The 115,343-nt window shown below is 70.5% G+C and carries 86 protein-coding genes (2 of these 86 only partly in view); 41 read left to right on the top strand and 45 right to left on the bottom strand.

The features are described 5' to 3' along the window. Both phoA and K7957_RS11430 read left to right on the top strand, forming a co-directional pair. Positions 1-1,186, top strand: partial view of an alkaline phosphatase gene (gene phoA, locus K7957_RS11435; RefSeq protein WP_223012108.1) — the 3' portion only. 221 nt of this gene lie to the left of the window's left edge; the window shows 1,186 of its 1,407 coding nt (coding positions 222-1,407); its start codon lies off the left edge, out of view; its stop codon occupies positions 1,184-1,186. A gap of 59 nt (positions 1,187-1,245) precedes the next feature. After that, positions 1,246-1,989, top strand: coding sequence for a glycosyltransferase family 2 protein (locus tag K7957_RS11430; protein ID WP_223012107.1), 744 nt, complete (start codon positions 1,246-1,248; stop codon positions 1,987-1,989). Between the two features lie 292 nt (positions 1,990-2,281). On the opposite strand, the gene K7957_RS11425 is transcribed toward K7957_RS11430, so the two are convergent. After that, a complete protein-coding gene (locus K7957_RS11425; RefSeq protein ID WP_223012106.1) occupies positions 2,282-3,040 on the bottom strand; it encodes a hypothetical protein in 759 nt (252 codons plus the stop codon). 144 nt (positions 3,041-3,184) lie between these two features. Here K7957_RS11425 and K7957_RS11420 point away from each other — a divergent pair, with 144 nt between their 5' ends. The 8 genes from K7957_RS11420 to K7957_RS11385 all read left to right on the top strand — a co-directional run bounded on the left by K7957_RS11420 (position 3,185) and on the right by K7957_RS11385 (position 10,827). Then, the gene (locus K7957_RS11420; protein WP_343228384.1) at positions 3,185-3,910 is read left to right on the top strand and encodes a DUF4129 domain-containing protein; all 726 of its coding nucleotides are present in this window, start codon (positions 3,185-3,187) and stop codon (positions 3,908-3,910) included. Further along, complete coding sequence (locus tag K7957_RS11415; protein ID WP_223012105.1) at positions 3,898-5,124, top strand: hypothetical protein; 1,227 nt, start codon at positions 3,898-3,900, stop codon at positions 5,122-5,124. Before K7957_RS11420 ends, K7957_RS11415 begins: the two co-directional genes overlap by 13 nt. Beyond that, on the top strand, positions 5,121-6,077 hold the full coding sequence (locus K7957_RS11410) for an AAA family ATPase (RefSeq protein WP_223012104.1): 957 nt from the start codon (positions 5,121-5,123) through the stop codon (positions 6,075-6,077). Before K7957_RS11415 ends, K7957_RS11410 begins: the two co-directional genes overlap by 4 nt. Further along, entirely contained in the window at positions 6,074-7,378 is a 1,305-nt protein-coding gene (locus K7957_RS11405) for a DUF58 domain-containing protein (protein ID WP_223012103.1), read from the top strand. Before K7957_RS11410 ends, K7957_RS11405 begins: the two co-directional genes overlap by 4 nt. Further along, positions 7,375-8,385, top strand: a complete 1,011-nt coding sequence (locus K7957_RS11400; protein WP_223012102.1) for a stage II sporulation protein M — start codon at positions 7,375-7,377, stop codon at positions 8,383-8,385. Before K7957_RS11405 ends, K7957_RS11400 begins: the two co-directional genes overlap by 4 nt. Beyond that, positions 8,372-9,220, top strand: coding sequence for an RDD family protein (locus K7957_RS11395; RefSeq protein ID WP_223012101.1), 849 nt, complete (start codon positions 8,372-8,374; stop codon positions 9,218-9,220). Before K7957_RS11400 ends, K7957_RS11395 begins: the two co-directional genes overlap by 14 nt. Positions 9,221-9,339: 119 nt before the next feature. Beyond that, on the top strand, positions 9,340-9,786 hold the full coding sequence (locus K7957_RS11390; protein ID WP_223012100.1) for a DMT family transporter: 447 nt from the start codon (positions 9,340-9,342) through the stop codon (positions 9,784-9,786). Positions 9,787-9,864: 78 nt separating this feature from the next. Continuing rightward, the gene (locus tag K7957_RS11385; protein ID WP_223012099.1) at positions 9,865-10,827 is read left to right on the top strand and encodes a hypothetical protein; all 963 of its coding nucleotides are present in this window, start codon (positions 9,865-9,867) and stop codon (positions 10,825-10,827) included. Between the two features lie 64 nt (positions 10,828-10,891). Here the strand turns inward: K7957_RS11385 and K7957_RS11380 are convergent, their stop codons facing one another. The 4 genes from K7957_RS11380 to K7957_RS11365 are packed head-to-tail and all read right to left on the bottom strand — an operon-like array spanning position 10,892 to position 15,129. Continuing rightward, entirely contained in the window at positions 10,892-11,584 is a 693-nt protein-coding gene (locus K7957_RS11380; protein ID WP_223012098.1) for a fimbrial biogenesis chaperone, read from the bottom strand. Next, the gene (locus K7957_RS11375) at positions 11,572-14,058 is read right to left on the bottom strand and encodes a TcfC E-set like domain-containing protein (RefSeq protein WP_223012097.1); all 2,487 of its coding nucleotides are present in this window, start codon (positions 14,056-14,058) and stop codon (positions 11,572-11,574) included. Before K7957_RS11375 ends, K7957_RS11380 begins: the two co-directional genes overlap by 13 nt. A 1-nt stretch (position 14,059) precedes the next feature. After that, on the bottom strand, positions 14,060-14,524 hold the full coding sequence (locus tag K7957_RS11370) for a hypothetical protein (protein ID WP_223012096.1): 465 nt from the start codon (positions 14,522-14,524) through the stop codon (positions 14,060-14,062). A 29-nt stretch (positions 14,525-14,553) separates the two neighbouring features. Beyond that, positions 14,554-15,129 (bottom strand): hypothetical protein, encoded by a 576-nt coding sequence (locus tag K7957_RS11365; RefSeq protein ID WP_223012095.1) that lies wholly within the window; start codon positions 15,127-15,129, stop codon positions 14,554-14,556. A gap of 232 nt (positions 15,130-15,361) precedes the next feature. On the opposite strand from K7957_RS11365, the gene K7957_RS11360 reads away from it, so the two are divergent. After that, a complete protein-coding gene (locus K7957_RS11360) occupies positions 15,362-15,622 on the top strand; it encodes a hypothetical protein (protein ID WP_223012094.1) in 261 nt (86 codons plus the stop codon). Between the two features lie 60 nt (positions 15,623-15,682). Here the strand turns inward: K7957_RS11360 and K7957_RS11355 are convergent, their stop codons facing one another. Then, on the bottom strand, positions 15,683-20,095 hold the full coding sequence (locus tag K7957_RS11355) for a YadA-like family protein (RefSeq protein WP_223012093.1): 4,413 nt from the start codon (positions 20,093-20,095) through the stop codon (positions 15,683-15,685). Between the two features lie 452 nt (positions 20,096-20,547). Here K7957_RS11355 and K7957_RS11350 point away from each other — a divergent pair, with 452 nt between their 5' ends. From K7957_RS11350 to K7957_RS11335, 4 genes are all read left to right on the top strand, one after another. Continuing rightward, complete coding sequence (locus K7957_RS11350) at positions 20,548-21,129, top strand: pseudouridine synthase (RefSeq protein ID WP_223012092.1); 582 nt, start codon at positions 20,548-20,550, stop codon at positions 21,127-21,129. 199 nt (positions 21,130-21,328) lie between these two features. Further along, positions 21,329-22,159 (top strand): 23S rRNA (adenine(2030)-N(6))-methyltransferase RlmJ, encoded by an 831-nt coding sequence (locus tag K7957_RS11345; RefSeq protein WP_223012264.1) that lies wholly within the window; start codon positions 21,329-21,331, stop codon positions 22,157-22,159. 217 nt (positions 22,160-22,376) lie between these two features. Next, a complete protein-coding gene (locus tag K7957_RS11340; RefSeq protein ID WP_223012091.1) occupies positions 22,377-24,245 on the top strand; it encodes an AI-2E family transporter in 1,869 nt (622 codons plus the stop codon). 157 nt (positions 24,246-24,402) lie between these two features. After that, positions 24,403-25,428, top strand: a complete 1,026-nt coding sequence (locus K7957_RS11335) for a c-type cytochrome (RefSeq protein ID WP_223012090.1) — start codon at positions 24,403-24,405, stop codon at positions 25,426-25,428. 63 nt (positions 25,429-25,491) lie between these two features. Here the strand turns inward: K7957_RS11335 and K7957_RS11330 are convergent, their stop codons facing one another. Next, positions 25,492-26,715, bottom strand: coding sequence for an alanine racemase (locus K7957_RS11330; RefSeq protein ID WP_223012089.1), 1,224 nt, complete (start codon positions 26,713-26,715; stop codon positions 25,492-25,494). Between the two features lie 84 nt (positions 26,716-26,799). Between K7957_RS11330 and K7957_RS11325 the strand changes: the two genes are divergently transcribed. The 3 genes from K7957_RS11325 (at position 26,800) to K7957_RS11315 (ending at position 30,046) form a co-directional block, all read left to right on the top strand. Continuing rightward, complete coding sequence (locus K7957_RS11325; RefSeq protein WP_223012088.1) at positions 26,800-28,242, top strand: N-acyl-D-amino-acid deacylase family protein; 1,443 nt, start codon at positions 26,800-26,802, stop codon at positions 28,240-28,242. A 76-nt stretch (positions 28,243-28,318) separates the two neighbouring features. Beyond that, complete coding sequence (locus tag K7957_RS11320; RefSeq protein WP_183925607.1) at positions 28,319-28,711, top strand: RidA family protein; 393 nt, start codon at positions 28,319-28,321, stop codon at positions 28,709-28,711. Then, a complete protein-coding gene (locus K7957_RS11315) occupies positions 28,712-30,046 on the top strand; it encodes a GntT/GntP/DsdX family permease (protein WP_223012087.1) in 1,335 nt (444 codons plus the stop codon). 150 nt (positions 30,047-30,196) lie between these two features. Here the strand turns inward: K7957_RS11315 and K7957_RS11310 are convergent, their stop codons facing one another. The 7 genes from K7957_RS11310 to K7957_RS11280 all read right to left on the bottom strand — a co-directional run bounded on the left by K7957_RS11310 (position 30,197) and on the right by K7957_RS11280 (position 44,247). Beyond that, the gene (locus K7957_RS11310) at positions 30,197-32,770 is read right to left on the bottom strand and encodes a glycoside hydrolase family 3 protein (protein ID WP_223012086.1); all 2,574 of its coding nucleotides are present in this window, start codon (positions 32,768-32,770) and stop codon (positions 30,197-30,199) included. Positions 32,771-32,950: 180 nt separating this feature from the next. Continuing rightward, on the bottom strand, positions 32,951-36,202 hold the full coding sequence (locus K7957_RS11305) for a TonB-dependent receptor (RefSeq protein ID WP_246616976.1): 3,252 nt from the start codon (positions 36,200-36,202) through the stop codon (positions 32,951-32,953). A 20-nt stretch (positions 36,203-36,222) separates the two neighbouring features. Next, positions 36,223-37,233: a FecR family protein gene (locus tag K7957_RS11300; protein ID WP_343228383.1), complete on the bottom strand. Its 1,011-nt coding sequence runs from the start codon at positions 37,231-37,233 to the stop codon at positions 36,223-36,225. A gap of 8 nt (positions 37,234-37,241) precedes the next feature. Then, positions 37,242-37,841, bottom strand: coding sequence for an RNA polymerase sigma factor (locus tag K7957_RS11295; protein ID WP_223012084.1), 600 nt, complete (start codon positions 37,839-37,841; stop codon positions 37,242-37,244). Between the two features lie 127 nt (positions 37,842-37,968). Next, positions 37,969-39,099 carry an acyltransferase family protein gene (locus K7957_RS11290; RefSeq protein ID WP_223012083.1) on the bottom strand — a complete coding sequence of 377 codons (1,131 nt, stop codon included), beginning with the start codon at positions 39,097-39,099 and terminating at the stop codon, positions 37,969-37,971. Then, positions 39,096-41,363 (bottom strand): alpha-N-acetylglucosaminidase TIM-barrel domain-containing protein, encoded by a 2,268-nt coding sequence (locus tag K7957_RS11285; RefSeq protein WP_343228382.1) that lies wholly within the window; start codon positions 41,361-41,363, stop codon positions 39,096-39,098. Before K7957_RS11285 ends, K7957_RS11290 begins: the two co-directional genes overlap by 4 nt. A 112-nt stretch (positions 41,364-41,475) precedes the next feature. Then, positions 41,476-44,247, bottom strand: a complete 2,772-nt coding sequence (locus K7957_RS11280) for a TonB-dependent receptor (protein ID WP_223012081.1) — start codon at positions 44,245-44,247, stop codon at positions 41,476-41,478. Between the two features lie 727 nt (positions 44,248-44,974). Here K7957_RS11280 and K7957_RS11275 point away from each other — a divergent pair. Further along, positions 44,975-46,309: a family 43 glycosylhydrolase gene (locus K7957_RS11275; protein WP_246616975.1), complete on the top strand. Its 1,335-nt coding sequence runs from the start codon at positions 44,975-44,977 to the stop codon at positions 46,307-46,309. A 27-nt stretch (positions 46,310-46,336) separates the two neighbouring features. Here the strand turns inward: K7957_RS11275 and K7957_RS11270 are convergent, their stop codons facing one another. Genes K7957_RS11270 through K7957_RS11260 form a run of 3 tightly spaced genes read right to left on the bottom strand, consistent with a single transcriptional unit; the run spans position 46,337 to position 52,252 of the window. Next, positions 46,337-47,503 carry an acyltransferase family protein gene (locus K7957_RS11270; protein WP_223012080.1) on the bottom strand — a complete coding sequence of 389 codons (1,167 nt, stop codon included), beginning with the start codon at positions 47,501-47,503 and terminating at the stop codon, positions 46,337-46,339. Next, positions 47,500-49,362, bottom strand: a complete 1,863-nt coding sequence (locus K7957_RS11265; RefSeq protein ID WP_223012079.1) for a glycoside hydrolase family 36 protein — start codon at positions 49,360-49,362, stop codon at positions 47,500-47,502. The genes K7957_RS11270 and K7957_RS11265 overlap by 4 nt, the downstream gene beginning before the upstream one ends. Positions 49,363-49,381: 19 nt before the next feature. After that, positions 49,382-52,252, bottom strand: coding sequence for a TonB-dependent receptor (locus K7957_RS11260; protein ID WP_223012078.1), 2,871 nt, complete (start codon positions 52,250-52,252; stop codon positions 49,382-49,384). A 505-nt stretch (positions 52,253-52,757) separates the two neighbouring features. On the opposite strand from K7957_RS11260, the gene K7957_RS11255 reads away from it, so the two are divergent. From K7957_RS11255 to K7957_RS11245, 3 genes are all read left to right on the top strand, one after another. Next, entirely contained in the window at positions 52,758-53,738 is a 981-nt protein-coding gene (locus tag K7957_RS11255) for a ferritin-like domain-containing protein (protein ID WP_223012077.1), read from the top strand. A 55-nt stretch (positions 53,739-53,793) separates the two neighbouring features. After that, positions 53,794-54,804, top strand: coding sequence for a ferritin-like domain-containing protein (locus K7957_RS11250; RefSeq protein WP_223012076.1), 1,011 nt, complete (start codon positions 53,794-53,796; stop codon positions 54,802-54,804). 100 nt (positions 54,805-54,904) lie between these two features. Beyond that, positions 54,905-55,750, top strand: a complete 846-nt coding sequence (locus K7957_RS11245) for an outer membrane protein (protein WP_223012075.1) — start codon at positions 54,905-54,907, stop codon at positions 55,748-55,750. A 64-nt stretch (positions 55,751-55,814) separates the two neighbouring features. Here K7957_RS11245 and K7957_RS11240 read toward each other — a convergent pair whose 3' ends face one another. After that, on the bottom strand, positions 55,815-56,546 hold the full coding sequence (locus tag K7957_RS11240; protein ID WP_223012074.1) for an SDR family NAD(P)-dependent oxidoreductase: 732 nt from the start codon (positions 56,544-56,546) through the stop codon (positions 55,815-55,817). Between the two features lie 82 nt (positions 56,547-56,628). Here K7957_RS11240 and K7957_RS11235 point away from each other — a divergent pair, with 82 nt between their 5' ends. The 3 genes from K7957_RS11235 (at position 56,629) to K7957_RS11225 (ending at position 58,770) form a co-directional block, all read left to right on the top strand. Continuing rightward, on the top strand, positions 56,629-57,018 hold the full coding sequence (locus tag K7957_RS11235) for a winged helix-turn-helix transcriptional regulator (RefSeq protein WP_223012073.1): 390 nt from the start codon (positions 56,629-56,631) through the stop codon (positions 57,016-57,018). Between the two features lie 76 nt (positions 57,019-57,094). Beyond that, positions 57,095-58,003: a fatty acid desaturase gene (locus K7957_RS11230; protein ID WP_223012072.1), complete on the top strand. Its 909-nt coding sequence runs from the start codon at positions 57,095-57,097 to the stop codon at positions 58,001-58,003. Then, positions 58,000-58,770, top strand: a complete 771-nt coding sequence (locus K7957_RS11225) for a phosphate/phosphite/phosphonate ABC transporter substrate-binding protein (protein WP_343228381.1) — start codon at positions 58,000-58,002, stop codon at positions 58,768-58,770. The genes K7957_RS11230 and K7957_RS11225 overlap by 4 nt, the downstream gene beginning before the upstream one ends. A gap of 267 nt (positions 58,771-59,037) precedes the next feature. Here the strand turns inward: K7957_RS11225 and K7957_RS11220 are convergent, their stop codons facing one another. Beyond that, on the bottom strand, positions 59,038-60,630 hold the full coding sequence (locus K7957_RS11220) for an FG-GAP repeat domain-containing protein (protein WP_223012071.1): 1,593 nt from the start codon (positions 60,628-60,630) through the stop codon (positions 59,038-59,040). Positions 60,631-60,841: 211 nt separating this feature from the next. On the opposite strand from K7957_RS11220, the gene K7957_RS11215 reads away from it, so the two are divergent. Together K7957_RS11215 and K7957_RS11210 are read left to right on the top strand one after the other, a co-directional pair. Next, a complete protein-coding gene (locus K7957_RS11215) occupies positions 60,842-62,659 on the top strand; it encodes a cation:proton antiporter (protein WP_223012070.1) in 1,818 nt (605 codons plus the stop codon). Continuing rightward, positions 62,656-63,315, top strand: a complete 660-nt coding sequence (locus tag K7957_RS11210; protein ID WP_223012069.1) for an OmpA family protein — start codon at positions 62,656-62,658, stop codon at positions 63,313-63,315. Before K7957_RS11215 ends, K7957_RS11210 begins: the two co-directional genes overlap by 4 nt. A gap of 81 nt (positions 63,316-63,396) precedes the next feature. Here the strand turns inward: K7957_RS11210 and K7957_RS11205 are convergent, their stop codons facing one another. The 3 genes from K7957_RS11205 to K7957_RS11195 form a co-directional block, all read right to left on the bottom strand. Further along, a complete protein-coding gene (locus K7957_RS11205) occupies positions 63,397-64,992 on the bottom strand; it encodes an amidohydrolase (protein ID WP_223012068.1) in 1,596 nt (531 codons plus the stop codon). A gap of 26 nt (positions 64,993-65,018) precedes the next feature. Continuing rightward, entirely contained in the window at positions 65,019-67,955 is a 2,937-nt protein-coding gene (locus K7957_RS11200; RefSeq protein WP_223012067.1) for a TonB-dependent receptor plug domain-containing protein, read from the bottom strand. A 494-nt stretch (positions 67,956-68,449) separates the two neighbouring features. Further along, positions 68,450-68,935, bottom strand: coding sequence for an Lrp/AsnC family transcriptional regulator (locus K7957_RS11195; RefSeq protein WP_223012066.1), 486 nt, complete (start codon positions 68,933-68,935; stop codon positions 68,450-68,452). Positions 68,936-69,055: 120 nt separating this feature from the next. Between K7957_RS11195 and K7957_RS11190 the strand changes: the two genes are divergently transcribed. Beyond that, a complete protein-coding gene (locus K7957_RS11190; protein ID WP_223012065.1) occupies positions 69,056-71,476 on the top strand; it encodes a zinc-dependent metalloprotease in 2,421 nt (806 codons plus the stop codon). Positions 71,477-71,486: 10 nt separating this feature from the next. Here K7957_RS11190 and K7957_RS11185 read toward each other — a convergent pair whose 3' ends face one another. The 5 genes from K7957_RS11185 to K7957_RS20665 all read right to left on the bottom strand — a co-directional run bounded on the left by K7957_RS11185 (position 71,487) and on the right by K7957_RS20665 (position 77,987). Continuing rightward, a complete protein-coding gene (locus K7957_RS11185; RefSeq protein WP_223012064.1) occupies positions 71,487-72,140 on the bottom strand; it encodes an HAD-IA family hydrolase in 654 nt (217 codons plus the stop codon). A 7-nt stretch (positions 72,141-72,147) separates the two neighbouring features. Beyond that, positions 72,148-74,001: a thiamine pyrophosphate-binding protein gene (locus K7957_RS11180; RefSeq protein WP_223012063.1), complete on the bottom strand. Its 1,854-nt coding sequence runs from the start codon at positions 73,999-74,001 to the stop codon at positions 72,148-72,150. A gap of 98 nt (positions 74,002-74,099) precedes the next feature. Then, positions 74,100-75,221 carry an N-acetylneuraminate synthase family protein gene (locus K7957_RS11175; protein ID WP_223012062.1) on the bottom strand — a complete coding sequence of 374 codons (1,122 nt, stop codon included), beginning with the start codon at positions 75,219-75,221 and terminating at the stop codon, positions 74,100-74,102. Positions 75,222-75,378: 157 nt separating this feature from the next. Further along, positions 75,379-76,290, bottom strand: coding sequence for an NAD-dependent epimerase/dehydratase family protein (locus K7957_RS11170; RefSeq protein WP_223012061.1), 912 nt, complete (start codon positions 76,288-76,290; stop codon positions 75,379-75,381). Further along, entirely contained in the window at positions 76,287-77,987 is a 1,701-nt protein-coding gene (locus K7957_RS20665; protein WP_223012060.1) for a hypothetical protein, read from the bottom strand. Before K7957_RS20665 ends, K7957_RS11170 begins: the two co-directional genes overlap by 4 nt. Positions 77,988-78,074: 87 nt before the next feature. On the opposite strand from K7957_RS20665, the gene K7957_RS11160 reads away from it, so the two are divergent. Next, positions 78,075-79,220: an FkbM family methyltransferase gene (locus K7957_RS11160; protein WP_223012059.1), complete on the top strand. Its 1,146-nt coding sequence runs from the start codon at positions 78,075-78,077 to the stop codon at positions 79,218-79,220. Here the strand turns inward: K7957_RS11160 and K7957_RS11155 are convergent. The 5 genes from K7957_RS11155 to K7957_RS11135 are packed head-to-tail and all read right to left on the bottom strand — an operon-like array spanning position 79,205 to position 85,003. Then, entirely contained in the window at positions 79,205-79,624 is a 420-nt protein-coding gene (locus K7957_RS11155) for a GtrA family protein (protein WP_223012058.1), read from the bottom strand. The two genes, K7957_RS11160 and K7957_RS11155, sit on opposite strands and share 16 nt — an antisense overlap. Further along, positions 79,611-80,540 (bottom strand): glycosyltransferase family 2 protein, encoded by a 930-nt coding sequence (locus K7957_RS11150; protein WP_223012260.1) that lies wholly within the window; start codon positions 80,538-80,540, stop codon positions 79,611-79,613. Before K7957_RS11150 ends, K7957_RS11155 begins: the two co-directional genes overlap by 14 nt. A 5-nt stretch (positions 80,541-80,545) precedes the next feature. Further along, a complete protein-coding gene (locus K7957_RS11145) occupies positions 80,546-81,925 on the bottom strand; it encodes a hypothetical protein (RefSeq protein ID WP_223012057.1) in 1,380 nt (459 codons plus the stop codon). Between the two features lies 1 nt (position 81,926). After that, on the bottom strand, positions 81,927-83,051 hold the full coding sequence (locus K7957_RS11140; protein ID WP_223012056.1) for a GumC domain-containing protein: 1,125 nt from the start codon (positions 83,049-83,051) through the stop codon (positions 81,927-81,929). After that, complete coding sequence (locus K7957_RS11135; protein ID WP_223012055.1) at positions 83,048-85,003, bottom strand: SLBB domain-containing protein; 1,956 nt, start codon at positions 85,001-85,003, stop codon at positions 83,048-83,050. The genes K7957_RS11140 and K7957_RS11135 overlap by 4 nt, the downstream gene beginning before the upstream one ends. Before the next feature lie 194 nt (positions 85,004-85,197). Here K7957_RS11135 and K7957_RS11130 point away from each other — a divergent pair, with 194 nt between their 5' ends. The 8 genes from K7957_RS11130 to rfbB all read left to right on the top strand — a co-directional run bounded on the left by K7957_RS11130 (position 85,198) and on the right by rfbB (position 94,267). After that, positions 85,198-85,944 (top strand): outer membrane protein, encoded by a 747-nt coding sequence (locus tag K7957_RS11130; protein ID WP_223012054.1) that lies wholly within the window; start codon positions 85,198-85,200, stop codon positions 85,942-85,944. 113 nt (positions 85,945-86,057) lie between these two features. Then, on the top strand, positions 86,058-87,233 hold the full coding sequence (locus K7957_RS11125) for a cell wall hydrolase (protein WP_223012053.1): 1,176 nt from the start codon (positions 86,058-86,060) through the stop codon (positions 87,231-87,233). A gap of 52 nt (positions 87,234-87,285) precedes the next feature. After that, entirely contained in the window at positions 87,286-88,764 is a 1,479-nt protein-coding gene (locus tag K7957_RS11120; protein ID WP_223012052.1) for a hypothetical protein, read from the top strand. An 80-nt stretch (positions 88,765-88,844) separates the two neighbouring features. Further along, a complete protein-coding gene (locus K7957_RS11115) occupies positions 88,845-89,834 on the top strand; it encodes an FAD-binding oxidoreductase (RefSeq protein ID WP_223012051.1) in 990 nt (329 codons plus the stop codon). Between the two features lie 9 nt (positions 89,835-89,843). Further along, positions 89,844-90,614: a glucose-1-phosphate cytidylyltransferase gene (rfbF, locus tag K7957_RS11110; RefSeq protein WP_223012050.1), complete on the top strand. Its 771-nt coding sequence runs from the start codon at positions 89,844-89,846 to the stop codon at positions 90,612-90,614. Beyond that, complete coding sequence (gene rfbG / locus K7957_RS11105; protein ID WP_343228380.1) at positions 90,602-91,690, top strand: CDP-glucose 4,6-dehydratase; 1,089 nt, start codon at positions 90,602-90,604, stop codon at positions 91,688-91,690. The genes rfbF and rfbG overlap by 13 nt, the downstream gene beginning before the upstream one ends. A 14-nt stretch (positions 91,691-91,704) precedes the next feature. Beyond that, complete coding sequence (gene rfbH / locus K7957_RS11100) at positions 91,705-93,018, top strand: lipopolysaccharide biosynthesis protein RfbH (RefSeq protein ID WP_223012048.1); 1,314 nt, start codon at positions 91,705-91,707, stop codon at positions 93,016-93,018. A 190-nt stretch (positions 93,019-93,208) separates the two neighbouring features. Beyond that, entirely contained in the window at positions 93,209-94,267 is a 1,059-nt protein-coding gene (gene rfbB / locus K7957_RS11095) for a dTDP-glucose 4,6-dehydratase (protein ID WP_223012047.1), read from the top strand. Here the strand turns inward: rfbB and K7957_RS11090 are convergent. From K7957_RS11090 to K7957_RS11060, 7 genes are all read right to left on the bottom strand, one after another. Further along, the gene (locus tag K7957_RS11090) at positions 94,264-94,608 is read right to left on the bottom strand and encodes a hypothetical protein (protein ID WP_223012046.1); all 345 of its coding nucleotides are present in this window, start codon (positions 94,606-94,608) and stop codon (positions 94,264-94,266) included. The two genes, rfbB and K7957_RS11090, sit on opposite strands and share 4 nt — an antisense overlap. Continuing rightward, entirely contained in the window at positions 94,605-95,846 is a 1,242-nt protein-coding gene (locus tag K7957_RS11085) for a tetratricopeptide repeat protein (protein WP_223012045.1), read from the bottom strand. The genes K7957_RS11090 and K7957_RS11085 overlap by 4 nt, the downstream gene beginning before the upstream one ends. Next, positions 95,846-98,065, bottom strand: coding sequence for a GumC family protein (locus K7957_RS11080; protein ID WP_223012044.1), 2,220 nt, complete (start codon positions 98,063-98,065; stop codon positions 95,846-95,848). The genes K7957_RS11085 and K7957_RS11080 overlap by 1 nt, the downstream gene beginning before the upstream one ends. Positions 98,066-98,074: 9 nt before the next feature. Further along, positions 98,075-98,677, bottom strand: a complete 603-nt coding sequence (locus K7957_RS11075; RefSeq protein ID WP_343228379.1) for a polysaccharide biosynthesis/export family protein — start codon at positions 98,675-98,677, stop codon at positions 98,075-98,077. 178 nt (positions 98,678-98,855) lie between these two features. Beyond that, positions 98,856-100,088: an O-antigen ligase family protein gene (locus tag K7957_RS20400; protein ID WP_223012042.1), complete on the bottom strand. Its 1,233-nt coding sequence runs from the start codon at positions 100,086-100,088 to the stop codon at positions 98,856-98,858. A 174-nt stretch (positions 100,089-100,262) separates the two neighbouring features. After that, positions 100,263-101,033, bottom strand: a complete 771-nt coding sequence (locus tag K7957_RS11065) for an FkbM family methyltransferase (RefSeq protein ID WP_223012041.1) — start codon at positions 101,031-101,033, stop codon at positions 100,263-100,265. Next, complete coding sequence (locus K7957_RS11060) at positions 101,030-102,286, bottom strand: lipid II flippase MurJ (RefSeq protein ID WP_223012040.1); 1,257 nt, start codon at positions 102,284-102,286, stop codon at positions 101,030-101,032. Before K7957_RS11060 ends, K7957_RS11065 begins: the two co-directional genes overlap by 4 nt. Positions 102,287-102,544: 258 nt before the next feature. On the opposite strand from K7957_RS11060, the gene K7957_RS11055 reads away from it, so the two are divergent. Further along, complete coding sequence (locus tag K7957_RS11055) at positions 102,545-103,489, top strand: glycosyltransferase family A protein (RefSeq protein WP_223012039.1); 945 nt, start codon at positions 102,545-102,547, stop codon at positions 103,487-103,489. Here K7957_RS11055 and K7957_RS11050 read toward each other — a convergent pair. From K7957_RS11050 to K7957_RS11040, 3 genes are read right to left on the bottom strand one after another with little or no spacing between them, the layout of a single operon-like run. Next, on the bottom strand, positions 103,486-104,652 hold the full coding sequence (locus K7957_RS11050) for a glycosyltransferase (protein ID WP_223012038.1): 1,167 nt from the start codon (positions 104,650-104,652) through the stop codon (positions 103,486-103,488). The genes K7957_RS11055 and K7957_RS11050 overlap by 4 nt on opposite strands. After that, positions 104,649-106,316 (bottom strand): hypothetical protein, encoded by a 1,668-nt coding sequence (locus K7957_RS11045; protein ID WP_223012037.1) that lies wholly within the window; start codon positions 106,314-106,316, stop codon positions 104,649-104,651. The genes K7957_RS11050 and K7957_RS11045 overlap by 4 nt, the downstream gene beginning before the upstream one ends. Beyond that, positions 106,313-107,233: an EpsG family protein gene (locus K7957_RS11040; protein WP_223012036.1), complete on the bottom strand. Its 921-nt coding sequence runs from the start codon at positions 107,231-107,233 to the stop codon at positions 106,313-106,315. Before K7957_RS11040 ends, K7957_RS11045 begins: the two co-directional genes overlap by 4 nt. A 154-nt stretch (positions 107,234-107,387) precedes the next feature. Here K7957_RS11040 and K7957_RS11035 point away from each other — a divergent pair, with 154 nt between their 5' ends. Further along, positions 107,388-108,509 carry a glycosyltransferase gene (locus tag K7957_RS11035; RefSeq protein WP_223012035.1) on the top strand — a complete coding sequence of 374 codons (1,122 nt, stop codon included), beginning with the start codon at positions 107,388-107,390 and terminating at the stop codon, positions 108,507-108,509. Positions 108,510-108,637: 128 nt separating this feature from the next. Then, entirely contained in the window at positions 108,638-110,578 is a 1,941-nt protein-coding gene (gene asnB / locus K7957_RS11030; protein WP_223012034.1) for an asparagine synthase (glutamine-hydrolyzing), read from the top strand. 93 nt (positions 110,579-110,671) lie between these two features. Here asnB and K7957_RS11025 read toward each other — a convergent pair whose 3' ends face one another. After that, positions 110,672-111,952 carry a sugar transferase gene (locus tag K7957_RS11025; RefSeq protein WP_223012033.1) on the bottom strand — a complete coding sequence of 427 codons (1,281 nt, stop codon included), beginning with the start codon at positions 111,950-111,952 and terminating at the stop codon, positions 110,672-110,674. Positions 111,953-112,157: 205 nt separating this feature from the next. Beyond that, positions 112,158-113,366 (bottom strand): glycosyltransferase family 4 protein, encoded by a 1,209-nt coding sequence (locus K7957_RS11020; RefSeq protein ID WP_223012032.1) that lies wholly within the window; start codon positions 113,364-113,366, stop codon positions 112,158-112,160. Positions 113,367-113,483: 117 nt separating this feature from the next. Here K7957_RS11020 and K7957_RS11015 point away from each other — a divergent pair, with 117 nt between their 5' ends. Next, positions 113,484-114,788, top strand: a complete 1,305-nt coding sequence (locus tag K7957_RS11015; RefSeq protein WP_223012031.1) for a hypothetical protein — start codon at positions 113,484-113,486, stop codon at positions 114,786-114,788. 5 nt (positions 114,789-114,793) lie between these two features. Here K7957_RS11015 and K7957_RS11010 read toward each other — a convergent pair whose 3' ends face one another. Beyond that, on the bottom strand, positions 114,794-115,343 hold the 3' portion of the coding sequence (locus tag K7957_RS11010; RefSeq protein ID WP_223012030.1) for an NAD-dependent epimerase. It continues 479 nt past the right edge of the window; only the last 550 of its 1,029 coding nucleotides appear in the window; its start codon lies off the right edge, out of view — the gene reads right to left on this strand; the stop codon is at positions 114,794-114,796.

Here is a 115,343-nt window from a genome sequence, read left to right as displayed (position 1 = left end):
TTCGGAGATCACGCTGGCGCGCGACTATGCCGAGGGCGCGGGCGGCTATCTCAAGGGCATCGATGCGCTGCCCTTCACCGGACAATATACCCATTACTCGCTCGATCGCACCACGGGGAAGCCCAATTACGTGACCGACAGCGCCGCCTCGGCGACCGCCTGGGCCACGGGCGTGAAGAGCTACAACGGCGCGATCGGTGTCGATATCCGCGGCGTTCCCCACGCGACGCTGCTCGAGCGCGCCAAGGCGGCCGGGCTCGCCACCGGCGACGTCTCCACCGCCGCGATCCAGGACGCCACGCCCGGCGCCCTTCTCGCGCATGTCGTCCAGCGCAGCTGCTTCGCACCGGCGGAGACGAGCCGGACCTGCCCGCAGAACGCGCTGGAGCAGGGCGGCGCCGGATCGATCACCGAGCAGCTGCTCGCGACCCGCGCCGACCTCGTGCTGGGCGGCGGCGCCGAGAGCTTCGCCGAGATGGCGCCTGCCGGCGCGTACAAGGGCCGGACGCTCCTCGATCAGGCCCGCGCGCGCGGCTATCGCATCGTCCGCACCGCCGCCGAGCTGGAGGCGGTCACTCGCGCCGACGACCGTCAGCCGCTGCTCGGCCTGTTCGCTCCGGGCAACATGCCGGTGCGCTGGACCGGACCGCGCGCGACCCACCACGGCAACATCGACCGGCCGCCCGCCACCTGCCGGCCCAACGCGGAGCGCACCGCCGCGACGCCGACGCTGGCGGCGATGACGAAGAAGGCGATCGCGCTGCTACGCGGCCGCCCCAAAGGCTTCTTCCTCCAGGTCGAGGGCGCCTCGATCGACAAGCAGGACCATGCCGCCGACCCCTGCGGCCAGATCGGCGAGACGGTCGACCTCGACGAGGCGGTGCAGGAGGCGCTCGCCTTCGCCGAGGCGGACGGGCACACGCTGGTGATCGTCACCGCCGACCATGCCCATACCAGCCAGATCGTCGGCGACGGCACGCGCGCGCCCGGTCTTACCGCCGCGCTCACCACGCGCGAGGGCAGCGTGATCACGGTCAACTGCGGCACGGCGGAGGAAGGCTCGCAGGGGCATACCGGCACGCAGCTGCGCGTCGCGGCTTACGGGCCGTGCGCGGTCAATGTCAGCGGCCTGCTCGACCAGACCGACCTGCACTACATCATCCGCGACGCGCTCGGGCTGCGCTGACCCGCCGCGGCGCGCGGCCGTCGTTGCGGTCGCCGACGTGTCACCTTAAAGGCTCGACCATGCTTACATCAGAGACCGGGCCGCCTCACGCCGTGAGGTGCGGCCACTATGACGTCGTCATCCCCTGCTTCAATCGCGCGCGCACCGTGGCCCAGGCGGTCGCGAGCGTGCTGGCGCAGGACCCGCCGCCGCGCCAGGTCATCCTCGTCGACGACGGCTCGACGGATCGCACCGCAGCGGTGCTGAGCGCGCTCGAGGCCCGCCACGCGACCGTCCGGGCGGTACTGCTGCCGCGCAACATGGGCGCCTCGGGCGCGCGCAACGCCGGGCTCGCGCTCGCCCGCGCCGAGTGGGTCGCCTTCCTCGACAGCGACGACGCCTGGCTCGACGGCGCCGCTGCGGCGCTGCTCGCGGCGGGGCACGACGCCGACGTCGTCGTCGGTCAGTTCCGGCGCGTGTGGCCGTGCGGCTCGTCCGGCGAGCCCGAGTGCGGCTGGAGCGGCGGCGACATCCACTCCGCGCTGGCGATCAGCGGCGCGATCGGGCCGAGCTGGTCGATCGTCCGTCGCAGCGTCGCGCTGGCGGTCGCGGGCTTCGACCCGTCGTTCCATAATTGCAACGACTGGGACTTCTACGTCCGCCTGCTCGCCGCCGACGCTCGCTTCGAGCGGATCGATGACGTCGTCGCGTTCTACCATGTCGCCGAGGCCAACCGGCTCAGTCACGACAGCGCGGCGGGTCGGGCGAACGCCAGCCGGGTCCGCGCCCACCCCGTCTTCGATCGCGCGGTACACGCGGCCTAGTCGCTCGCGGGTGCCCGCCGCCGCGGGCCGGCAGGCGAGCGCGCGGCAGGCTCGCCGCGCAGGCGAGCGGCACCAGCGGCAGCGCGGCGGACAGCCCGCGCTCCCAGCCGGCGTCAGCCATCGGGTCGCTGACAGACCCGACCAGCGGCGCCAGCGCGGGGTGCCCCGCGCGCCGGTCCCGAGCAGCACCGGCCGCCCGTCATAGGCCTCGCTCAGCGCCCCGCCGGCGGCGAAGCGATCATCGTGCCGAGCGCGCCGCGCGATCGCTGTCGTCGACGCCCGATGCCGACGATCAGGCGAAGATGTCGGCGAGACGGTCCCCGGCCGGACCGTCCTTGGCATCGCGCAACTCGACGTACAGCGCCGCCTGGATCGCACACCAGATCGGTAGCCCGACCGTGTTCAGCGCGGCCGAGAAGATCACGCCGCCGACCGACGCGCCTGTGTCCACCGCGGACAGGCCGAACACGGTCGTGCGTACCAGGCCGAGTACGGCGTAGCAGAGCAGATAGAAGATGCCGACGAGCAGGAAGAGGCCGAAGATCCGCCAACGCGAACCGCTGGTCAGGGCGCGGCTCCGTCCGAAGGCGGTGATCGGGCCCGCCCGCTCGGCGACGACCACCACCGTCGCGAGCGACCACATCGTCGCCACGATCACGCCGGGGACCAGGAGGGCGAACCAGCCGAGCAGGACGGCGAGCCCGTAGAGCAGCGAGGTCGCGAGCAGCGGCAGCGCCGTCTTCGCGGCGACCTCGACCAGCGCGCGCAGCGGCTCGGCGCGGTCGTCGAGTCGGTCCACCGCGGCGCGCATCATGAGCGCCTGCGCCGCGAGATACAGCACGAACCAGCCGAGGCCGAACGCGATCGAGAGCGCCACCCCCGCCTCGCCCGCGCCGAGCACCATCAGCTGGAACATGGCGGCGGGCAGTGCGGCGAGGAGGAAGCCGATCCCGAAGAACAGCGCCGGTGCCGAACGCACCGCCTGCCCCGCGCGCGACAACACTGTTCCGAGGCGCAACGACGCCGAACGCTCACCGATGACGGTCGCCATATACTCCCTCTTTCGCCCGGATCATCACCGCGATCATGACGACGCAAGTCCGGCGCGAAGTCTAGCCAGAATCGTGGTGAATGCTGATTACTCCACGTCACTCTTCTTATAAGCACAGTCGGCAGGCACCGATTTGGGGGACGGGTGAGCACAGCGACGATCAGGGACGGAGGCGCCGCGCGCGAGCTCGCGTCGGCGCGCTTCGCCGAGGCGCATCGCGCCCTGGTCGCGGATCCCTCGGTGCAGTTCCAGCTGACGCGCCCGCCACCGCCCGTCCCGACGCCGGCATGGCTGCGCACGCTCGGCGAGTGGATCGAGGCCGCGCTGCGCCCGATCGCGCGCGCCTTTCGCTGGCTCGGCCGATGGCTGCCCGACCTGCCCGATCTGCCCTACGCCAAGATCCTGCTGTGGAGCGCGATCGCGCTGCTGCTCGCGGGCGTGGCCTGGGCCGTCGTGGAGCGGGTGCGCTACGGCGTGTGGCGCTGGCCGCGTTGGCGCCGCCGTCGTGCCGGTGATCCCACGGCGGCGGAGGAGCCGCCGCTGTTCGAGCCGGCACCGGTGCGCGCCTGGCTGCGCGAGGCCGACGCCCTCGCCGCGGCGGGTCGCTTCGCCGAGGCGGTCCACTTGCTGCTGGTCCGCTCGGTCGAGGACCTCGCACGTCGACGCCCGGCGATGGTCCAGCCGGCGCTGACCGCGCGCGAACTCGCCGCCGCCCCCGGACTGCCGCCGCCTGCGCGCGAGCGCTTCGCCGCGATCGCGCGGCTGGTGGAGCGCAGCCTGTTCGGCGGACGCCCGGTCGACGCCGCGGGATGGGAGATGGCGCGCGCCGATTATGCCGCCTTCGCGCTGCCCACGGCATGGCGCGCGTGAGCGACGCAGCGCCGACGCCGCGACTGTTCGCGCCGACCACGGTGGCGGTCCTGCTCGCGCTCGGCATCGCCGGCTTCGTCGCGACGCTGCTGCTCAGCGCCTATGCGCCCGACTGGCGCGGACGCGGCGACGGTGGCGCGCACGCGCTGTCGGGCGGCGTCACCGGCTATAGCGCGCTCGTCCGCCTCGCCGAGGCGACCGGGCGTCGCCCGCGGATCGTGCGCGACCCGCATCGCTTCGACACCGAGGATCTGCTCGTCGCCACGCCGGAGACCGGTGCCGCACCGATCGACCCGGTACTGGCGCCCCGCGCATCGCTGCCCACCCTGTTCGTGCTGCCCAAATGGTCGACACGCGCCGACGCCAAACATCCCGGCTGGGTTCATGTCACGGGCCTGAAGGACCGCCTGGAAGCCTATGGCGTGTTCGTGCCGGAGACCCGGTTCGCGATCGTCCAGCGCCCCAGCTTCGGCCGGCCGCTGCGCGCGGTCGTGCCCGAGCTCGCCGGGCTGCGTCTCGCCGCCCCCCGCCCGCTCCAGGCGATCCGCGCGCCGGCGCGCTCGCCCGCCTACGGGGTGCTCGAGCCCGTCATCGTCGACGAGCGCGGCGCGATCGTGCTCGGCCGTTTCACCGACCGGCCGCTCTACGTCCTCGCCGATCCCGACCTGCTCGACAATCGCGGGATGCACGATCCGCGCACCGCCGCGGCGGCGCTGGCGCTGCTCGACTGGATGAACTCGAACGCGGCGCAGGGAATCGCCTTCGACGTCACGCTCAATGGCCTGGCGGCGGGGGCGAACCCGCTCAAGCTGGTGTTCGAGCCGCCGTTCCTCGCGCTGACGCTGACGCTCGCGGTCGCCTTGCTGCTCGCCGCACTGGGGACGGTCACGCGCTTCGGCAGCCCGCGCGAGCGCCCGCGCGCGCTCGCGCTCGGCAAGGCCGCGCTGGTCGACAACACCGCCGCGCTGGTGCGCAGGGCCGGGCGCGAGGCGCGACTGGGGCAGCGCTACGTCGACGTGGTGCGCGAGGCGGCGGCGCGCGCCTTCGCCGCGCCCGCACGGCTTCGCGGCGCCGCGCTCGACGCCTATCTCGACGGGCTCGATCGACACGCGCGCTTCACCGCGCTGGCGAGCACCCTCGCCGCGGCCACGGGTGCCGCTGAGATGACGCGCGCGGCGCGCGCACTGCACGACTGGATGGGGGAACGAGAGTGACGATCGAGGAAGTGGCGGCGCTGGCGGCGGCGATCCGGCGCGAGGTAGCGCGGGCGGTGGTCGGCCAGTCCGACACGGTGGAGACGATCCTGGTGGCGCTGTTCGCCGGCGGCCACGTCCTGCTCGAGGGTCCGCCGGGTACGGCCAAGACGCTGATCGCGCACAGCTTCGCCCGTGCCACCGGGCTGGCGTTCGGGCGCATCCAATTTACCCCCGACCTGATGCCGGGCGATATTATCGGCGCCAACCTGTTCAATTTCCAGACGTCGAGCTTCACGCTCACGCGCGGGCCGATCTTCACCGACCTGCTGCTCGCCGACGAGATCAACCGCACGCCGCCCAAGACGCAGGCCGCGCTGCTCGAGGCGATGCAGGAACGCACCGTCACGATCGACGGCGACAGCCTGCCGCTCGGGCCGCGCTTCACCGTGATCGCGACGCAGAACCCGATCGAGCAGCAGGGCGTCTATCCCCTGCCCGAGGCGCAGCTCGACCGCTTCCTGTTCAAGCAGCTGGTCGGCTATCCCAGTGCCGAGGAGGAGCGCCGCATCATCGCGACTCATGGCGCGCGCGACGGCGCGATGGTCCCGGAGACCTGGGGCGTCACGACCTGCGCCGACGCCGCGGTGATCGGCGCCGCCGTCGACGCGGTCGCGCGCGTGCGGCTGGTCGACGAGGTGACCGACTATATCGCCGCGCTGGTGCGCGCCACGCGTGACCATGCCGACCTGCAGGGCGGCGCCTCGCCGCGCGCCGGCGCGATGCTGGCGGGCGCCGCGCGCGCGCGCGCGGCGATCGACGCGCGCGATTTCGTCATCCCAGACGACGTCAAGGCGCTCGCCCCCGCGCTGCTGCGCCATCGCCTGCAGCTGTCGCCCGCGGCCGAGATCGAGGGGCAGCAGGTGGAGGACGTGGTCGCCGGCATCGTCGCGGCGATCGAGGCACCGCGGTGATCTATCCGACCCGCGCGGCCGCGCTGGCGGCGGCGGCGGGCGCGCCGCTCGCGCTGGTGGTCGCGGTGGCGCTACCCGCGCGCTGGTATGTCGCGCTCGCCTGGCCCGCCGCGGTGCTGCTGCTGGTGATCGCCGACGCGTGGCTCGGCGCGCATCGCGCCAGCGCCGCGCTCACGCTGCCCGATAGCGCGCCGGTCGGCGCCGAGGTCGCGCTCGCCGTGGCGGTGACCGCGGATCCGCGGGTCCGCGGCGCCGAGGTGGCGCTCGCGGCCGACCCGCTGCTCACGCTGGCGGACGATGGCCGCTGCGCCGTCGCGCTCGTCGACGGGCACGGCAGCGCGACGATCACGGTCACGCCGCGGCGTCGCGGCACCGCGCGCCCTGCGACCTTGTGGCTGCGCTGGCACGGTCCGCTCGGGCTCGCGTGGCACCAGCGCGCGCGACCGCTCGCCGCCGCACTGCCGATCCTGCCCGACATCCGCCCGGTGCGGCAGCGCGGCGCCGAACTGCTGCGGCGGCTCGCCTTCGACGGCATGCTGGCGCAGCAGGACCGCGGCGACGGCAGCGAGTTCGAGGCGCTGGTCGAGTTCCAGCCCGGGATGGATCGGCGCGCGATCGACTGGAAACAATCGGCGCGCCACACCCGGCTCCACGCCAAGGATTACCGGCCCGAGCGTAACAGCCAGATCGTCTTCGCGCTCGACACCGCGCGGCAGATGAGCGAGCCGGTCGCGCGCGTGCCGCGGATCGACCGCGCGGTGACGGCGGCACTGCTGGCGGCCTGGGTCGCGCTCAAGCTCGGCGATCGCGTCGCGATCGAGGCGTTCGACGAGCGGCCGCGGCTGTCGACCGGCTTCGTCGGCGGTGCGCGCGCGTTCGCCACCTTGCAGCACCGCGTCGCCGCGCTCGACTATAGCCTGGCGGAGAGCAACTACACCTTCGCGCTATCCGATCTCGCCGGGCGGCTGACGCGCCGCTCGACCGTGGTGCTGTTCACCGAAGTGACCGACCTGGTCGCCGCCGAGGCGCTGGTGCGCGCCGCGGCGCGTCTGGTGCAGCGCCACCTGCTGCTGCTCGTCGTGCTGCGCGACGCCGAGCTGGAGGCGATCATCGCGCGCGCGCCCGAACGCCCCGCCGACATCACCCGCGCGGTCACCGCCGCGGCGCTGCTGCGCGACCGGCTGCTGGTGCTCACGCGGCTGCGTCACCTCGGCGCGCACGTGGTCGAGGCCGCGCACGATCAGGTCGGCGAGCGGCTCGTCGCGACCTACGCCGAGCTCAAGCGGCGGCACCTGCTGTGAGCGCGCGTCCCGCCTCCGCCGCCGCCGCTGGTAGCCGCTTCCGTGCCGCGCACGAGGCCGACTGGGCGCGGCTCGACGCGCTGCTCGCGCGCGCCGAGCGACATTCGGTGCGCGCGCTCGACGACGACGAGCTGCTCGCGCTGCCGCTGCTGTATCGCGTCGCGCTGTCGTCGCTCGCCGCCGCGCGCGCGACCTCGCTCGATCGCGCGCTCATCGGCTATCTCGAGCAGCTCTGCACGCGCGCCTATTTCCAGCTGTACGGCCCGGCCGAGCCCGCCCTGGCGCAGCTGCTGCGCTTCTTCCGCCATGACTGGCCCGCCGCGGTCCGCGCGCAGTGGCGCGAGACGCTGGCCGCGCTCGCGCTCACGGTCGCGGGCATCCTCGCGGGTTATCTGCTGGTGCGCGGCGAGGCGAGCTGGTTCTACGGCCTCGTGCCCGACGGCATGGCGGGCGGCCGCGAGCCGGGCGCCAGCGCCGCCACGCTGCGCGCGACGCTTCACCCGAAGGGCGCGCGGGACATGCTCGCGGTCTTCGCCGCCTTCCTCTTCACGCACAACGCGCAGATCGCGATCTTCTCGTTCGCGCTCGGGATCGCGTTCGGCGTACCCACCGCGCTGCTGATCGCCTATAACGGCCTGTCGCTCGGCGCGATGATCGCGGTGTTCGCCGGCCGCGACGTCGGCGTGGAATTCGCGCAATGGCTCGCGATCCACGGCACCACCGAGTTGTTCGCGGTGGTCCTCGCGGGGGCGGCAGGCTTCCGCATCGGCGCGGCCTTCGCCTTTCCCGGACGCCAGGAGAGGGCCGACGCCGCGCTCGACGCGGGGCGCGGTGGGGCGGTGGTGGTGATGGGCACGGTGATCATGCTCGCCGCCGCCGGGCTGCTCGAAGGGATCGGGCGGCAGACCGTCGACGGCGGCCTCGCGCGCGCCGCCATCGGCGCGGTGATGCTCGTGGCGTGGCTGGCCTATTTCTATCTACCGCGGGGCCGCGATGGCGCGCGCTGACGGCCGGAGCCTGCGGCGTCGCCTCGTCACGCCCGAGGGGGTCGACCTCGGCGTCGAGCTCGGCGGCGCCGGCGCGCGCGCCGCGGCCTATTGCCTGGACCTGCTGGCGATGCTGCTCACGCTCGCGCTCCTGAGTGCGGCGATCGGCTATCTCACGCGGGGGTCACGCTCGGCCGAGATCATCGCGGTGCTGTGGCTGCTCGGTGCCTTCGTGCTGCGCAACGGCTGGTTCATCCTCTTCGAGCTGGGCGTGCGCGGTGCCACGCCCGGCAAGCGCGCGCTCGGCCTACGTGTGATCGCGCGCGACGGCGTGCGGCTGACCGGCAGCGCGATCGTCGCGCGCAACGCGGTGCGCGAGGTGGAGGTGTTCCTGCCGCTCACCTTCCTGATCATGCAGGCCGGCGCGCAGCGGGCGGACGCCTGGCTGGCGATCGCGGCGCTCGGCTGGTCCGCGATCTTCCTGCTCTTCCCGCTGTTCAACCGCGACCGGCTGCGCATGGGCGACCTGCTCGCGGGCACCTGGGTGGTGCGCGATGAGCGGCGGCCGCTCGGCAGCGACCTCGCCGCCGCGCCGGCCGGGCGGCGCTTCACCGAGGCGGCGCTCGACCTGTACGGCGAATATGAGCTGCACGCGCTGGAGGAGGTGCTTCGCACCGGCCAGGCGGCTCGGCTCGCCGTGGCGGCGAGCACGATCCGCGGCAAGGCCGGCCTCCCCGACGACGACGACGACGCGGGCTTCCTCACCGACTATTACGCCGCGCTCTGCGCGCGGCTGGAGCGCCGCCGCGTGCTGGGCCGCGGCGTGGCGGACAAGTGGCAGCGGGGCGCCCGGTGAGGTATGCGACACGCGCACCTGCGTTGCCAATCCAAATTAATTTCTCGGCTCCGGACATCTGATGTGGTCTGCAAGGTTGGAGCCGCGGCAAGTGGCGCTGACTCGCAGAGGATGACCCGATGAATGCTGCCTGGGCTTTCCCTTTTATCTTCGTCGCTGGCATGCTGCAGGCCGCCGGAGCGGCGATGGGAGGCGAGTTGAACAAGTCGCTCGGCAATCCCTGGCTCGCCACCTCGGTCTCGTTCATGCTGGTGCTGTTCACCACCGCGGCCTTGTTCGTGTGCATGCCCCGGCCGCTACCCACGGTGGGGGATCTCGCTGCCATGCCGTGGTGGGCCCCGCTCGGCGGCATCGTCGGTGCCGTCGCGGTGTTCGCCGGCTTCACCTTCATCCAGAAGCTGGGGGCCGGTCCCGTCAACGGCGTGACGATCACCGCCAACATCCTCGCCAGTCTCGCGATCGACCATTTCGGCCTGCTGCGGATGGAGCAGCATGCGATGAATCCGATGCGCTTCCTGGGCGCGGCGCTGATGATCGGCGGCGTCGCGCTGATCTCGCGCTTCTGACCGGCCAACCGTCGTGTCAGTCATGCGTCGCGGTCGCGCGGTGCGCCGGCCGGTCCGCCCACGGTGAGGACGGAGGACGTGCGCGGCGGCACCAATCGCGCCGGGGTCCCCGCGGCGGCCTTCGCGATGCCCGCCGGTCTCGCGATGCGTTACGACCTGCCGTGCGACGGTCTGCGCGAGCTGGTGAGCGGCTATGCCACCTACGCGGCACAGAGCCGGGCGGAGATGATCAACTGGTTCCTTCCCGCACCGCCGATGATCTGCGTGCTGGTGGACGCGGGAAGCGTGGACATCACGGTGCGGAACCACCGATCCCGCGCCGACCGGGTCAGCCTGTACGGACCGACGAGCTGCGCCTTTCGCGCCGCGACGCACGGCGGCATCCAGGTCGGCATCGGCCTGACGGCGCTCGGCTGGATCCGCCTGACGGCGAGCTCCGCGCAAGGCTTCCACAATCGCGTGTTGCCGCTGGAGCAACTGCTCGGCGACGCGCCCGCCGCAGCGCTGCGCGACATGCTCGATGCGCTGGACCAGGAGGAGGCGATCGCGCCGGCATTGGACGCGATCCTCACGCCGCTGTTCGCGCGCGAGCATCGGTATGACGACATCGTCCGGCGCTTCACGGAGCTGATGCTGGTGGACGGCGTCATCGAGATCGCCGACGCGGCGGAGCGGTTGGTGCTCCCCGGCGACGCGCTCCGGCGCGTCGCCGCGCAGGCCTTCGGCATGGCGCCCAAATTGCTGCTGCGGCGCGCACGCTTCCTGCGCTCGTTCATCAGCCTGCTGCGCTCGCGCCGGCCGATGGCCTATGAGCTGATCGACAGCAGCTATTATGACGCATCGCACTTCCTGCGCGACTCACACTTATTCCTCGGCACGACGCCGCGGCGCTTCATGGCGCAGGGCACCAGCTTCCTCACCGCCAGCCTGGTCGCGCGCAGCGCCGCGATCGGCGCGCCCGCACACGGCCTTCACGCCTCGACCCCGCCCGCGCGCGAGCGGCGTCCCGGCGCCATGTGGCAGGACCTCGACGGCGCGTAGGGGAAGTTGCGTCCCGCCGGCTCTGCCCTCTCACGCGGCGCGCTGCGGCCTGCCCCGCGATCGGTCAATAACCCTCCTCGTGACTCGTCGCGCCGACCGCGACCTGGTAGCTCACCTTGCCGGGGCCCGGCAGCGTCTGCGACCATGTCGCCCCGGCGTAGAGGCGCCGCGACGGCAGCGCGCGGCAACTCGCCGGCGTCGCGTCGGCGCAGAGCTTGCCGTCGTACAACTCGGTGTTGGTGTTGCCCTCGTTGCGCAGCAGCAGCGTCTCGCCGACGCGCGTTCCGCTCACGCGGCCGGCCGGGGCGGCGGGGCGCTGGATCACGAGCACGTCGTAGCCGATCAGCAGCTTGAGCGCGGTCACCGCGGCCGAGACCGGGCCCGCCACCGGCTTGACGGTGACGCGGTAGACGCGGTCGGTCGCGGCGCGCGGGCGGATCGCGGCGATGCGGATCGCCTTGCGCTCGCCCGGCTGGAGGATCAGCCGCTGCGGCGACACCAGCAGGCCGCCCGCCTCGGGGTCGACGATCGCGGTCCGGCGCTCCTCGGGCGTGCCCGGCGCGCTGATCTCGAACGGCGCCACCGCCACATAGGCGACCTCCTTGCCGTCGTTGGCTACCTCGATGTCCTGCGCCAGATCGCTGGCGGCGGCGAAGTCGACCACCACCTGGCTCAGCACGATATTGGCGTGCGCGGGCGGGGCGACCGCGACCGCGGCGAGCGATACGGTAGCGAGGCGGGCGATCAGGGATGGCATGTGACGTCTCCGAGGCGGGTGTAGGTCGTGGCGGGGACCGCGGCGGCCAGACGCGCGGTGCAGGCGAGGCCGGCGCCGGTGCGCGCGGTAAGCCTTGCGCCGGCCCCTGCCTGGATCTGGAAGTAACCGTTTGAATCGGTCGCGCCGATCGAGTCCTCGGCGCTGAGATCGGCGTCCGCGATCGGCGCGCCGGCACGGTCGACCAGCCGGCCGAACATCGCGCGGACCGAGCGCACCTCCCAGTCGAGCGCGGCCACGCTGCCGGGGAAGACGTCGATCGTGCGCGCGCGCGTGTCGAACGCGATCAGGTCGGTGGCAATCGCGCGCAGCCGTACCTTGTAGCGGCGGTAGGGCTGCACCGCGAGCGTGAGCCTTTGGCCGCCGTGCAGCGTCCCGCGCACCGCGTCGTCGACCAGCAGCTCGAACCTCGCTTGCGGGTCGCCGCCGACCGTCACCGCTATCAGGCTGTCGTTCTGCCCCTCGGCACCGAGGCCGAGGCCGCGCCGAGTTACAGCGAACGAGGTTTGCCCGGTGAGGCCATATTGCAGCGCGCTGCCCATCGCGCCGGTGCGTCCGGTGAGGTTCAGCGCGGCGAGGCCGAGCGCGCTGCGGTGCTCGCCGCTGAGCTGGACGATCGTGCCCGCCGCACCGCGCTGCACCAGCGCGCCGGCATCGACCGCGCCGCCGAGCGCGTCGTCGCGGTGCAGCGAGGCGGCGGTCTCGAGCGCGGGCGCGAGGCCGCGCGCGTCGCCGCTCGCTCCCCGTTGTACCCCCAGCGCGGTGCTGAGCGCCGCGCGCTGCCCGAGCAGCTGGAGCTGGATCCCGAACGCCACCGCGGCGCCGCGCTGCGTGCGCGCATATTGGCCGGTGAGCGAGAGCTGGAGCCGGTCGCGCTGCAGCACCGACCAGCGCGCGCTGGGGCCGACCGAGTAGCTCGCCCGGCGCGCGGCGGTCCGGAACAGATAGCCCGTCAGCCCCAGCTGCGCGCGCGGCAGCGAGTAGGACAGGCTGCCCAGCATCTGCGTGTAGCTCGATCCGGCGCGCTCGTCGCGCGCGCGCGTCAGCGGCGCGATGTCGCGCGCGGCGTCGTCCGCCGCGATCAGCGGGGTGCCGTCGGCGCTGCGCACGTGCCGGACATCCAGGCTGTAGCTGAGCGCGCTGCCGCCGCTCGAGCTCAGCTGCGCCGCCACGCCACGGTCGCCGCGGCGCGCGCCGAGCAGCGCGACCCGCGCCTGCGCCGTCGCGGTGAACAGCGCGAGCCCGCCCTCCACCACCGCATTGTCGCGCGTCACCATCGCTGCCGCGTCCCAGGCGAGGTGCGTGCCGATACGGCCGCGCGCCCTGCCGGTGGCGATCGCGATCCGCTCGCCGTCGCGGTCCTCCCGGTCGCGGGTGAGCACACCGACTTGGGCGTCGAACACGATACGACCCGCGGGGGCGAGCGCGGCGCTCTTGGTGAAGAAACGCTGCTCTACGCGCGTCGCGCCGCCCGCTTCCTGGATGCGCAGCTCGATCGGATAAGAGCCGTCGGCGAGGCCGCTGGTGTCGAGCGCCTGGTTGCCGCTCTCATAGCTCTGCGAGCTGACCAGCCGGCCCTGGACGTAGACGTCGACGCGCGCGCGCTGCGGCAGGAAGACCACCAGCGGCGTGCCGCTGAGAGCGACGCGGTCGGCGCGCGTGTCGAACTGGGTGGCCACGCCGACGCCGAGGATGCGCCGCCGTCCGACCAGGTCCGGCCCGGGCGCGTAGAACAGCCCGCCGCGCAGCCGCAGGTCGCGGCGGTCGACCTCGGCGGCGAGCGTGTCGAGCCGGCCGCCGTCCCACGAGGAGAGCGAGGTGTCGGACAGCAGGTGCACCGCGCCGCGCCCCGCCACCAGCCGGTTGCGGATCGCATAGCTCGCATTGAGCCCGCCGCCGCCGGCGATCGCCACGCCGATCGTGTCGACCGCGGAGGGCGCGGTGTCGGCATCCTCGAGGTAGCGCGCCTCCTCGCCGCGCACCGCCAGCAGCCGCGGGTCGAGCGCGAGCGTCAGCCGGAAGGCAGCGCGATCGTAGGAGGCCGCCACGCGCGCGCGCGCCGCGGCCACGCAGCCCGACGTGTCGTCGCAGCGCGGGTGCGCGCCGACCGCGAGCGGCGACGTCAGCGCCGCGGCGACGAGGGCGCGGTCGAGCAGGTCGGGGATCGCGGCGGCGACCGCGGCCGGGTCGAGCAGGCGCACCTCGGCGAGGCCGACCTCGGCGGCATATTGGCCGATCCGCCGGTCCGCGACATAAACGTCCACCACGATCCGCTGGGTCGCCGCCAGCGCGGCGAACTCGGCCGGCATCGCCGCGGTGACCTGCGGCGGCGCCGCGTCGGCGGCCTGCGCGGCGCGCCCGGCCAGCACGGCGCAGAGCAGCGCGAGCAGCAGCGCGCCGCCGCGCCGCAGCGCCTGCGCGCCCAGCCGGACGCGTCGATCCGCGCGCGCGCGCATGTCAGTTGGCCGAGAGGATCACGGTCAGCGTCCCTCTGAAGTTTCCCGCGGTGGCGATGCTGAGACTGGGGGCGCGCAGGATCACGATCAGGCTAGTGTTGGTGGCCTGGAGCACGGGGCAGCTCAGCAGCATGGTCTGTCCGGCGAGCGGGACGTTGGCGGTGAGGCCGGTGCCCGAACTCTGCCCCGCCGCGGTGTTCCACTGCACCTCATAGGGGAGCGTCGCGGCGCCGTTGGCCAGCGTGAAGGCGCCGCCCGCGCCCGAGCCCGACGCGGTGACGGTGTAGCGGCCGCCCGTGAGACCGCTGAAGGCGCAGATCGACTGGCTGCGGACGAGGTCGGCGCCGAAGCCGGTGATCGTGCCGAAGGCGACGTCGCTGAGCCCGTTGACCTGAACGCTCTGCGCCGTGGCGGGCGTCGCCGCGGCGGCGAGCGCCACGGCCGCCGCCGCCGCGAGACGCCGCATCGCCGACATCGCTGGCCCCGCGCCGCCGGTTACTGCGGCGTGACGAGCAGCGTCAGCGAGCCAGTGTAGCTCGTCGCCGAGGTCATGCCCTGCAGGTTGGCGGCGGCGATCGAGACGATCAGGCTCGACGTGGTCGCCGCCCCGGTGCTGCAGGTCGGGTTGGCCGCGGTGCTCGTCATGCCCGCCAGCGCGGTGCCGGCGGTGAGCGCGGTGCCGCTGGTCTGTCCGCCGCTGCCGCTCCACTGCACCGAATAGGGCACGCTGAGGCCGCCGTTGGCGAGCGTGAAGGCGCCGCTGGTACCGCTGCCGGTGGCGGTGATGCTATAGCCCTTGGTGGCGGTGTTGCTCCACACGCAATTGTTCTGCGCAGCGGTCGCCGCGCTGGCGGGATCGACGTTGGTGAAGGCGACATCGCTGAGCCCGGTGATCTGCGCGCGGTTGGCGACGCTGGCGGTGATCGTCACCGAGCCGGTCGAGGTCGCGCCCAGGCTCCCCTGCGTCGAGGCCCCCGCCGGCGCGGCGCCCGCACCCGCGGCGAACAGCGCGAGGGCGGTGAAGATCCGGCCCCGGGCCGATCGACCAAGCGCCGTAACAACGTAAGTCATGACGATATTCCCCCCGAAGATACGCGCGGTGGCGAAAGAAAAGGTCGAGGAACTGGGTAGATGAACACCCTTAACAAGCCGGAAGGGTCACGCGGCGCTTAGACCAAGGTCGAAGGATCACGGTCGCTTTTTCGCCGGCGCGGCGTTGTCGCGCCAGCCGCGCGTTCCGACTTGCGGTCGCGGCGCGCGGTCACCATGCTGCGGCGCGGACCAACGGGACGAGGACCTGATCGTGGCGGTAGCCGATGTTCACAAGATCGCGGGCGCGATCGAGGCGGTGATGCACCAGGCCGACACCGCCTATATCGGCGTGGTCGCCCTGTTGCAGACGCTGCACAACCGCGGCGCGCTGACGCAGGACGAGATCAAGGCGATCGCGGACGCGATGGTCGCCTCGGTCCCGATCGACCGCCATCACGCCTTCGCCCAGTCGTTCGCCGGCATGCTGCCCGGCTACCGGTCGCCCAAGGCGGGCGCGATCGCGCAGGACTGACGGGCGGGTGCCGGTCGGCCCCCGCCCCGCCGATCCCCGGCGCCGTGCCGCCGCGGCGGCTCAGAACTGATAGCCGATCCCGACGTTGGCGCCGACGCGCTTGCGGCTGTTGTAGGTGGCGCCGAGCTTCACGATCGTGTGACCGTCCTCCATGATCCGCGACACGCCCATCGCCACCGCCGACTGGCCCTGGAACGTGCCGGCGCCGAGCGAGAACATGCTTTTGCCCTCCTCATAGGGCTGCGGCATGCCCGCCATCGCCAGCGCGCCGGCGACCCCCGCGCTCACGTCGCGGCTGACGCGGCCGAGGTCGAAGGAGAGCGCGGCGACGCGCTGGTCGGTGTAGCTGTTGGCGGCGTCGACCGCGGCGCCCATCGCGCCGTTGAGCTGGGCGAGGTTGACCGCGTCGCCGTCCGACGTGCCGGGCGCGAGATTGTGCAGCGCCACCGCCTTGTCGCCGCCGAGCGTGACCGAGTCGCCGCCGTCGCCGTCATAGCGGATCGAGCGGCTGCTGGCGGCGAGCGCCGCCTCCGTCTTGGTCTCAACCGAGCTGACCCGTGTCTCGACCGCGGCGACCCGCGCGGTGGTCGCGGTCCCCTGCGCCGGCGTCGCGGCGCCGTCGGTGGAGGTCGCGGGCGGCAGCGAGGTTTCGGCACCACTCGGCGGGGTACCGATGCCGGGTGCCGACCCGGTGCCGGTTCCGCTGCCCGTGCCAGTGCCAGTGCCCGTGCCAGTGCCAGTGCCAGTGCTCGCGTTCGCGGCCGTGCTTCCGCCGCCCACGCGCGCGTTGATCGCCTGGAGCGCGTCACCGACGCTCGAGTAGGTCACGCCGTTGAGCGTGTAGCTCGGCGCCGCGAGCGCCCCGCTCGCCGCGTCGTAGCTCGCGCCACCACCGAAGCCCGCGACGACGGCCGCGCCCAGCGTGCCCGACACGCCGCGCAGCTGCGACACGTTGACCGCGTCGGTGGCCGCCGCTCCCGCCGCCACGCCGGTGATCTGGCGATTGCCGGTCGGCGAGTAACCGTTGGTGCCGGGGTTGAGGTAGGCGATGTTGCGCGCGATCGCGACCTCGCCGAGCGATTCCTGCGCGCCGGTCACGCCGAAGGCACTGTAGCCGCTGACCGCGCCGCGGGTGGTCTGCGACGCCGAGCCGAGCGCGACGCTGCCCTCCTTGTCGGCGATTGCACCCGAGCCGAGCGCGCTCGTCGCGAAACCGTTCGCCACGGCCAGCGTGCCGACCGCGGTCGAGCCGAAGCCCGCGGCCTGCGCCACCGTGCCGACCGCGGTCGAGTAGGAGTCGCGCGCCTCGGCGCCATAGCCGAAGGCGGCGGCATAGGTCGCGGTGGCCGCGGCCATGTTGCCGATCGCGACCGCGCGCGTCCCCTTGGCGCTGGCGGTGTTGCCGATCGCGAGCGTGTCCGCCGCGTCGGTGACGACGTTGGCGCCGATGGCGAGCGCGCCGTCCCCGGTCGCGCTGTTGTTGGTGCCGATCGCGATCGCGCCGCTGCCCGAGGCGACGTTGGTGAAACCGAGCGCGGCGGCGCCCAGGCCGCTCGCGCGGTTGGCCGAGCCGATCGCGGTGCTGCCGTCGCCGTTCGCGACGTTGACGTTGCCGAGCGCGATCGCGCCGGTGCCGGTGGCGTTATTGTCCTTGCCAAGCGCGGTCGCGCCCGCGCCGGTGGCATAGTTCGGGTCGCCGATCGCCACCGCGCCGTCGCCCGAGGCGACGTTGCCGAGACCGATCGATACCGCCTTGCCATCCATCGCCTTGGCGCCGTCGCCGATCGCGACCGAGCTGACTCCGCCCGCGACGGCGTTGCGCCCGACCGCGATCGCCGCTTCGCCCGACGAGGTCGAGGCCGGCCCGATCGCGGTCGAGTCGAAGCCCTCGGCGGCGCTGTCGACCATCGTCGAGTTGGCGCGGAAATATTTGGTGCCGATGGGGTCAGTGCCGCCGGTGCCACCGCCGGAACCGGCGGCGGGTGCCGCGCCCAGCGAGGTCTCGATCGCGCCGAACACCGACTGGACCGAGCCGTAGGACTGGCCCTTGAAGGTGAAATTGCCCGAGAAGCCGCCCGCGGGATCGTAGCGGAAGCCGCTCCCCAGCGCGCTCGCCACGGCGTTGCCCATTGAGGAGAGTTGGTTGCCGTTGACCGCGTCGAACGACCCCGCCGCGACCAGGCCGTCGGCGACGCCGTGCAGACGGACCGGGCCGCTGCCCGCACCGACCAGCGTGAGGTCCTGCGAGACGCGGCCGCCGTTGGGCATGGTCGGGCTCGCCGCATCGGCGTAGCGCACCGGCCCGCGCGCGCCAGTGTCGAGCGCGCTGCCGAGCAGGCCGAGGTCTTGCGTCAGCCCGCCCAGGCGCGAGTCGAGCGAGCCGATCAGCCCGGCCTGGAGCGCGGCGACGTTGGTCAGCGTGCCGACATTCTGGTTGGTGTCGAACAGCTGGCCCGCCGTGGCGGCGTCGCTCGAGCCGGCCGCGAGCGTCCCGGCGGCCACGTTGCGCAGTGCGACCGGCACGCCCGCCGTCCCGAGAGTCGCGGTGCCACGGCCCGCGTCGTCGTAGCGCAGTGCGAGGTCACTCAGACCCTGGTAGCGCTGCGCCAAGGCGAACAGCTGGCCGCCGTTGACCGCGTCGGTCGAGCCGCTCGACAGCTGCGCCTCCGCGACATTGTGGAGCGCCACCGGCGCCGGATCGCGGCCGACCAATGCCAGGCTCTGCGTGACGGTGCCGCCGTTCGGCACGGACGGGGCGGCCGGGTCCGAGTAGCGCACCGGGCCGATCGCGCCGCGCGCGGTGTCGTCGCGCAGCGTCGCGATCGCGCTGGCGTTGGTGCCCAGCAGCACGCCCTGCGCGGTCACGGTCGTGCCGAGCGCGGCGAGGCCGGCGCGCGCGGTGGCGAGATCGCTCGCCTGGCCGGTGACGTCGCCGCGCAGCGCGGTGACCGCGGCGTTGGTGTCGGCGAGCTGCCCGCCGTTGATTGCCTCCGTCGAGCCCGGCGCGACGCTGCCCGGCGCCACGTTGGCGAGCACCACCGGCGCCGCGGTGGCGCCGCCGAGCGTGATGCGCGCGCGCGTCGCGTCGTCATATCGCACCGCCGCGGCGGCGAGGCCGCTGACCTGCTCGCCGACGTCGTAGAGCTGGCCGCCGTTGACCGCGTCGGTCGACCCCGCCGCGACCTCGCCGGCCGCGACATTGTGGACCCGCACCGGGCCGGGCTGGCCGCCGAACACCGCGACGTCGTTGGTCGCGGTGGTGGTGGCCACCGTCGGCGCGCCGGGCGTCACATATTGCACCGGGCTGCTGTTGCCGCTCACGCTCATGTTGCGCAGCGACAGGATCGCGTCGGCGTTGGCGGTGATCCGCGCGTCCTGGTCGCCGAGCAGCGTGCCCTGCGCCGCGACCGCGGTGCCGAGCGTGCCCAGCGTCCCGGCCTGCGCGGTCACTAGGCCCTGGAGGCTGGCGATATTCGCGGCGGCGGTGGCGAGGTCGCTGCCCTGCTGGGTAAGTGTCGCGCCCTGCGTGCCGACGGTGGCGCCGAGCGTGCCGAGCTGCGCGGTGTGGGCAGTGATCCGCAGCTCATGGTCGGACACCTGGGTCTGCAGGTCGGTGACGTCGCTGCCGGTGGCGCCGAGCGTGACGCGCAGTGCCGCGACATCGGCGACATTGGCGCCGACGCTGGCCTGGAGCGCGCCGATATCGGTCGACTGGCGCGCGATCTGGGTGCCCGCCGTGAGGACGTCGGCCGCGAGCGTGCCGACGGTGCCCTGCAACGCCTGCACGATCTGCCCCTGCCCCGCGACGCTGTTGGTGAGCGCGGTCACGCCGTCGCCCAGCGTCGCGAGCGCGCCCAGGTTGGCGCTGACCTGCGCGCCCTGCCGGTTGACCGTGGTCGACAGCGTCGCGACGTCGGCGACGTTGCCCGCGACGGTCGCCTGGAGCCCCTGGAGCGCGGTCGTCTGGCTGGCGACGGTCGTGCCGAGCGTGCCCAGTCCCGCGTTCACCGTGCCGAGCAGGCTGGTGTTGGCGCTGACCTGCGCGCCCTGCTGGTTGACCGTGGTCGACAGCGTGGCAAGCCCCGAGACGTTGCCGGCGACGCTGGTCTGCAGGCTCTGGAGTGTCGTTCCCTGCGCCGCCACGGTCGAGCCGAGCGTGCCAAGCCCCGAGCTGACCGTGTTGAGCAGGCTGGTGTTGGCGGTGAGCTGCGTCTGCTGCTGGTTGACCGAGGCGGTCACCGTGGCGAGGTTGCTGGTGTTCGCGGTGGTCGCGGCCTGCATCGTCTGCACCGTCGCGGCCTGGTTGGTGACCGTCGTGGCGAGCGTGTTGACGCTGGTGTTGAGCGTGTTGGCGAGGTTGGTGGTCGCGGTGAGCTGGGTGCCCTGCGCGGTGACGGTGGTGGTCAGCGCGTTCAGGCTGTCGTTGAGCCCCGACAGCGTCAGGATCTGGGCGGACGATGACGTCGGCTGCAAGGCGACCGCCCCGGCAAGTAGCGTCAGGCAGGTGGACTGACGCAACCGGAAACGAACCGAGCGACCTGCGGCGCGGATAAGAACAGACATCTCGAACCCCGTCTGAGCGATGGAGACGGGATCGCGTTCGCTGGTTAACAAGAACGAACGTGACAGGTTGACAGCGATAAACTTAAACTGAAGTCGTAGGCTCTTCGCGTGAAAGCAGGACGGGGTACGCCCAGGCTTCCACGTCGCCCGCGATTGCAAGCGGATCGACAAGGGCTGAGACGGGCGGCGTGCCGGGCCGGACCGCTCTCGCGCCGCCGACGTAGCGGGCACCCAAGCTCGGCGCGGTGAACCACCACGAACATCGGGAGACTGGCCGAACGCCTGTCGTTGGACGGGTGAGCGCCAAATCCTAGGCGGCCTCCCGAGGAGACATAGAAGCGACGGAACGATATGGGCGCACCATGGCCCGGCTGCTGCTGTTCAACAAACCTTTCGGGGTCCTGTCGCAATTCACCGACCGCGGGTCACCGACGGCGCGGTCGACCTTGTCGGACTTCATCGACCTCAAGGGCGTTTATCCCGCGGGCAGGCTCGATCGGGACAGCGAGGGGCTGCTGCTATTATGCGACGACGGGCGGTTGCAGGCACGGATCGCCGATCCGCGCTACAAGATGCGCAAGACCTATCTCGTGCAGGTCGAGGGCGATCCCGGGGAGGCCGAACTGGAGCGCCTGCGACGGGGCGTCCTTCTCAAGGATGGTCTGACGCTGCCGGCCGATGTCGCGCGGATCGACGCGCCCGACCTATGGCCCCGCGACCCGCCGATCCGGCGGCGCGCGACGATCCCGGACAGCTGGCTGCGCATCACTATCCGCGAGGGGCGCAACCGGCAGGTGCGCCGGATGACGGCGGCGGTCGGGCTGCCTACACTGAGGCTGGTCCGCTGGTCGATCGGCGACTGGTCGGTCGCCGGGATCGTGCCGGGCCGCTTCGCGATCGCCAGCGACCCGTCCGCGATCGCCGGCGGGCCGCATGAACGATGAAGCAGCCGCGCGGATCGATAGGAGGCGGACGACCGGAACGCGGATCACGGCACCTGCCGCCGATGCCCGCGCGACGCGGACGTCGATGTGGGACCTCACGCGAGGAGAGTGGCGCCTCGCTCAATCTTCTACACCGTCGCGACCAGCTTCGCCGCCCGGCAGCTTTTTTAACGACACACCAGCAGAGTTCCGAACGGCAATGAACTATCGCCATTCTTTCCATGCCGGCAACAGCGCCGATGTCGTGAAGCACAGCCTGCTGATCGCCCTTGTCCAGGCCCTGCAGCAGAAAGAGGGCGGGTTGACGCTGATCGACACGCATGCCGGCTGCGGGCTCTACGACCTGGTTGGCGAACAGGCGCGACGCACCGGCGAGGCAACACAAGGCGTGCTGCGGGTCTTCACGGGCTCCGATCCGTTGCTGGACGACTATCGCGCCGCCGTACTGGCGGTGAATATCGGGGGAGAGCCGCGCCTTTACCCGGGCTCGCCGCTGGTTCTGGCAGAGCGCCTGCGTCCGCAGGACGCGCTGATCCTCAACGAGAAGCATCCCGAGGACGCCGCCGCCCTGCGCCGCGCGATGCGCGGCACGTCCGCGGCCGTGCACGAGCGCGACGCGTACGAGCTCTGGCTGGCGCTGCTGCCGACCCGCACCGCTCGCGGCGTCGTCTTGGTCGACCCGCCGTACGAGCAGACCGACGAACGCGCGCGCATCACCGCCACGTTGGCCGCGGCTCACCGCAAGTGGGCGCATGGCGTGACGGTGATCTGGTATCCGCTCAAAGACCGCGCGACGCATCAGCGGTGGAAAGCGGATCTGCGTCAGCTCGGCATACCCAAATTCCTGTCTGTCGAGCACTGGCTGTACGATGCCGACGAGCCTGGCACCTATAACGGCGCGGGGCTTTTCATCGTCAACCCGCCTTATGCCTTCACCCAGGCGCTGCCGCCGCTGCTGGCCGCCCTTCGCACCGCCTTGGCCCCAGCCGGGCATCAGGGTGCGATCACGTCCGATTGGTTGAAGGTCTGAGAGCGCCGCATCGGCCGGCCTCGTCCGTCCTGCTCGTCGCTGTCGCGGCGCGCTCGTGCGGGAGCAGCAAATCTCATCCGTCCCATCCGCGAGTGCCGGCGCGATCGCTTTCGGCCTTGCCGCTCATCCGAAAAGCGCGCTGGAGCGTTCCCGCGTCAGCGGCGCGTCAGCGCGGCGACGTCGTTGACACGCGCATCGTCCGCGTAGGGGGCCCTTCATGTCCGATCCAGATAATACCGCCGGCTTCCAGGACGTGCTGACCGGAAGCCGCGAGGGGCCGTCGCCCGACGGTGGGGCGGCACAGGTACCCCGCGCCTCCGCCCCCGAGCTGAAAACGCTCGCCGGCGTCGCCGTCGGCTCGCTGGCGATCGCCGCGCTCTATTTCGGCCAGGACGTGCTGATCCCGATCACGCTCGCGGTGATGCTCTCGTTCGTTCTCTCGCCGCTGGTCAACCTGCTCCAGCGCCTGCGCCTGTGGCGCGCGCCCGCCGTCATCATCGCGGTGCTGGCGGCCCTGGGCGTGCTCGGCCTCGTCGGCACGCTGATCGGCAGCCAGGCCGCCTCGCTGACGGCGGATGCGCCGCAATATGCCCGAACGATCCAGGCCAAGGTGGAGGGCGTGCAGGGCTTCGCGCTGTCCCGCGTCACCGCGCTGACCAAGCAGCTCGGCAGCGGAGCGCGACCGCACCCCACGCCGACAACAGCGGCCCCCGCCGCGAGCGCGACGAGCGAGCGCAGACCCATACCGGTCGAGGTCGTCGAGAGCAGCACGTCGCCGTTCAGCATCGCCAAGACCGTGGTCGAGCCCATCCTCGGCCCGCTCGAGACCACGATCCTCGTGCTGATCGTGGCGATCTTCGTGCTGATGCAGAAGGAGGATCTGCGGGACCGCTTCATCCGCCTGTTCGGCTCCAGCGACCTGCACCGCACCACGCGCGCGCTCGACGACGCGGGGCAGCGGCTCAGCAAATATTTCCTCTCGCAGCTGGCGGTCAACACATGCTTCGGCCTCGTGATCGGCCTGGGCCTGTGGATGATCGGGGTGCCCTCGCCCGCGATGTGGGGCGTCATGGCGGGGCTGCTCCGCTTCGTGCCATACATCGGCTCGTTCCTGGCGGCGGTCGCGCCGGCCGCGCTCGCCGCCGCGGTCGATCCCGGGTGGACGATGGCGATCGAGGTCGTCGTGCTGTTCTTCGTGGTCGAGCCACTCACCGGTTACGTCGTCGAGCCGCTGCTGTACGGCCATTCCACCGGCCTCTCTCCCGTCTCGGTCATCGTCGCGGCGATCTTCTGGACATGGCTGTGGGGCCCCATCGGGCTCATCATGTCGACGCCTTTGACGCTCTGCCTCGTGGTGATGGGGCGGCACGTGAAGAGCCTCGAGTTCTTCGACGTGCTGCTCGGCGATCGCCCCGCGCTGACCCCGGTGGAGAGCTTCTACCAGCGTCTCTTGGCGAACAATCCCGACGAGGCGCTCGCCCAGGCCGAGACGCTGCTCGCCGACCGACCTCTCGTGGCCTATTACGACGGCGTCGTCATGGAAGGCCTCAGGCTCGCGCTCGAGGATCAGGCGCGCGGCACGATCGACCAGGCGCGTGCGGCAGCGATGGTCCGGTCGATGCGGTCGATCGTCGAGGACGTGCAGGCGCGCGTCGACTCCGCGCCGCGGTCGAACGGGTCGCCCAAGGTCGCGGTCGTCGCGGGCGCCGGGCTCTTCGACCAAGCCGTCGGCGCCATGCTGGCGCAGCTGCTGGGCGAGCAAGGCATCGCCGTCCGCGCGATCGCGGCGCACCAGGTCGACCGGGCCAGCATCGAATCCGTCGATCTGGCCGATATCTCCGTCGTCGCGGTCGCGCACCTCGAGATCGTCGGGTCGCCGGCGCAGCTACGCTACCTCCTCCGTCGCCTGCGCGCCAAGGCGCCGGCGGCGCGCTTCGTCGTGGGCATGTGGCCGCCGAGCGACGCTTCGATGGGCGAACCCGTCGTTCAGAAGGCGATGGGCGCGGATCACTGCGTCTCCTCCCTGGCCGACGCCACGAGCGCCATCTCGGCGCTGATGGAGGACCGTCCGGCGGTGGCCGCGTGACACGGGTCGATCGGGCCGGTGCCTGGGACAGCGCAGCTGCTGGTGCGGAGGAGGCGGGCTAGGCGCGCTCGGACGAGGGCGCTAGTCTGGCGCGCGGGGGCGCGATCCCACGGCCCCTGGCGCTCGACGGGCGATGACACAGCGAAGGCGATACTCCATGTTCTCGGTCAGATCCGCCTTGCTGAACGGCGCGCTGGTGGCGGCCCTCGCGTCCGGCTTCATCGCCTGCCGCGCGTATCAGGCGTTCGCCGCCGAGAAGCCGACGTTCGACCCGCCGCCGGCGCTCGCGCGGACGGATTTCCCCGCCTGGCCGTACCCGCGCGGCATCCCGGACGACGAGAAGGAAGAGGGCAAGTTGTTCCACGTGCCCGGGAGCAGTCAGGCCTTCACGTTCACCCAGATCAACGGGCAGCGGGCGACGATCGACTGGTTCCCGGAGCGGCACCCGGCCCCCCCGCCGCCCGTGATCAGCGGGAGAGAGGGCGCCTATAACGCGTGCGGCCAGTGTCACCTCATCGACGGTGGAGGCAAGCCCGACACGAGCGACCTGCGCGGTCTGCCGGTCGCCTACATGCTGCAACAGCTCGCTGACATGAGGGACGACCATCGCCACGCCTCGATTAACGGCGCGCCGCTCGCCAAGATGATCGAGATCGCCAAGGCGCTGCCTCTCGACGACGCGCGGCAGGCTTCCGATTATTTCCACTCGATCAGGCCGGTGAAGCGGCTCCGCCTCGTCGAGGGCAATGTCGTGCCGGTCACGCACCCGGCGCCACATGCCATACAGAAGGTCGACCCGAGCGGCGCCACCGAGCCGATCGGGAACCGCATCATCGAGGTGCCGCAGGACTTCGCGCGAACCGCGCTGCGCGATCCCTCGTCGGGCTTCATCGCCTATGTGCCGGCGGGCAGCATCAGGAAGGGCAAGGCGCTGGCGACGAGCGGCGGAGGGGGAAAGACGCTGCCCTGCGCCTCGTGCCACGGTGACGGCATGCGCGGCTCGGGCGACGAATTCCCGGGCATCGCCGGTCGATCACCGACCGCCATGGCGCGCCAGCTCTATGACTTCAAAAGCGGCACGCGCGACGGGAAGAATGCGGTGGCGATGAAGCCGGTGGTGGCGCGGCTGACCGATGCGGACATCGTGAACCTCGCGGCCTATCTGGCATCGCTCGATCCATGACGCGGTCGATCCCGCGGGCGTTCGGCGGTGATCCCGCCGCGATGACCGCGAACGATGCCGCACTCAGAAGAAGGTCTCGATCACCTCGGTGACGCGATGTTCCGCGTCGGCCACCAGGATGCGCCGCCATTTGTCGAAGGTGAGGCACGGGTGCGAGATGTCGAAGGCGATCACGTCGCCGACGGCGAGATCGTCCCCCGGCGCGACCGCCAGATAGGCGTGCTGGTCCATCAGGCCGGTCACCGTCCAATGCGTCGGCGCGGCGACCGGGCGGGTGTCGCGGCCGGGCCGATAGAGCGTCGCCGGCCGCGGCAGGCCGGCGTCGAAGGCGACGTCGCGCTTGCCCATCGCCACCACCGCGCGTTCCGGATCGGGGATCGACTGCACCGCGGCCCACACCCGCAGCGCCGGCCGCAGCGGCTCGCCCAGCCCCGGCGCGACGGGGTTGCGGCGCAGGATCTGCTCCTGCGCGACGCGGTACAGCCCGTCGTCGTGGCTGATGTAGCAGCCGGGGCGCAGCACCACCTGGACTGAGCCGGCGCGCGCGACCGCCGCGCTCTCCTCCGCGACCACGTCGTACCAGGCCGATCCCGCACCCGTCAGGATCGCGGGTGTGCGCTCGACCTGCCCCTCTGCCACCAGCCGCTCGACCGTCGCCACCGCACCGCGGACGAAGCGGCGCACCGACGCCTCGTCGCCGAGCACGCCCTCGTAGAACTCGATCCCCGCCAGCCGCAGCGCGCCGCGCCAGTCCGCCAGCGCCTCTAGCACCGCGTCGAGCTGCGCCGCGTCGCGCACGCCGCAGCGCAGCCCCTCCTGGTCGCGCTCGGGGGCGAGCTCGATCAGCACGTCGAGCGTGGCGCCGCACGCGCGGCACGCCGCGCCGAGCTGCGCCACCCCGGCGGGACTGTCGACGAGGCAGAGCAGGTCGAGCCGGGGCCGCGCCGCCAGCTCGGCGACTGCCGCGACATTGGCCGCGCCGACGACCTGGTTGGCGATCAGGACGCGCTCGACCCCGTGCGCCGCGGCGACGCGCGCCTGCTGGCTGGTCGCGACCGTGATCCCCCAGGCGCCGGCGTCGAGCTGGCGGCGGAACAGCGCGGGCGCCATCGTGGTCTTGCCGTGCGGCGCCAGCGCGAGCCCGTAGGAATCGATGAAGGCGCGCATCCAAACGAGATTGTGCGCCATGTCGGGGCCGCTCAGCACCGCCGCGGGGAGCGGCACGTCGCCCGCCAACAGGTCCCACCCGCTATCGCCCTGCCCGACCCCTTTGTTCAGCTCGTCCACCGCGCGTCTCCCAGATACCTAAAATTGTTTACATTAATCTCGTGAGCGGAGACAATGCCGGCGGCATCGCGACGGGGAGGAGTCATGACCGAGACGATCATCGCCGGCGCCGAGCTGTACGACGGCTCGGGCGCAGCCGGCTACCGCGCCGACGTGACGGTGCGCGACGGGATCATCGCCGCGGTCGCGCCCGCCGCAGACACCCCGCCCGAGCAGGCGATCGACGCGCGCGGGCTCGCGCTCGCGCCCGGCTTCATCGACGCGCACACGCACGACGACCTCGTCGCGATCACCGCGCCGGCGATGACGCCCAAGATCACCCAGGGCGTCACCACCGTGGTGGTCGGCAATTGCGGGATCAGCGCGGGTGCCGGCCGCGCGGGCGACGCGCTGCCCGACCCGATGGTGCTGCTCGGCGCACCCGGCGACTTCGCTTATGCCGATTTCGCGGCTTATGCCGCCGCGGTCGACGCGGCGATGCCCGCGACCAACGTGGTCGCGCTGGTCGGCCACACCGCGTTGCGCGCGCAGCACCTAGACCGGCTCGACCGCGACGCCGCCGAGGACGAGCGCGCCGCGATGCGCGCCGACCTCGCCGCCGCGCTCGACGCCGGCGCCTTCGGCCTCTCGACCGGGCTCGCCTATGCCAATGCCGCGCACGCCTCGACCGAGGAGGTGATGGCGGTCGCCGCGGCGCTGCGCGACACCGGCGCGCTCTACGCCACGCACCTGCGCAGCGAGGGCGCGGCGATCCTGCCCGCGATCGACGAGGCGGTCGCGATCGCGCGCCACGCCGCCGCGCCGCTGGTGGTATCGCACCTCAAATGCGCGGGCGCGAGCCAGTACGGCCGCAGCGGCGAGATCCTGGCGCGGCTGGAGGCGGCCGCGGCGACTCACCCGACCGGCTGCGACTGTTACCCCTATACCGCGAGCTCCTCGACGCTCGACCTGAAGCAGGTGGTGCCCGAGACCCCGATCCTGATCACCTGGTCCGAGCCCGAGCCCGCCGAGGCCGGCCGCATGCTCGCGGACATCGCCGCCGACTGGGGCTGCGAGCTGCGCGAGGCGGCGCAGCGTCTCCAGCCTGCCGGCGCGGTCTACCACTGCATGGCGGAGAGCGACGTCGACCGCATCCTGGCGCACCCGCTCACCATGATCGGCTCGGACGGGCTGCCGTGCGACCCGCGCCCGCACCCGCGGCTGTGGGGCAGCTTCCCGCGCGTGCTGGCGCATTACGTGCGCGAGCGCGGGCTGCTGGCGCTGCCCGAGGCGATCCGCAAGATGACCGGGCTCACCGCCGACCGGCTTGGCCTGCGCGACCGCGGCTATGTCCGCGCCGGGCTCGCCGCCGACCTCGTGCTGTTCGATCCCGCGCGCGTGCTCGATCGCGCCAGCTACGACGACCCGGCGTGCGCCGCGGAGGGCGTGCTGGGCGTGTGGGTCAACGGCGTCGCCACGCTCGATCGCGGCGGAGTCACCGGCGCGCGCGGCGGGCGGCTGCTGCGGCGCCCGGGCGCGGCGCGATAGTGGCGGCAGGGCAGATCAACTCCTCCCCGTGCCGGGAGGGTCTTCAGAAGAAACAACCGAACGAAGGACATCATCGATGAGTGACGGCATCAAGCGCTACGGCGTCGAGGGCGGCAGCGGCACCGGCGGGCAGCACCTGCCGTTCGCGCGCGCGGTCCAGGCCGACGGCTGGCTCTACGTCTCGGGCCAGGTGCCGATGGTAGACGGCGAGGTGATCGACGGCGGCATCATACCGCAGACCCACCAGGCGATCCGCAACGTGCTCAAGATCCTCGAAGAAGCCGGCTACGGCCCGGAGCATGTCGTGCGCTGCGGCGTGTGGCTCGACGACGCCCGCGACTTCATGTCGTTCAACCGCATCTTCAAGGAATATTTCGGCGCCCACCCGCCGGCGCGCGCCTGCGTCGTCTCGCAGATGGTGGTCGACTGCAAGGTCGAGGTCGACTGCGTCGCCTGGAAGCAGCCCTGAGTGAGCGGCGGCACGCTGCTGCTGCTGGAGGCCGCGGGCGCGGTCGCGCTGCTGATCCTGCTGATCGTGCGCGCGCGGCTCAGCCCGTTCGTCGCGCTGACGTTGGTGTCGCTCGGGCTCGCGCTGGTCGCGGGGATCGCGCCCGCCGATATCGTCAAGGGGTTCGAGGCCGGGGTCGGTAGCGCGCTCGGCCATATCGCGCTGGTGGTCGGGCTCGGCACGATCCTCGGCAAGATGATGGTCGAGTCGGGCGGCGCGGACCGTGTCGCGCGCACCGTGATCGGCCTGTTCGGCGCGCGCCGCGCCGACTGGGCGGCGATGACGGTGGCGCTGATCGTCGGCCTGCCGGTATTCTTCGAGGTCGGCTTCGTGCTGCTGGTGCCGATCGTCTTCGCGGTCGCGGGGCGGCTGCGCCAGCACCCGCTGCGGCTCGGCCTGCCGATGGCGGCGGGGCTGTCGGTGGTGCACGCGATGGTGCCGCCCCACCCCGCCGCGATGCTCGCGACCCAGGCCTATGGCGCCGACGTCGGGCTGACGGTGCTGTTCGCGCTGATCGTCGGCGTGCCCACCGCCGCGGTCGCGGGGCCGCTCTACGCGCGCTGGGTGGTGCCGCGGCTCGCCCCCGCGGTGCCGCCCCCGCCCGCGGCGGAGGACGTGCCCGATCGCGCGCTGCCCGGTTTCGCGATCACGGTGGCCACGCTCCTCCTGCCGGTCGCGCTGATGCTGCTCGGCAGCCTCGCGCCATCGCTCGCCGCGCCCGGCACCCCGCTCGACCAGGCGCTGCGCTTCCTCGGCACGCCGGTGGTGGCGCTGCTCGCGGCGGTGCTGGTGAGCTATTGGACGCTCGGCCTGGCGCGCGGACTGAACGCGGCGACGCTGCAGCGCTACACCAACGAGTGCCTCGCCCCGACCGCGATGATCACGCTGGTGGTCGGCGTCGGCGCGGGCTTCGGCCGCGTGCTGACCGACAGCGGCGCGTCCGGCGCGATCGTCGCGCTGGCGGCGCAGCTCCACGTCCCGGTGATCCTGCTCGCCTGGCTGATCGCGGCGCTGATGCGGGTCGCGACCGGCTCGGCGACGGTGGCGATGGCGACCGCGGCGGGGATCGTCGCCCCGCTCGCCGCCGCCAACCCGGGGGTGCGGCCCGAGCTGCTCGTGCTCGCCACCGGCGCGGGATCGGTGGTGCTGAGCCACGTCAACGACGGCGGCTTCTGGCTGGTGAAGGAATATTTCGGGCTCAGCGTCGCCGACACGATCCGCAGCTGGACGGTGTGCGAGACGCTGATCTCGGTGGTGGCGCTGGTGCTGACGCTGGGGCTGTCCGCGCTGGTGTGAGCGCGACAGTGCTCCTGCGGAGGTCAAGAGGAACAGAGGACGTTCCTGCGGCCGTGGGCAGGATCGACATCCAGGAGCCGCTTTGATCCTGCCCTTGCAGGGGCGGATCGGCTGAACGTCGACTGCGCTTAGCCTCCTATTTTCGCAGGCTCACTCCGGCAGGACGGTGCGCTCACCCGTGATCGTCAGCTCGGTCCAGGCGCCGTCGGCGTCGCCGGGCTGGCCCCCGCCCACGAACAGCCGATAGGCGCCGGGCACGATCGCGCGCGTGCCGTCGCGCGCCACCAGGCTGAGCGAGCGCGGGTCGATCGTCAGCCGCACCTCGCGCGTCTCCCCCGGCGCGAGCGACGCGCGCGCGAAGCCGACGAGCTGGCGCTGCAGCACCGGCACGGTCCGCCCCTGCGGCTGCGGCGCGACCGGGGCGAGATAGGCCTGCACCACCGCGTCGCCGGCGCGCGCGCCGGTGTTGCTCACGCGCACCGCGGCGCTGAGCCCGGCGCCGGCCGCGACCGTCACAGCCGCGGGCGAGGCGGCGGCATAGGCGAAGCGTGTATAGCTCAGCCCATGGCCGAACGGGTACAGGGGCGTGCCGGTGAAGAAGCGGTAGGTCCGCTCCTTCATGCTGTAGTCGATGTACGCCGGCATATCGCGCGTGGCGGCGTAGAAGGTCACCGGCAGCCGGCCACTGGGGCTGATGTCGCCGGCGAGCAGCCGCGCGATCGCGGTGCCCCCCGCCTGGCCCGGGTACCAGGCCGCGACCGCGGCGTCGGCGGTCGCCTTGGTCCAGGGGTCGGCGATGGCGGCGCCGGTCATCTGCACCACCACCAGCGGCTTGCCCGTCGCCGCCAGCGCGGCGAGCAGCGCGCGCTGCGGGTCGGGCAGCTCGATCTTGGTGCGATCGCCCCCCACGAAGCCGGGCACGTCGAGCCGCAGCGCCTCGCCCTCCAGCGTCGGCGACAGGCCGGCGAAGGCGACCACCACGTCGGCGTCGCGCGCCGCGGCGACCGCCTCGGCCAGCTGCGCCGCGGCGGGCGCGACCCAGCGCAGCCCGATCCCGCCGTCGGCGCTGACATGGTCGAGCTCGACGCGCAGCGCGCGCGGGCGCGCGTCGGCGAAGGTGACGCTCGCCTCCACGCCCGCGTCGCTGCCGCGATCGGCGATGACGGGCTCGCCGTCGACCCACAACCGCACCGGGTCGTGGCCGTCGCAGTCGAAGCAGCGCGGCACCTCCAGCCGCAGCGTGTAGGTGCCTGGCGCGGGCGGCGTCAGCTGCCCGGTCCAGCGCACCGCGTAGCGGCGGTCCTCCAGCCCGCGCGCGGGCGGCGCGCGGTCCCAGTCGAAGTCGATGACGCGGTCCTGGCGCGTCAGCAGCGGGCGACCACCCGCGATCGCGCCGCGGAAATACTCGCCGCGCAGGCCCGGGCGGCCGTCGGCGGAGAGCGCGGTCTCGGGCACCGGCACCGCGACGCCCTCGGCGAGCACGCTGCCCTGCGCGTAGCGGACGCGCGCGGCGCCGAAGCGCGCGCGGATGCCCTCGAGCGGGGTGACCGGCGCCGCGGCGGTGCCGTGGTAATTGGCCTCGAGCACGTCGAGCGAGTCGGCGTTGGCGCCGATCACCGCCAGCCGCGTGCCGGGCGCGAGCGGCAGCCGGTCCTTGTTCGTCAGCAGCACCAGCGACTTCTCCGCCGCCTCCAGCGCCAGCGCGCGGTGCGCCGGCGTGTCGACCTGGTCGGGGCGGATGCGGTCCCACCGGCTGCGCCGCCCGAAGGCGATGCCGAGCGCGGCGCGCGAGCCGAGCACGCGGCGCAGCGCGGTGTCGAGCTCGGCCTCGCTGACCAGCCCCTGCCGCACTGCCGCGGGCAGCGCGTCGTAGCTCGGCCCGCAGTCGAGATCGGTGCCCGCGCGCAGCGCCGCCGCGGCGGCGGAGGGCAGGTCGAGCCGGTAATTGTGGAAGCTCTCGATATAACCGACCGCGTCGCAGTCGGAGACGATCATGCCGCCGAAGCGCCAGCGCGCGCGCACGCGCTCGTTCAGCAGCGCCGCCGAGGCGCAGGCGGGCACGCCGTGGAGCGCGTTATAGGCGCACATCGTCGACAGCGCGCCGCCCTCGGTCAGCGCGAGGCGGAAGGCGGGCGTGTAGGTCTCCGCCAGGTCGCGCGGCGAGACGTCGACGTCGAAGGCGTTGCGCCCCGCCTCGGGGCCGGAATGGACCGCGAGATGCTTGGGCGTCGCGATCGCCTTGGGGGAAGCGGGGTCGGGCCCCTGCACGCCCTGGACGAACGCCACCCCGAGCCGGCCGGCGAGAAACGGGTCCTCGCCGTAGGTCTCCTGCCCCCGGCCCCAGCGCGGATCGCGGAAGATGTTGATGTTGGGCGACCACAGGTGGAGCCCGGCGAAGCGCGGCCGCGCCGCGCCGCGGGGCAGCGCGTTGTACTTGGCGCGCGCCTCGGTCGAGACCACGTCGCCGACGCGGCGCAGCAGGTCGGCGTCCCAGCTCGCCGCCAGCCCGATCGCCTGGGGGAAGACGGTGGCGACGCCGTTGCGCGCGAGGCCGTGGAGCCCCTCGCTCCAATAATCATAGGCAGGCAGCTCGGCCGCGGGCAGTGGCGGCGCGGCGTTGCCGAGCTGCGCGGCCTTCTCCTCGAGCGACATCGCCGCGATCGCGCGCTCGATCACGGGCGCGGCGGTCTCGGCCTGCGCCGCGATCAGCAGGAGAGCGAGCATGGTGGGGTCCTACGTCACGGAGGAATGCAGGAAGATCCTCCCCGCTCGCGGGGAGGGGAACCAGCCGCAGGCTGGTGGAGGGGGGCTTCCACAGGCGCTGTGCTGCGTGGGGAGCCCCCTCCACCACCGGCTTCGCCGGCGGTCCCCCTCCCCGTGCCGGGGAGGATTGCTAGTTCAGCGTCAGAAGTTCGCCCTCAGCCCGAGGCGGAAGGCGCGGCCGACCACGTCGTACAGCGTCGGCGTGGTGATGTTGCCGGGTACCGTCTCGCCGTCGCGGTTGAAGACGTTGTCGACCTTGGCATAGGCCTGGAACGCCGGGGTGAAGCGGTACGACGCCGCGAGGTCGACGTAGAGCGCCCCCGGCACGCGGTTATAGTCGTAGGTCGGGTGGTTGACGGTCGAGACCGGGCAGTTCGTCTGGCAGACGATGTTCTCGTTGGAGAACACGCCCGCGCTGAACCAACGCTCCTGCACCGTGAAGCTGACCGTGTCGGTGCTCCAGTCCTGCGACGCCAGCACCTTCCAGTGCGGCACCGCGGTGGCCTCGATGTTGGTGCCGGCGAGCTGGCGCGGGATCGTGCCGGGCAGGCCGGTGTCCTGCACGAAGTTGATCGTGTGCGTCGCCAGCCCGCGCAGGCTGAGCCGGCCCGGCAGGCCGATGCCGTCGAGCTTGGTGGTGTAGCTCGCCTCGATGTCGAGCCCGTCGGTGAAGATCGAGGCGAAGTTGAACGGCTGCACCGTGACGTACGCCGAGTCGAGGTTGCTCAGGTCGAACGAGCCGCAGGTGAACTGCACCCCGCCGTAGCAAAGGTTGATCTGCGTCTGCGCGTCCAGCGCCGAGATGGCGTCGTCGATCTTGATGCGGAAATAGTCGACCGACAGGCTGAAGCCGGGGAGCCAGCTGGCGCGTGACAGCACGAAGCCGACCTCGGTGTTGCGCGCGATCTCCGGGGTGAGCGCGCGGTTGCCGGTGGTGGTCTGCAGCACCGTGATCGAGCGGTTGCCGTTGAACGGGTCGATCGTGCCCGTGCGGTTGCTCGTCACCGGCGCGGCGAACAGCTCGGACAGGTTGGGCGCGCGGATGTCGCGCGAGGTCACGCCGCGCAGGCGGAAGCCGTCGAGCGGCGTGTCCCAGGTGCCGCCGACCTTCCAGGTATAGACCGTGCCCGAGGTGCTGTAGTTGGTCGCGCGCCCGGCGACGTTGAGGTTGGCGCGGCCGATCGCCTCGCTGTCGAACAGCGGCGCGTTGAACTCGAGGTAGGACTCGAGCACGTCATAGCCGCCGCTGCCGTTGCGGTAATTGCCCGCGTACCAGTTGCCGCCCTGGCGATTGAGCAGCGGGTCGGCGGGGTAATCGTCGGTATAGCCGTCCCCGGTCAGCACGCCGTTGCCGTAGGGGTCGGCGGTGACGCGGTAGAATTCGTGGCGGAATTCCGCGCCGAACGCGACCGCGAGCGGTCCCGCCGGCAGCGCGACGGGCTCGCCGCTGACCGAGAAGCTGGCGACGTCCTGGGTCTGGCGGGTGTGCTGGTACGGGCCGTTCTGCGGCTCGATGTAATAGCGCGTCGCGTCGGTCGGCGCCTGGCCGCCGAAGACGTTGAGCGGGGAACAGCCGCTCGCCACCGCGACCGGGTCGGCGCAGGTGATCACGCCGTTGGCGCCGCGCACCGCCTGGATCGCGGCGCGGTAGCGCGGCATCAGCGGGATGTTGTTGACGTTGATGTCGGTGATGCCGGTGCCGTGCTCGTAATAGGCCTCGTAGCGCCAGTCGGTGCCGAACGCCGGGACCTTGCCCTTGGCACCGACCACGCCGCGATACTGGTGCCGCCGCGTGTTGACGTCGATGAAGTCGAACATCGGGTTGACCGTGCCGAAGCGGAAGCTGGTGATGCCGTTGGCCGCGCAGGCCGACTGGATCGCCGCCGGCACGAACGGGTTGGCGCACTGGATCGTCAGATTGTCCTGCGCCGAGCCGGGGTTGGGCGTGTTGCTCGTGTCGACGCGCGCGACGTTGAGCGTGGCGTAGATCTCGTTGTCGGGATCGACGTCGAAGCCGATCCGGCCGTAGGAGTTGAGCCGTGTGATCTCGGACTTGAAGCTGTTGCCGTTGGTCACGCTGCCGCTGAGATCGCCGCCGATGCACGAGCCCGGCAGACAGCCGGTGCCGTAGCGGAACGGCACCGGATTGCCGTTGACGTCGAAGGCGGTGCCCGCGAGCGGACCCGCGTTGATCAGGCCGTAGCGCCCGAACAAGGTCGACTGGACGTGATCGCGCACGAGATATTGCGGCAGCCCGTCGGTGGTGATCCCGCGGTTCTGCACGCCGCGCGCGGTGAGCCAGGTGCGGCCGTTGGGCCCGTCGCCGTTGGGATCGTTGCCGACGCCGAAGCCGGCCGAGCGGATACCGTCCTCGTGGCTGTACTCGCCGCTGAGGATCAGGTGGAGCCGGTCGCCCGCGAGCGACTTGCCCGCGGCCGCCTGCACGGTGTAATTGGCGTCGTCGCCGTAGGTGCTGATCCCGCCGAGGATATTGGCCCGGAAGCCGGTGAAGCGCGTGTTGGTGACGAAATTGACTACGCCGCCGACCGCGTCCGAGCCGTAGGAGGCCGAGGCACCGCCGGTGACGACGTCGACGCGCTCGATCAACAGCTGCGGGAACAGGCTGACGTCGGCGACGCCGGTGACGTTGGCGCCGACGACGCGCTGGCCGTCGATCAGCGTCAGCGTGCGGATCGGCTGGAGCCCGCGCAGGCTGAGCGTGCTGAGCCCCTGCACGCCGGTGGAGGTGCCGTTGGCGCCCACCGTCGCACCGGTCGAGCCCTGCAGCGCGGGCAGCTGCGCCACCGTGGTGAAGACGTTGGGCTGGGCGTTCTTGGTGATCGCCTCGTAGCTCAGCACCTGGGTCGGCGTCGGCGCGGTGAAGCCGCCCGAGACGATGCGCGAGCCGGTGACGACGACGTCGCGCGCGGGCTCCTCCGCCTGGCCGTCACCCGGCACGTTCGCCGCGGTGGTGCTGCCGGTCGCGCCGTCGGCGGGCTGGTCGGCGGTGACGCCGGGCGCCACCTGCGGCTCACTCGCCGACACCTGCCGTGCGGTTGCCGTCGCTGGCGCGCTCACCGGCGCGAACATCGCCGCGACCGGGCCGAGCACGACATAGGTCTGCGGCCCGCTGCGCTGCGCGCGCAGGCCGGTGCCTTCGAGCAGCCGTGTCAGCGCGGTGTCGACGCTCATCGCCCCCCGCACCGCGTTGGTGCGCTTGCCGCGGCTGAACGACCGCGCGGCGACGATCTGCACCCCCGCCTGGCGGCCGAGCGCGGTGATCGCGCTCTCGGCCGGCTGCGCCGGTATATCGAACTGCTTGGCCTGCGCGACCGCCGGCTGCGCCGCCACCAACACCGTCGCGCCCGTCGCGAGCCACAGGTGCCGCCTCATTCCCCCCATCGATCCACTCCTCACGGTCTCGTTGCTTCCCCGTGCTGGTGGAGAGACATGAGCGAGGAAGTTCCTTCCGCGCCGTATACATTTTTCGCGCGACCGATGCGGATCGTCTCGGCCTCCGAGGTATCGAGCGGTACGCCGAAGCTGTCATGCAGCGCCCGCGCGAAGCCCTCCGGATCGTCGGTGCGGAAGATGCCGTCGATCTGCTCGCCGGCGAGCCGCGGGTCGGCGAGGACGAGCTTGCGCCGGTTGTAGCGGTTGAAATCCTCGACCGCGTGCGCGACCGTCTGCCCGCTCAGGTCGATCGCGCCCGAGCGCCACGCCAGCGCGCGGTCGACCGCCGAGGGCGGGCCGTCGCTGACCCGCACCGCCGCATTGTCGCCGAAGAAGGCGCTCTGCCCCGCCACCAGGCTGGTGCGGTAGCCGTCCGCCTGCGCCGCCCAGACCTGCACCACGCCCTCGGTGACGACGATGTCCGCGCCGCCGTCGCGACGCCGCACCGAGAAAGCGGTGCCGACCGCCTGCACCACCACCTGCCCGGCCTCGACCACGAACGGCCGCGCGGGATCCTTGGCGACGCGGAACCACGCCTCGCCGCTGGCGATGCGCACCTCGCGCCGGCGGCTCGCCAGCGTCACCTCGAGCTGCGTGTCGCTGTTGATCGTCGCGGTCGAGCCGTCGGCCAGCGGGACGCGGCGGATCTCGCCGATCTCGGTGCGATAGGTCGTACCCCCCGCGAGCCACAGGACGCCGCCGGCCACCGAGGCGGCGAGCGCGCCGCCCGCCGCCATGAGGAGGCCGCGCCGCCGCACCGCCGCGGGCGGGCGCGGTGCCGGCGGGTCGAGCGCGACCCAGCAGGCCTGGGCGTGGAGCAGCGCGCCGCGGCGGCGCGGGTCGGCCGCCATCCACGCCTCGAGCAGCGCCTCGTCCTCCGCCGACCAGCCGTCCGCGTCGAGCCGCGCGACCCAGGCCGCCGCCTCGTCCGCGATCTCGCCCGCGCTCTGCTTGTTCCCCGAACCTGTCACCGGACCCGTCATCGCCGACGCCCTCCGCGCTGCTCGTGCTCGCTCATCAGATCGTCCGCGTCCTGCTCGGCGCGGCTCCACTCCTGCCGCAGGAATCGCACGCCGAGCCAGACCTGCTTCTCGACCGCTTTCTCGGTGGTGCCGAGATGCTCGGCGATCTGGCGCTGCGACCAGCCCTCGATCTTGCGCAGCTGGACGATGCGGCGGCAGCGCTCGGGCAGCAGCGCGATCAGGTCGAGCGCCTTGCCATAGGCCAGCCGCCCCGCCGCGAGCTGCTCGGGCGAGGGGCGATCGTCGTGATAGGCGTCGATCTCGGCGATCGTCTCCAGCGGCACGATGCGCTGGCGCTTGAGCCGCCGCACCAGCAGGTTGCGCACGATCGAGAAGAAATAGGCGTAGGGGCTGTCGATGTGGTCGACCGCCTCCAGCATGGCGATCCGGCAATAGGCCTCCTGGATCAGCTCGTCGGCGTCCTCGGGCGCGGTGCCCGAGCGCCGCAGCCAGGCGCGGACGCGATGCTCGTGCGGCAGGATCTCGCGCGCGACCCAGACGGCGGTCTGGCGCCTGTGCGCGGCGTCGATCGCGCCTCCTGCCGTCCCGCTCGCCATGTCGCGCTTTCCCGACCCCTAAACCGTGCCGCTACCCGGTTGAGAGGCGTGACGCGCGCTTTTCCTTCCGCGCCGCCCGAAAGCGAAGCGGAAATCAGACGCTTCGCCACGTTCCTGGCAACGAAGCTCACACCTTGAGAATGATCCCGCGGCGATCGAGCGCGCGCGCGAACAGGCAGCACACCAGGGTATAGGCCAGCGCGCAGAGCAGCGAGCCGAGCGGTCCCGGCGTCAGCCGCTGGAACAACTCGGCCCCTATCCAGTGATAGAGGCCGACGCCCTGACGCACCTGGATCAGCTCGAGCGTCACCACCAGCAGCTCGGAGAAGAGATAGAGCGCGAGCGGGTTGCGCCCGAGCATCTGGAGGAAACCGCGCCCGAGCCGCGCGCCGCGCAGCTCCACCAGACCGATCGTCGCGCCGAGCAGCACGAGGTCGAGCCCGACGGTCAGCGACACGAACGAGCCGGTCCACAATTTCTTCGATACCGGCAGCAGCGGCGCGAGCAGCAGCGCGAGCAGGCTCAGCGCGAGGCCGATCCCCGCCAGCCGCGCCACGGTGGCGCGGTGCTTGCCCCAGCGCTGCACCGCCAGCCCGGTTAGGTAGCCAGCGATGACGTTGGCGGTCGCGGGCAGCGTCCCCAGCAGCCCCTCGGGATCGAAGCCGTGGTCGCGCCGGTACAGATGGTCGGGGCCGATCAGCCACAGGTCGAGCAACGTCCCCGCGTTGTGGTAGCGGCCGAACGCCTCGCCCGCGGGGCTGAACGCGACCAGGATCGCCCAGTGCGCCGCCACCAGCGCGACCGCCGCGAGCACCAACAGCCTCGGCGTGAGATAGCGCGCGAGCAGGCTGGCGAGCAGGTAGCAGAGCGCGATCCGCTGCAGCACGCCGGTCAGCCGCGTCTCCGCGAACGGCTTGGCCGACCAGCCGCCGTCGCCGTGCGCGACGAAGGGGTACCAGTACATCAGAACGCCGAGAAGGAAGATCAGCGCGGCGCGGCGCACCACGCGGCGCAGGAACACGCGGTCGCTCATCGGCCGGGTCAGTGCGAAGCTCATCGCGTTGCCGACCGCGAACAGGAAGGAGGGATAGATCAGGTCGGCGAGCGTGAAGCCGATCCAGGGCGCGTGCTCCAGCTGCGTGTAGGGCGTGCCCGCACCGGCGGTGTTGACGACGATCATCAGGAAGATCGTCGCGCCGCGGAACATGTCGAGCGAGATGAAACGCTCGGGGCGCTCGAGGCGCGCGGGTCCGGTCATCGTTCCACCTCCGTCATCAGCGCGCGCGCGTCGGCGAGCGCGTCCGCCGGCGCCGCCGCGGTGTAGCGGCGGTGATCGGCGACCCAGGCCTTCTCCCACGTCGCGAGCCGCCGCGCCACGTCCGCCTCGTCGACCGGATGCCGCGCCACCGCGGCGGCGCGCGCCGCGTCGAGGTAAAGCGTCCAGCGCGGCAGGTAATAATGCGCGTACAGCCCCGCCCATGCCTTGGAGGCATAGTCGCCGAGATGGCCCGTGCCGCCCCAGATGGTGACCTGCGCCTTGGCGTCGGTCTCGTAGCGGTCGCGTTCGGACGGGCTCGCGCCATAGCCGCGCGCGTCGGCGATCCAGCTGGCCAGCGTCTCCTGCTGGCCGCCGATCAGCGCGTCGATCCGCTCGGCCAGCGCGCGCGCGCGCGCCGTCGCGGCGTCGCCGCCCGCGACGTCGCCGGCGCGATAGGCGGCGACCGCGCGCGCGAGCGCCGCGTCGGTCGCGATGCTCGCCTCGTGGCGGACGAGATCGACGATGTCGTGGCGGAACAGGGCAGAGTCGGCGTGCGCCGGGGCGCGCGCGAGCAGTGCCGCGATCCCGGCGCGCGCGCGCGCGCGGTCGCCGGGCGCCGCGGGATAGTCGGGGGCGTCCGCGCCGGGGCGCTTGAACAGCAGATAGGCGCCGGCGCGCTCGTGCCACCAGCGCGGTGTCCAGTAGCGCGTGTCGTACAGGCCCGCGACGACGTCGCGCCACGCCGCGACCACGGCCGGGTCGGCGGCGCCGTAGCGCGCGGCGAGGTAGCGCTCCAGCCAGGCCGGCACGTCCATGGCGTCGCGCCGGTCGGGCCAGGCGGCGTCATAGGCATAGTCATAGACCAGGCCATCGCTGTTCAGTCCCTCGGGGAACATGCCGAAGCCGCTCACCCGCCCGCGCGCGGGATCGGCCTGGAGCGCGGCGAGGTCGCGGCGGTAGAAGTCGAGCGCGCCGTACAGCGGGTTGCTGCCGCCGTAATTGTGGACATAGCCGTAGATCCAGCCCTTGCCGTCGAAGCCGTGCGTGGCGCTCCAGATGCCGGGGTAGCGGTCGTTGCCGATGTCGAGCAGCAGCATGCGGCGGTCGGGCACGTCGCGCAGGAAGGCGGCGATCGCCTCGGGCGTCCAGAAGCCCTTGTCGGCGCCGAACAGCCAGCCCTGCATCACCCAGGTCGCGCCCGGCCGTGCCGCGGCGATCGACTGGTACAGCCGCCGGCCGTAGGCCGCGAGCCGCGCGTCGCGCACCGCCGGGGCGAGCGCGGCGGCACGGGTGGCCGCGGTGTTGGCGATGCTGTCGCCGTAGCTCGCCGCCGCGGTGTCGCTGCCGTCGTCGGCGATCGGCGGCACCATCTCGTTGAACGCGTCGGCGAGATAATAGCGGCCCGGGCCGTAGGCGGCGGCGTAGAGCCGCAGGAAGTCCGCGGCCAGCTCGGCGAACAGCGGGTCGGACGGGTCGAGCCAATAGGTGCCGGGGAAGCCCTCCCACTGGCGCATGCGGTAGATCTTCGCCTTGGGGTGCGCGCGCGCGAACGCCTCGGGCACGTAGCCGGCGAAGGCGGGCAGGATCGGCGTCATGCCGAGGTCGCGGTAGCGCGCGAGCAGGCGACGCTGGAGGTCGTGCTTCCTGTCGATCCAACGGTCCGACAGCGGCGCGCGATAGCCCGCCATATTGCCCATCCGCTGCCACGGCAGGAAGGGCGCGCCGGCGAGATGGTCGCGGATCGCGGCGTCGCTCAGCCCCTGCTCGCGCCACAGCGCGCGCCAGACATATTCCTGCCCCTCCATCGCCAGCGGCAGGTCGACCCCGCGCACCGCCATCAGGTCGATCTCGCGCTCCCAGCGCGGCCAGTCCCACCACGGCGTGGTATAGCCGTAGGTGCAGGTGTTGAGATAGGCGCGATAGCCGAACGGCGAGGCGACCCAGCCGCTGTCGTCGGCGCGCAGCGCGGCGAGCGCGCCGACGCGGCGCCCCTCCCAGCCGGCGTAGAACAGGCCCTGCCGCCGCAGCTCGGCGGTGACGCCACGCACCGCCGCGGCGGGCGAGGAGGCCGTCACCGCCACCCGCCCGCGCGCGACGCGGACGCGGTAGCGCGCGTCCTCGGCGCGCACGAGCGTCACCGCGACTCGGTCGCGCGGCACGCCGAGCCGCTCGAGCGCGGCGCGCGCCGCGTCCGCGGGCGTCGCGAACGCGCCCGGCGCCAACAGCGTCAGTGCCGCGGCGAGCCCGATCGCGACGCCGCGCACGCGCGACCGACAAGGGGCGAGGCACCGGAGTGCCCCGCCAGGGTGGGAGATCGCGGGCGACTGAAAGGGAAGGCTCAGCGAACGATCTCCGGTCGAGCTGGGTGGGCGGCGATCAGAAGCGCGCCGTCGCCGAGGCATAGAAGGTGCGACCGGTCAGGCTCGTCATCTGGAACGTGTCCTCGGTCGTCTGATAGGCTTCTTCCCGCGTGTTGTTGAGGTTGATCACGCCCGCGGTGAAGCCGAGCCACTCGGTCGGCGCGACGCCGAGCGCGAGGTCGAGCTGGGTGCGCGCGCGCACGGTGTGGATCTGTCCGCCGTCGACGAAGAAGCTCGACGCGGCGTCCTGCTTGTACGAGCTGCGGTGATTGATCGAGAGGCGCACGCTGAAGATTCGGTCCTCCCAATAGGGCGTCAGATTCCACGTCAGTTTGGAGAGGTCGCGCAGGTTGAAGCCGGTGCCGAGCGCGGGCGAGTCGGCGCTGACCACGGTGACGTTGCCGGTCGCGCCGAAGCCGTTCACCGGCAGGAACGCGTCGAAGCTCTCGGTCGCGGCGAGCTCGACGCCCTTGATGTGGATCACGCTGTCGTCGTTGAGCTTGCGGCTGAAGTTATAGTCGGTGCGGCCGTCCGCCGAGGTGCAATTGCCGACCTGGCCGTTTAGCGTCACCCCGTCGAAGCTGTCGGGGCAATAGAATTGCGTGAAGGTGCCGTTCTTCACCGCCTTGTAGAAGCCCGCCAGGCTGATCGAATTGCCCTGCCCGTGATAATATTCGAAGCTGACGTCGGCCTGGTTGGCGGTGAGCGGCTTGAGCCGCGCCTCGCCGGCGGAGACCGAGACGCTGGGGCGCGGCCCGGTATTGTCGGTGGTGAAGGTGTCCGCCATCTGCGTCTGGTTGTTGAGCAGCGGGCGCACCAGCACCTTGGCGAGCGCGACGCGCGCCACCAGCCGGCTCGTCACGTCGAGCGCGAAGGATGCGCTGGGCAGCAGGTTGCCATAGTCCTGCCGGATCTTCTGCGTGCCGAGCAGCGCGGCGCTGCTGTCGGTGCTGCTGGTGAGGTTGGCGGTGACCACCTGCTTGGTGCGCTCGTAGCGCGCGCCGATGTTGCCGCGCAGCCCCATGCTGCCGAGCGTCGTGTCGATGTTGGCCATGGCGTAGACCGCGGGGATGTAGCGATCGACGAGATAGGTGTTGGCCCAGTCGCGCGTGTCGGGGACGGTGATCCCCGCCTTGGCGAGGATGGACTGCCACAGCGGCGCGTTGGTCTCGAGGAAGTTGGTCGGGATCGCCATGCGCCCGCCCAGGAAATTGGTCACGCGGATGCCGGTCGTGCTCAGGTCCGGGATCAGCGCATATTCGGGGTAGGTGGCGGGATCGTTGACGTCGGCGTCGCGATCGTGGCGATAGGCGTCGGTGCCGAAGCTCTCGTGGTGGAACTTGGCGCCGAAGGTGAAGGATTTCACTCCCAGGACGTCGAGGTCCTTGGTGACGTCGAGCTGCGCCGCGCGGTCGGTCGCGGCCTGGATGTGCGTGGCGCCGTCGACGAAGGCGAAATACTGGCGGTTGGTGGGATTGAAGGCGGTGCCGTCGAGCACGCCGGGGTCGGTGGTGAACTTGACGTTGCGATAGTCGGAGATGTCGAGCGTGCCGCCGCTCGCGACGTTGATGCCGTCGATCGAAGCGTACTCGCGCAGGTCGGCGTCGCCCTTGGTGTAATGGCCGACGGCATGGACCAGCCAGCCCTCGCCGGGGCGCCAGTTGACCGTGCCGGTATAGGCCTGGGTCTTGAGGTTGCGGATCTCGGGCTGGTCGTTGTTGCCGACGCCGAAGTCGCTGATCGTCAGCTTGTTGGCGACCCCGCCCCCGGTGCCGTTGACGGTGATCGCGGACGTGTCCCAGCGGCCGAAGACCAGCTGCTGCGTGTCGTAGCGCGTGTCGTCCTTCGAATATTGCCCCTGCAGCAGGACCTCGAAGGCGGTCGAGGGCTTCCACTGCACCGCGCCGCTCGCCATCAGCTGCTTGCTGTCGCGGTCGATGCGCCGCAGCCGGAAGTTGCCCGGCACCTGATTGTCGGGATCGACCACCCCGGCATTGTACCAGTTCTTGATGAAGGCATAGTCGCCGCGGTCGGTCAGCCGCTGGTAGCTGACGTTCGCCATGACGCCGATCGTGCCGTCGGCGAACTGGTCGATATAGGCGCCGCTCAACTTGGGCGTCACGCCGCCGCGATAGTCGGAGTGATAGGCCTTGGCGCCCACCACGAAGTGGGGTCCCTTGTAGGCGAGCGGCTTGACCGTATCGATGTTGACCGTGCCCGAGAGCCCGCCCGAGTCCATGTCGGCGGTGGGCGACTTGATCACCTGGATGCTGCTGGCGAGATCGGTCTGGACGATGTCGTAGCGGAAACCGTCCTTGAAGTCGGCACTGGCGAAGGTCTGGCCGTTGATCGTGGTGCGCGCATATTGCGGCCCCAGCCCGCGGATGCTGATCGTCGAGCCGCGGCCGTTGATGTTCGACATCTGCACGCCGGCGATGCGCTGGATCGCCTCGGTGACGTTCTGCGCGGGGAATTTCCCGATATCCTCGGCGGTGACGCCGTCGCTGATGCGGATGTCGTTGCGCTTGGCCTCGGCGGCCGAGGCGAGGCTCGAGCGGAAGCCGGTGACGGTGATCTCGTTCGCGCCGTCGGCGCCGTCACCCGCCTGCGCCGGCGTGTCGGCCGGGGCGGCGGTCGGGGCCGCCAGCGGGATCGTCTCGGCGGGCGGCGGCGCGGCGGGATCGGTCTGCGCCAGCGCGGGCGCTGCGGCGAGCAGCGCGGCGAGGCAGCTGGTGGCGGCGAGCGCGCGCCGCCGGTCGGCGCCGCGGCTGCGGCGGGCAATCGTCATCGTCAATGGCTCCCTCTTCAGGCGCCCCCGGCCGATGGCCGCGGTCGCGTCATTCCCCGGTAGGTCGTTCGCGTCACCCCTGCCGCACTCGCCGACGCGCGGCGTCGGCGCCCCGTGGGCGGCACGGGTGACGGTGGGCCGTTCGGCCCGGTAGCGGCGGTCGCGCGTCTGGTGGCGCGATGTCGCCGGTCGTGGTGGCGCGCCGCGGTCGTGCGTCGCGCCCGGCCGCCGGACGAGCGGCCGCGTTGGGCAGTCAGACACCAGGCGCCGACCCGACGATGCGGGCGGCGCCGAGCGATCCTCGGCCGGCGGGATCGCGGGAGCGCAGGCCGGTCCAAGCCGCCGGATCTGCTCTCTTGGGTGAGAGTGTGCCGTCACATATGGAAGAGCGTCAAGCAGAAAATGGTCTCTTCCGTGCGCTTCGAGGCACTGTTTTGGTATTATCGTTCAAACTATCGCAAAATGCTTTTCTTATTGGTCGTCGCTCCACGACATTCCTGGTTACAATCAGCCACTTGGTGTTGCTGCTAAGGGAGCATCGACGCTGGTATCGTTTGCAACCGTCGCGCGCTCATCGCTCCGGAGCCCCATCATGACGCGGGGGACGGCGTTGGGCTGGTTCTATCCTGAAGCGGAATCGAGATAGAACCACTCGATCGGCACGAATCGGGGTGGGGCAGCCTGCCTGCCGCCTAAGAGAAGGACAGCCATGCGACGAACGCGCTCCATGATGCTCGCACTGCCGCTGCTCGCGGCGGCCACGACCGCCGCCGACACGCCCGCCCTCGCGCCCGGCGCGCACAACCCCATCCTGCCGGGGTATTTCGCCGACCCCTCGATCGTCCACGCCGAGGGCGAGTGGTTCGTCTATGCCACGATCGATCCCTGGGGCGGCGACACGCTGGCGCTGTGGCGCTCGCGCGACCTGCGCGACTGGACGCTCTCCACCCCGGCGTGGCCGACCAAGCGTGCCGCGACGAGTGCGACCTCGAACGACAGCCGCGTCTGGGCGCCCTCGGTGGTGCACGCGCACGGGCGCTACTGGATGTACGTCTCGGTCGGCAGCGAGGTGTGGGTCGGCACCGCACCCCATCCCGCTGGGCCGTGGCGCGACGCCAATGAAGGGCGACCGCTGATTCCGGGCAATTTCCGCCCGGGCTATCACATGATCGACGCCGAGGCCTTCGTCGACGACGACGGCCAGGCCTATCTCTACTGGGGATCGGGGCTCGACTGGGTCAACGGCCACTGTTTCGCGGTGCGGCTCAAGCCCGACATGGTGAGCTTCGACGGCGCGCCGGTCGACGTCACCCCGGCGCATTATTTCGAGGCGCCTTTCATGTTCAAGCGCGGCGGCGTCTATTTCCTGACGTACAGCTGGGGCAACACCACCACCGACAGCTATCAGGTGCGCTACGCGGTGGGCACCTCGCCGCTCGGCCCGTTCCGCGAGCCCGCGGACCGGCCGATCCTCGCCACCGATCGCGCGCACGACGTCGTCAGCCCCGGGCATCACGCGGTGTTCCGCGCTGGCGGCGAGGACTTCATCCTCTATCACCGCCAGTCGCTGCCCTATGCGCCGGGCGGCGACGTGCGGCGGCAGGTGGCGCTGGACCGGCTCGTCGTGCGCGGCGACCGGATCGAGCCGGTCACGCCCAGCAACCGGGGCGCCGACGTGCCCGGCACCGCGACGCGGCGCGCGCGTTCCGCGATCGCACCGGCGGCGATCACCGCCTCGCGCGCCGACCCCGCGCACGCCGCCGCGCTCGCCGGCGACGACAATTACGCCACGAGCTGGCGCAGCGCGGGAAGCGGCACGCTCACGCTCGACCTCGGGCGACGCCGCCGCGTCGCGCGGCTGGTCCTGCGCCTCGGCGCGCCGACGGTGCCGACGCGGCTCGCGGCCGAGATCTCGGACGACGGCTCAACCTGGCGGCCGATCGCGCCGATGCGAGCGGTGAGCGGCTCGCCGGTCACGATCGCGGTGGACCGAGAGCCGCGGCTGCTCCGAGTCACATTGCCCGACGGCGGCGAGATCATCGAGGCGAGCGCGGAGCCGTGAGCGAGCGGCCGCGGGCCGGCCGGGCCGCTACCGCGTCTCGAGGAAGCGGCGGCTCAGCCAGCGCCGCGCGGGTTCGTCGTAGAGCTTGAGGCTGGCGTAGGCGATCGCCACCGCCGTGACGACGAGCGCCGCGCCGACGGGGGCGCCGATCCGCGCCGGCACCTTCCGATCGGCCACCCAGGCGGTGTAGACGTAGATCAGCGGATAATGGGTGATGTAGAGCGGGAAGGACAGGTCGCCGAAGAAGCGCGCGATCCGCACGCCTCGTCCGGTCGCGGCCCGGTGCCCGGCGCCGATCGCGACCACGAGCGGGAACAGCAGCAGCACGCAGGCGGCATCGTACAGGCCGTTGCTCCAATGATGCGGCGTATCGCCCCAGCGCGGCAGCGCGAGCGCGGCGATCAGCAGTGCGGCGCTGACCGCGAAGGCGTGGCGATGGGGCAGCCGCCAGCCCGACCGCATCAGCAGCATGCCGGCGACAAACGGGTAGGACAGCCGCGCGAGGCCGACATGCACGCCCGCGGCGTCGAGCGACCAGCCGCCGATCAGGTCGCGCCGTGGCCCGAGCAGCGCGACGTCGAGCAGCAGCGCCGCCGCGAGCACCGCCAGCACGGTCAGCGCGCGCGTCGACAGCCGCCGCAGCACCAGCGCATAGGCGAGGTTGGCCAGATACTCGTAGAACAGCGACCAGGCCGGGCCGTTGAGCGGGTGGATCTCGTCCCAGCCGCGGATGTCGAGGTGCTTGGGCAGCGGCAGCAGCGTGCAGCCGAGCAGCATCACCAGCAGCATCTGCCACACCGGCGTCGCCGCCACCCTGGGGAACAGCTCGCCTGCCTGGAGATAGAAGAGCGCGGCGCCCCACAGACTGCCCAGCACCACCATCGGCTGGAGCCGGATCAGGCGGCGCAGGTAGAACTCGCCCTGCCCCATCCGCCCCCAGCGGTCGTCATAGGCGTAAGCGATGACGAAGCCGGATAACAGGAAGAAGAAGTCGACCGCGAGGTAACCGTGGTTGATGATCTGCCGCGTCGGGTCGCCGCCGGCATAGGCCTCGAACGTGTGGAACAGGACGACCGTCAGCGCCGCGACGCCGCGCAAGCCATCGAGCACGACGTAATGGCGCCTGCCCGGCGCGGTGGCGTCGGTCGACGTCGCCGTCGCGTCCGATGCGGCACCCGGCGCCGCGCCGCTCACGGTCGCCGGGTCAGCGCCACGATACCCGCGGGCGGCACGGCAATGACATGCGCGCCCCGCGTCAGGTCGATCAGCGTGCGCGACACCACTCGCCCTTCCGCGTCGGTGGAGCGCGCCTCGTAGCGGCCGAGGTCGCGCGTCGCCTCCACCACGAGCCGCGACGCCGCGGTGGCATTGACCAGGTCGATCGCGCGCGCCGACGCTTCCAGCGCGATGGCGCGATCGGCGTAGGCGGCGACGATCTGCTTGTCGGCGGTCGTGGCGCGGACGAGCTCATATTGCGCGTTGATCCCTTCCGGACGGAAGCGCCCGTCGAGCAGCACGTCCCGGTTGGCGCGCCAGTAAGCGAGATAGTGCGTCAGCATCGCGGCGTGAGCGGGCGTCAGCGTGTCGAGCCGCATCGACACCTGGGGCACCGCGAACAGCGTGTCGAGAAGCTGGAGCGCGGCGGTGTCGCTCGGCTCGTCGGCATGCCACACGATCGGGTCGGCGTGGACCGGGGTCGCGCCGGCGAGCAGCCGCAGGTCGACGATCCGCTGGCGGTTGAGGATCGACTCGTTCGGCGCGTCCGAGGCGCGCAGCATGTTGCCGAAGGTGCGGATCACCGGGCCGCTATAGGGCTGGCGGAACTCGATCATGACGTCGGGCCGGACCGCGCGCAGCGCCGTCATCACGTCCACCATCAGCCGGTTGACCGCCTCGTAGACCGAGGCGATGTCGCGCCCGTCGGCGCGGTCGAGCACCGTCGTCTCGTCGCTGCTGAACATGTCGATGAAGTCGAGCTTGAGCCCGTCCCAGCCCCAGTCGCGCACCGCGCGGCGGAAGGTCTCGACCAGATAGGCGCGCACCTCGGGGTAGCGCGGGTCGAGCACGTTGGTGCGCTGCTCCGCCCAACGCCGCAGGATCTTGCCGCGGAAGCGCGGCAACACCGCGGCCTCGTCGCCGACCAGCGGCACCGAGAACCACAGCATCCCCTTCATACCGCGCGCGTGCAGCGCGTCGGTGACGACTCGCATGCGCCGCAGCCGCTCGGGCCGCCAGTCACCGGCATGCGCGTAGCCGCGGTTCGTGTCGCCGGTCTGCCAGCCGTCGTCGACGATCATCACCTTGAACCCGTGCCGCGCCGCCGCCTCGGCCTCGGCCAGCACCGTCGCCTCGTCGACCGCCTGGTGATAACTGTACCAGGTCGAGTCGAGCGGCTCGCGCGCGCCCGGCGGCGCGGGCACCGGCGCCTTGCCGGGCTGGCGCGACCACCAGGCCGCGACGTCCTCGAGCGCGTCCGCGACGGGGATAGCGCGCGTGTCGAGGCGCAGGCTGGTGGTGTAGCGCGTCAGCGGCGCGTGGCGCTCGCTGAACAGCTCGACGCTGCCGTAGACGCGCACGTCCTCCTCGCGCAGCCTGGCCGCGAGCAGCACCGGCGTCACCGCCTCCTCGACGGCGACGGTGAGCCGGTTCTGCTCGCCGCGCCCGTAGAGCGCCAGCACCGGCGCCGCGGCGGTGAGCGTCGAGCGCAGCCGCGTCGACGCGAAATCGGGCACGATCGTCCGGCCCAGGCCCGCGTCGGGTGTCCACATGCCGGCCATGTCGACCGACGGCTGCGACCAGCGGATCGTCAGACGCGGCGGGGGCGCGGGCGTGGCGCGCGTCAGCGTCAGCACCGCGCGCGCGACGCCGGGTGCGATCGGCTCGGCGCGAAGCTCGAGCGCGAAGCCGTCGAGCGCGCCCGCGACGGTCAGCTCAAGCCCGGCGACGGTGAGACTGCTACTCGTCTCCGTCGCCGCGGGTGGACCCGCCTGCGCCGCGGCCGGAGCCGCCAGGAGGCAGGCGGCGAGCGCGCCGGCGAGCGCCACGTTCCTCATGACGCCCTCCCCGCCGCGGTCAGAACTTCAATCGCGCGCCGAAATTGTAGCGCGCGCCGGTCTCCTGGAGCAGCAGGAATCGCTCCTCGATCGCGGACCATTCGTGGATCCGCTGGTTGGTGACGTTGACGCCCTGGACGTAGATCTGGACGTTGGGCGTGATGTCGTAGCCGACGTTGAAGTCGAACTGGCCGTAGCTCGATCGGTTGCGCGGGCGCCCCTGGTCCGACCGGCACGAACGCAGGTATTCGGAGCGCCAGTTGTACGAGCCGCGCGCGGAGATGCCGTACTTCTCGTAGAACACGCTGCCGTTCGCCGAGTGCGGCGACAGGCCGTTGTAGCCGCACTCATAGTCGGCCAGCGAGGCGTCGCGCTCCGCCTTGCTCTCGACATAGGTGTAATTGCCCGCGAGGCCGAAGCCGGACAGCGGACCGGGCAGGAAGTCGAGCGAATATTGCCCGCCGACCTCGATGCCGCGAATCCAGCCGGTCTGGCCATTGCGCGTACGCGTGTCCTGGAAGGTGCGACCGAAGCGCTCGACCGGCAGCGTCTGCAGTTCGAGGAAGTTGCTGAGGTCCTTGTAGAAGGCGCCGGCGCTCAGATAGCTGATCGAGTTGAAGTAATATTCCAGAGAGATGTCGTAGTTGGTCGACTTGAACGGTTCCAGCGTCGGGTTGCCGCCGCTCGACTGCGGCACCGAGACGCGGCCCCCGTACGAATTGTCGACGCCCAGATCGGTCAGCGTCGGTCGGGTGACGGTCTGCGAGAAAGCCGCGCGCGCGATGAACTTGTCGGTGACGTTGAACTTGATGTTCGCCGACGGCAGCGCGTTGACGTAGCTGTTGCGGATCGAGACCGGCGTCGAGTCGCCGTAGGTGAAGACCAACGTGTCGTCGCCGCGCGTGTTGGTGATGTTGATGACCGGCTGGGCGAAGCCGCGCGACACGGTCTGGGTCCGCACCACGCGCACGCCGGCGTTGGCACTCCAGCGCTCGCCGCCGAACGACATGGCGATATAGCCGGCGAGCAGGCGCTCGTTGACGTTGGCGGTGCTGCCGACATTCTCGCGCACGCCGTAGGGGCCGCCCGGCAGCGCCAGCAGGCGCGCCGCCTCGGCGGCCTGCTCCGCCGCGGTCCGGCCCTGGCGGGCGCGGGCGAGGTTGGCGGGATCGGAGAGGAAGGCGATCACCGCGTCGGTGTCGTAGGTGAAGAACTGCCCGGGCGCGTTCTGCGCGCCGGAGACGCCTTTGAGAAAATTGTCGAGCGTGTACGGCGACAGCAGCGACTGGTCGACCGGGATGTCATAGCCGCAATAGGCGCAATTGCCGTCGGAATTGCTGAAGAAGCGGCGGATCTTGGTGCGGTCCGAATAGGCCATACCGATCCGGACCGAGCGCAGCACGCTGTCGTGGATCTTATAGTCCGTATCGATGTGATATTCCGAGCTCGTGTCGCGCACGCGATTGGCATCGATGCCGGTGAAATGCGCGCGCATCAGCGAGGGATCGGTGATGTTGCCGAAGTTGGACGCGGTGGGGACCTGGTCACCCACGTTGAGGTCGAACCGCGGGCTGGTCTGCGCGAGCGAGCCGACGACGACGAACTGCGTCGGGTTGCGCTGAGTCGCGCGAGTCCGCGACGCGTCGAGCCGCACCTCGACGTCCTCGGTCGGGTTCCACTTAAGGTTACCGCCGACCTGGTAGGTCTCGGTGCGACGGTCGTTGTTGTTGACGATATTGTCGTTCTGCGAGAGCGACACGCGGTCGGCCAGAAGCGGGTTGGCGGCGAGGAACTGCTGCCCGGGCCGGTTGAAGCCGATCGCCGAGGCGGTGTCGTCGAGCTCCAGGCCGATATAAGGCGCCGAGTAGAAATTGGCGAAGATGTTCCGGTGCGTGAACACGTCGAACTTGGAGTAGATGCCGTCGACCGTCAGCAGCAGCTGGTCGGTCACCTGCGCCTGCACCGCGCCCGCCAGGTTGATCCGGCGACGCCGGTCGAGCTGGCGCGCGAAGGCGAGGTTCTGCGGCACGTTGACGGTGGCGCCGGTGTTGCCCAGCGCGCCTGTCGTCAGCCCGGTCGAGGTCGCGCTGCCGTTGACGACGTTCTGCGGGCCGAACAGCCAGCCGTCGGTCTGAATATAGTCGAGCTGGCTGCGCCGGTCGGTGTAGGAGCCCGACAGGACGATGCCGAGCGTCTTGGCCTCGTTGGTCAGCGAGGTCACCGCCGAGAAATCGGGGCTGAGCTTCTCGCGCAGCGTGTCGTAGATGCCGCCCGCCGAGGCGGCGACGTGGAAGCCGCTGCGGCCGTCGAGCGGGCGCGCCGTGATGACGTTAACCGTGGCGCCGATGCCGCCCTCCTGCAGCTCGGGCACGCTCGACTTGAACACGTCGGTGCGCTGGATCATGTTCGACGACAGGACGTCGAACGAGAACTCGCGACCGGGATTGTCGGTCGCCATGACGCGGCCGTTGACGAGCACGGTGTTGAACTCGGGCCCGAGCCCGCGCACCGTGATGAACTGGCCCTCGCCGCCCGAGCGGTCGATCGCGACGCCGGTGATGCGCTGGAGCGATTCCGCGATGTTGGCGTCGGGGAACTTGCCGACGTCCTCGGCCGAGATGGTGTCGACGATCTGCTGCGCGTCGCGCTTGATCCGCGCCGACGAGGCGAGGCTGCCGCGGATGCCGGTGACGACGATCTCATCGGCGGCGTCGCTCTCGCCCGGCCCGACCTGCGCCGCGACGGGCGTCGGCTCCTGCTCCGTGCCGGGCGGGCTGGTGACGGGCGCCCCCGCCGCAGGCTGTGCAGTCTGCGGCATGTCCTGCGCTACGGCGGGAAACGCGACGATCATCCCGCTGGCGAGCAGCGCTGCCTTGACTGAAACCTTCATTTCAATCCTCCCCGGTGTGAAGGCCGATCTGCGCCGGCCTATTGTTATGATCTATCTGGTACCCAGACGTGCGACCGTTGAGCAAGAGCTTTCTGGCGCGCGAACGCGATCTGATCCTTTGTGGCCAATATTGTAAATTTCAGCGAACTAAACCGGTGATGAGAAACGTTCTCAATCACGGGGATCCTCCTTGTTCGCCGAGTGGCGGTGCGGCGGCTGCGCTTGTCCAATGACGCGACCATCGCGAACACCCCTGTCTCGACATAGCGATACGACAGGGAAGCTGCCTAAGAATGGCGAACCCGCCGCAGCCGAGGCGCGCCCGCCGCCGATGACGCGACCACCGCCGCGATCGCTGCCACTCGAACGGGTCAGGAAGGTTCCCGGCATCTCGCGATATTTGTTTTTGTTGCGGCTCGCATCCCGCTCGAGCCGGGTGCCGTACCTGGGTCCGCTCACGCGTGAGGACAAGACTTCCTCCTGCGAGCAGAGGGAGATGCCACTCATGAATGAAGACGATCTGGTCATCGAAGCATTCGAGACCCGCGCGCAGCGACGCCATGACCGCCGTGCCCTGTTCACCGCCGCACTCGGCGCCGCCGCGGTCGGCTCCGCCTTCGTCTACGCGGATCCCGCCAAGGCGCAGACCGCGGTGACCGACGCCGACGTGCTCAACTTCGCGCTCAACCTCGAATATCTCGAGGCGCAATTCTATCTGTACGCGGTGAACGGCACGGGCCTGCCGTCGACGCTGACCGGCAGCGGCAGCGCGGCGGGCGGCACGGTGACCGGCGGCGCGCAGGTCGACTTCTCGGGCGATACGCTCGTCGGCGCTTATGCCCGCGAGATCGCGGCGGACGAGCAGGCGCACGTCAACTTCCTGCGTACCGCGCTCGGCTCGTCGGCGGTGGCGATGCCCAACATCAATATCTCGGGCGCGGCCGACGGTCCGTTCACCGCGGCGGCGCGCGCCGCCGGCGTGGTCGATTCGACGAGCGGCGTGTTCAACCCCTATGCCGATCCGACCAGCTTCCTGCTCGGCGCCTATATCTTCGAGGACGTCGGGGTCACCGCCTACAAGGGTGCGGCGCCGCTGCTGAGCAACAAGACCTTCCTCGAAGCCGCGGCCGGCATCCTCGCGGTCGAGGCCTATCACGCCGCGATCGTCCGCACGACGCTCTACGCCAAGGGCGTGTCCGCGCTGGTCGATGCGACCGAGAAGATCTCGGCGGCGCGCGACGCGCTCGACGGCAGCCCGACCGAGGATCAGATCCGTGGCATCGCGCCGAAGGACGATTTCGGCATCATGCCGAGCGGCAGCGGCGACACGCTGGCGTCGAACATCGCGCCGCTCAACGCCAACGGCCTGGCGTACAGCCGCAGCACCGGACAGGTGCTCAACATCGTCTACCTGAACGCCGGGTCGACGACGATGGGCGGGTTCTTCCCCAACGGCGTCAACGGCAACATTCGATCGACCACGTGAGCGTGCGGCGGCTCCCCTGCCTCCCCGTCCCCACTTCGTCACAGGAACCACGCACATGATCGATCATCGCAAAGCCCTCGACCTGCTCGCCGCCGCGGACACGCGCCGCACTGCGCGGCGCCGCTTCCTCAAGGTGGCAGGCGGCGGCACGCTCGCGCTCGGCGGCGTCAGCCTGCTGTCCGGCTGCTTCGACTCCGAGGGGTCGGACGCGCCCATGCCCACTCCGACGCCGACGCCGACGGCCGCCGCGGTGACGGACAGCGACATCCTCAACCTGGCACTCAACCTCGAATATCTCGAGGCGCAATATTATCTGTTCGCCGTCAACGGCAGCGGACTGGCGTCCAGCCTGACCGCGAGCGGCAGCGGCACCGCGGGTGGCACCGTCACCGGCGGCGCCAAGGTCGACTTCTCGGGTGACGCGCTGGTCGGCGCCTATGCCCGCGAGATCGCCGCGGACGAGGCCGCGCACGTCGCCTTCCTGCGCGCCGCGCTCGGCTCCGCCGCCATCGCCATGCCCAACATCAACATCTCGGGTGACGCCAACGGCGCCTTCACCGCGGCGGCGCGTGCGGCCGGCGTGATCGGCTCGAGCGACACGTTCAACCCTTACGCCTCGCCCGAGAACTTCCTCCTCGGCGCCTATCTGTTCGAGGATGTCGGGGTCACCGCCTACAAGGGCGCGGCGCCGCTGCTGTCGAGCAAGGTCTTCCTCGAGGCGGCCGCCGGCATCCTCGCTGCCGAGGCCTATCACGCCGGGCTCGTCCGCACCGTGCTCTACGCCAAGGGCATCGCTACCCCCGCGCTGGTCACCGCGGCGAGCAAGATCTCGGACGCGCGCGACGCGCTCGACCAGGGCGGCGACACCGACCAGGGCCTGACCGGCGCCAACGGGGCGGCCAACCTCGTCCCCGCCGATTCGGACGCGATCGTCTACAGCCGCAACAGCCGCCAGGTGCACAACATCGTCTACCTCAACGCCACCGGCGCCAATCAGAACGGGGGCGGATTCTTCCCTAATGGAACGAACAACCCCAACGCGACGCTCCGCGTCGGCCTGCCCTGATGGCCGGCAGGGGCGCCGCCGGTGCGCCCCGCGACACGGATGATGACGACAGGGGAGGAGGCCACCGCCTCCTCCCCGATGATTCACGAGGGAGTGAGATATGAAGGTGATCGGATTGACCGCGGCGGCGCTGCTCGCCGCCTACGCGCTGCCCGCGACCGCGCAGGAGAGCGACGGCGGCTTCAGCGGCATCTACGTCGGCGCGGCCGGCGGCTATGACGTGCAGCCCAACGACGGCGCCAACTCGCGCGTGCTGTTCGACCGCAACCTCGACGGGGAATATGGCGACGTGGTGCGCACCGGCTCGGGCGCCGACGCCTTCAGCCCGGGTTTCTGCGGCGGCCAGGCGAGCAACCAGCTGAGCCCCGCCAACGGCGGCCGCTGCACCAAGGACAAGGACGACTGGGCCTATTACGGGCGTATCGGCGTCGACGCGCAGCGCGGCCGCATCGTCGTCGGCCTAGTCGGCGAGTTCGGCACCACCAACATCACCGACGGTGTGAGCGCTTTCTCGGGCACGCCGGCGAGCTACGTCTTCAACCGCGGCGTCGACTGGGAAGCCGGCGTGCGCGCGCGCGCCGGCTACACGCCCAACGACACCACCCTGTTCTACGGCACCGCCGGGCCGGGCTATGCGCGGATCGACCGCGCTTTCGGCTCGACCAACACCACCAACACGTTCGAGGGCAGCGGCAAGCGCAACCAGTTCGGCTTGCAGGGGGGTGGCGGCGTCGAGCAGCGGCTCGGCCGGCATTTCTCGATCGGCCTGGAATATCTCTACCACCAGTACACCGACAACGACTATGTCGTCCGCGCCACCGGTGCGGCCGGCACGCCCTTCACCAACGCCAACAACGGCGGCAACGCGTCGGGCACCGACTTCATCCGCAGCGACGACAAGTTCCGCTGGCACTCGCTGCGCGCCACCGCCGCGTTTCGCTTCTGACGGCGGCCGCTGCGCCGCCGCGTGACCCTCGTGCACGCGGCGGCGCAGGCCCCCGCCCGAGCGATCAGACCTGCCGCATGCCGCCGTCGACGCACAGCTCGGCGCCGGTGACGAAGCTGGCGGCGTCGCTCAGCAGGAACAGCGCCGCGGCGGCGACCTCGTCGGCCCGCGCCATGCGCCCGAGCGGGATCGGCGCGATCAGCGTGCGCCGCACGTCCTCCGGCACGACCGCCATCATGTCGGTGTCGGTCGGGCCCGGCGCGACGACGTTGACGCGGATGCCGCGCGGCGCGAGTTCGGCCGCCCAGCTGCGCGCGTAGGAGCGCAGCGCCGCCTTGGTCGCGGCATAGGTGCTATACGGTGTCACGCCCATCGTCGCGGCGATCGATCCGACCAGCACTACCGCGGCGCCGTCGCTCAGCACGGGCAGCGCCGCCTGCAGACCGAACAGCGCTCCACGCACGTTGACCCTGAAATGTCGGTCGACATGCTCTTCCGTCTCCTCTGCCAGCGTCGCCGGCTCGGACAGGCCGGCATTGAGCACCAAAGCGTCGATACGCCCGTGCCGCTGCACCACCTCGCCGACGACGCGCGCGAGATCGGCCGGCGACGCCGCGTCGGCGACGATCCCCTGCGTGGCCGCGCCGGCGCCCCCGGCCGCCGCGGCGACTTCCTGCTCCTGTCGCCCGGTGAGCACCACCGTCGCGCCCTCCTCCGCCAGCGCGCGCGCGGTCGCGAGACCGATCCCCCGTGCGCCGCCGACCACCAGCGCGATCCTGCCTGCCATCCGCGTCATCGTCCGTCCTTCCTCGTCACGAAGGGTGGGTAGATATACGTCGCATATCTGCTATCAAGAACGCACCGGGAGGTTAGTAGATATGGCGCGTGATACCGAGCCGGCGGCGCTGTCGTGCCAGGCGATGATGGACGTGCCGCGCATCCGCCCGGTGCTCGACAAGATCGCGGACAAGTGGACCATCATGATCCTGACGGTGCTGTGCCCCGAGCCGGCCCGCTTCAACGAGATCAAGCGGCGGCTCGACGGCATCACGCACAAGTCGCTCGCCGACGCGCTCAAGCGGCTCGAGCGCCACGGCCTGATCACGCGCACCGTGATCCCCACCGCGCCGATCGGTGTCGTCTATGCGATCACCCCGCTGGGCCACTCGCTGCGCGCGCCCTTCGAAGCGCTCTGCGACTGGGCGCTCGCGCACGAGAGGGCCTTCGCCGACGCCGCGCTCGCTTATGACCGATCGCACACCGAATAGCGCTTCTATCCGCCTTATCAGAAATAGTCGTTCCAACTCCTACCGTCCTGGTGGATGATCGCGACCGGAGGTGGCGATGTCGGACGAGCAGGCAGATAGGGAAGGTCGCGGGTGGGCGCGCGGCGCGGTCGAGTGGCCGACGGTCGCGCTGGCTGCGCTGATCTACGTCGGCTGGCTCGCGCTGACCCGCTGGCACGCGCTGCTGCCCTGGCCCGTTCTGATGGTGGCGGGCGGGTGGCTCGTGGCATGGCACGGCTCGCTCCAGCACGAGACGATCCATGGCCATCCGACGCGCTGGGCCGCGGTCAATGCCGCGATCGGTGCGGTGCCGCTGGCGCTGTGGCTGCCGTACGGCGTGTACCGCGACAGCCACCGCGCGCATCACCGCAGCCCGCACATCACCGACCCGCGCCACGATCCCGAGTCGCGCTACGTCGCCGGAACAGGCCTGCCCCGCGCGCTCGCCGCGGCGCAGGCGACGCTGCTCGGACGGCTGGTGCTGGGACCGCCGCTCGCCGTGCTCGCACTCGTGATCGACGAGGCACGGCGGGTGCGCCGGGCACCCGCCGCGGTGCTGCGCGACTGGGCGCCGCATCTCGCCGCGGTCGCGCTGCTGGTCGCATGGCTCGAGTGGACCGGGCTGGGCGTCGCGCGCTACGTGCTGCTGATGGTCTATCCTGGGTTCGCGCTGACGCTGCTGCGCTCCTTCGCCGAGCATCGCGCCGACCTCCCCGGGCCGAGCCGCGCCGCGACGGTGGCGCGCGGCGGCGTGCTCGGGCTTCTGTACCTCAACAATCATCTCCACACCGCGCACCACGACCGCCCCGAGCTCGCCTGGTACCGGCTCCCCGCCTATCAGCGCCGTCACGCCGCGCGGCTGGAGGCGCAGGCGGGGCAGATCCATCGCAGCTACGGCGAGATCGTGCGCCGCTTCGCGCTGCGCGCGCACGACCGGCTGGTCCATCCCGCCGCGGCGCGGCGGTGAGCGGCGCGGTCGCCTCGCTCGGCATGTACGACCACCCGGCGCAGTGCTGGGCCAATGACGCGCTGTGGCAGCGGATCGCGGCGCATCTCGCCGCGCGCGGCGTGCCGGCGCCCGCGGCGCTCGACCGCGCGCGCCCGGTCGAGGCGATCTGGCGCGACCCGCGGCTGCTGCTGGCGCAGTGCTGCGGCTACCCGCTGGTGACCGACCCCGCGCTCGCGCTGCGAGTCGTCGCGGTGCCGCATTACGCCGTGCCCGACTGCGCGCCGGGGCGACATGCCAGCCGCGTGCTGGTGCGCGCCGACGATACGGCGACGACGCTCGCAGGGCTGCGCGGCCGGCGCGCCGCGGTCAACGCACTGAGCTCGAACACCGGCGCCAACCTGTTCCGCGCCGCGCTGGCGGGCGAGCCGCTCGACCAGTTTTTCGGCGCATTGGTAGAGACCGGCTCACACCGCGCCAGCGCCGCCGCGGTGCGCGACGGCGGCGCCGACGTCGCCGCGGTGGACGCGGTGACCTATGCGGCGCTGGCGCGGGACGAGCCCGACGCGGTGGCGGGCTTGCGCCAGCTCGCGCTGACCCACTCCTCCCCCGCGCTGCCCTTCGTCACCGCGCGCGCCACGCCAGCCAAGCTGGTAGCGGCGCTGCGCGACGCGCTGCGCGCCGCCGTGCGCGACCCGGCGCTGGCGCGCGCGCGCGCGGCGCTGTTCCTCGCCGACGTCGCGCCCGCGAGCGTCCATCGCTACGTGGCGCTGCGCGCGCTCTACTGAGCCGCACAGGCACTACAGCATCATCGCGCCACACAGCGAGGAGCGCTGCGGCCGACGACGGGTCCCCACTGTAGCACCCAAGCCACGAGGGCGCGACGTCGTGTTTCCGCCGAACCTGTCTGAAGGATCGAGATCGCTGCGCGTGCCAAAGCTGATGACGGTCGGGACGCAGCGCGCTGTCGGACACGCGCGCCCTTCCGCCACTCTGTCGATCGCTCGCCTATCCCGCCCGAGACACGTGTCATCCAGGCCCCGGGCCCGGCCGGCTCAGGCGATATGCCAGTCGGAGCTGACCGGTACCAAGGCGGCATCGTTGGCAAGGAAGCTCCCGCCGCCGATACCGAACCAATTCGTCACCACGCCGGAATCGTTGCGCCACAGGATGTCGTCGCGGCCGTCGCCATTATAGTCGCCCGTCTCGATCACCGACCAGGCGTTCGACACGCGCGCGACGAAGGCGGCAGAGTCATTGTTGTCGAAGCCGCCGTCGGCGCGGCCCAGCCAGTTGGACACGCTGCCATCGGCGTTTCGCCACAGGATGTCGTCCCGGCCATCGCCGTCGAAGTCACCGGTGCCCGCCACCGACCAATCGGTGCCGACGCGGCTGAACGCCGACGCGTCGTTGGCGGTGAAGCCACCGTCGGCGCGACCGAGCCAGTCCGACAGCGCGCCGTCGGCATTTCGCCACAGGATGTCGTCGCGACCGTCGCCGTTGAAGTCGCCGGTGCCCGCCACGGTCCAGCTCGTCGCCACGTTGGTCAACGCCGCCGCGTCATTGGTCTTGTACCCGCCCGCGGCGGTGCTGAGCCAGTCGGAGATCGTGCCGTCGGCATGGCGCCACAGGATGTCGTCACGCTTGTCACCGTCGAAGTCGCCGGTGGCGACCACCTGCCAGTCGGTCCCGACCTGAACGAGGCCGTTGGCGTCGTTGGCGGTGAAGCCGCCGTCGGCGCGCGCCAGCCAGTTCGACAGCGTGCCGTCGCTGTTGCGCCACAGGATGTCGTCGCGACCGTCGCCGTTGAGGTCGCCGGTGCCGGTCACCTGCCAGCTGGTCGGCACCTGGGTGAAGGCGGCGGCGTCGTTCGCGGTGAAGCGGCCCAGTTGTCCGCCGAGCCAATCGGACAGCGCACCATTGTCGTTGCGCCACAGGATGTCGGAGTGGCCGTCGCCGTTGAAGTCGTTGCGCGCGTCCATCGGCGAGCCGTGGGGCTCGAAGCCGTTGAAATTGTGGGCGGTCAAGGTGGCGGCATCGACGTTGCGCAGGGTAAGCACCTCGTTGAAGCCGGAGTTGTGCCCGTTCGCGCCGTCGCGATCGACGTCGACGCGCACGTCTGCCCCCGACTGAACGAAGCGCAGATAGCCCGAACCAACCGGGTCGGATCCGTTCCAATCGGGCGCATGCCGCCTCAGATACGCGCCCAGATCGAGTACGTCGCCGCCGTCCCCGGCGACGAAGTCCGTGATCTCGGTCGTCAGGAAGGCGGTATAGTCACCGTACCCGGCCCCGAGAACGACATGATCCTGGCCGCTTCCCAGCGTGATGCTGGCCGACCCGTAGACGGCGATGAGGTTGAGCGTATCGTTGCCGTCCCCCAGGTCGATGGTCACCGGGCCGGTGGAGAGGGTGGTCACGGAGACGAGATCGTCTCCCGCACCGGCGTCGATGTTGATCGTCTCGCTGACGAACTGCCGCTCCGTGTGGAACAGCTTGATGACGTCGTTGCCCGCGCCCCCGCGCAGCGTGTCCGAACCGCCGAGCTCGTCGACGACGAAATCGTCGCCCTCGCGGCCGTCCAGCACGTCGTCGCCGCCGGTACCCGTCAGCTGATCGTTCCCGCTCGTCCCGATGATCTCAGCCATGATTCTCTCCCCCATTCTGCATGCCGCGTAGAAAAGCTGCGCACTCGCCGCAACTTGGGGACGCATCCCGTTCGGAGATAAATCCAGGATCGGGGCAGGTCCGGGCGCGCGCGTCCGCGGTGAGGTGGCGCGGCACGCCCCACTGCGGCGTGCCACCACGGCGGGGCGACGGCACGGTTCCTTTCCGCGCCGTCACGCGTATGCGCAGCGGATGGAACAGCAGGCACTCGTCATCGCGCTGATCGGCGCGCTGGGCATCGGCGCGCAATGGGTGGCGTGGCGCACCGGCTGGCCCGCGATCGCGCTCATGCTCGTCGCGGGCGTGGTCGCCGGGCCGGTCACCGGCCTGATCGACCCGCACCGCACCTTCGGCGACCTGCTCGAGCCGCTGGTCTCGGTCGCGGTCGCGATCATCCTGTTCGAGGGCGGGCTCAGCCTCAACTTCCGCGAGCTGCGCCGCACCGACGGCGCGGTGACGCGGCTGCTGCTGGTGGGCGTGCCGGTCGGCTGGCTGCTCGGCGCGCTCGCCTGTTACTATATCGGCGGGCTGGTCTGGCCGGTCGCGATCCTGTTCGCGGGCATCCTCGTCGTCACCGGGCCGACCGTCGTGCTCCCGCTGCTGCGGCAGAGCAATATCGCGGCGCGGCCGCGCGCGATCCTCAAGTGGGAGGCGATCGTCAACGACCCGATCGGCGCGCTGTGCGGCGTCGTCACCTACGAGTATCTTCGCCGCGCCGGCGAGGGCGTGACGATCCCGCAGCTGCTGCTGTCGCTGCTCGCCGCCAGCCTGGTGTCGGGGTTGATCGGCTATGGCGCGGCGCGCGCGGTCGCCTGGGCCTTCCCGCGCGGGCACGTGCCCGAATATCTCAAGGCGCCGGTGCTGCTGGTGGCGGTGATCGGCACGTTCGTGCTGTCCAACCTCGTCCAGCAGGAGACCGGGCTGCTCGCGGTGACGGTGATGGGCGTCGCGCTGGCCAACCTGCGGCTCGACTCGCTGCGCGACATCCACCCGTTCAAGGAGAATGTCACCGTCCTGCTGATCTCGGGCGTGTTCGTGCTGCTGTCGGCGACGCTCAACCTGGGCGTGCTGGAGCGCTTCGAGTGGCGCTTCGCCGCCTTCCTGCTGGCGCTGCTGTTCCTGGTCCGCCCCGCGACCGTGCTGCTCAGCCTCGCCTTCACGCGCGTGCCCTGGAACGAGCGGCTGCTGGTCGCCTGGATCGCGCCGCGCGGCATCGTCGCGGTGGCGATCTCCGGGCTGTTCGCGCTGCGGCTCGGCAATCTCGGCTATGACGACGGCTCGATCCTGGTCACGCTCTCCTTCGCGGTGGTGGTGGCGACGATCGTCGCGCATGGCTTCTCGATCGGCGCGGTGGCGCGGTTGCTCAAGGTGACCGGCGCGACCGAGCGCGGGCTGCTCATCGTCGGCGCGACGCCGTGGAGCCACGCGCTGGCGGCGCAGCTGCGCCAGCTCGAGGTGCCGGTGACGCTCTGCGACACCAGCTGGCAGCGGCTCGCCCCGGCGCGGCGCGGCGGGATCGACACCTATCACGGCGAGATCCTGGCCGAGGCGACCGAGGACCGACTCGATTTGTCGCGCTACCAGGTGCTCGTCGCCACGACCGACAACGAGGCGTATAATGCGCTGGTGTGCAACGAATTCGCCCCCGAGCTCGGCCGCGACAACGTGTATCAGCTCGGCGCCGGCACGCACGAGGACGACCGCCGCGCGCTGCCCGCCTCGCTGCGCGGCCGCGCGCTCTTCACCAGCGGGCACGGGGTCGAGGAGATCGTCCGCCGCGTCGACGACGGCTGGGCGTTCCGCAAGACGCGGATCACCGACAAGTTCGACTATGAGACCGCGCGCGCCGACATGGCCGACGAGGCCGACATGCTGCTGCTGCTGCGCAAGGGCGCGCCGCTGCGCTTCTTCTCGCACGCCAGCCGGCCGGTGCCGCAGTCGGGCGACACGATCATCAGCTTCGGCCCGCCCGCCGGGCGGCGACGCGCGCAGCAGGAGGTGAGCGTATGAGCGACATCCCGATCAGGGCGGGCGCGGCGGCACTGCTGCTCGGCCTGGCAGCCTGCTCCTCACCCCCAGCGCGCGACCGCGGCAACGACGCCGACGTGGCCGACAACAGCGCCGCGCCCGTCGACGCGGCGGACGCAGCGCCCGCCAAGTCGATCCTGCGACCCGAGGTCACCGCCCCCGCCCCGGAAGAGGAGGCGCCGCGGGCGGAAAACGTCGTGGTCGGCTTCGACGAGGCCGGCAAGCTCCTGACCGACGAGGCGAAGAGGGCGCTCGACGCGCTGGTCGCCCGTCCCGCGGCGCGCGCCGGCGGCGCCGTCACGCTGCGCGGCCACAGCGACTCGCGCGGCGACGACCGCGCCAACCTGCGCGCGTCGCGCCGCCGCGCCGAGACCGTGCGCGACTATCTCGTCGCCGAGGGGATCGACCCGGCGCGCCTGACCGTGATCGCGCTCGGCGAGACCACGCCGCTCGTCCCCAACGCGCACCCCGACGGCAGCGACGATCCCGCGGCGCGGCAGCGGAACCGCCGCGTCGAGGTGCACGTCGAGCCGCCCGCGGTTGCTCCTGCTTCCTCCGAGAAGGGCGAGGACGCGGTCGTGGGGAATGCGGCGGCGCCGGCGGGCGCTGCGACGCGATCCCCATCGGGCATCAACTGATCCTCCCCTGCAAGGGGAGGATGATCGTTCGCCTCGCCGACGTGAGCGACGTCCCACCCGCCGGGCGCCCGCCCCGCTAGCTCATTGCGCCCCGGTCGCCGGCGCGCCGCCGGGGTAAGCGATGCCGAGCTGCTCGAGGTAGCTCGGGTACCGCGCCGGGTCGTAGTAGAATTTCTCCAGCTGCGGGCGCATGTCGCGCATCACCTTCTCGTTGAGCCAGGTCGCGGGCTTGTCCTGCGCGGTGATCAGCGGCGCGTAGGTGTCGGTCTTGAACTGCACGTCCCGGAAATAGTTCTTCGCCTGCGCGAGCAGCTTGGGCGAGGTCATCAGGTCCAGCACCGTCATCGCCACCGCCTTGGCGCCGGCGACCGCGCCCTTGTGCGCGATCGGTGTGGCCATCGCCATCGCCGAGGTGAGGTGATGGCCGATCATGTTGGGCACGTTCGAGGGGAAGCGGATCGTGATCGTCGGCACCGTCCACATGATGTCGCCGATATCGTCCGAGCCGCCGCCGATCGACTGCGGGCGGTTCTCGGGCGTCGACAGGTCGCTCACCTTGGTCCTGAGCGGCTCGACCTTGCGCTGGTTGGCCTGCTGCACCGCGCGCGCGAAGACCTGATCGTCGGCGGACCAGCGCGGCATGCCGACCGCGGCGATATTGGCCTGGGCCGCCTCGGCGATCGGCCTGTTGCCGAAATTGGGGGCGGCATAGCCGAGCACGCGGTGCGTCACGGTCGTGCCGGTCGCCTTGGCGGAGGCCTCGGAGATCTCGTTGCCGGTCTCGTACATCGACTTGATCGCGGCGAAGCTGCGGTCACGGAAATAATACCAGACCGAGGCGGTGGCCGGGACGATGTTGGGCTGCCCGCCGCCGTCGGTGATGACATAGTGCGAGCGCTGCGTGACGGGCAGGTGCTCGCGGCGGAAGTTCCACGCGGTGTCCATCAGCTCCACCGCGTCGAGCGCGGAGCGCCCTTCCCAGGGCATGCCCGCCGAGTGCGCGGTCTTGCCGCGGAACTGATATTCCACCGAGACCATGCCGTTCATGCCGAAATCGCCGTAGGCGGTGCCGAACTCGCTGGCGACATGGGTGAAGAGGCAGGCGTCGACGCCCTTGAACAGGCCGTCGCGCACGTAATAGGCCTTGGTCGCGAGCAGCTCCTCGGCGACGCCGGGCCACACCATCAGCCGCCCGGGGATATGGTGCTTCTCCATCACCGACTTGGCCGCGATCGCCGCGGCGATCACCAGCGGCAGACCGGCATTGTGCCCCTCGCCGTGGCCGGGTCCGCCCTCGACCATCGCCTTGGCCTCGGTCACGCCGGGATATTGCGACACGCCGAGCAGCCCGTCGATGTCGCTGCCCAGCGCGATCAGCGGTCCACCCTCGCCCCAGGTCGCGGTGAAGGCGGTCGGGATGCCGGCGACGCCGCGCTGCACGGTGAAGCCGGCCTTCTCCAGCACGTCGGTGAGATAGGCCGCGGTGCGCACCTCCTGGAAGCCGGGCTCGGCGTAGCTGAACACCTGGTCGACCATCACCTGGATCTGCTTGGCCTGCGCGTCGACCTTGTCCTCGGCCTCGCGCTTGAGCGCCTTGCCGGCCTGCGCCGGCGCGGCCTGGGGTGCCAGCAGCGCGCCGAGCAGCAGCGCGGTCACGGCTCCGCGGAACCTCGTCATATCGTGTCTCCCCTTGGTAGTGGCGGTCAGAAGTTCATGGTGAAGGCGACGCGGAAGCTGCGACCCAGCACGTCGTAGAGACTGCGCGAGGTCTGCGGGTACGCCGGCGTGTTGTTGCCGTCCGGCCCGTTGCCGACGAGCAGCGGGTCCTTGTCGAGCAGGTTGGTGACGATGAAGGTGAGTGAGCCCTCGCGCCCGCCCGAGCGCAGCTTCACCCCCAATGAGGCGTCGAGGTAGAAGGCGCCGCCGATGTCATTGTCGTTGATCGTGCGGTAACGCGTCGTCGAGACCGGGCAGCCGCTGGTGCACTCGACATAGTCGTTGCCGTAGACGCCCGAGCCGAAGCCGCGCCCGACGAGGTTGAGCGTGAAGGCGTCCACCTCGTAGAAGGCACTGACGCGGTAGCGCCAGCTCGGCGAGGAATAGGTGCCCGACAGGCTGCCGCCGTTGATCCCGGCATAGTCGATCGGGAAGATGCCGTTGTCGATGACGTTCTCGATGTAGTGCGTCACCGCGCCGTTGACCGTCAGCCGACCCGGCAGCGACGACGCGATCTCGGCGAGGTCGCGGCGGTAGCTCACCGCGATGTCGAAGCCCTTCTCCACCTGGCTGGCGAAGTTGAACGGCTGGATCACGATCGAGCTGAGCGCGCCGCCCGAATAGACGATGTTGCCGCAATATTGCGTCGTCCCCGAGTAGCAGAAGTCGACCGTGTTCTGCGCGGTGATCGTGCCGATCGCGTCGCTGATGCGGATGTCGTAATAGTCGAACGAGGCGGTGAAGCCCGGCAGGAAGCGCGGTGTCACCACCGCGCCCACCGTCCAGCTCTTCGCCTTCTCGGGATCGAGCGCGGTGTTGCCGATCGTGTTCTCGAGGAACTGCTGCGATCCCGTCGCGGGCGCGTTGGCGGGCAGGATCACGGTGTTGGTGCGCGCGGTGCCGGCGGCGAACAGCTCCTGCAGGTTGGGCGCGCGGATGTCGCGGCTGTAGGTACCGCGGAACTTGATGTCGGGGATGGGCTCGAAGGTGGCGCCGGCCTTCCAGGTGAAGACCGAGCCGGAGGTGGAATAATCGGTGTAGCGCCCGGCGGCGTTGACGGTCAGCCCGCGCCACAGCGGCAGGTCGAGTTCGACGAAGCCTTCCTTGACGTTATAGTCGCCGCGGTTGACGAGATAATTGCCGTACAGCCAGCCCGAGTTGAACTGCGGGTCGACGCTGCCGTCGATCTGCTCCTTGCGCCACTCGCCGCCGAAGGCGATCGCCGCCGCGCCCCCGGGCAGGTCGAACAAGGTGCCGCTCATGCTCGCCGAGGCGACGTCCTGCCGGATCGACTGGTCGCGCTGCGGCTGCGCGGTGCCGTAGATATAGCCGAGCGCCGCCGCGGACGGGCCGTCGGTGCCGAGCCGGTCGATCGGGACGCAGCCGTTGCCGGGGTCGGTCAGCGTCGAGCGGCAGACGATCTGGCCGCCCGACAGCACCGCGTCCTGCGCCAGCGCCATGCGCGCGTTGTTCCAGGTATTGGTCAGCTCCTCGTGCGACTTGGTCAGGCCGTGCTGATAGTAGACGTCCCACGACCAGCTCCCGCCGAGCAGCCCGAGCTTGCCCTTGGCGCCCCCGACATAGCGGTAGACGTCGCGGCGGTTGTCGCTGCCGGGCACGGGGAAGCCGGCGTTGGAGGTGCCGATCGTCAGGCTCGACACGCCGGCGGCGGCCATGCGCGCGGCGACCTCGGGATATTGCGTCAGCAGATAGGCATTGTCACCGCGGATGGTGACGCCGGTGCTCGGCGTCTGCTGGTAGAAGCTCTGCCCCTCGTAGCGGTTGAACGAGACCTGGCCGTAGACCTGCACGTCGGGCGCGAGATCGACCCCGAGGCGCGAGAAGAGGCTGATGCGCTTCTCGTTGGGCAGCAGCGAGTTGGTGCCGGCGTGCCCGGCCAGGGTGGTGCGCCAGTCGCCGCCGACCATCCACGGCGAGGAGGTCGCGTTGGTGGTGCCGAAGTTGAGCTGGCCGGTGCTGCCGGGCGCGAGGAAATAGGTGCCCCGCAGCGGCCCGGCGGTGACCAGGCCGCCCGCGGTATAGGTCGCCGGCCCGAACCCCTCGCCGACCAGCCGCTGCGGGAGGCCGTTGGTCGCGGTATAGGCGGGGTTGTTGATCTGGAAATAGCCGCGGTCGTTCCAGTCGCGCGCGATCGTGTCGACGCCGTCCTGATGATAATATTCGGCGCTGGCGAGGAGGTGGACGCGGTCGCCGAGCAGCGATTTGCCGAGCGTGGCGGCGAAGCGATAATTGTGGCCGTCGCCCCGCTCGGTGATGCCGGTGTCGGCGGCCACCTTGAACCCGCGATACTTCTCGTCGAGGATGAAGTTGACGACGCCCCCGACCGCGTCCGAGCCATATTGCGCCGAGGCACCGCCGGTCACCACCTCGACCCGCTCGATCAGGTCCTGTGGGAAAGTGTTGACGTCGACCACGCCGTTGACCGCCGAGGCGACCGAGCGCTGGCCGTTGAGCAGCACCAGCGTCCGCCCCGCGCCGAGCCCGCGCAGGTTGACCGAGTTGATCCCCGCGAGCCCGTTCGACAGCGAGCCCGAGCTATTCGCCGCGGTGCTGCCCTGCGCGATCGAGGGCAGCTGGTTGACGAAGTCGGACACGTTGGCGGGGCGCTGCGCGGCCAGCTCGGCCGCGCCCAGCACGGTGACCGGCGTGGGCGCGCTATAGCCGTCGCGGACGATGCGGCTGCCGGTGATGACGATGTCGTCGGGCGCGGCGAGATCGACGCCCGTCTCCTGCGGCGGCGCGGCGGGGAGCGCGGCGTCGGCCTCGGCCGCGACGGTCTGGAGCGGCGCGGCGGGCACGGGGGTCTGCGCCGCGGCGGCGCCCGCCCCTACCGTCGTCGCTGTCGCGAGAAGCAGCGCCCTCGCCGCGCGGCGCGGTCGCGCCTTCGCTGTTGTCACCTGCATGTTCGAACACCCCCGAGAAGAATCGACCGCGTTCCTGGCGTCGCTCTCCTCGGCCTGGTGGGTCGTCTCCTAGGCGGTAGCGCGCGCGGCGGCGCTTCCTGCGGGCGACCCAGCCTGCCCCGCCCTGACGGGTGCAGCCCTATCGCGGAAGCGCTCCACGCAATTTAATTACGAACGGCGCCTCTTTGATGCTCTTAAGGTTGCACGTTACTGGGTGAGCGATCCTCGAAAAGATCGCGCGGTCGATCGCACCGTGTGATGGATTCCATCGTGCAACTCGCTGTTCGAAGAGAAAAGCTGCTCAAGGTCCGGGACGGACCTATGCGTGAGCGTCGGGCAACACATCGCCGTCATCCTGAGCTTGTCTCAGGATCCACCGTGCCACGGCTGTCTCGCCGGCGCCGTACGCGGGCCGGAACATCCTGAGAAGAGTTCAGGATGACGCTCTTCTTCGAGGGTCGGGCAGACCGACGACGCCGACCGTCCTCGTCGCCTCAGCGCTCGAACACCACCGGCGGCACGCCGCGGCGCGCCACCTGGCGCATGATGAAGCTGCTGCGGATCTTGGCCACGTAAGGGAGCCGCGACAGCTCGCTGCGATACACGCGGTCATAGTCGTTGAACGAGCGCACGTGCACCATCATGACGAAGTCGGTGTCGCCCGAGACGAAGCTGCAGAAGCTCATCGACGGGCATTGCATCACCGCCTCCTCGAACTCGATCAGCGCCTGCTCGGCCTGCGAGGCGAGCTCGATCGAGACCAGCACCATGATGCCGTAGCCGAGCCGGTCGAGGTCGAGGCTGGCGGTATAGCCCGCGATCAGCCCGCGCTCCTCGAGGATCTTGCGCCGGCGCGCCGCCGCGGTGCTCGACAGATAGACCCGGTCGCCGAGCGCGACGTCGGACAGGCGGCCGTCCGCGGCGAGCTCGCTTAGCAGTCGGCAGTCGGTCTGGTCGATATCGGCCGTCGTGAAATCCATCGCGTCCCCCGCCTTCGCCGCCCGAAAGCGTCAATCCTCGCGCTCAAGCTGACCGAAAGAGGCGGGATGCGCAACGCCGGGCGTGCTAGCCTCGATCAGGTCGCAACACGAAGGGACCGCATGACCAGCACCGACCGTCTCCGCCGCGCGCTCGGCGCCTCGCTCCTGCTCGCCGGGAGCGTCGCCGCGCCGGCGGTGCTCGCCCAGCGCGCGCCCACGGCGCCTATGCCGGCCACCGCACCCACGCTGCTCCCGGTCAAGGTCGAGCGCGACAGCGGCAAGGTGCTCGTCACCCTCCCCGCGCCCGACGGCGACGGCGTCTCGGGGCGCTTCCTCTACGCCACCGCGCTCAAGACCGGGCTGGGCTCGGCGCCGATCCGGATCGACCATGGCATGGTCGGCGACACCCAGCTGCTCGCCTTCCGCCGGCTCGGCAGGAAGGTCGCGGTGATGTTCGAGAACCCGCGCTACCGCTCCTCGGGCGACGCGCTCGAGCGGCGCGGCGCGAGCGCGGACTTCCCGTTCAGCACCGTCGCGATGCTCGACGTCGCCGCGATCGCGCCCGATGGCGCGGTGACGGTCGACCTCGCCCCGCTGCTGCTGCGGGACACGATGCGGCTCGCCGACAAGCTCAACGCCGCGGCCAAGGGCTTCAAGCTGGTCGACTCGCTGAGCGCGGTGGATCCCGGCTCGGTCAAGGTCTTCCCCGACAATATCGAGATGGAGGCGGTGCAGACCTATGCCTCGGACACGCCGGGCCAGGAGGTCGACACGATCGCGCCCGACGGGCGGCAGGTGAGCTTCACCGTCCACCACTCGCTGGTGCGGCTGCCTGCACCCGGCTTCGTGCCGCGTCGCTTCGACATCCGCTCGGGCACCTTCGCCACCCCGGTGTACGAGTTCAACACGCCGCTGGGCGCGCCGGTCTTGCAGCAATATGCCAACCATTTCCGGCTCGACAAGATCGACCCCGGCGCGGCGCGCTCGCGCGTGCGCCAGCCGATCGTCTTCTACATCGACAACAAGGCGCCCGAGCCGATCCGCACCGCGCTGGCGGAGGGCGTGGCGTGGTGGAACCAGGCGTTCGACGCGGCGGGCTATGTCGACGCCTTCCAGGTGCGCGTGCTGCCCGCCGACGCCGACCCGCAGGACGTGCGCTACAATATGGTCAACTGGAACGAGCGGCAGACGCGCAGCTGGTCCTATGGCGGCGGCGTCACCGACCCGCGCACCGGCGAGATCATCAAGGGCAATGTCGTGCTCGAGGGGCTGCGGCTGCGCCAGGACATCTGGATCTTCGAGGGGCTGGTCGGCACCGGCGAGGAGAACAAGGGCACCGCCAACGATCCGGTCCGCGTCGCGCTGGCGCGGATTCGCCAGCTCGGCGCGCACGAGGTCGGGCATGCGCTCGGCTTCGCGCACAATTTCGCCGCGAGCACGCAGGATCGCGCCTCGGTGATGGACTATCCCTTCGCCAAGATCGCGCTCAACGGCGACGCGATCGACCTGTCCGATGCCTATGCCAGCGGTATCGGCGCGTGGGACAAGTTCACGGTCGACTGGCTCTACGGCCAGCCCGCCGCGGGCGCCGACCCGGACCGCGCCGCCGCGGCCAAGGCGGACGCGGCGCAGCGCGCGGGAATGCGCTACCTCACCGACATCGACGGGCGTGACTCGAGCCTGGCGGTGCCGGGCGACAGCATGTGGGCCGAGGGCACCGACTCGCCCGCGGACCTCGCGCACGTGATGGCAGTGCGCCGCGTCGCGCTCGCGCGCTTCGGCCCGGGCGTGCTCCACGCCGGCGCGCCGCTCGCCGACCTGCGCCGCAGCTTCGTACCGCTGTGGCTGTTTCACCGCTACGCCGTGGCGGCGATCGGCAAGACGCTGGGCGGGGTCCATTACAGCTACGCCACCGCGGGCGACAGCGCTCCGCCCCCGGCCCGCGCGACCGCGGCCGAGCAAGGCGCGGCGCTCGACGCGCTGATGGCGACGCTCAACCCCGCCGCGCTCACCGTGCCGCCGGCGCTGGCACTGACGCTGTCGTCGGGGGTCAACGGCAACGCCGACCCGCAATATGATACCGAGGTGTTCGACACCGCGGGCGGCGCGGTGTTCGATCCGCTGGTCGCGACCGACGTGGCGGCGCAGGTCACGCTCGAGACCCTGCTCGCGCCGTCGCGGCTCACCCGGCTCCACCTCCAGCACGCCGCCGACCCGGCGCTGCCCGGCGTGGAGACCGTGCTCGACCGGCTAGACCGCGAGGTGGTGTCGCGCCACGACGACGCGGTGGCGCAGCGGATCGCGCTTCGCACCGTGCTGGCGATCGCCGCCGCGGTGCGCGCGCCCGCGACCGGCGCCGACGTCGCGCTGCGGCTCGACGCCGCGCTGGCGGCGACGCGCGAGCGACTGGCGCACGACAGGCGCGACAGCTGGGCACAGGGCGTGGCACGGCTGCTCGGCGACAAGGACGCGCTCGACCGCGCGCTCGCGCCGGCGTCGCGCGCCGCGCCGGCGATCCCGCCGGGCATGCCGATCGGGTGAGCGGGGCGCGTTAGCCGCGGTAGCGCGCGAGGATCCCGGGGAGCTGATCGTGATGGACGAAGCGAGCGACGCTCTGCGCCTCCGCGATCTCCGCGACCCCATAGCCCCCGGCGAACACGATCAGCGGGATCGCGAGCGCCGCGGCCGCGGCGGCGTCGATGCCGCTGTCGCCGACGAAGACCGCGTCCGCCGGCGTCGCGCCGAGCGCCGCGAGCGCGTGCCGGACGGGTGCAGGGTCGGGCTTGGCCACCCCGGCGGTGTCCCCGCCGACGACCGCCGCGAACCAGTGTCGCAGCCCCAGTCCCGCCAGCAGCGACTCGGCGAGACCCTCCGGCTTGTTGGTCACGATCGCCAGGCGCCAACCCTGCGCCGTCAGCCGATCGAGCGCGCGCTCGACCCCGGCATAGACGCTGCGGGGGTCGGGAACCGCGGCGCTGAGCACCGTGCGGAAGGCGGCGACATCCTCCACGCTCTCCCGCGCCGCCGGTCCGAGCGCCCTGGCCACCATCGTCGCGGCGCCGAGGCTGACCAGCGGCCGCACCGTCGCGGCCGACACCGCGTCACCGCCGCGCGCGCGGCTGACCGTGCTCAGCGCGGCGGCGATGTCCAGCGCGCTGTCGACCAAGGTCCCGTCGAGGTCGAACAGCACCGCATGACGCGCCACAGGACGGTCAGTTCATCAGCGGGATGAGCATGTTGTCCGCCAGTTCGTCGCGCGGCAGGAAGGGCGCGAGGTCTTCCAGCGGCGCGGTCACCATCGTGCCGTCTTCGCGCACGCGCGACGACAGCTTGGGCGCGAAGTTCTGCGCCTTGTCGATGAACACCTCGCAGATCGCCGGCCCCTCCGCGGCAAGCGTGGCGCGAACCGCCTCGGCCATCGTGGCATGGTCGCTGGTGCTGGTGTAGGCCAACCCGAACGCCGCCGCGATCTTGCCGAAATCCGGGAAGGTCACGCCCGAGTCCGGCCCGCAACCAACCGAGAAGCCGTTGAAATGCGCCTGCTGCGACTGGCGGATCGAGTGGTAGCCCGAGTTGTTGTAGAGGAAGATCTTGGCCGGGATCTTCTGCCCGACGATGGTCTGCAGCTCCTGCAGGTTCTGCATGATGCTGCCATCACCCGCCATGCAGATCAGCCGCTGCGACCCCTCCGGCATCGCGTGCCAGGCGCCGATCGTGGCGGGCAGGTCATAGCCCATCGACGCCGCCCCAGAGTTGGAGAAGATGCGCTGGCCGCGCTTGAGCTTGGCCGCCTGGACGGTGACCACCGCGGCGGTCGCGTCCGCCATGACGATCACCTCGTCGGGGCCGAGCTGCTCGAACAGCACCTGGGTGAAGCAATAGGGATTCACCACGCCCTGCGTGTCCCAATATTCGGGCAGCACCGTGCTGTACCGGCGGCGACGCTCCAGCGCCCAGTCGACATAGTCACGATGTGCGACGGGCGCCTCATAGCCGTCGAGCTCCTCGAGGAGCACGGTGAGGAACTGCTTGAGCTCGGCGTGGATCGGCAGGTCGATCGACAGCGTCGGCTTGTGCAGCTCGGCGGCGTCGACGTCGACCATGATCTTGGTCGCGGCGCGCGCGAACGAGGCGTAATTGTAGCTGATCTGGCGGATGTTGAGGCGGCAGCCGAGCACCATCACGAGATCGGCGTTCTGCACCGCGAAATTGCCCGACCGGTCGCCCACGGTGCCGGGGCGGCCGACGTAGAGCGGGTGATCGTCGTCGACCACGTCCTGCGCGTTCCACCCCGGCGCGATCGCGGCGCCGAGCCGCTCCGCCACCTGGAGGAACAGGTCGTGCGCGCCCGATATGCGCACGCCGGTGCCCGGCAGCAGCACCGGCCGCTCCGCCGCCTGGAACGCGGCGATGACGCGGCGCGCGGCGTCGCGCAGCGGCGCGCCCGTGAGCCAGCCATATTCGGCCGGCAGCGCGAAGTCGCGGCCATAGCCCTCCACGCGCGGGTCGAAGCCGCGCAGCGCGGCGGGGTCGATCCGCGCCGCCTGGACGTCGATCGGGATGTCGATCCAGACCGGGCCGGGGCGGCCGGTGGTCGCCAGCCACAACGCCTTCTCGAGCAGGTAGCGGACGTCCTGCGGGTCCTCGATCATCGCCGCGAACTTGGTGATCGGGGTCACCATCGGGATGATGTCCGCCTCCTGATCGCCGAGCTGTCGCAGCCGCACCGGTGCGTTCTGCCGCAGCGTCTCGCGCTTGACCTGCCCGGAGACTACGATCATCGCGATCGAGTCGGTGTAGGCGCCGTGGACGCCGTTGAGCGCGTTGATCCCCCCAGGCCCGGTGGTGACGTTGACCGCCGCGAGCCGCCCCGACAGACGCGTGTAGCTCTCCGCCGCCATGGCGAGCGCCTGCTCGTGGTGGCAGCAGACGTAGCGCAGTCCCTCCGCGCGCCCCAGCGCGTCGTTGAGATGCATCGCCCCGCCGCCCGTGAGCATGAAGACATGGCGGACGCCGTGCGACGCGATAACGGAGGCGACATAATCGGAGAGCCGAACGTCGGGCATGAAGTCTCTCTGGTGCGGGGCGCTTCCCGCCGCGTCGGGCGCGGCGGGAAGCGGATCAGATCAGTCAGCGCCGGGCCGCGGCCCGAGGCTAGGCGATGTCAGGCGACGGCGCGCGGCATGATCTCGCGCGCGTCGACATATTCCATGCCACGATCGGCGATCAGCGCGATCAGGTCGGCGTCGGCGGCATAATCGGCCTCGACCGCGTCGAGCTGGAGCGGGGCGTCGGCCTTGAGCGGCTGACGCAGCACCTCGCCGGTGGTGAACTCGCGCGAGGAGATCTGGCCCTTGAGCAGCGGCACGGCCAGGTAGATGTCCGCGTCGGTCAGCTGGTGGCCGGCGGGAAGGTCGTGGCGCAGGTAGGCGCCGCGCACCAGCGCGTCGAGATAGCGGCGCTCCTTCTCGGGCACGGCGCGCCGGGCATGCGCCGGACCGCCGCACATCTCCTTGGCCTTGTTGAACGCCTTGAACCAGACGTCGGCCTGCTCGGGCTTGGTGCAATAGGCGCTGACCGGCACGCCATCATGGTCGATGTCGATGTGGCGCTCGAAGGTACGCGCACCCTTGCCATAGGCGATCATGATCGAATCATGCCAATCGCGATGCTCATGCGTCGAGAGGCCGATCTTCACCGCGGGATAGCGCGCGCGGAGATAGTCGATCTGATTGAGCTCGAGCTCGCTGTCGTCCGACGGATAGAGCGAGACGCAATGATTGAGCGCGAACGGGATATCGCGCGACACGAAATAATCGACGAGCGCGTCGATATGCGCTTCACTCGCACCGCCCGAAGACGCGATCACGGGCTTGCCGCTCGCTGCAAGCTTACGCAGCAGCGTCTTGTCGCGAATGTCAGAGCTGGCAATCTTGAGAATGTCGACGCCGAACTCGACACACTTGTCGACGCTGACCTCGTCGAACGGCGTGACCATCGTCAGCATACCCTCGGCGCGGATCGCCTCTACCATCGAGCGCAGGCTCTCCCACGGCAACTGCGTGTCGAGCGTCTTCTTGATGTAGCGCACATCCTCGCGATCGCGGAAGCCTGGATGGATGAAGGAATCGACGTCGCGGAACTGCAGCTTGATCGACGCCTTGACTCCGTTAGCCCGGACCACCTTGGCGAAGTCACGGATGATTTTCATCCCGCGATCGAGTTTACCCCAGTGATTATTGGCGAGCTCGAGAACGAATAGATCGTCGAAGATCGAGGTTGGCAAATGACATCCCCTTGATTCCGGCATTCCAGGGCCAGCGTTACGCGCACGACGCGCCGGAGCACTCTCACCCGCCCGAGATCGAGGCGGTAAGCTTAGCTCATGCTATTGCGGTTACTAGAAGCGCCGAACCGCCGCAAGCCGAAGCGCTCCTTTTGGGTTATTCATGCTTTTCCAGCCACACTGCCGTGTCGCTAAGCTGGCGTGGGAAGTCTGCCAGCGACACGCCCAGGCGGAGCGCGAGACCCTTGGTCTGCGGGAAGGAGCCGAGATAGATGCTGCTGCGCCGCGTATCGACCGCGCTACGCTCGATCGCGTCGGGGCTGAGCCCGCAATGGATCGCCACGCACGCGGCGATGTCGCCCATCTCGAGCACCTCGGCGCCGCACAGGTCGAGCGGGCGGTCAGACCCTATCCCCTGCGCCAGCGCGCCGATGATGAGCGTCGCCAGATCCTCGACGTGCAGATAGGAGCGGTACACCGGGATCGTCGCGGCGACGCGGATCCGCCGCTCGCGCCGCGCCTGCAGCAGCATGTCGCTGAGCGCATAGGCGCCCGTCTTGTTCATATAAGGGCCGGCGATGTTCCAGATCCTGCCGGCGAGCACGGGCACGCCCGCGCGCGCGCCCCAGTCGATCAGCCGGTCCTCCTGGCGCAGCTTGCACATGCCATAGGGGTGCCGATCCCGGCCCTCGGCCGCCAGCGCGGCGGCACCGGAGGAGGCGACGAAGAGCGCGGCGGGCGCAGCCGCGGCGCAGGCGGCGAGCAGGCGGTCGTCGATCGCCAGGTTGGTGTCGGTGAAGGCGCGCTCGCCGAGCAGCTCGGCCTTCTCCTTGGTGAGATAGGCGAGGTGCACCACGTGCGCCCCGGCGACGTCGTCGGGCGCGAGCGTGTCCAGCGCGCGTACCGGGATCGCGCTGCCGTCGGCGCCGGTGAGCGTCGCCGCGCGCGAGCCGAACAGGCGGACGCGCTCGCGCCAGTCCGCGTCACCGGCCGCCGCGAGCCGCATCAGCACGGCCTGGCCGATCCATCCGGTCGCGCCGGTGATGACGAGTGCGGGTCGCTCGATCACACCATGATCCCGCTCGCCAGGTTGCTGCCGAAGGCACCTGCGACCCGCACCGGGTCGTTGTTCCACACGAGCCGGTTGAGCGCGCCGCCCGCGATCGCCGCCGGATCGATCCCAGTGACATCGACCGCGACGTGCTGGTTGGCCGTGCCGTCGAGCCGAACGCCCTGCGGGAAGACCTTGCCGCCGCCGGTGACGCGGGCGCGCACCGCGATCCGGTCGCACGCCGCCAGCTGGACCGCCGCCTGCGAGGCGGCCTGCGCCGGATTGTTGATGATGACGTCCATGTCCATGTCGCGGCAGTTGGTCATCCCCACGGGGCGGCGGTGGCCCAGCAGCTTGAGACCGCGGATCGTCAGGCCCGCGGCGTTCACCGCATGAACCCCGACCGCGTTGCCGCCATGATCGGCGTCGTACCAGCCGAGCAGCTGCCCCCCGGTGATCGTCGCCATGCCGCCGCCATCATGGACGTGGATCGACGCGAGTGCACCCGGCACGGGCACTATATAGGGGTCGATGATCTCCACCGCGGCGTAGGGGGACAGCCGCGAAAGCGTGAGCCCGACGTGCGACACCGCGTCGAGGATGGGCATGATGATGTGCAGGTTGACGTTGCCGGTGCGCAGCCGCTGCGTGTCCGGGCCGCCGGCGAGCCCGTCGACGACGATCCCGTCGCTCATCGTCGCCATCTCGAAACGGGTGAGATAGGTGTCCGAGAAGGCGCCGGGCAGATAGGCGCCGATCGATCGCGCCAGTCCGTGATCGCCTCCCGTGCTCGCGACGCAGGCGTCGACGTAGAGCGAGGCGTTGCCGCCGGCGAGTCCGAAGTCGGCCGAGCCGTCGAACAGGAAGCCGACGAAGGTGTCGCCCTTGCCCGGGCGCGAGCGGTACGCGCTGCAGTTGCGCAGGAAGCTTCTGACCACCCCGCGCAGCACGTAGCCGGTGGCGTGCTCGGGCGCGGTCAGCTCCTCGAACTGGCACGCCACCGCATATTGCGCGCGCAGTCCCGCCGGCCCGCCCAACTCGACCAAGCCGCCGCCGCGCGGCGCGACCGACCGCGCCAGCTCGAGCGAGCGCAGCGTCACGCCGGTGACGAAGCCGCTGATCGCTCCCGGGCTGCGATCCGCGCCGACCTGGACGACATCGCCGTCCGCACGCGTCAGTACCAGCCGGCTGAGCGCTGGCGCGCCGCCGCGCTGCCCGCTGCTGCCCTCGAGCCGGCGGTTGGGGGTCGTGATCTTCAGCGTGCGCGAGAGATGATAGTCGCCCGGCGCGAGCACGACGCAGCCGTGCGCCGCGATCGCCGCGGCGAGCGGCGCGAGACAGTCGACCGCGGGATCGTTCGCCACCGCCCCCCACCATTCGGCCCGCGCGACGAGCGTGCGCCCACCGTTGAGGTCGACTCGTCCGGGGCCGACGAAGACGTGCGCCGCCGGCGCCTGGACGTCGCCCAGCAGGGTGAGCGTCCGCCCCGCGGCCACATCGATCCGCGCGCCCGGCAGCAGCAGCAGATCGGCTGCGACGGTGAGATCCTGGTCGACGCCGTAGATGCCGGCCGTGAGCGTCGCCCCCGCAGCGGGCACGCGCAGCGGCTGGGTCGCCGCGATCGTGGCGGGGGCGGCGTCGGCGGCGGTCAGCAGCGCGGCGAGCGGCACGCTGCGCAGCATTGCGCGACGATCGAGCGAGGGGGAGACGGCCACGCCGCTGTGTGGCCGAGCCACGCCCGCGACGCAAGCTTGGCACGACCCAAACGACCGCTTAAGGACGCGCCATTCGAAAGGACCGACATGCTGACCGAGGCGCACTCGCCGTCCCTCTCCGATCGTCTCGAGCGACGCGCCCGCAAGGTCGACGCGGAGCGCCCCGCCGCGCTGCTGCGCGAGCGACTGGCGCAGGGCTGCTGGGTGTATGGCGCCGGCGGCTATGGTCTGCTGGCGGTGCGCACGCTCCAGGCCGCGGGCTTCCCGGTGCGCGGGTTGGTCGATCGCCGCGCCGCCGACCCCGCCTTCGCCGCGGCGCAGCCGGTGCCCGCGGTCGCGCCCGAGGCGCTCGACGCGGCGATGAGCGCGGGCACGGTGCTGGTCGTCGGCGTGCACAATTTCGCCGCCGATCCGGCGCCGATCCACGCCTGGGCGGCGACGCGCGGCTTCGCCGACATGATCGTCCCGGCCGAGCTGCCCGACGCGATCGGCGCCGCGATGGCGAGCTACTGGCTCACCGGGCGCGACCATGTGCGCGCGCACCTCGACGCGATCGAGCGCGTCGCCGGGCTGCTGGCCGACGACACCTCGCGCGCGGTGCTCGAGGGCGTGGCCGCGTTTCGCCTCACCGCGGACCACGGCACGCACCCGGCGTCGCACCTGCCGTCACAATATTTCCCCGCGGACGTGCCGCTGACGCGCGAGCCGCTGCGGCTGATCGACGGCGGCGCCTTCACCGGCGACGCCTGGCCGGCGCTGCGCGATTCGGGTCGCTCGCTCGCCGAATGGTACGCCTTCGAGCCCGACCCCGCCAATTTCGCCGCGCTGGCCGCGACCGCGCGCGACGCCGACGTGGCGCAGGCCGCGCTGTTCCCCTGCGGGCTCGGCGAGCGCGCCGAGCAGATCCGCTTCGCCGCGGGCGAGGCGGCGGGATCGCACGCCGCGGAGAGCGGCGACATCGTGGTCCAGGTGGTCGCGCTCGACGAGGTGCTGCCGCGGGTCAGCCCCAATTACGTCAAGCTCGACATCGAGGGCGCCGAGCGCGCCGCGATCGCGGGGATGCGCGCCACGATCGAGCGCGCGCGCCCCGCGATCGCGATGAGCATCTATCACCGCCCCGAGGACCTGTGGGAACTCCCGCTGCTCGCGCACACGCTTCTGCCGGAGGCCAGGCTGTACATCCGCCAGCACGGACACAACGGCTTCGATACGGTGCTCTACGCCGTCCCCTGAGAGGCGCGGAAGACGAAGCGGCTGAGCACCAGGAAGTTGAGCAGCGACGAGCAGACCAGCGCCGCCAGCCCGGACAGGTAGGGCGACAGGCCGGTGAGGTGGAACAGCGCGAGGAAGCTCACACTCACGCCGTAATTGACGCCATAGGCCATGATATAGGCCGCCTTGGACTGCGGCGGCCGCTGGAACACGCCGCGGCTGTATGAGAAATAGTTGAACGTCACGCCGATCACGTGCGCGACGATCTGCGCGACGAAGAGGTTGAGCCCCAGCGCCACCAGCCCGGCATAGACGCCATAGCCCCACAAGGTGTTGATCGCGGCGACGCCGTAATAGCGCGCCAGCCGGGTGATATGCCCCAGTCGCGGGTCGATGGCGTGAAGCCGTTCCTCAATCCTGCGCAAAGTTGATCCTCTCGCGCTCGACGACCAGCGGGGTGCCGCGCGTCCGCTCCGATATCAGCCGCACTTGGTCGCCCATGAACCCCATGAACAGGAACACCAGCGCGACATTGGCCTCGAGCAGCGCGGCGATCGCGAACCAGCCGGACGGCCCGCCCAGCGCCCAGGCGAGCAGGGCCGCGACCAGCCCGACCACGGCGAGCACGCCCGAGCCGATCGCGAGCACGAACGGCACCCGCAGCAGCCGCTTGGCCGAGCCGGCGAGCCCGGATAGCGCGAAATCGGCGAGGCGGAAGAAAGTGTTCGAGGAGACGCCGCGTTGCCGCGGCGCGCGCGCGTGCGGCACCGTCTCGATCCGGTAGCCGCTCTCCACCAGCATGCCGCGGAAGAAGGGCTCGGGCTCGTGCAGCCCGGCGAGCAGGTCCACCACGCGACGATCGTACAGGCCGAAACCGGTGGCGTGCGGCACGATCGAGTAATCGCCGAAGCGTTCGAGGAAGCCGTAGGCCAGCTTGCGGCCGACGCCGAGCCACCAGCTGCTCTTCTCGACGACGCGCGTGCCCAGCACGATCGGCGCACCGGCGCGCCAGCGGCTGATGAACTCGGGGATCAGCTCGGGCGGGTCCTGGAAGTCGGACGCGATGCCGATCACCGCCCGCCCGGAGGTGGCGTAGATGCAATGCGTCGGCGAGCGCATCTGGCCGAAGTTGCGCGTGTTCGCGATCAGCTTGATGCGCGGGTCGCGCGCGCACATCGCGCGCACGATCTCGACGGTGCGGTCGGTCGAGGCATTGTCGATGAAGAGGTATTCGAAAGTGACATCGCACCGCTCGAGTTGCGCGATCACCGCGGCGGCGATCGCCTCGACGTTCGCCTCCTCATTGTAGCAGGGGCACACGATCGAGATGTCGGGGACCATGATAGTCAATTGCTTCCTGCGGCAGAGGTGACCGGTTGCGGCAACGCCGTACCCGCGGTGGCGCGCCAAGGGAAGCGCAGCCGGCGCTCCGCGGCGAGCGTGGACGCCAGCCTGGTCAGCGTGGCGATGGAGAGCAGGTTCATGATCAGCAGCAGCCCCGCTGGCCGGACGATCGTGCCCACCGTCAGCCCGTAGGAGGCAGTGACGCGCCGACCCGCCAGGAAGCTTTCCATCATGACCTGCAGGTCGAGCTGGACGAGGAAATAGTCGACGCAGAGGCTCAGCAGATAGCCGATGATCAGCGCGGCAGTCAGGCAGAAGCCTTCCATCCGCTCGAAGAACAGCAGGAAAAGGACGAAGCACATCGCGTAGGCGCCCGTTTCCTGCGCGCTGAGCGCGAACATCACCGCCAGCGCGATGCCGCGCGTCTTCGGGAACAGCCCTGGCCGCAGCCAGATCCCCGCGGCCGCCACCAGCGTGAGCGCTTGGGTGGCGCGCATGAAAAGCGGCAGGAACCAGTCGGCGAAGTCGATCGGATCGGTGCCGATCAGCCGGATCAGCGGAGCGCGGCTCTCGTTGAGGAAGGTGTGCAGCGGGATGTACGACGAGGCGTAATAGGAAACCGGCCATTCCGCCGCCCGGCTCGCGTCGGCAAAGATGATGGTGTTGCGCAGCACCTGCAGCGGCGTGCCATCGCGCACGATGATCCAGCTGACCAGATAGACCAGGGCGCAGGCGATCGTCGCTCCCTCGAACCAGCGCCACTGCCGGCGCAGCAGCGTCGCGATGATGCCGACGATTAGATAAGGCTTGAAATTGGCCGCGCATGCGGCCGCCAGCCAGCGCAGCCGCGTGTTCCTGAGCAGCGGGCCGTAGGCGAGCGCGAAGAAGGTGAAGGCGGGGATGATCAGATTGGCCCGCTCCAGCGCGTAAAGCATGGGCATGCCGAAACCGACTGCGATCGCGCGCGGCAGCGCGGTGGGGCGATGATGCCGGCGATACATTACCCAGACCAGAACGGTATTGCCGAAGAAGAACAGCACCATGGCGGTACGCAGCCACCAATCGCAGTCGCGCGCGTACACCTCGGTGCCGACATAGCAGCTCGGCGTTGCGAAGATGTGGAACCAGGCGAAGGAGATCGGCGGGTAGATCGAGCGCCAGATGTCATAGGCACCCGGGCGGAACGCCCAGGCCGCCGTATTATAGCCGTCCATGAGGCTGTCGAGATAGTTGAAGAAGAACGGTGGCGGCAGGAAGCCGTTGGTGCGGAAGAATAGATAGGCGTTGGCGATGCTCGCGAGCACCAGCGTGCCGAGGACCCACTCCAGCCAGAGGCGCAGGCGCTTCCGGCGCGTCGCCCGAGTGGAGACCGCGTCGCTCACGTCAGATCCGGCGCGGATCGGACTCGGTGACGCTCGTCACCAGCGCGCCCGCTGGCGGTGCCACGATATAGAGTTCGGCCGCGATCGCGAAGCCCAGCACAAGGATGAACAGGCCGAGCGGGATCAGATTGTACTGACGGTACGGATCGAGATGGGTCGATTCGAGCTTCTCGAGATTGTACTGAGCGGTCAGTTCCTCGACCGCCGACCCCTCGAGGTAGCGGATGTACGACTGGTAGAGCGACTGCGCGAAGGTCAGGTTGCGCAGCAGGTCGGCGTAGCGCGTGTTGATCTCCACTAGGCTGGCGGTCGAGCCGGTCGCCGCGTTCTCCTGACGCGAGCGCTCCACGTCGAGCTGGCGCTGCGCCACCGCGATCTCCGCCTCGAGCCGCTTCACCGCATAATTCTCCGGGCCGGAGAAGCGCCGCTCGGTGGCGAGCGCGGCGCGCTTCGCCTGCACGGTGCCCTCGAGTGTGTTGAGCGTGAGGACCGACTGAGACAGCTGCTCCTGCGGCGCGGGCAAGCGGTTGGTGCGGCGGAAGTCAGTCAGTTCCTGCTGCGCGCGCTGTATCCCCTCGGACGCCTCGGCGAGCCGCTGGTTGAGGATGCCGCGCTTGAACGTGATCTGCTGGCGGCTCAGCGTCGACAGCCGGCGCCGGAGCGAGGTGGCGAAGGCGTCCACCGCCGACATCGCGCGCCGTGGATCGGTGTCGCGCATCTCGATCTGCAGCATCCCGCCGCGCAGCGCACGCACGTCGAGGTCACGGTCGAGCCGCCGCACCGCCTGAGCCGCCTCGTCGGGCGGTGTGTCGCCGTTCACCGCGCCGAGCTGCCGCGCGACGTCGCGCATCACGTCGTAACTGCGCGCGACGGCGAGGTCGATCTCGGCCGGCTGGCTGGTCAGCAACGAGCTGTACGTGCCTCCCAGGCCGCCCAGCACCGCACTGAGCCCCTGCGCGCTCGACTCGGGCGGGGCGAGCTTGACCACGGCGAGATAATGTCGCGGGAACAGCGCCAACAGGCCGAGCAGCAGCAGCAGCGCGGCGAGTACCGCGCGGCGGAGCCAGGGACGGCGCATCCAGCCGAGACCCATCACACGGTCGAGCACGAACGGGGGCCGGGTCAATTGGTCAGTGCCACGACGGCGGCGGCGCTGAGGCCGGCGCTGAACAGAACGCTGGTGACATCGCGCAGCCGTGCCCAGAAGGTCGACCCGTGCGTCTTGACCGGCACGAACACCACGTCGCCGGGGAGCGCCGGAGCGTTGAGGCCGCCGCGCCTCTTGGTGATCACCGAGCCGTTGGCGCGCACCACGAAGATCTCGCCCTTGTCGGCGAGCCGCTGCGGACCCCCGGCGAGCTCGAGATAGTCCTTCACCTTGCGCGCGCCCTGGATCTCAAACGAGCCCGGCTGGTACACCGCGCCGAAGACGCCGACGGTGGTCGGTATCGGCGGGATGTACAGGCGATCATTGTTCTCGAGCACGGTCTGCAGCGGCAGATCGTTCGAGTCGGGGCGCACGGCGAGCACCACGCGCCCGTCGGGCTGGGCCGCGCGCAGCCGGTCGACCACCGCACGGGCGGCAGTGAGCCGCTGCTGGCGCAGGCCCGCCTCGGTCACGTCGGCGCCGCTGTCGGTGAGCGGCGCCGCGGCGAGCGACAGTTCGAGCTGCTGCAGCGCTTCGTTGAAGCTCCGCCGCTGCTGCTGCTGGACGCGGCTGCGGTCGAACTCGGTGCCATAGACGAAGGCGCGGCCGGTCAGGCCCCCCGCCATCGCCAGCGCATCGCCCATCGTCGAGTTGGCGGGCATGTAATAATGCCCCGGCTTGCCGACCTGGCCCTCGATCGTGACCAGGATGTTCTGGCGCTCGAGCGGGCGCGCGTAATCGGCCACCGACAGGAAGCGCAGGATGTCGCCGCCCGTCACGGGCTGAGCAGTCGCCTGCGCCAGGCTGAGCTCGATCCAGCCGCGCCCGTCGAGCTCGGACAGCCGCGACACCACGGTGCGGGTCGGATCGCCCAGGGTCGAGATCCCGCCGGCGTAGCGGATCACGTCCGCGACGCTCTCGCCGGGGCGCGCCTCGTAGATCGCCTCGGCGTTGACGCTGCCGGTCAGCGCCACCTGCGGGCCGACCGGGGCGATATAGATGACGTCCTCGTTCTGGAGAACGACGTCCTTCGACTTGTCGCCGCGGAGCAGCAGGTCGTAGCTGTCGAAATCCGCCACCACGGCGCCGTTGCGACGCACCTGGATCGAACGGAAGCTGCCCCCGGCCGCCGGACCGCCCCCGGCCAGCACCGCGTTGACCAGCGTCGACAGGCTGTTGAGCGTATAAGCGCCGGGGTTGGCGGCATAGCCCGTGACGTAGACGCGGATGCCGCGCAACCGCGCGACGCTGACGGTGATGCGATAGTCGCGGTACTCGTCGCTGATCCGGCGCGCGAGCGTGGCGGCGACGTCGCCGTAGCGCACACCGGCGAGGCTGACCCGGCCGACGCGCGGGATGAATACCGCGCCGTCATTGTCCAGCGTCAGCCGCAGCTCGGACTGGACCGAGCCGGTCAGCCCGACCAGGATCTCGTCGCCTGGATTGAGCCGATAGTCGGCAGGCACCGACGCCGTCGGGGGCGGCGTGAAGTCGCGCGCGGAGGGAAGCAGCAGCGAGGCGCCGTAGCGCGGCACGTCGCGGCCGAGCACCTGAGCGACATAGGTCTCATATTCACCCGGAGGCGCCGGCGGCAGGCGCTCGCCGAGCGGGGTGAGCAGCGGGGCCTGGCCAGTGGGAAGGCCGTTGGCGCGACCGCTCCCGTCGTTGCGCCCCTGCTGATCGATCTGCGCCGCCTGTGCCGTCACGGCACTGGCGGCCGGCAGCGGCGCGGTCTGCTGCTGCTGACTGCTCTGCTGGCGCTGCGTGTCCGCGGTGTCCGCCTGGCCGAACAGCGACGTCTGCGCCTGATTGGGGTAGGCCCCGGTCGTGCCAGAATTCTGCGCCAGTGCGGTACTGCCGCTCGACGCGAGCATGAGCGCGATGCCGCAGGACGAGACCGCCCGTGACGCGCGCTGAGAGCTTTTAATCATTCCTACTCCACGAGAACCCGAGCGGGCGACACCCGTCGCCCGGCCCGATACCGGGTTCGGCCGCTGAATCGCAAGACGTCATCACAATGCTGCCGCATCTTGCTGCCACAGGGGTCCGGCAGCTGAGAGGGTGTGACATTTTCGCCAATTCGCCAAAAAGAAAGTTCATTTCTGGCGAAATGGGGGAACATTCTGTGGCGCATCGCGATGGTGCGCTTACTGGCTGCCATATGTGGTCGACGCAGGGAGTATATGAAGTGAAGTCATTGCAACTGATCCTGATCGCCGCCGGTATCGCCGGCGCGACGCCGGCACTGGCGCAGGACGCCGCCCCGGTGCAGGACACCGGCGGGGCTCAGATCGACCCGACCTTCACGGGTCCGCGCGTCGAGGGTTTCGGGGGTGTCGACTTCCAGAAGTATGATTTCAACCCTTCCCCGGCCGGTGCTGATCGCAAGCACACCGGCGGCGTCGCGGGCGCGCTGGGCGGCTTCGATATCGGCTTCCGCAACCTCGTGCTCGGCGTATACGGCAGCTACGCGCTGCCCACCTCGAACTCCTGCGACAATTCGGCGGCGGCGATCGGTCGCTGCGTTCGTCCGGAGCGTGAGATCGAGGCCGGCGGTCGCATCGGCTTCAAGGGTGGCGACAGCTTCTTCGGCAATCGCGTGATGCTGTATGCCAAGGGCGGTTACGTGAACACCTCGGTGAAGGTGCAGTCGGGCCTGAACGGCGGCGGCGTGTACAACACGCACCGGCTGATCGGCGGTTGGCGCGCGGGCGCCGGCGCCGAATATGCGGTGACCGAGAACGCCTACGTCAAGGTCGAGTACGACTACACCCGCACGGGCCGGTTCAGCCTGGAGCCGTACGGTTTCGCCGACACGGATTATCGCCAGAGCAAGAATCAGGTTCTCGCCGGGTTCGGCGTCCGCTTCTAAGCGGCCCCGTCGCGACGATGTCAGGGGCCCGCGGCAGCGATGCCGCGGGCCTTTCTGCGTCCGATCCCCCGCCCCCGGGTGGCAGCGCCGCACCGATCGCGTATAGCGCCCGCATGTTCGCCACCTCTGCGGCGCGGGCCGGCAGGCCGCGCCTGCCCGTCTCAGCGGCCACCGCCTCCCGTCCGCGTCGCGCCGCCGCGCTCGTGGCGCTGAGCGCGCTCGCGGCGCTCGGTGCGGCCGCCCCGCCGCGTGCCAGCGTCGACGACGCACCGTCCGCGCCCCGCCCGCCCGCGGTCGAGCCGCTGCGCTTTCGCCCGATCGCGCCCACGATCGCGCGCGCGATCAACGGTGCGCAGGCCGAGCGGGAACGCACCGGCCCCGCCGCCGCGCCGCTCGCCACCTCGCTCGCCGGCGCGGACGCCGCGCGCGCGGTCGACTGTCTCGCCGCGGCGGGCTTCTACGAGGCCGGCGACCGCCGCGACGACCAGCGCGCGGTGATGCAGGTGGTGCTCAACCGCGTCCGCCATCCCGCCTTCCCCAAGACGATCTGCGCCGTCGTCTTCCAGGGCGCGGAGCGTCGCACCGGCTGCCAGTTCACCTTCACCTGCGACGGCGCGCTCACACGGCGCGCGCCCTCGTCGGCCGCCTGGGCGCGCGCGCGCGCCGCCGCCAGCGAGGCGCTCGACGGCGCGGTCTACGCGCCGGTCGGGCTGGCCACCCATTACCACGCCGACTGGATGGTACCGTACTGGAGCGGCGCCCTCATGCGCGTCGCGCAGGTGGGACCGCACATCTTCTATCGCTGGCGCGGCGGCTGGGGCGCCGCGGCCGCCTATCGCGGCACGCTGGCGCGCGGCGAACCCGGCGAGATGCGGCTCGCGCTCCTCTCGGGTGCGCAGCGCGCGATCGCGGCGGATGGCCCGCCGGCGCGCGGCCCGGTGCGGCCGGTGCTGTCGAGCGCGAGCGATCCCGACCTCTTCCTCATCCGCGCCGCGAGCGACGCGGGCGGCGATCTGGCGCGCGCCCGCGCGCTGTGCGGCGAGCGGGCGCGCTGCACCGTGCTGGCGTGGCGCGACCCCGGTCAGGTCGCGCGCGCGCTGCCGCTCAGCCTGGAACAGGCTGACGCGCTGACCTTCCGCTACGAGCGCGCGGACGCGGGCGAGCCGCGCGCTCGCTGGGACTGCGAGCGCGTGCGCCGGCGCGACCCGGCGCAATGCCTGCGCCGCGGCGCGTTGCCGGGCGACGCGATCGCGCGCGACATGCCGGGCGGGACCGTCCGCGCCGGCTGACCCGAAGCGCGTCATTAACCAGATGCTAGGCGCCCGCAGGCATAAGGATGCCATGGCGACCACGGCGCTCTCCCTGTCACCCGACGCGCGCACCGCAGCGATGCCGCTGTGGCCGATCGCGACCGGGGTCATCGTGCTGGCCGTGGCGGGGCGCGCTTTGTCCGGCTGGACCGCGCCGTTCGGCTTCGACGAGACCTTCTCCGGCGTGATCGCGGCGCAGCCGAGCGCGCGCGCGCTACTCGACTGGTGCCTCCACGAGATCGGCGGCCCGGTCTATTACGTCCTGCTCTGGGGCTGGGCCGCGCTGTTCGGGACGAGCCTGGCGGCGCTCCGCGCCTTCAGCATGGTCGCCTCGCTGGGAGCGCCGCTGCTGATCCTGCGCTGGGGCCATCCCGATCGCGCGACGCGGCTGTACTGGGCGGCGCTGCTGGCCTTGTGGCTGCCCGGCCTGTCCACCGCCACCAACGCGCGCTGCTACGCGCTGTTGCTGCTGGTGACGACCGCCCAGGCGATCGGCTTCCGCCGCCTGCTCGACCGCCCGACGTCGGCGCGCGCCGCGACGTGGGTGGCGCTGTCGGGCGTCGCGGTGCTCACGCATTATCACGCCGCGCTGCTGTCGCTGGTCCAGGGACTGCTGCTTCTGGCGCTGCGGCCGCGCGACTCGCTGCGGCTCGCCCCGGCGCTCCTGCTGCTGTTGCCCGTGGCCGGCTGGATGGCGTTCCACCTCTCGCTGCTGGCGCACTTCGCCGCCGCAGGGGCCTGGTACCCGCTGGTCGGGCTCGCCGACGTGGGTCGCCTGCCGCTGATCTTCCTCGGCTCGACCATGCTCGGCGGCTGTGCCGTCGCCGCGCTGCTCGCCGCGCTCGTCGCACCGCGCTGGCGCTGGCGCGACGTGTCGCGCGCCGACGCCGCGGTCGCCTGGTCGGCGGTTCTCACCCTCGCGCTGCTCCTCCTCATCGGCATGCTGCGCCCGAGCTTCGTGTGGCGTTACACCTTCATGACCGCCCCCGCCGCGCTGTTCGGCGTGACACTGTGGGTGCGACGCGTCGGTCTCGCGGTGACGCTGCTGCCCGGGCTCGTGCTCGCCCTGTTCGCCGCCTCCACCGCCGGCCGGATCGCGGGCCAGTGGCAGGAGCCGACCGACGAGGTCCGCTACAATCTCAACCTCGGCCGCCCGAGCGACTGGCTGGTGGCGCAGCACGCGACACGCCTCGGCTTCCTGTGGGACAGCCCCACCGGGCGGATCAGCGAGCCGGATCGCATCGCCGAGGTGATCGGCTTCGGGCCGCGCCAGGCGCGCGCGCCAGTGGCGGTGACGGTGCTCGATCAGCCGGCGAACACCCTACCCTCGTCGGTGATCCGCGGCGCGATCGCGCGCGGGCAGATCGACTCGCTGATCTGGCTGGCGGACGCGAGCGTGCCGGGCACGCGCGAGCGGCCGCGCGCCGCGTGGCTGCGGCGGCTGGGCTGGCGCTGTCGCGACTTCGGCGGCGCGGCGATCATGATGGTCACCTGTCGCGGCCCGGATTGACCCTATCGTCGCGACCGGATCGGCAGGTTCCGTGACTACAACGCTGGACTGAGCAGAATCTGGCGGTATCAGCGTCCTCGATGCCGCATGTCGTCCTTCGTAACCAGCGCAGCTTCCCGGCCGATCCCGCGACGTCGATCCTCGACGCCGCGCGCGCGAGCGGGGTGGCGCTGGAATATAGCTGCCGCACCGGGCGCTGCGGCATCTGCAAGGCGCCGGTCGTTTCGGGCGAGACGCTCATGCTGCGCGGCGAGGACGAGGGCCTCACCGCGGAGGAGGCGGGGCGCGGGCTCATCCTGACCTGCTGCCGCGCCGCCGCGAGTGACCTGACGCTCGACGTCGAGCCGCTCGATCGTCTCGCCGGGATCGAGACGCGTACCATCCCCGCGCGGATCGCCGCGCTCGAGCGCCTCGCGCCGGACATCGTCAAGGTGGTGCTGAGGACGCCCCCCGCCTCGCCGCTGCGCTTTCTTCCCGGCCAATATGTCGACGTGATCGCGCGCGACGTGCGCCGCAGCTACTCGCTCGCCAACGCGCCGCGCGCCGACGGGCTGCTCGAGCTGATCGTGCGGCGCTACCCCGGGGGGGTGCTGAGCGCGTTCTGGTTCGATGAGGCTGCGGTCAACGACCTGCTCCGGATCGAGGGGCCGTTCGGCACCTTTTTCCTGCGCGACTCGGCGCCCACGCACTTGGTATTCCTGGCGACGGGGACGGGGATCGCGCCGGTCAAGGCGCTGCTGGAAGAACTCGCCGCCGATCCGGCGCGCGCCGCCCAGCATCGACTCAGCGTCTTCTGGGGCAATCGCGCGCGCGACAATTTCTGCTGGGATCCGGTCACGCTCGGGCTCGACGTGGCGGTCCACCACTTGCTCTCCGGCGAGGCCGCGGGTTGGCCCGGCGCGCGTGGCTACGTCCAGGATGCCGCGCTCCGCGCCGGGCTCGATCCGCGCGACACGGTGGTATACGCGTGCGGGTCCAATGCGATGATCGCCGCGGCGCGCGGCGCGCTGCTGGCGCTCGGGCTACCGCCGACGCGCTTCTTCTCCGACGCTTTCGTCAGCTCGAACTAGGTCAGAATCATGAAGGCAGTCATATTGGCCGGCGGTCTCGGGACGCGCTTCGCGGAGGAGACCAGCCTTCGACCCAAGCCGATGATCGAGATCGGTGGCCGCCCGATCCTGTGGCACATCATGAAGATCTACGCCGCCCATGGCGTGACCGACTTCGTCATCTGCTGCGGCTACAAAGGCTATGTGATCAAGGAGTATTTTGCCAATTACTTCCTCCACATGTCGGACGTGACGTTCGACATGAAGGCGAACAAGATGATCGTGCACGAGCGCCGCGCCGAACCCTGGACGGTGACCCTGGTCGACACCGGCGACGACTCGCAGACGGGCGGGCGGCTGCGCCGCGTGGCGGACCATGTCCGCGACGAGGAGCTGTTCCTGTTCACCTACGGCGACGGCGTCGGCGACATCGACGTCACGGCCTCGATCGCGTTCCACCGCGCGCACGGGAAGGCGGCGACCATGACGGCGACCTATCCGCCCGGCCGCTTCGGCGCGCTGGAGATCGAGGCCGGACAGGTCACCCACTTCCTGGAAAAGCCGCAGGGCGACGGCGGCATGATCAACGGCGGCTTCTTCGTGCTGTCGCCGCGCGTGCTCGACTATATCGCGGGCGACGACACTTTGTGGGAGCAGGAGCCGCTCCGCGGGCTCGCCGCGGACGGCGAACTGATGGCCTATGAGCATCATGGTTTCTGGCAGCCGATGGACACGCTGCGCGAGAAGCAGCAGCTCAACACGATGTGGGATAGCGGCAAGGCGCCGTGGTGCATCTGGTGAACGGCCGGGTCGATCCGGGATTCTGGGCGGGCAGGCGCGTCTTCCTGACGGGGCACACGGGCTTCAAGGGCAGCTGGCTGTCGCTGTGGCTGCAGCAGATGGGCGCGGCGGTGACCGGCTTCTCGCTCGCGCCGCCGACCGACCCGGCGCTGTTCGAGGCGGCGCGCGTCGCCGCTGGCATGACCTCGCTGATCGGCGACATCCGCGACAGTGACGCGCTCGCCGCCGCGCTCACCGCCGCCGCGCCCGAGGTGGTGATCCACATGGCGGCCCAGCCGCTGGTGCGCGCCTCCTACGACGATCCGGTCGGCACCTATGCCACCAACGTGATGGGTACGGTGCACTTGCTCGAGGCGGTCCGCCAGGCGCCGACGGTGCGCGCCACCTGCGTCGTCACGACCGACAAATGCTACGAGAATCGCGAGTGGCCGTGGGGCTATCGCGAGGACGAGGCGATGGGCGGGTACGACCCGTACAGCAATTCCAAGGGCTGCGCCGAGCTCGTGACCTCGGCCTACCGCCGTTCCTTCTTCGGTGCCGCGGACGCGTCCGCGCTGGCCTCGGCGCGCGCGGGCAACGTGATCGGTGGCGGCGACTGGGCGATCGACCGGTTGATCCCCGACATCCTGCGCGCGATCGCCGCGGGCCAGCCGGTGCCGATCCGCAACCCGCACGCGATCCGCCCGTGGCAGCACGTGCTCGAGCCGCTCTCGGGCTATCTCGTGCTGTGCGAGGCGCTGTGGCACGATCCGGCGCGCGCCGCCGCGGCGTGGAACTTCGGCCCGCGCGACGACGACGCGCGCCCGGTGCAATGGATCGTCGAGCGGCTGTGCGCGCTGTGGGGCGACGGCGCGGCGTGGGAACGCGACGCGCGCGCGCAGCCGCACGAGGCGCATTATCTCAAGCTCGATATCTCCAAGGCGCGCGCGGCGCTCGGCTGGCAGCCGCGCTGGTCGCTCGACGAGGCGCTCGCGCGCATCGTCGCGTGGCAGCGCGCCTGGCACGCCGGCGCCGACATGCGCGCTTATTGTCTCGACGAGGTGGCGCAGTTCGCCGCCGTCCCCGTAGCTGCTTAGGATCCAGGACTTTCATGACCGCTGACGACCTCCGCCAGGAAATCCGCAAGCTTGTCGGCCGCTATGCCGAGGCCCAGTTCGCGCCGCGCCCGTTCGTGCCCGGCGAGACCGCGATCCCGCCCGCGGGCAAGGTGATCGGCGCGCCCGAGCTGGAACTGATGGTGGAGGCGTCGCTCGACGGCTGGCTCACCACCGGCCGCTTCAACACCGCCTTCGAGGCAGGCCTGGCGACGCTGCTGGGCGCGCCGCACGTGCTCACCACCACCTCGGGGTCGTCGGCCAACCTGCTGGCGCTGTCGTGCCTCACCAGCCACAAGCTGGGTGACCGCCGGCTGAAGCCGGGCGACGAGGTGATCACCGTCGCGGCGGGCTTTCCCACCACGGTCAATCCCTCGATCCAGCACGGCCTCATCCCCGTCTTCGTCGACGTCGACGTGCCCACCTACAACATCGACGCCGGCCTGATCGAGGCGGCGATCACCGAGAAGACCGGCGCGATCATGATCGCGCACACGCTCGGCAATCCCTTCAACCTCGCCGAGGTGCGGCGGATCTGCGACGCGCACGACCTGTGGCTGGTCGAGGATTGCTGCGACGCGCTGGGCGCTACCTATGACGGCAAGAAGGTGGGCCTGTGGGGCGACGTCGCCACCGTCAGTTTCTATCCCGCGCACCATATCACCATGGGCGAGGGCGGCGCGGTCTTCACCCAGTCGGCCGAGCTCCGCCCGATCATCGAGAGCATCCGCGACTGGGGCCGCGACTGTTACTGCGCGCCCGGCTGCGACAACACGTGCGGCGTCCGGTTCGGCCAGCAGCACGGCTCGCTGCCGTTCGGCTACGACCACAAATACGTCTATTCCCACCTCGGCTACAATCTCAAGATCACCGACATGCAGGCGGCGTGCGGCCTGGCGCAGCTCGATCGCGCCGAGGGGTTCGTGGCGGCGCGGCGGCGCAACTTCGCGCTGCTGACCGAGCGGCTGCGCTCGCTGGAGGAGATTTTCATCCTGCCCGAGGCGACGCCCAACTCGGATCCGTCCTGGTTCGGCTTCCCGCTGATGCTGCGCCAGGGTGTCGACGCCAAGCGGGTCGATCTCACCCGCTTCCTCGACCAGAACAAGATCGGCACGCGCCTGGTGTTCGCGGGCAATCTCACGCGCCAGCCCTATTTCGAGCATATCAACTATCGGGTGGTGGGCGAGCTGACCAACACCGACCGGGTGATGAACGACAGCTTCTGGATCGGCCTCTATCCCGCGCTCGGGCAGGAGCATTTCGACTATGTCGGCGAGAAGCTCGAGGAGTTCTTCGGGCTGAACTTCTGATCGACGCGGGCGAGGCAGGCACTGCCGCGAACTGATCGGGGACGGCGTCCGACACCGCTTGCCTGGCGGGAGCGTCGGCCCGATGCCTCGCGCCCGGGGCTGGGCCGCCGCGAGCGGTTGCTATCTGCGAGCGGAGACGGTGATGGCGCCACAGGATCTGACGCGGCGCGGACCGCAAAGCGACGAACGGATGCGCATCCTCATCACCGGGGGCGCGGGGTTCATCGGCTCGGCGCTGGTACGTCGGCTGAGCCACGACGCCGCCGCCGAGCTGCTGGTCGTCGACGCCCTGACCTATGCCGCCTCGATCGACGCGATCGCCGCGGCACGTCGGACCGGCCACTGCCGCTTCGTCCACGGCGACATCCGCGATGGCGCCTTGCTGACCCGCCTGTTCGACTCGTTCCGCCCGAACGCGGTTGTACACCTCGCCGCCGAGAGCCACGTCGACCGATCGCTTCGCGCCCCGGACGACTTCATCACCACCAACGTGCTGGGCACGTTCCAGTTACTGAGCGCGGCCCGTGGCTATTGGGCGCGGCTGCCGGCGGCCGCGGCGGCGGCCTTCCGCTTGCTCAACGTCTCGACCGACGAGGTGTTCGGCGCACTGGGGGAACAGGGTCGGTTCGACGAGACCAGCCCGGTCGAACCGCGGTCCCCTTATTCCGCCTCCAAGGCGGGCGCGGACCATCTGGTGGCGGCATGGGGGCATAGCTACGGCCTGCCCGTCCTCCAGACGCACTGCTCGAATAATTACGGCCCGTGGCAGCATCCGGAAAAGCTGATCCCGCTGACCATCGTGCGGGCGTTGCGCGGCGCCGCGATCCCCGTGTACGGCGCGGGCGAGCAGGTGCGCGACTGGCTCCACGTCGACGATCATGTCGACGCGCTGCTCCAGGTGCTGGCGCGCGGCGTGCCGGGGCGGCGCTATCTCATCGGCGGCGATACGGAGCGTCGTAACCTGTCCATCGTGCGGGAGCTATGCGCGATCCTCGACGGCATGGCACCGCGGCCCGGCGCCGCGCCGCACGCCGCCGCGATCGCATTCGTCGCGGATCGGCCGGGCCACGACTTCCGCTACGCCATCGACGCCGGCCTGATCAGGAGCGAGCTCGGCTGGTCGCCACGACGCGGCCTGGCCGATGGCCTCGCCAGCACGGTGCGCTGGTACCTGGATCACCGCGACTGGTGGCAGCCGATCGCGAGCGCCGCCCCGCCGCTGTGGGACGCGGTCCACCCGGGCGTTTAGCGTCGCAACTTGCGTGCAGCGGTACGCGCTTTCTCGCCCGCATCCTTGAACGGCGACAGCGCATTGGCCTGAGGGTCGTAGAAGCGATCGAGGCGGTTGCGGATGCGTGACTCGACGCGATTGGCGATGCGATCGTCGATGCGGGCCATGGGTTCGATCCCCACTTCCTTCGCGGTGATCTCCCGGCTCTGTCGCTGCCCGGTCGTGCCCGCCGAGGAGGTCGCCAGCCGTGACGGACTCGAATCATCGGCCGTCGTCGCGGTCGATGGCGTGGACTGCTGCGCCGCTGCGGCCGCGCCGGTACCCAGCCACAGGAGCGCCAGCGCCAGCGCCACTTTCATCGGGCCGCCCTCGCCGCGGGGCGTAGCCACAGGCGATCGATCTGCCCCACCGTGCCCCCGACCGAATCGCTCGGCCGCGCGTTCAGCGAGAGGTTCTGTGTCGGACAGTCCGCCGGGACCGTCAGACGGCCGGAGAAACGGCCGTTCGCGCGAGCGGACGACGGCACCTCGACGCGGCCCAGTTCGCGGCCGTCGCCGCACGTCAGCGTCCAATAGGGCTGCGACTGGGGCGGCTGGTTGACGTCGATGCTGTGCCCCTCGAGCATATAGTCACCGGGGGGTAGCCACTGGAACTGGCGCAGCAGCGAGCCGCCGACACTCGCCGGCGCGACGAAGTCGACCACGCCCCCGCCCTCGCCGCGCTGTATGCCGACCGATATGCCCGCGTCGTTGACCGGTTGCCAGTCGAACGGGGTCGGGTCGGCGAGCTGCGCGCGGAACCGCGGGTCCCGCGCCTCGGTCCGGCGGGCGTGGGGCCGCATCGACTCATAGGCCGCCCAGGCCGCATCGATCGCATCGTTCTGGACAAGCCGCGCGATTACCTGCGAGCGCGCGCGGTCGTCCAGCTTGACACCCGCCGAGCTCAGCCCCTGGAACAGCAGGGCAACCGCGCGTGGATCATTGTCGCCCGTCGCGACGTCCGCGACGAAGAAGGGCGACCAGGCGGGTTCACCCGCCATCGTCCGGATCAGCGCGGACCGGATCGTCGGATCGGCGATTGCACCGCCCAGGACGGGGAAGAGGATCCCGGCGGCGGACCGCGACGTGCGCAGCGCGATATCATAATGGCGCAGCGCGCCGGCGATATCGCCGCGCGCCACCTTGTCCTCGATCAACCATAATTGCGTGCGCAAATCGCGCCGCGAGAGGGCTTCCGAATAACCGAACCAGCGCCGTGCCGCGGCCGTGTCGCCGCGGATCTGCGCGTCGAGGCCGAGCGTGGCGACGGCGCTCACCGCGCTGGGGTCGCGCCGCAGCGCGCCGCGTGCCAGCACATCCGCGCGCGCGCGCTGCGCCGCGGTCGCGTCCGGCCCCGACCAGCGTTCGGCCAGGTTGGCGAGCACCCTGGCGTCGCCGGGTGCCAGCGCATAGCCACGCTCGGGCTGCTGCGCGCGCACCGCGTCAGCGATCGACCGCACCGTCGCCGCATAGCCGAGCGCGGTCGCCGCGAGGGCGAGCGCCGCGCGCGCGCCCCAGACCGCGGGCGAGCGGGGCTGACGGGACGGTCGACGCGCCATCAGCCCTCCGCTCGACGCTTCTCGGCGGCGCGGTCGCGCCCGTAGCCATAGCCGTATTCATAGCCGTAGCCGTAATGGGCCTTGCGCGCCTCGAACTTGGTGAGAACGCCGCCGACGATCCGCGCATTGGCCGCGGCCAGACGCGCCAGCGCGGTCTTCACCAACGTCGACCGGATGCCGTGTGACTCGACCGCATAGACGACGCCTTCCACCTTGCTCGCGATCAAAGGCGCGTCCGCCAGCCCCATCACAGGCGGGCTGTCGATCACGACATGGTCGTAATGCTGCAGCAACCGCTCGATCAGGATCGCCAGGCGATTGCCCGTGAGCAGTTCGGCTGCGTTGGGCGGGATCGGCCCGGCCGACATGGCGGTGAAGCCGAGCTCCGTCATTGCGAAGGTAAGCGGCTCGATCTCCTGCTCGCCGCTCAGGAAGTTGCTCAACCCGCGCGCGTGATCCACACCGCCGAGATGGTGGACAGACGGCGACCGCATATCGCCGTCGACCAGGATCACCTTCCGCTGCGCGCGCGACAGGGTGGTGGCCAGCGCCAGCGCCGTGGTCGATTTGCCCTCGGCGGGACGGGTCGAGGTGACCGCGAACGACCGCGGCACGCCATGTTCGGTCGTGAAGGCCAGGTTGGTCTGGATCGCGAGATACGCGTCGAACAGATCCGACTTGCGATCGAGCAGCGCCTCCTTCGGCGTCGCCCCGTCGACCTTCGGCACCGAACCCAGCAGCGGCAGGCCCAGGCGGCGCTCGACCTCGGCCGGGTCGGCGATGGCCTCGTCCATGCGCTCGAGGATCAGCGCGAGGCCGACGCCGAGCATGGAGCCGAGGATCAGCGAAAGCGCGAGATTGACCAACACGCGCGGCGAGGACGGACGACGCGGCACGTCGGCCTCGTCCACCACCGACACATTGTTCACGCCGACGCCGCCGGCGACGCCGATCTCCTTGAAGCGCTGGAGCAGGCCCTCGTACAGCGCGCGGTTGGTGTCGACCTCCTGCTGGTAGATATTGTACTGGATGCTGCGGCGGCGCAGGTCGAGGTAACTCGTCTTCAACCGCTCGACGCGTGCCTGCAGCGCCTTCTCGCGCTCCACTGCAGTACGATAGTCGGACAGGACCGAGCTGGTGACGCGGCGCTCCTCGCTCGCGATGCTGCGGTCGAGCTGGTCGAGCTGCGACTTGATCGCCTCCGCCGCCGGGTAGGTCGGCTCGAACTGGGTCATCAGCCGCTGATAGTCCGCGCGCAACTCGGCGCGGTGCTGGCGCAGCACGTTGATGGCCTGGTTGCGCATCGCCTCGGCGGAGACCCCGGCCGCACCGGTCTCGCGATAGCGCGCCTCCGCGGCGATGCGGTCGGACGTGGCCTGCGACAGCAGCGCGTTCAACGTTGCGAGATCGTCCGCCACGATCGAGCGCTCCGAGGTCGATCCGTCGGCGGTCTGCTGGGCCGGCAGGTTGATGATCTTCTGCTGCGAGGCGTAGGCGACCAACTGACGCTGCGACTCGTCGAACCGCTCCTTCTGCTGGCTGAGCTGACGCTGCAGCAGGTTACGCCCGTAGGAGGTCGCCTGGATCTTGCGCTCCAGGTTGATCTGGATGAAATTTTCCGCCCAGGCGTTGGCGACCTTTGCGGAGAAGGCAGGATCCGGGCTGGTGAAGCCGACGTCGACGAGCCGCGACAACCGTGCCGGAGCCACGCTAAGATTGCGGCGCAGGATCTCACCGGCGACGCGCACGCGATCGGCGCGCCCGACCGCGGGATAACGGCCGTTGACTTGCCGGAAGGCATCGTCGTCGCGCTTCACCCGGTACAGCGCGTAGAAAGCCGGATCGTCGACCAGTCGCAGCTGCGCGGCGATGCGCTCCGACAACGAGCGTGAGCGCAGCAGACCGTATTGTGTCTGGTAGAATTCCTGGTCGGCCAGGCTGGTCTCGCGCTCCACCCCTTGGAAACTGGTGACCTGGCTGGACTCGCGCGCAATCTCGATCGTCGCCGTCGCGGTATATTTCGGGGTCATGAGCAGCGTCACGATCAGACCGAGCACCATGACGGCGGCAGTGACGCCGATGATGATGAACCGCCAGCGGATCGCGATGCGGATATATTGCCGGATCGGCGAGATCTGGTTCGGGTCCGGCGCGAGCGGCCCCGTAGGTAACGCCGGAACCGCGGCACCGACGCGCAGGTTCGATGTCAACGAATTCATCACGGCTTCCTATTGCAGCAGGGCGATCAGGGGAGCCGCGATGAGCGGCGAGACCGAGACAATGTCGCGGAACAGGCGCCGCTGGGGCGAATCGCCGACGATGATGATGTCATTGGCGTAGACGGGCGGGTCGTCATAGGCGCCGCGGCGGATGGCGGCGATATTGTACAGGCCGGCCATGCGGCGCCCGTCGACGGTGCGGAGCACCACCACATCGTCCTGCCGCGCGAATTCGGACAGGCCTCGCGCCGAGGCGACCACGCGCAGCAGCGTCATCTGGTTGGTCACCGGATAGAGGCCTGGCTCGACCACCTGGCCATCGACGGTGACGACCTGGCTCACCGAGCTCTTGATGTTGACGATCACCTCGGGCCTGCGCACGCCGCGGGTGCGCAGCGCCGCCTCGATCGTGCGCGATAGCTCCTCCGCGGTGCGGCCGCGCGCGTCGACCGTGCCGACCAGCGGCATCGCGATCCGCCCGCTGGCGTCGACCTGCATCTCCCGCGAGAGGTCGGGCACGTTGAACACGTCGACCTGGATCGTGTCGAGCGGACCGATAAGGGCGGGTCGATCGGAGGCGGTGAGATCGCCGCGGTTGGGTGGTGGCAGCACGCTGCTACCCTGGATCACGGTCAGTCGCTCGGTCGAAGTGATCTGCTGGGGGGCCGCGCATCCTGACAGGAGAGCGGCCGCCGACAAGGCGATACAGAGCGTACGCATGCGCGGTGAGAATTTCCGGGGAGGCTTAGACAGGTATACGCTCATAGCTTCTGCCAATCGACGGGTAAAGTTAGCCTTGCGACGGTCGGGCGCGCTCACGCCGGGTGGCGAGCCACGTCGCGGCGACGGCGACCACCGCCATGACGATCGGCGTGCGCGCCGGGTAATCCGAGAGGCTGGCGATGAAGACGAGCAGGAGCGCCGCCGAGCCGAGGCGGGCGTTCGTCGCGCCGCCGCGCCATGCGCGCACACTCGCCACCGCCCACCAGCCGACCGCCGCGAGGAGGAGCACCGCCCCGGCGACGCCGCCGTCGATCAGCACCTCGAGGAAATCGTCGTGGGCGTGGTTGAAGTAGGTGGGCTTGAGCAGCCGGAACGGCTCAGCGATGCGGAAGAGCGGATCGAAGCCGCCGAAGCCCGCGCCGACCGGAAAGTAGCGCGCGATCATCGACAGCACGGTCGGCAGCGCGCGCGCGCGTATGTCCTGTGCGGCGTCCATGCCGAACGCCCGGTCGATCGAGGCGGCGCGGTCGGCCGCCACGCTCAGCAGGATGAGTGTCGCGATCATCAGCACCGCCCCTCCGATGGTGGCGACGACGATCCAGCGCGGGACGCGGCGCAGCTCGTGCCGGATCGCACGACGCACCGTCAGCGGACCGATCACCAGCGCGACGACGCCCAGCACCATGCCCATGCGCGATCCGGTCGCCAGAATGGTGAGCAGCAGCAGCAGGACCAGGCCGAAGGCGAGCGGGAGGCGCCAGCGTGCGCTGCGTCCGTCGGGGAAGGCCCAGCGGAAACTCAACAGACAGCCGATCGCAAGAAGCAGCGCGAAGTGGTTGCGATTGGCCAGCCCGCCGTTCACGTCGCCGGGCGTGTCGTTGAGCAGCGGATGGTCGAAGCTGAGGCCGGAGAATTGCAGCAGGCCGATCAGGGTCGAGACCAGGATAAGCGCGAGCAGCAGCGCGGGCACCCAGTCGCGCTCGCGCTCGGACACGGCGGCCATGAGGAGCAACGCGGCGAACGGCACCACCAGCGATGAGGCGGCATTGATCGCTGCGTCCGGCACGATCGCGAGCGCGCGCCATGGCTGCGGCTCGCCCAGCAGGCCAGCCACCGCACCGAACGGCGCCCGCCCCGGTAGCGCCTGCCAGATCGACGCGGGCAGCGGCACCAGTTGCAGCAGGACGAGAAGGAGCGCGGCCGACAGGATCAGCAGCGGCGCGCGCACCGCGCGCAGATCGGGCCTCGGGCTGCACACGGCCGCGACCGCCAGCGTGGCCCACGCCGCGGCGCGCACCACCGCCTGCCCCATCACGTCGGGGCGCGAGGCTCCGCCAGCCACCAGCAGCACCGCCAGCAGGGCGCAGAAAAGAAGGAAGGCGGCACTCGGGCGGAGGTTGTGGTACAGGCGATCGGCACGCATGGCGGGCCTGTACGCGACCGCGCGGCGGATTTAAACCGGCGATAGCCGCAGTCAGTCAGCCGATCGGCGGAAGATACTGTTCTCCCTCGCCGTCAACACCGCCGCGTAGCCGTGACGCTCGAGCAGCGCGGCGATGTTCGGCGAGTGCAGCGTCTCCACGCAGATCAACCGCGGCCACGCGGCGCGCGGAAGATGGACGAAAAGCTCGGTGAACACGCCCTCTTCCATGCCTTCAACGTCGATCTTCATGAACTCGATCGCGCCGATGCCGTGGCGCTCGATCAGCGTCGAGAGACGTTCCACCTCGACCTTGATCCGGTGCGCCCGCGAGGTATCGGCCACGAACGAGTCGCCGCCGCGATTGCCCGTCGTGTTGAGGTAAAGGTCGAAATCGCCGCGTTCGGGGCCGACGCCGGTCTCCAGCACCTCGATGTTGTCATAACCGTTGATGGCGACATTGTGCCGCAGGATATCGGCGGTCTTCGGATTGGCCTCGATCGCCACGACGCGCGCTCCGGCGAACTGACGTGCGAGGAACAGGCTCCAGAAGCCGATATTTGCGCCGACGTCGAGGAATACCCCCGGCGTGGCGTGCTCAACCACGAACGCCCGCTCCTCGCGATCGTAGAGGTGTGGTTGGAACCACAGGCGATTGTCGACGCACTCGCGCGGATCCAAGGTCATCCGCGAGCCAAGTACGTCGACAGTCCCGCCGTCGTAACCGAGCGCGTGGTGGATCGGCGTCAACACACGCGTGGAGATCGCGCGCACGTACCGGATGTCAGGGCTCAACCGCCCGAGCTGCCGCAATATGCCCTTCAACTCGAGTCTCCTTGCCGCTCGCGCGATCGCGAAAACCACAGGGCGCCGGCGTGGAAGGCGTACACCGCCACGGCGGAGACGGCCAAGCCGAAAAGCCCGAACTGCCACACCAGGGCTAGACCGACCGTCAGCTTGAACGCCAGCACCGACGCCGTGATCACGGCGACGCTGCGGTGGTGACCGTCCGAGATCCGCTGTTGCGAGAAGAGCATGGCCCAGGTGTAGAAAGGCAATTGCCAGACCATCACTGCCAGCAGCGACGCGACCGCAGCGGTGTCCTGCGCCGTGAACGAACCGCGCTCGAACAGGAGTTGGACGATGGATCGCGACCATAGCCCGACGACGATCGCGACCGCCCCGCTCACCGCGCCGAGGAACAGCGACCAGCGACGCACGAAACGTCGCTTCTCCTCCGCGTCGGCGTCGGCGATCGCGGTCAGCGCCGGCAGCAGGACGCGCGGAACCGCGAGGGCGATCAGCGTGAAGAACGTGCCCTGTACGCGCAAGGCATAGCCGAACGTCGACAGCGACCCGGTCGGCAGCTGCGCCGCGATCAGCTGGTCGATCACCGACGAGACAGACTGCAGGCACTGGACGCCAAGCATCACCACGAAGACGGGCCAAAAGCCTTTCCACAGCCCGCTGCTGTAGCGCAGCGCGATCCCGCGCAGGTCGCCCGATCGCACCATGCTGTGCAGCGTGAGCGCGAGCTGGAGCAGGCTGCCCAGCACGGTCGCGATCGCCAGCGTCCTCACCGTGGCGGGCAGCAGCAGCATCGCCAGCAGGATGATGAGCGCGGGGGCGCCATCGTAGAGGCTGTTGGTGTGAAGGTCGCGCGCCATCAGGCACGAGGCGCCATATTGCGCCACGAACAGGCAGGGAATCATCAGCCATAGCCACGGCAGCATGACCCATGCGGAGCGCATCGCCTCGGCGTCGAGTCCCGACAGCCCGGCGGCGACGAAGACGTATAGTCCGATGCCAGCCGCGCCGCCGACGATCCCGCCCGCGACGAGCGACAGGCCCAAGAGCTGCGCGCGGAACCGGTCCGCGCGGCCCGGCGAGCGGCGTTGCAGCCGGATCATCGCGGGCACCGCGGTGGCGAAGACGGTGCCATACCAGATCGACACCGGCGTCGAGAGGATGTTGAACAGGAAGAGGTAAGCGTCGATCGCGGGACCGATGCCGAACCGCGCGGCGACGGCCACTTCCTTGGAGAGCCCGACGATCTTCGCCCCGCCGGCGAAGATCATCACGAGCCCGAACGACCTCAGCGTTCCGGATCGGGTGAAGAGGGTTCTGACAGCGGCAAACACAAGATGCTCGGGAACGGCGGTCGCGGGCCACGGACGTGGGTCGATCCTGCGCCGTGCAGGTAGAGCCCGGTCGCGGCGGCGTCAAACCATAAGCCGGCGCCGCCTCCCGGGCTTGCCTTGCCCGGCGCGTGAGCCTAGCGCGGGGCCGCCCGGGTCCGCCCGGGCAGCGAACCGGTAAGGAGGCGGGCGCCGACGATGACCGACGATCGCGACCGTGCCGCAGAGGCGCCTGAGTTCACGATCTTCACCGCAACCTACGATCGCGCCGGTACGCTTGAGCGCCTGTTCGACAGCATCGCGCGCCAGACCTACCGCGGTTTCGAGTGGCTGGTTGTGGACGACGGATCGACCGATGCGACCCCGGCGCTGCTGGCCGGTCTCGCCGCGCGCGCGGCCTTCCCAGTCCGCTACTTCCGGCAGCCCAATGGCGGCAAGCATGTCGCCTTCGATCGCGGCGTCCGCGAGGCGAGAGGCGCGCTGTTCCTGACGATCGACTCCGACGATGAACTCTTGCCCGACGCGCTCGCGACGCTGGCTGCCACCTGGCACGCGATCCCGGCACGCGAGCGGGCGCACTTCACCGGTGTCACCGGGCGTTGCGTCGACCAGCATGGCAGCCTCGTCGGCGCGCCGGTCGCGCGCTCTCCGGTCGACAGCGACTCGGCCGAGGCCACCTTCATCCTGGGTTGGACCGGTGAGCGCGTCGGTTTTCACCGAACCGAGGTGCTGCGAGCGCACCCCTTCCCGCGGGGCGTCGAGTCGCGCTTCATCCCCGAGGGGCGTGTCTGGCTCGACATCGCGCGTCGGTACAAGACCCGCTTCATCGAGACGCCCGTGCGCGTCTTCCACGATCACGATGCGCCGCGGCTGAGCGCATTGGATCGAGTCCAGCGTGCGCCCGGCGACCTCGAATATTACCGGTTCGCGCTCAACCATTATGCGCATTGGTGGTGGCGCGCACCCGGCGCGATCGCGAAGCTGGCCGTCGGGCTCCGTCGCGCCGAGCGTCACCTCGACACGACCGTGCCGCGTGACTCGCTCCCGCTCGCCGCCCGGCTGTTGCTGCTCGCGGCGGGGCCGCTGGCCGCCATGGCGCGCGCGCGCGACCTGCGCGTCCGTCGCCGCAACGCCGGGTGCTAGCGCCGCTGCGACCCGGCCACCGCGACACCGGCCGCGTACGCCGGCAGGCCGAGCGCGGCCAGATAGCGCGTCACCGCCGTTTCCTCCGCGAAAGCCGCGGCGCGCGCGCGCGCGTCGGGCGAGGGCGCCGCCAGGACGCGCTCGATCGCCGCGGCCATCGCCGCGACATCGCCCACCGGGACCAGCGTCCCCCATCGGCCGTTCTCGAGGATCTCGTCGGGACCTGTCGGGCAGTCGGTACTGACCAGCGGGGCGCCGCACGCCATCGCCTGCACCAGCGCACCTGGCATGCCTTCGTACCGCGACGACAGGACGAAGACGGCGGCGCGGCGCATGAAGGCGAAAGGGTTCTCCTCGAAGCCCGGTAGATCGACGTCCTGCTCAATCCCGGCGGCCCGCACCTGCGCGATCAGCGCGGCGCGGGACTCCCCCTCGCCGAGGATGAGCAGGCGCGCCGGACGGTGTCGGCGTACGCGCCGGAACGCCTCGATGAGGGTGGCGAAATCCTTCTGGTTGGTGAGGCGCCCGCAGCCGAGCACCACTGGAAGCGAAGCGTCGGTGCTCAGCCAGGGGTGTTCACAGGGCCGCTCCGCGGCCGCCAGCAGCGCCGCGTCGACCACCGGATTGTAGATGCAGGCGAGCCGATCGTCCGGCAATCGCAGCGCCCGCTTGAACTCCCCGACCATCGCCTCGGCGACGACGATCAGGCGATCGGCCCAGCGATATGTCGGCCACATCAGCGCGCGGATCGCACGATCGTGGAACGAGCGGTGATGCCGGCGCGCGGCGGTGAGGCTCAGCCGCTCGCTGATCACGACGCGTCCGGCACCGCCGGCCCACCGGTGCGCCATCAGCGCGACGACATTGGCATGGGTCATCGCCGCCAGCAGCGCGCGGGGTCTGTGTGCGCGCAGGTAGCGCGCCAAGGGCACGGCGCTGCGCAGGATACTGTCGGTCCCGAGATCGACGACGCGGACGCGCGGGTCCAGCCCCGCGAGATAGGGACCCCGCGCGGCCGCGAGCACCAGCTCCACGCGATAGCCCCGCGCGACGATGCCGCTGGCGAGGATCGCCATCACGCGTTCCGCACCGCCCCCCTCGAGCGAGGGCAGGAAGATCGCGACGTCAGGGCGGTCGGCCGCTTGAGGGACGGGAACGCTCATCGCGCGGCGACGGCGATCGCGCGCGCGAAGCCGGCGATCCGGTTACCGTCCGCGGCGCGCGCTGGCTCGTTCAGCCGGATCGCGACCGCGCCCTCCCCCTCGATGACGTTGTCCTGCACCGTCGCTCCCGCGGCGAGGATACGGATCGCCCCGTTCGCGTCATTGAACCGCGGCGCCGAGAGCATGTTGGCGCGCACCACGACGTCGCTGCCGGTCACCAGCACGACGGAGCCGAAGAACCGCGCGACTCGGTTGCGCGCGACCGTGCAGGCGCGGCCCGAGACGCTGATCGCACCGTCGTTCGTACCGAGCGACGCACCGACGACGGCGTCTACCAGGCTGCTGCCGTCGCGGTTGAGCCCCGCGATCGCGCCGCAGGCCGCCGCGCGAAGACCGGTGATCGCGACGGGAGTGAAGGCGGCAGAATGGACATAGACGAGCGGGTTCTCGGCCCGCGTCGTCGTCACGCGCTCGAAGCGCGGCGACGTGATCGCCGTCGCGGCATCGGATCTGGCGCCGTCCCCGGTCGGAACGTCGATCGCGCCGCGGGTCGCCGTCGCGGCGAAGCCGCGGATCACGGCGTTGGCGATCCGTCCGCTGGTGGCGCCCCATGAGATCGCGCCGGCCCGATTATTTTCGAAGGAGCAGTCCACCGTGGCGATGTTCTCGGGGCGGGCCACGGGTGATACGAGCAGGCCATAACCGTGATTGCCGACGAAGCGGACGCGATGCAGTACGATGCCGCTGATCGCCCCATTCGGCGCGACCGCGTCCGACTCGAGGTCGATACCGGCGGACGGCGCCGTGCCGTTGGTGTTGCCGTAAGAGCCGCCGTCGAACAGCCCGTCGTGCCCGTCGATCACCGAGCAACCCTGGCGATAGCAATTGTCGGTGACGCAATCGACGAAGCGGAAATGATGGCAGCGCGTGTCGGCGCGCCCGGGCGTGGCGGAGAAGACGATGAAACCGTCGCACACCGCGTTGATCGAGCGCACGCCACGGCACTCGAAATGCGAGCACGACTGGAAATTGACCGTATGCGCCGGCACCTCGCGCGGCGCGCGCGCCGCCCGGTTGCCGTCGACCGTGAGCGAGGCCAGGGTGAAATTGCTACATTCGTTGAAGTAGAGGATCCAGAAGCCGTGTGCGACAGGCGTCCCCGCTTTCACCACGATGCTGCCCCTGCCCTCGATCACGAAGCCGCTCTTGCGCGCGACGGTGAGGCCGCGCGACAGCACGTAGCGGGCGTCGAGCCGAAGCCTGAGCCCGGGGGCGATCTGATCGAACAGCGCCTCGAGCACGGCGCTGTGATCGGCCTGGCCCGGGTCCGCCCCGAACATCTCCGGCGTCAGGACCTCGCCCGTGCGGACCCATGCGCCGGCGCTGGCAGGCACGTTCCGTGCCGCCACGAAGCGGCCGCCGAGCGGGTCCCGCGCGACCTGCGCGCGGTGATCGCCGACGGTCCAGCGGAACAGCCCCGCTCGCCCGGGGTCGGTCAGCCGCGCCGCGCCCACGCGCGGATCGAGCGCCCGCAGCGCCGCGAGATCGGGCACGGTCTGCGCGTCCGGCGGGGCGGCGCACGCCGCGGCGGGCAGCGTCGCCGCGCCGGCACCGATCCCGCGCAGGACGCTGCGCCGCGACCATGCCGCCGCAGCACGCCTCACACGCTGATCCACACGAGGAAGTAGAAGGCGGAGAAGGTGAAATAATGAACGTAGAATAGGTAGCGGCGATCGCTACGCAGATGGACCGTCAGCGCCGCGAGCGACGGGATGCCGATCGCGACGAACCGCGCACCATATACGCCCATATAGGTCGAGGATAGAAACATGAAGACGTTCAGCATGAAGAAGTAGAGATCGAAACTATACTCTTCCTGCTTGCGGAACAGGTAGAAGCTGGCGATGAACAGCGACCAGGCGATACCCAGGAGAATACCCGACGTCTGGTCTTCCTGGATGAACGCCCTGCTGTCCCCGACCGCGGTCAGCGCGAAATCGCGCACGTACGCGATGATGAACGCCAGCAGCAGCACCGCGACGATGCCGAGCCACAGCCGCTCGTCGAGCAGCTTCCTGATGCCGACCCGGGTGACCGCGACATAAGCGTAATAGAACAGCACGAAGAGGAGGAACGACGTGTGGATCCCGATGGCGCAGACGAAGAGCGGCACCTGGATCACCGGATTCCTGATCAGCGTAGCGTTCAGGAAGATGCCGGTCGCCAGTCCGGAGCGGAGCTGCTCGACCACGGAGTTCACATAAGCGGGATTACAGACGAAGAGCGCCGCGATCAGCGACTGCGTCCTGTAGAAGATGTAATATACGATCAGGAAAGTGGCCAGCGCCGTGACGATAAAGAAACTGCGATCGACGTTCCCGGTCCAGCGCCAGAGCGCGTCGAAGCCGTACACCCACAATCCCTCTGACAGGATCAACCGCACCCACCCCAGATTCATCACGGAGGAAAGATACCAGCCGCTCTCGAAGCCCTGGCGATAATTCCTAAGGTCTGGGAACGTATAGGGAAACCGCTGGACCCAGTTCATCGCCAGGAACAGGCCGCAGATCGCCGCGGCCACTAGGACGGTTCTGATCTGTTTCGCAATCGGCATGTCAGGTAGCTACACGGTGGAAGGGCGAGCGCGGATGCTATTGGCGCAACGCCGCCGCCGAGGCAAATCTGTTCGCGTCTGCGCGGTGGCGCGGCGCGTGGCAGACGGCTAAGGGGCGCGAATGCGGATCTTGCATGTCATCACAGGGCTCGGGCCGGGAGGCGCCGAGCATATGCTGTGGCGCCTGATCGCCGCGACACCGCAGGTGGAACACCTCGTCTTCAGCCTCAGCGGCGCCGGGGTCCTGTCGCAGAGAATGCGCGACGCGGGCGCGACGCTGCTGGGCGACGACACCACCGGCCTGCGTTCCTTGCGCGCGCTGCGGCGGTCAGTCCTGGAGCGGCGCCCAGACGTGATCCAGGGGTGGATGTATCATGGCAACATGGCCGCGCTGCTCGCCCGGTCGGCGGCGCCCGGCGCGGCGATGTACTGGAACGTCCGACAGTCGCTGACGCACAAGCGCTTCACCAAACCGGCCACGCGGGCGCTGGTACGGCTCCAGGCGCTCTGCTCGCGCGCGCCGGCAGGCATCATCTACAATGCGGCATCGGCGGCGCGCGACCATGAGGCGGTGGGCTTCTCCCGCCGGTCTCGGGTGATCATCCCCAACGGCTTCGACGTCGATCTCTTCGCCCCTGACCCGGCAGCGCGGCGGGCCGTTCGCGCCGCGTTGAAGCTCGGCGACGATCGGCTCGCGATCGGCCTGATCGCGCGCTTCGACCCGTGGAAGAACCACGCCGGCTTCTTCCTCATGGCGAAGCGCATCGCCACACTTCATCCGCGCGCGACGTTCGTCCTGGCGGGCAAAGGCATCGACGACGGGAACGAGGAACTGGCGGCGATGGTCGATGGCGCCGGCCTGCGCGACCGGGTCGTGCTGCTCGGCGACCGCCGCGACGTGGCCGAGCTGAACGTCGCACTCGATATCGCCTGCAACGTATCGCACGGCGAAGGCTTTCCCAACGCCGTCGGCGAAGCGATGGCCTGCGCTACGCCTTGCGTCGTGACCCCGGTGGGCGCCTCGGCGGAACTGGTCGGCGACGATGGCGCGATCGCGCGCTCCACCGCCCCCGCCGACCTCGTCGACGCGGTGGACGCCGTCGCGCGTCTGCCCGACGCCGAGCGCCGCGCGCTGGGTGCGCGGGCGCGGCGGCGGATCCTCGATCATTTCTCGATCGACGCCGTGGCGCAGCGCTACCTGGCACTCTATGCGACCGCCGGGTCTGGCGCGGGAGCCGGCTGAGCGATGGTCATTGAGGGGCGCATTCACTGCCGCGCGCGTGCGCGGTGGTCGGGCGGTTCGACTACCGTCGACTCAGGGTGCCGGGACGCCGGTGGTGCCCGGCAAACATCGTGCAAGGATTGTCGTTGATGTGTGGGATAGCAGGATTTCTCGCCCGGAGCGGCGGCACCGACCTTGCCGCACAGGTCCGCGCGATGACGGACTGTATCGCCCATCGCGGCCCCGATGATGCGGGGGTCTGGGTCGACGAGACATGCGGCGTGGCGCTGGGCCATCGCCGGCTCTCGATCATCGACCTCTCACCCGCCGGCCACCAGCCGATGGCATCTCCATGCGGCCGCTACGTCACCGTCTACAACGGTGAGATCTACAATTACCGGGAGTTGCGCGCCGAATTGGAGGCAGCGGGAGCGATCGCTTGGCGCGGCCATTCCGATACGGAGGTGATGCTCGCGGCGATATCGGCCTGGGGCGTGGAGGCGACCCTTCCCAAGCTCAACGGCATGTTCGCGCTGGCGCTGTGGGATCGGCAGGAACGCCGCCTTCACCTCGCGCGTGACCGGTTCGGCGAGAAGCCGCTCTATTATGCCGAGATCGCCGGCACCTTGCTGTTCGCCTCCGAACTCAAGGCGATACAAGCGCATCCCTCGTTCCGGGCCGAGCTCGACCGCGACGCGCTGACGCTGTTCCTGCGGCACAATTACATCCCGGCGCCGCACAGTATCTGGAAGGGGGTCTTCAAGCTCGAGCCGGCGCACCATGTGACCTTCGACGCCGCACGCGGCGTGGCCCCGCCGCGCGCTTATTGGTCGCTCGACGCCGTCGCCCGGGCCGGCGTAGCGGATCCGCTGCGCGTTACGCCCGACCTGGTCGATGAGGCCGAGGCGGTGCTGACGCGCGCGATCGGGCTTCGGATGGAAGCCGACGTGCCGCTCGGCGCCTTCCTGTCGGGCGGGATCGACTCCTCGCTGATCGTGGCGCTGATGCAACGTCAGTCGACTCGACCGGTGAAGACCTTCACCATCGGCTTCGCCGACCGCGCCTATAACGAGGCGGATGTCGCCGAGGCGGTCGCGCGTCATCTCGGCACCGACCACCGCGAGCTCTACGTCACCCCCGAGGACGCGCTGGCGCTGATCCCCGCGCTCCCGGCGATCTGGGATGAACCGTTCGCCGATTCCTCGCAGATCCCGACCTATCTGGTCAGCCGCATGACCAGAGAGCATGTCACGGTGGCGCTGTCGGGCGACGCCGGGGACGAGCTGTTCGGTGGCTATAACCGTTACTTCCTCACCGATCGCATCTGGAAGGCGACCGGCTGGATGCCGTCCGGCCTGCGTACGCTCGCGGGAGGGGTGCTGCGCTCCCCGGCGGCGGGGCGGCTGGCTCACTCGGTCAATGGGCTGTTGCCCGCCGCGCACCGGCACTTCGCGGTGCGTGACCGGCTGCCGAAGGTGGCCGACGTCGTCGAGGCGCGCGACTATTGGCAGGTGTACCGCCAGCTCGTGTCGCATCACGCCGATCCGGGGGCGCTGGTGATCGGTGGCACCCCCCCCGCGACTATCCTCGACCGGCCGCCGCCCGACCTGGGCGGCCCGATCCATGCCATGATGTATCTCGACATGATGTCCTATCTGCCGGGCGACATCCTCACCAAGGTGGATCGGGCGAGCATGGCGGTCAGCCTTGAGTCACGGGTCCCGTTCCTCGATCCGGACGTAACCGCGTTCGCCTGGCGGCTGCCGCTCTCCGCCAAGGTGCGCGGCCAGACCGGCAAGCATATCCTGCGGGAGCTCTTGTACCGCCACGTACCGGCTAGCGTGATCGATCGGCCCAAGATGGGTTTCGGCGTCCCGATCGCCGAGTGGCTCCGCGGTCCCCTGCGCGATTGGGCGGACGCCCTGCTCTCGCGCGAGCGACTCAGCCGGGACGGCATCTTCGCGGTCGAGCCGGTCGTGCGGCTCTGGGAGGAACATCGCAGCGGACGCCGCCACTGGCATTATATCCTGTGGAGCATCCTGATGTTTCAGGCGTGGCACGAACATCAAGCCGACGCGCTGCGGCGCTGACGCGGTCGCGGCGGCGGATCGCCTATCGCCTTCAGGATGGCTTGGTCACCTGCGCTACCATCACGACCGGCGCGTGGTCGCGAGCGATGGCGATCAGCGGGCGCCGAAGCCCGTCATCATCGTCGCCAGCGTGCGCAGGACGATCAGGCTGTCGATCCACAGCGAGAAGTTCTTGATGTAGTAGAAGTCATAGTAGAGCTTGCTGCGGACTTCCTCGACATCGGCGACATGGCCCTGCATCACCTGCGCCCACCCGGTGATGCCGGGGCGGACGACATGGCGGTAGCGGTAGAAGGGGATCTCCGCCTCGTACCAGGACGACAGCACCGCTGCCTCCGGGCGCGGACCGATCAAGCTCATCTGTCCTTTGAGAACGTTGAGGAGCTGAGGCAGTTCGTCGACACGGCTCTTGCGCAGGATGCGTCCCAGACGGGTGACCCGATCGTCGTTCTGGCGTGTTATCGCGCGGTCGCGCGAGTCCCGTTGCCCCGGCGCCTCCAGGCGCATCGTGCGAAATTTGAAGACCACGAAGGGCACGCCGCGGAAACCGATGCGCCGCTGCCGGAAGATCGCCGGACCCGGGGAATCGAGCCGCACGAGCAGCGCGACGACCAGCAGCAGCGGTGAGAGCAGCACCAGCGCGATCGCCGCCGTGACGCCGTCCAGGAGGTGCTTCGGTAGCATGTAGGTGTTGGGCGGCGACAGGGTGCCGTAGCTCGTCTCGGACAGATGCTCGAGCTCGACGCGGCCGGTGAGCGACTCGACGAGGTGCTTGCTGTGATAGACCGGTACGCCGAGTAGCGCGATGTCCGCGATACGGCGCTCCCACTCGATCGGCAGGTCACGCCGCAGATCGACTGCGATCGCGTCCACGCCCTCGATCGAGTCCCTGACGTCGTTCAGGGTCTGCCACTGGACGCTCTCGATCGCGCGCAGCCGGTCGACCTCGCCATGGACCGGCAGGATCCCGATCGTGAGGCGGCGACGCCCGAAGAAGCGGGCGTAGCCGATGTAGAAGATGACGATCGCGCCGACATAGGCGCCCGCCAGACCCCAGCGGCTATATTCCAGCCGCAGCATGAGCAGCGCCACGATCAGCACGCCGAACGACGCCGAGAAGCCCGGGATGATGGCGGCGGCCCGCTCGACGCCGGGATAGCGGCCGACGTTGCGGATCAGCACGATGCCCAGGACGATGGCGGCGAGGCCGCCCCAGAAGGCGTTGGCCGAGGCGACCAGCCCCTGCTCCGCCTCGGCGTGGCTGACGAACATCACGCGCAGCAGCGGCGGTATCGCCGCGGCCACCAACCCCCATAACATCTGCCAGCGAAGTCGGTACCAATAGCGATGTTGCGATAGGAGATCGTCGCTCATGCGTTGGCGAACATATCCATAGGCGATCGGGGCGCCGGGCACGATCGCTTGCTGAAGAACCTCTCATAACAGGCCGGCACACCTGCCCCCTTTTGACTTTCCCGGTGCCTTGCTGCCGGCGCTGACACACGATCGTTGGTCTGGCTGGTCGAGGACGGACGCCGCACGTCGTGTGCATACTGATCGCGGCGGCGGGATGTCGAGATCAAATTTGGCGGAGGTGCCAGCGCCGGTCAAGCGACGCCATCGTCTGGTCGTACAGCGCCGCCACCTCGCCGCCCACCGCCGCAGCCGCGTATCGAGCGCGTGCCAGTCGTGCGCCCTCCTGGCCCAGCCGCTCGCAGAGGCGGCGATCGCCCGCGAGGCGAAGCAGCGCGTCGACCAGCGCGGGCGTGTCGCCGAGCGGCACGAGCAAGCCGTTGACGCCGTCGCGCACCACGTCGCGGCAGCCCGGCACGTCCGTCGCCACCAGCGCACGCGCCATCGCGCTGCCCTCGACCAGGGCGAGCGGCAATCCCTCGCGGTGCGATGGCAGCAGCACGACATGGCTCGCGGCGATGCCGGGCACCACGTCGTGGCGCGGCCCCAGCCACCGCACCGCCCCTTCCGCGACCGCCGCCTCGATCGCCGGCCGATCCAGCGAGGAAGGATTATGGTGATCGATATCACCCACCACGGTGATGCGGATCGGGGCGCCGCGCCGGCGCAGTTCGCGTCCCGCCGCGACCACGGCGTCGATCCCCTTCTCGCGCAGCAGGCGTCCGACGAACAGCACCTCGAGCACGTCACTGTCGGGCAGGGGCACAGCGGCGAACCGCGCGAGATCGACGCCGCTTCCTGCGATCAGGCGAGTCTTTTCCGGAGCGACCAGGCCAAGTGTCAGGAAGGTGCGGCGGTCATCCTCGTTGTAGAACACCACCACGTCCGCCAGGCGCAAGGCAGCGCGGAAGGCGACGCGCCCGACCGTGCGGACCATACGCGAGCGCGCCATGAACACGTGTCCCAGGCCGGCGACCGTCGCAACGCGCACGGTCCGTCCGCCCAGCGCGCAGCCGAGCAGGCCGACCATCGTCGGCTTGGCGTTGAAGACATGGACCACATCCGGGCGGATCTGCCGCACCAGCGCGCGATAGGAGAGCAGCAGGCGCAGCGCGGAGCGCGGGTCGCGAGCGCGTTGATCGAGCGCGAGCGGGTGGAAGACGAAGCCCTCTTTCTCCAGCTCCGAACCGTATCGCGCGTCGTCGCCGTCGCCGGCGTCGCCGCACAGGTGAACCGTCCAGCCCGCGTCACGCAGCGCGCGGGCGAGCATGCGGCGCTGGCGGTAGATTGTCTCCGCGCATCGTCCCGCGATCAGCACCGTACCGGCGACAGCGGCGGCGGGCTCGTCACAATGGGGCGTAGGAAGCGATGTCATGCGTGTCCGATGCGGTTGTGTCTGCGCCATGCCGGCCATAGAGAGCCCCGGTCCCTTCGTCTCCTCCGCGCGCCGGACCAAGGCGCGCATCGTCACACGTGCTGAGGATTTCCCACCGTGGTCGCTGATAAACAAGTCCTCCTCATCGAGTTCAACGAGCTCAACTTCGAGGCATTGCAAGCTTACGCGGCACGGGGGGAACTGCCCCATTTCGCCGATTTCCTCGGCCGTGTCGGCTACGCGGAGACCTCGTCCGAAGCGCGTTACGAGGAACTCGAGCCGTGGATCCAATGGGTCACCGCGCATACCGGCCTGCCGCTGGCGCAGCATGGCGTCTTTCGCCTTGGCGACATCGTCGACGCCGACATCCCGCAGATCTGGGAGCAGCTGGCCGAACAGGGACTGCGCGTTGGCGCTATCAGCCCGATGAACGCGAAATGCCGGCGCCGCGACATGGCCTTCTTCGTGCCCGATCCCTGGACGCGGACCGACATCGTCGCAAGTCCGCTGGTGCGGCGCATGTTCGACGGCATCGTCCAGGCCGTCGGTGACAATGCCACGTCGCGCGTGTCGCCGCGGTCGCTGCTGAACCTGGCGGTTGGCGCAGCGGTGACGGCACGCCCGCGCAACTATCGGCGCTACGTCGCCCTCGTTGCCGCGGCACGCCGACGGCCGTGGAACAAGGCGATCTTCCTGGATCTGCTGCTCGCGGATCTATTCACCTCGGAGGTGCGGCGCCACCGGCCCCATTTCGCGTCGCTGTTCCTCAACGCGGCGGCGCATATCCAGCATCATTACATGTTCTCGTCCGCGGTGTACGCCGGGCCGATGCGCAATCCGAGCTGGTATGTTGCCGCCGGCGTCGACCCTCTGCTAGACGTATATCGCGCCTATGATCATATCCTGGGCGACCTGCTGGCGAGCTTGCCCCGCGCGCGTCTTATGCTGGCGACTGGATTACATCAGGACCCGCATCCGACGCTCACTTATTATTGGCGGCTGCGCGATCACGCTGCCTTTCTCACCGGGCTGGCTGTTCCCTTCACCGCGGTCGAACCGCTCATGTCCCGAGACTTCGTCGTGCGTTGCGCGGATTCGGCGAGCGCGGCGGTCGCCGCGACGATGCTCAGCGCGATCACCGACGATGGCGGTGTGGCGCTGTTCGAGGTCGACAATCGCGGGAACGACCTCTTCGTCATGCTGACCTATCCGCACGAGATCCGGCGCGACACCCGGTACCGTTTCGGTGACCGCTTGTTCGACGGCCTGTACGACACGGTGACCTTCGTCGCCATCAAGAACGGCCAGCACAATGGTACGGGTTATTTCGCCGACTCGGGGCAGCTTCATTCACCGGAACGCGATCGATTTCCGCTGAGCGAGATACCGGCGCGGATCATTCGGGCGCTGACGCCCGCCTGACCCGCTCAGGCGGGCAGCGCGGCCCGGTTGACGCCGTAGAATTCCATGTACCAGTCGACGAACCGCGAGATGCCCGTCTCGATGCTGGTGTCGGGCTTAAATCCGATCCACGCTTCCAGCGCACTGGTGTCGGCCGCGGTCGCCTGAACGTCGCCTGGTTGCATCGGCAGCATGTTCATCTGCGCCTTGGCGCCGAGTGATCGTTCCAGCGCCGCTATATACCCCATCAGCGGCGTGGGCCTGCTGTTGCCGATATTGAAGACGCGATACGGCGCGTTGCTCGTCGCGGGATCGGGGTGGGCAGGGTCAAAATCCGGGTCGGGCGTCGCTGGCTTGTCGACCAGCCGCACGACCGACTCCACGATGTCCGCGACATAGGTGAAGTCGCGCGTCATCTGCCCGTTGTTGAAGACGTCGATCGGTCGGTTCTCTAGGATCGCTTTGGCGAAAAGGAACAACGCCATGTCCGGCCGCCCCCATGGGCCATACACCGTGAAGAAGCGCAGCCCGGTGGTTGGGATGCCAAACAGATGGCTATAGGTGTGCGCCATCAAC

Origin of the sequence: Sphingomonas yunnanensis, from assembly GCF_019898765.1 — a bacterium.
Lineage (GTDB): Bacteria > Pseudomonadota > Alphaproteobacteria > Sphingomonadales > Sphingomonadaceae > Sphingomonas > Sphingomonas yunnanensis.
This window is presented reverse-complemented; position numbering and strand designations above follow the sequence as displayed.

Bases quoted from the DNA above. Each gene is read 5' to 3' on its own strand.
- K7957_RS11430 (WP_223012107.1), top strand. From the start codon at position 1,246: ATGCTTACATCAGAGACCGGGCCGCCTCACGCCGTGAGGTGCGGCCAC.
- K7957_RS11425 (WP_223012106.1), bottom strand. From the start codon at position 3,040: ATGGCGACCGTCATCGGTGAGCGTTCGGCGTCGTTGCGCCTCGGAACA.
- K7957_RS11415 (WP_223012105.1), top strand. From the start codon at position 3,898: ATGGCGCGCGTGAGCGACGCAGCGCCGACGCCGCGACTGTTCGCGCCG.
- K7957_RS11395 (WP_223012101.1), top strand. From the start codon at position 8,372: ATGGCGCGCGCTGACGGCCGGAGCCTGCGGCGTCGCCTCGTCACGCCC.
- K7957_RS11390 (WP_223012100.1), top strand. From the start codon at position 9,340: ATGAATGCTGCCTGGGCTTTCCCTTTTATCTTCGTCGCTGGCATGCTG.
- K7957_RS11380 (WP_223012098.1), bottom strand. From the start codon at position 11,584: ATGCCATCCCTGATCGCCCGCCTCGCTACCGTATCGCTCGCCGCGGTC.
- K7957_RS11375 (WP_223012097.1), bottom strand. From the start codon at position 14,058: ATGCGCGCGCGCGCGGATCGACGCGTCCGGCTGGGCGCGCAGGCGCTG.
- K7957_RS11370 (WP_223012096.1), bottom strand. From the start codon at position 14,524: ATGCGGCGTCTCGCGGCGGCGGCGGCCGTGGCGCTCGCCGCCGCGGCG.
- K7957_RS11365 (WP_223012095.1), bottom strand. From the start codon at position 15,129: ATGACTTACGTTGTTACGGCGCTTGGTCGATCGGCCCGGGGCCGGATC.
- K7957_RS11350 (WP_223012092.1), top strand. From the start codon at position 20,548: ATGGCCCGGCTGCTGCTGTTCAACAAACCTTTCGGGGTCCTGTCGCAA.
- K7957_RS11345 (WP_223012264.1), top strand. From the start codon at position 21,329: ATGAACTATCGCCATTCTTTCCATGCCGGCAACAGCGCCGATGTCGTG.
- K7957_RS11340 (WP_223012091.1), top strand. From the start codon at position 22,377: ATGTCCGATCCAGATAATACCGCCGGCTTCCAGGACGTGCTGACCGGA.
- K7957_RS11335 (WP_223012090.1), top strand. From the start codon at position 24,403: ATGTTCTCGGTCAGATCCGCCTTGCTGAACGGCGCGCTGGTGGCGGCC.
- K7957_RS11325 (WP_223012088.1), top strand. From the start codon at position 26,800: ATGACCGAGACGATCATCGCCGGCGCCGAGCTGTACGACGGCTCGGGC.
- K7957_RS11320 (WP_183925607.1), top strand. From the start codon at position 28,319: ATGAGTGACGGCATCAAGCGCTACGGCGTCGAGGGCGGCAGCGGCACC.
- K7957_RS11310 (WP_223012086.1), bottom strand. From the start codon at position 32,770: ATGCTCGCTCTCCTGCTGATCGCGGCGCAGGCCGAGACCGCCGCGCCC.
- K7957_RS11305 (WP_246616976.1), bottom strand. From the start codon at position 36,202: ATGAGGCGGCACCTGTGGCTCGCGACGGGCGCGACGGTGTTGGTGGCG.
- K7957_RS11295 (WP_223012084.1), bottom strand. From the start codon at position 37,841: ATGGCGAGCGGGACGGCAGGAGGCGCGATCGACGCCGCGCACAGGCGC.
- K7957_RS11290 (WP_223012083.1), bottom strand. From the start codon at position 39,099: ATGACCGGACCCGCGCGCCTCGAGCGCCCCGAGCGTTTCATCTCGCTC.
- K7957_RS11280 (WP_223012081.1), bottom strand. From the start codon at position 44,247: ATGACGATTGCCCGCCGCAGCCGCGGCGCCGACCGGCGGCGCGCGCTC.
- K7957_RS11275 (WP_246616975.1), top strand. From the start codon at position 44,975: ATGATGCTCGCACTGCCGCTGCTCGCGGCGGCCACGACCGCCGCCGAC.
- K7957_RS11265 (WP_223012079.1), bottom strand. From the start codon at position 49,362: ATGAGGAACGTGGCGCTCGCCGGCGCGCTCGCCGCCTGCCTCCTGGCG.
- K7957_RS11260 (WP_223012078.1), bottom strand. From the start codon at position 52,252: ATGAAGGTTTCAGTCAAGGCAGCGCTGCTCGCCAGCGGGATGATCGTC.
- K7957_RS11255 (WP_223012077.1), top strand. From the start codon at position 52,758: ATGAATGAAGACGATCTGGTCATCGAAGCATTCGAGACCCGCGCGCAG.
- K7957_RS11250 (WP_223012076.1), top strand. From the start codon at position 53,794: ATGATCGATCATCGCAAAGCCCTCGACCTGCTCGCCGCCGCGGACACG.
- K7957_RS11245 (WP_223012075.1), top strand. From the start codon at position 54,905: ATGAAGGTGATCGGATTGACCGCGGCGGCGCTGCTCGCCGCCTACGCG.
- K7957_RS11240 (WP_223012074.1), bottom strand. From the start codon at position 56,546: ATGACGCGGATGGCAGGCAGGATCGCGCTGGTGGTCGGCGGCGCACGG.
- K7957_RS11235 (WP_223012073.1), top strand. From the start codon at position 56,629: ATGGCGCGTGATACCGAGCCGGCGGCGCTGTCGTGCCAGGCGATGATG.
- K7957_RS11230 (WP_223012072.1), top strand. From the start codon at position 57,095: ATGTCGGACGAGCAGGCAGATAGGGAAGGTCGCGGGTGGGCGCGCGGC.
- K7957_RS11220 (WP_223012071.1), bottom strand. From the start codon at position 60,630: ATGGCTGAGATCATCGGGACGAGCGGGAACGATCAGCTGACGGGTACC.
- K7957_RS11215 (WP_223012070.1), top strand. From the start codon at position 60,842: ATGGAACAGCAGGCACTCGTCATCGCGCTGATCGGCGCGCTGGGCATC.
- K7957_RS11210 (WP_223012069.1), top strand. From the start codon at position 62,656: ATGAGCGACATCCCGATCAGGGCGGGCGCGGCGGCACTGCTGCTCGGC.
- K7957_RS11205 (WP_223012068.1), bottom strand. From the start codon at position 64,992: ATGACGAGGTTCCGCGGAGCCGTGACCGCGCTGCTGCTCGGCGCGCTG.
- K7957_RS11200 (WP_223012067.1), bottom strand. From the start codon at position 67,955: ATGCAGGTGACAACAGCGAAGGCGCGACCGCGCCGCGCGGCGAGGGCG.
- K7957_RS11195 (WP_223012066.1), bottom strand. From the start codon at position 68,935: ATGGATTTCACGACGGCCGATATCGACCAGACCGACTGCCGACTGCTA.
- K7957_RS11190 (WP_223012065.1), top strand. From the start codon at position 69,056: ATGACCAGCACCGACCGTCTCCGCCGCGCGCTCGGCGCCTCGCTCCTG.
- K7957_RS11180 (WP_223012063.1), bottom strand. From the start codon at position 74,001: ATGCCCGACGTTCGGCTCTCCGATTATGTCGCCTCCGTTATCGCGTCG.
- K7957_RS11160 (WP_223012059.1), top strand. From the start codon at position 78,075: ATGCTGACCGAGGCGCACTCGCCGTCCCTCTCCGATCGTCTCGAGCGA.
- K7957_RS11150 (WP_223012260.1), bottom strand. From the start codon at position 80,540: ATGGTCCCCGACATCTCGATCGTGTGCCCCTGCTACAATGAGGAGGCG.
- K7957_RS11135 (WP_223012055.1), bottom strand. From the start codon at position 85,003: ATGATTAAAAGCTCTCAGCGCGCGTCACGGGCGGTCTCGTCCTGCGGC.
- K7957_RS11125 (WP_223012053.1), top strand. From the start codon at position 86,058: ATGTTCGCCACCTCTGCGGCGCGGGCCGGCAGGCCGCGCCTGCCCGTC.
- K7957_RS11120 (WP_223012052.1), top strand. From the start codon at position 87,286: ATGGCGACCACGGCGCTCTCCCTGTCACCCGACGCGCGCACCGCAGCG.
- K7957_RS11115 (WP_223012051.1), top strand. From the start codon at position 88,845: ATGCCGCATGTCGTCCTTCGTAACCAGCGCAGCTTCCCGGCCGATCCC.
- rfbF (WP_223012050.1), top strand. From the start codon at position 89,844: ATGAAGGCAGTCATATTGGCCGGCGGTCTCGGGACGCGCTTCGCGGAG.
- rfbH (WP_223012048.1), top strand. From the start codon at position 91,705: ATGACCGCTGACGACCTCCGCCAGGAAATCCGCAAGCTTGTCGGCCGC.
- rfbB (WP_223012047.1), top strand. From the start codon at position 93,209: ATGCGCATCCTCATCACCGGGGGCGCGGGGTTCATCGGCTCGGCGCTG.
- K7957_RS11090 (WP_223012046.1), bottom strand. From the start codon at position 94,608: ATGAAAGTGGCGCTGGCGCTGGCGCTCCTGTGGCTGGGTACCGGCGCG.
- K7957_RS11085 (WP_223012045.1), bottom strand. From the start codon at position 95,846: ATGGCGCGTCGACCGTCCCGTCAGCCCCGCTCGCCCGCGGTCTGGGGC.
- K7957_RS11080 (WP_223012044.1), bottom strand. From the start codon at position 98,065: ATGAATTCGTTGACATCGAACCTGCGCGTCGGTGCCGCGGTTCCGGCG.
- K7957_RS11060 (WP_223012040.1), bottom strand. From the start codon at position 102,286: ATGATCTTCGCCGGCGGGGCGAAGATCGTCGGGCTCTCCAAGGAAGTG.
- K7957_RS11055 (WP_223012039.1), top strand. From the start codon at position 102,545: ATGACCGACGATCGCGACCGTGCCGCAGAGGCGCCTGAGTTCACGATC.
- K7957_RS11050 (WP_223012038.1), bottom strand. From the start codon at position 104,652: ATGAGCGTTCCCGTCCCTCAAGCGGCCGACCGCCCTGACGTCGCGATC.
- K7957_RS11035 (WP_223012035.1), top strand. From the start codon at position 107,388: ATGCGGATCTTGCATGTCATCACAGGGCTCGGGCCGGGAGGCGCCGAG.
- asnB (WP_223012034.1), top strand. From the start codon at position 108,638: ATGTGTGGGATAGCAGGATTTCTCGCCCGGAGCGGCGGCACCGACCTT.
- K7957_RS11025 (WP_223012033.1), bottom strand. From the start codon at position 111,952: ATGAGCGACGATCTCCTATCGCAACATCGCTATTGGTACCGACTTCGC.
- K7957_RS11020 (WP_223012032.1), bottom strand. From the start codon at position 113,366: ATGACATCGCTTCCTACGCCCCATTGTGACGAGCCCGCCGCCGCTGTC.